Below are 86,510 nucleotides of genomic sequence, written 5' to 3' on the forward strand. Positions count from 1 at the left end.
CAATGGCGGCGGCGGCGCCGGCACCGTCGAGGCGGTCCATGTTGGCTTCGGTGGCATGGCCGGCGTTGGCGCCTTTGGTGGCTACTTCGCCTTGATCTTCTTTGTCGAATTCGTCCCAGCTCAGCATGACGTGTCGTCTCCTGCGTGAGGGCTCCAAGGTGCCCGTGTGAAACCGGATGGTTGGGTGTTCACACGGCCCGAGGGCCGCGGTGGATCTTAAGGAATCGTTTCTTGCAACAGCTCGCGCAGGCATTAAACGGAAATTGCGTAACGGGTGCGCTGCGTGAGGCTTGAGGGGCGGAGCGGTCGGTGCTGGCTCCGGCGATGGCCTCAGGTCTGGCTCTTCGTCCCTGTGTAAAGGGATATTGCAGGCCCGATTTACCCGCGCATTATAGGGAAAAAATCGGCTTTGTGTTGCGGCGGATGGTCACGATTGACCGCTGTAAGGCCATGGTTTTCGGTCAAAGCGCGTGTTTGCAAGGCTTTGCTGGGGTAGGAATTTTTTGACGGGCGGTGGGATGTTTTGGGTAGGCGAGGGTGAGGGCGCAACGTAGGGCTTTGTAAGGCAGGTTCTTGGCCGCAGAAACGATTTTCTGCGGCGGCCAAGATCCGAGTTTATATCTGAATAAATACGTTATTAGCCGTTAGAGCAGCCATTGCCCATTACATGGTAATTAAGAATATGACGCTGACCTTGGGAATCTTCATATTCCATTTTTACCGGTACAACTTCGCAGACATCCGGCACGTTGCTCATGGACAGTACTTTGGCGATGTCCAAATGAGTGCTGTAGGTGTAGTCCTCGACAATCGGTGCGTTCTTGCCGGCCAGTTCGGTCGGGGCTTCGTCGGCCAGGGCGGCAGTGGCACACACGCTGCTGAGGGCCATCACTACTAACGCTTTCATTACTGTATTTACCTTCTTCAGGGCGAAAGGGGTCACGGGGCCCTTGTGAGGCCGCGTGTGTAACTTAAAAGTTGGGAAGTTCGGATTAACGTTGCCTTCGTGGGGGCTGTTGCGTTGTTAATCACAGTGCCTTGTTGGCGGAGTTGATTTTAGGCGTGCCGGTTATATTCATATACCCGTGCTTTTGATAAACACTTTTGGCGGTTTTTGTAACAATCCCCGGGTGAAGGATTTTTCATTGGGCGGTAAAGCCCCGTAGGCTGCGGGCCAGAGCGGTGTAAGGGGATAGCAGGGCAATTTGTAGGGTCTTGTTACTACCATCGTCGAATGGTTCTATAGGCTCACCCCGGCTAAAACAGGGGCCATACAAAAACAACTATTGTCACCGAGGTAAGAAAGATGAGTGCGGCTTCCCTGTACCCCGTTCGCCCCGAAGTAGCAGCCAACACGCTGACCGACGAGGCGACCTACAAGGCCATGTACCAGCAGTCGGTGGTCAACCCCGACGGTTTCTGGCGCGAGCAAGCCAAGCGTCTTGACTGGATCAAGCCTTTCACCACGGTGAAGCAGACGTCGTTCGACGATCACCACGTCGACATCAAGTGGTTCGCCGATGGCACCTTGAACGTTTCCTACAACTGCCTGGACCGTCATCTCGCCGAGCGCGGCGATCAGGCAGCCATCATCTGGGAGGGCGATGACCCTGCCGAGAGCCGTACCATCACCTACCGCGAGCTGCACGAAGAAGTCTGCAAATTCGCCAACGCCCTGCGTGGCCAGGACGTACACCGCGGCGACGTGGTGACCATCTATATGCCGATGATTCCCGAAGCCGTGGTCGCCATGCTGGCCTGCGCGCGCATCGGTGCGATCCACTCGGTGGTGTTCGGTGGTTTTTCGCCGGAGGCCCTGGCCGGTCGCATCATCGACTGTAAGTCGAAGGTGGTGATCACCGCCGACGAAGGCATCCGCGCCGGTAAGAAAATTCCGCTCAAGGCCAACGTCGACGACGCCCTGACCAATCCGGAAACCAGCAGCATCCAGAAAGTCATCGTGTGCAAGCGCACCAACGGCGCGATCAAGTGGAACCAGCATCGCGACATCTGGTACGAAGACCTGATGAAAGTGGCGGGCGCGGTCTGCGCACCGAAAGAGATGGGGGCCGAAGAAGCTCTCTTTATCCTCTATACCTCCGGCTCCACCGGCAAGCCCAAGGGCGTGCAGCACACCACCGGCGGTTACCTGCTGTATGCGGCCCTGACCCATGAGCGCGTCTTTGACTACCGCCCGGGCGAAATCTACTGGTGCACCGCCGACGTCGGCTGGGTCACCGGTCACACCTACATCGTCTACGGCCCACTGGCCAATGGCGCGACCACGCTGCTGTTCGAAGGCGTGCCGAACTACCCGGACATCACCCGAGTGGCGAAGATTGTCGACAAGCACAAGGTCAATATCCTCTACACCGCCCCGACCGCGATTCGCGCGATGATGGCATCGGGCACCGCCGCCTGCGAAGGCGCCGACGGCAGCAGCCTGCGTCTGCTCGGTTCGGTGGGCGAGCCGATCAACCCGGAAGCCTGGGACTGGTACTACAAGAACGTCGGTCAATCCCGTTGCCCGATCGTCGACACCTGGTGGCAGACCGAAACCGGCGGCAACATGATGAGCCCGCTGCCGGGCGCCCATGCGCTCAAGCCGGGTTCGGCGGCGCGGCCGTTCTTTGGCGTCGTGCCAGCGTTGGTGGACAACCTCGGCAACCTGATCGAAGGCCCCGCCGAAGGCAACCTGGTGATCCTCGATTCGTGGCCGGGCCAGGCCCGTACCTTGTACGGCGACCACGACCGTTTTGTGGATACCTATTTCAAAACGTTCCGTGGCATGTACTTCACCGGTGACGGCGCGCGCCGTGACGAGGATGGTTACTACTGGATCACCGGGCGCGTGGACGACGTGTTGAACGTCTCCGGCCACCGCATGGGCACCGCCGAGATCGAAAGCGCGATGGTCGCCCACCCTAAAGTCGCCGAAGCGGCGGTGGTGGGTGTGCCGCACGACATCAAGGGGCAGGGCATTTATGTCTACGTCACCTTGAATGGCGGCGAAGAACCGACCGAAGCCCTGCGCCTGGAGTTGAAAAACTGGGTGCGCAAAGAGATCGGGCCGATTGCTTCGCCGGATGTGATCCAGTGGGCGCCGGGCCTGCCGAAAACCCGCTCGGGCAAAATCATGCGCCGCATCCTGCGCAAGATCGCCACGGGCGAGTACGACGGGTTGGGGGATATCTCCACCCTGGCGGACCCAGGTGTGGTGGCGCATTTGATTGAGACGCACAAGACCATGAACGTCGCGTAAGGCGGGATAGGTGGGAACAGCCCCATTCGGCGTAAGCCGAGTGGGGCTTTTTTATGATCTCTCAAAACCACTGAGAACCAATGTGGGAGGGGGCTTGCCCCCTGGAGTGCAGTTCCAGGCGGGTATGGCGGAGGGGCTGACGGTCCGACATAACCACCAGACCAATAAATATCGATTTATTACGTAGGAGGTTTCCGAATGTTACCGAGTGGTGCAAATGTGTAACCCGCTGCCCACACCTGAGGCGAACGGCTACGCGAATGCCCCGAAAAACCGCGTTTTAGACACCCCTGGAAATAAGATTAAACGCTAGACTTGCCGTGCTAGAAGGGTTTGCGAATAATAGGCCCGCAATTTGCAGCATCAACAGGTTTAATATCTTTTGTCTCTGCATAAATTTCAGAGGCTGTCAATGAGCTGGAACCGCTTTCTCGGTGCTTCTGTAAATTGTTGTCGCATTGAGGAAATATCGGCTTCCGGCCTGTCGTTAGAATGCCGATCACTCGCTCGTCGTCGCAGGTAGTCACCGGCGTAGGACGCTGCAACGCTATTCGGTTTTACTCAATCGCATCATGGGCCATGGCTCATACTGCTGTTTCTGCCCTATACCGATGGAGTCCCAAGATGAAGAAACTCGTGCTGTTGGGCGCCCTGGCGCTGTCCGTGCTGTCCATGCAGGCTTTCGCTGAAGGCAAGCCACTGAAAATTGGTATCGAAGCAGCCTACCCTCCGTTTGCGTCGAAAGCGCCGGATGGCAGCATCGTCGGTTTCGACTACGACATCGGCAACGCGCTGTGCGAAGAGATGAAGGTCAAGTGCACCTGGGTTGAGCAGGAATTCGACGGTCTGATCCCCGCACTCAAAGTGCGCAAGATCGACGCGATCCTGTCGTCCATGTCCATTACCGAAGACCGTAAGAAGTCTGTGGACTTCACCACCCGCTACTACCTGACCCCAGCACGCCTGGTGTTGAAGGAAGGCACGACCGTCAGCGACAGCCTGGAAGAGTTGAAAGGCAAGAAGATCGGTGTGCAGCGCGGTTCGATCCACGATCGCTTCGCCAAGGAAGTGCTGGCCCCTAAAGGCGCCACCGTGGTTCCTTACGGCACCCAGAACGAAATCTACCTGGACGTGGCCGCCGGTCGCCTCGACGGCACCGTGGCTGATGCGACCCTGCTGCAGGACGGCTTCCTGAAGACTGACGCCGGCAAAGGTTTCGCCTTCGTAGGCCCTGCATTCACCGACGTCAAATACTTCGGCGACGGCGTAGGCATCGCGGTGCGCAAAGGCGACAAGGAAAACCTCGACCGCATCAACGCGGCTATCGCGGCGATCCGTGCCAACGGCAAATACAAGCAAATCCAAGACAAGTACTTCGACTTCGATATCTACGGCGCCGACGCCAAGTAAATCGTCGCAGCTGTCTGTCCAGAATGGCGCAAGCAACAGAATTCCTGCGGTTTGCGCCATTTTTTCATCCCCCTTTTCGAGGACCTGAATCATGTTGAAAGGCTACGGGGCCGTTATCCTCGATGGCGCATGGTTGACGCTTCAGCTCGCCTTGTCGTCCATGGCCTTGGCCATCGTTCTGGGTCTGATCGGGGTCGCCCTGCGCCTGTCGCCGGTGCGCTGGCTGGCTTGGCTGGGTGACTTGTACTCCACGGTGATCCGCGGGATCCCCGACCTGGTGTTGATCCTGCTGATTTTCTATGGCGGTCAGGACCTGCTCAATCGCGTCGCTCCGCTGCTTGGCTTCGACGACTATATTGACTTGAACCCCTTGGCCGCCGGCATCGGCACCCTGGGTTTCATCTTCGGCGCCTACCTGTCGGAAACCTTCCGCGGCGCCTTCATGGCCATCCCCAAGGGCCAGGCCGAAGCCGGCCTTGCGTATGGCATGAGCAGCTTCCAGGTGTTTTTCCGGGTGATGGTGCCGCAGATGATCCGCCTGGCGATCCCCGGCTTCACCAATAACTGGCTGGTACTGACCAAGGCCACCGCGCTGATCTCGGTGGTGGGCCTGCAAGACATGATGTTCAAGGCCAAGCAGGCGGCCGACGCCACCCGCGAACCTTTTACCTTCTTCCTCGCAGTGGCGGCGATGTACCTGGTGATCACCAGCGTGTCGTTGCTGGCCTTGCGTTACCTTGAAAAGCGCTACTCGGTAGGCGTAAGGGCGGCTGATCTATGATCTTCGACTACAACGTCATCTGGGAGGCCATGCCGCTGTACCTCGGCGGCCTGGCAACCACCCTGAAACTGCTCGCCATCTCGCTGTTCTTCGGCTTGCTCGTGGCGGTGCCCCTGGGTTTGATGCGGGTGTCCAAGCAGCCGTTGGTCAATGGCGTGGCCTGGCTCTATACCTACGTGATCCGTGGCACGCCGATGCTGGTGCAGCTGTTTTTGATCTACTACGGTCTGGCCCAATTCGAAGTGGTGCGCGAAAGCTTTATGTGGCCGCTGCTGTCCAGCGCCACGTTCTGCGCGTGCCTGGCGTTTGCCATCAACACCAGCGCCTACACCGCCGAAATTATTGCCGGCAGCCTCAAGGCCACACCTAACGGTGAGATCGAAGCGGCCAAGGCCATGGGTATGTCGCGCTACAAGCTGTACCGCCGCATCCTGCTACCGTCGGCCCTGCGCCGCGCGCTGCCGCAGTACAGCAACGAAGTGATCATGATGCTGCAGACCACCAGCCTGGCCTCCATCGTCACCTTGATCGACATCACCGGCGCCGCGCGCACCGTGAACGCGCAGTATTACCTGCCGTTCGAAGCCTATATAACCGCTGGCGCGTTCTACCTGTGCCTGACCTTTATCCTGGTGCGCCTGTTCAAGTTGGCCGAGCGCCGCTGGCTGAGCTACCTGGCTCCACGGAAGCACTGATATGCAACGTATCGATCACCTGTTGCCCTGGGGCCACCTGGGCTGCGAGCGCCAGTTGAGCGTGTTCCGTTTCGGCAGCGGCGAGCGCAAGGCTTATATCCAGGCCAGCCTGCACGCCGATGAACTGCCCGGCATGCGCGCCGCCTGGGAGCTGAAAAAACGCCTTACCGAACTGGAGCAGCAAGGCGCCCTCAACGGCGTGATCGAGCTGGTGCCAGTGGCCAACCCGATGGGCCTGGGCCAGTTGCTGCAAGGCAGCCATCAGGGGCGTTTCGAAGTGGGCAGCGGCAAGAATTTCAACCGCGATTTTGTCGAGTTGAGCGAGCCGGTCGCCGCGCTGCTGCACGGCAAATTGGGCGATGATCCTCACGCCAACGTGCGCTTGATCCGCCAGGCGATGGATCAGGCGCTGGACGCACTGCCCGAACCCAGCAGCCAGTTGCAAGGCATGCAGCGCGTGCTGCTCAAGCATGCGTGCAGCGCCGATATCGTGCTCGACCTGCACTGCGACGCCGAAGCCGCGCTGCACATGTACGCGCTGCCTCAGCACTGGCCGCAGTGGCGCTCACTGTCGGCGCACCTGAATGTCAAAGTCGGCCTGCTCGCAGAAGATTCCGGCGGCAGTTCGTTCGATGAGGCTTGCTCACTGCCGTGGCTGCGCTTGTCGCGGGCGTTCCCCGAGGCGCAGATCCCGCTGGCGTGCCTGGCGACCACCCTGGAGCTGGGCGGGCAGGCCGATACCGGTCGCGCTGAGGCGATCTTCCACGCCGAGGGCATCCTCGCGTTCCTCGCCGAGCAAGGCCTGATCAAGGGCCAATGGCCGGCGCCGCAGCACGAGCCGTGCGAAGGCGTGCCGTTCGAAGGCACCGAATTGCTGTTCGCGCCCCATGCCGGGGTGATCAGTTACCTGCGCAAAGCCGGGGACTGGGTCGACAAAGGCGAGCCGATTTTTGAAGTGATTGATCCCCTGACCGACCGCGTGAGCATTATCTGCGCGGGCACCTCGGGGGTGTTGTTTGCCGTTGAACGGCTACGTTATGCCCAAGCGGGTTTCTGGCTGGCCAAGGTGGCGGGGCGCGAAGCGCTGCGACACGGGCGCTTGCTCAACGACTGACCACCTGTTTTTGTGAGAACCGACCGCATGTACAAGCTTGAAGTCCAAGACCTGCATAAACGCTATGGCAGTCATGAAGTGCTCAAAGGCGTATCCCTGGCCGCTGCCGCCGGTGATGTGATCAGCATCATCGGTTCCAGCGGTTCGGGCAAAAGTACCTTTTTGCGCTGCATCAACCTGCTGGAGCAACCCCACGCCGGCAAGATTCTGCTCAATAACGAAGAGCTGAAACTGGTGGCCAACAAGGACGGCGCCATGAAGGCGGCCGACCCCAAGCAGCTGCAACGCATGCGTTCGCGCCTGTCCATGGTGTTCCAGCATTTCAACCTGTGGTCGCACATGACCGCGATTGAGAACGTGATGGAAGCCCCGGTGCATGTGCTGGGCGTGTCGAAGAAAGAGGCCCGTGAAAAGGCCGAGCACTACCTGGCCAAGGTCGGCGTGGGCCATCGCAAGGATGCGTTCCCCGGCCACATGTCCGGCGGCGAGCAGCAGCGCGTGGCGATTGCCCGTGCCTTGGCGATGGAGCCGGAGGTGATGCTGTTCGACGAACCCACCTCAGCGCTCGACCCGGAATTGGTCGGCGAAGTGCTCAAGGTGATGCAGGACCTGGCTCAGGAAGGCCGCACCATGGTGGTGGTGACCCACGAAATGGGCTTTGCCCGTGAAGTGTCCAACCAGTTGGTGTTTTTGCACAAAGGCATCGTCGAAGAGCGCGGCAACCCCCGTGAAGTGCTGGTGAACCCGCAGTCCGAGCGCTTGCAGCAGTTCCTTTCCGGCAGCTTGAAGTAGCCACTCCTTGTGAGCGCTGCTTTATGTGGGTGGGGGCTTGCCCCCGATAGCTGAGTGTCAGTCAGCACATCTGATTCTGATACACCGCAATCGGGGGCAAGCCCCCTCCCACATTGGATGTTCATCGTTTTTGAGATTTGTGTTCATTTACGGGCTAGCATTGGCCCACGGCTTCTTTCACTGTTTTGCTTCGGATAGCCCTCCATGACTGCCCATCGAATTGGTTTCCTGATTTGGCCCAGCACTAAAGCACTCACGCTTGCGCTGGCTGAGGAGGCCTTGCGCGTGGCCCAGCGGGTGCATCCGGAGGTGGTCTACGAGCTGTCGTTTCTGCTGGCGGAGCCGGCAACCGACGGTGCCTGGCAATTGCCGGGCGAGCCGTGGGCCGGCAAGTTGGAAGGCTTCCAAAAACTGTTCCTGCTGGCCGACGAGCCGCCCACCGTTATCGCTTCCCAACTGAACGTCGCTCTCAAGCAACTGGTGCGCACCGGTTGCGTGATCGGTGGGCTGTCGGCCGGGGTTTATCCTTTGGCCCAGCTCGGCCTGCTCGACGGCTACCGCGCCGCCGTGCATTGGCGCTGGCAGGACGATTTCGCCGAGCGTTTCCCCAAGGTCATCGCCACCAGCCATTTGTTCGACTGGGATCGCGACCGCCTGACCGCCTGCGGCGGCATGTCGGTGCTCGACCTGCTGTTGGCGGTGTTGGCCCGTGATCACGGCGCCGAACTGGCCGGTGCGGTGTCGGAAGAGCTGGTGGTCGAGCGTATCCGCGAAGGCGGCGAGCGTCAGCGCATTCCGCTGCAAAACCGCCTGGGCTCCAGCCATCCGAAGCTGACCCAGGCGGTGCTGCTGATGGAAGCCAACATCGAAGAGCCGCTGACCACCGACGAAATCGCCCAGCATGTCTGCGTGTCACGACGACAACTGGAGCGCATCTTCAAGCAATACCTCAATCGCGTTCCCAGCCAGTACTACCTGGAACTGCGCCTGAACAAAGCGCGCCAGATGCTGATGCAAACCAGCAAATCGATCATCCAGATCGGCCTGTCCTGCGGCTTCTCCTCGGGGCCACACTTCTCCAGCGCCTACCGCAACTTCTTCGGCGCCACCCCGCGCGAAGACCGCAACCAGCGCCGCAGCAGCAGCCCGTTCGAGCTGTCCTCGGTGCCGGCCGAACGCGGCTGAAAACAACCTCACGTCTCCATCGGCTCCGGTGTTCCCGGCGGTAGCAGCGGCACGCCATGCTCGTCGAACATCGCCGCTTCCACGCCGAGTTCGTAGCCAGTCTGCTGATAATACTGGCGCAGCAACTCGATGCTCTCGTCCGACAATGGGTTGCCACTCAGATCGGAGTCGTCGTTAATCGGCAGAGGCATTTCCAGCAGATCGCTGGGCAGGTGCTCGATCAGGTTGTCGCTGGCATCCAGAATGCGCAGTCGCCCAAGGTTGAACACACCGATTGGCACTTCGGTCAGGCCACAGTTGTGCAGGTAAAGGGTGGTCAGGCGCTGCAGGTTGCGCACATCCGGTGTGATGCCCAGGGTGTTGTCGCTCAAGTCCAGATAAATGAGATTTTCCAGACTGGCCAGTTGGCCCGCGCTCTGTGGGGTCAGGCGGATCATGTTTTCTGTCAGCGTCAGGTTACGCAGCGAATGCAAGGCGAACACCGGCGCGGGGATGTCGCCCAGAACATAGCGTTCGATCACCAGATGCTTGAGATTGGGGAAGCACCGCAACAGGCCGTCGACGCTTTGGCTGGTGCCTTCGCCGATCAATTCAAGCAAGGTGACGTGGCCGAAGTGGGCGCGCAGCGTCGGCAGCGGCCCGAGCAACTGGCCGTGAAACACCAGTTTGTAGGTGTGATACGGCGGGACGTTGCCCGCTTCATCCGGCTCGACTTCCCGGCGCCAGCAGCTTTCCAGCAGCGCTTTGAAGTGCATGCGCCGCAGTTGTTCTTCGGCGCGGGCACCCACGTCCAGTACCGTATCGAGCAGCGGATCGCGGGTGGGCACATTGAGTGCCCATTCCTGCAACTGGCTGCGCAGCTGTTCGTACTCTTGGCCCAGGCGCGTGATCTGGTGAGCGGCGCCATCGATGTCGCCAGGCAGATCGAAATAGATGCGTGCTTGTTCGGTGTCCGAGACGGCCGGATATAGCGCCCTGATCCGTTGCAGGTCCTCGGCGGGCGGAGTCGCCAGCCAGAACTCTCCGGTGGCCTGGTAGTAGGCTTTGATGCGGCGCAACGCTGGGCGCGACAGCGGGTTGGCGGACAGATCGACCCTGGCCGCTACGTTGACGGGCAGGTTGAAGGCTTGATCCGGCAGGTTCTCCAGGGCGTTGTGGCTCAGGTCCAGATAGGTGCGGGGCGGCAGCGACAGCAGGTCGGCGGGAATCTCGGTCAGGCCGGTATTGCTCAGTGACAGTCGGGTGAGCCGTGTCAGACGGCGCGTATCGGGAATATTTTCGAGGGGGTTGTCGCTCAAATCCAGCTGTTCCAGGTTGACCATCCCCGACAGTGCATTGGCGGCCAATGGGGTCAGGCGCAGCCGCGTGCGGTTCAGGCTCAATTGGGTGAGCTGGCGCAGGTTGGTGATGCTCAAGGGCAGCGCGTCCAGGGAGTATTGCCGCACGGTCAGCCGTTTCAACGCGGGGAAAGCTTGCAGGAACGCTCCCAGGCGCAGCTCGGCACCAGCGCCGTGCAGGCTGAGCGCTGTGACGTGGTCGAAGGTGGTATGCAGGCTTGGCAGTGTGCCGCTGACCGGTTTGCGCAGGGTCAGTTCATAGCCGGTGGTAAGGCCCTGATGCTGCGCATCGAGGGGGATTTCGCGACGCCAGGCCGCCTCCATATCCTGCAGAAACAGGTTGCGGTAGGTGCGCTCGGCGGTGGACAGCAGGGGCGCGTCGGCCCAGTCCTGCATGTCGCCACGGATGCCCAGGTACTCAAGTTCGAGACGGGTCAGGGCAATCCTGCCGGCTTCCAGATTGCCCGGCAGGGCAAAAATGAAGCGATTGATTTCGTCGCTGCTGAAAGTGGGGTACAGCTGTTGGGCCTGGGCCACATCCGCCGGATCGGCGCTGATGCCCCAGTGCCTGGCGGTGCGTTGGAAATGCGCCTTGACCCGCTCCAGCGACGCGCGCGACAGCGGGTTTTCGGACAGGTCGAGCTTGTCGCTGATGCGCGCGGGCGCATCGAACAGCTCGGCGGGCAGTGTCTGGATACGGTTGTGCGACAGCAGCGCCAGGGTCAGGTCCTGGCGAGTCAACAAGCCCGCAGGCAGCTCGGTGATGCCGGTGTAGTTGAGGTCAAGGTATTTCAGGTTCGGCATGTGCTCGACCGTGGGAGTGCGGCCCAGCGGGTTGTTGTACAGATCCAGCGTGACCAGGCGGCTCAGAGCGCTGAGACGACCATGGGCTTCCTGGTTCAGACGCAATTGGCAGTCGCTGAGGATCAGCTCGTTGAGGTTGGGCATCGCGGCGATGGTTTCCGGAAGCCCCTCAAGCGCCAGGTGGCGAAGGGTCAGGTTGCGCAGCCGGGGAAACAGTTGCAGGAACGTATTGATCTGTAAGGGCTGGCCGTCGCCGACCACCTCCAGGCGCGAGATGTGTTCCATACGCGCCGACAGGCGCGGCAGTTCACCGATGATCGGCGCGGTCAGTTTGAGTACATGGCCGTTGCGCGACATGGCTTCGTAGTACTGATCCACCTCGGTTTCCTGGCGCCATGCGCGCCGGATTTCCGTGGCCCACAGCTCGCGGTTGCGCCGCGCATAGTCATACTCGGCTTCACTCATTGGAGCTTCGCTGACCGCGCGAAAACGTGGGGTGCTGGACACCCACAGCGACAGGCCGACATCCAGCCTCATGTATTCATTTTTCAGCGTCACCAGTGTGGCCAATGCGCCGCCGGGTCGGCTCTCCAGGGTCTGTACCAGATCGCGTACCTGTTCGGCGGACAGCGTCGGCAGTAAGTCGTGGGCGCGTTGTTCGAGGGTCAACTCCTGGCTGGAGCCGGGTTGCGGCGCATCGGCGGGCCGATAGCCATCCATGCCACCACGCAGGCGCATAAAGGCTGGGTTGTAGGGTGGCTTGATCAGCGGATCTGCGTGCAACAGTCGGCGCAAGGGTTCGCGCCCGAGTGCGTGGGCGGCAATCGCCTGCTTGAGCCGTTCGCCTTGGCCGATATGGATGTTCAGCGCATCGCGGCGGGCGTCCGGCAGGGCCTGGAGGAGGGCGGTGTAAAAGTCGCTGCTGCCAAAGAGCGCGTTCTGCTGATCATAGGGAACGTAGTCGCCTTCCACGGTGTGCACCAGGACGCGGCGCACTTCGGCATCCTCGGGACCGATGGCGTCAAGCAGCGTGCCGTTGACCTGGTAGCGGCGAACTTCCAGGCGCGTACTGGCCTGCCAGCCCGGCAGGTTTTCCAGGGAGTGCAGGGCCAGCCTGGGGGTGTCTGGGCTGTCGCTGGCTTCCAGGTACAGGCCTTCGTAGGCGCGGGTGGTCCTGACTTGCAGTTGCGCCCAGTCGGCCAGTTCTTTCAACCGGGCGGGCACGGTGGCCCGGTCCAGTGCGCGCAGCTCGTCGCCGTCGGCACCGGCGAGGATTTCTTCGGCGACGCTGGTGGGCAAGCCGGGGTTCGGTGCGGCGTCGATGATGCGCTGCACGCGGGCATTGCGCGCGGTTTCCAGGCCGCGATAGTGGGCGTCGAACAGCGCAAAGCGCTTATCCCAGGCCAGCCGCGCGAGACGTTTGCGCCACGCGTTCGCACGGGTTTGCGCCGAAGACGGCGGCGTGCCGAATGGCTCCTCCAGCAGGCTTTTGCGCTCTGATTCATCCAGGCTTTCGATCAGCACCCGCAGCAGGTCACCGTTCTCCAGTTGCGCCTGATGCACCTGCACCACGCTGGCCTCACCGTTGCGAGCAAACTCCCACAGGGTGTTGCCCTGAGGATCGAGGAATCGCAGGGTTCGGGTTTGCGGCCACGGTTCGTAGGTGACCACCAACTGCAGTTGGATACGCGGATCGGCCTGTCGATAGACCGCCGGGTCGTCGCTGTTCATCTGGGTGACGAAGTCTTGCAGGCGCTGGTCGAGGGTGAAGCGCTTGAGGCTGTCGGCCAGCAGCGGCGGTGGGGGCTGCTGGTTGATGTGCATGTGGCGCAGCAGGTTGTCGTGGGTGGCGCTGATGTCCTGGGCCTGTTGCAGGCGCGTATCGCTGAGGTTGTCGACCTGATGACCCAGGCGCCGCAGCAGGGTGGGCGTGTCCCAACTCAGGGGGCGTTCCAGCTCGGTGAGCCAGGCGCCGTGGCCATTGGTCATGACGCTGGGGCGATAGGCATCGGCGCGCGTGGGATGCTCAAGGGTATGGCGCCCGGATGTCGCGTCGGTGCGCAACTGGTAGTACCCATCGCCAAGGCGCAGCACGGGCTTGCCGTGGTGCCAAAGGATGCCTTGTGCATCCGGGCGCAGGTCCTTGGGAATGCTCAGGTCATGGCGATAGGGCGCCAGGTCGGGCTTCCACAAGCGGGTATCGCCGCTGGGCCTGGTGACCGGACTGAGCGCGTCGATAAAGCCCAACACATTGGCCGGCAGGGACGCGCGCAGCAGGTCGGCTGCAATGGGCAGGCCGACGCCGAACATCCCCAGTTGCACCAGTTGCTCGGAAAACGACAACGCGTGGCCAAGCGCCTCGCGCCTTTGGCCTTCGGCCCAGTCGACAATCCCCTCAAACGCGTCGTCGAGTAGTTGATAGGCGCTGTAGCCCAGTACCAACGCTCCCAGCGGCGGCACGAACGGCGTGGCAATAAACGCGAGGATTTGCAGCAACGTACTGCCGATCTTTTGCAGCACCGCCCAGCGTTCCCAGCGCGCTTGCTGATCGACACTGGCCGTGGACACCGCCTGGGTGCGCGCATCATTGAGCAGTTTATTGAGCTTGACCTGATACAGGTGCTCGAACAGATCGCCGGCGATGGGCATCGGACGAAACTGCAGGTTCGGCCGGGCCACTGCGGTTTCGCGCCAGCTGGCGGTCGATTCGCCAGGGATGTGCGCATGCCAGGTGACCTGGGTAAGGCGTTGGTTGAGGTCGGCAAAGAACGTACCGAGGTCCTCGTGAGCGACAAAGCGGCTGAAAAAGCGCTGGTAATCCGGATTGCGCAATTGCTCGCACAGCGCGCGCATAAACGCCTGGCCGCTGGGGTAGTGCTTGATCGGGTGCTGCGGGTCATCCGGGATCCAGGCGATCACCGGCACCACGCTGCGGCTGGTCGCCAGATCGTCGGCGAACAGCACGATGCCGGCCAGTCGGGTGGACAGGATACTCAGCTCATACCGCAACAGAGGCTGGCAACCGTTAGCGCTGTGGGCTTGGCCGTTGAGCAGGCCGATAACGCTGTCATAGCCACTCTGCGGCAGGTCTTGCTTGAGCAGGGCCATGTACAGCGCGCGTTTCAGGGCGCTCATGTGGCTGTGTTGGAGACGTTGCCGCAGGCGGGCCTGGGCCACGGCGTTATCCAGGTCAAGGTAGTCGCGCAGGTAGCGCTGATACGCCGCGCCGATGTCGAGCTGGCGACACAGCGCCGTGAATTGCGCGACTGTGATCTGCGCGGCCACCCCAGGCAGCGCTTCAAAGTGCCCGGCGGCCGTGGGGCGGGTGCTGAAGGTGGAGGCGCTGTCATAGGCATCGACTGCGGTTTCGCTGGCTTCAAAGTTGTGCAGCGCCGCCTCGATCAGTGACACCGACCAGGTGCGCGCGGCGCCGGGTTTGACGGTGAAACCGGCGATTTTCAGCGGGATATAAAGCTGCAGCCAGGTGCTCCTCACGTCGATGCTCACGCCGTATTGCGCCTTGAGCGCCGCTTGCAGGCGCTCGGCGCCAAAAGCCTGGGGGCTTTTGAGCTGCGCCATGGCAGTGACCACCGAGTTCTGGGCAATCCAGGCCTGGTCATTGAGGCGTTTGAGCGTTCGATGCTGCGCCGCGCTGGCATTTTTGTACCAGTCGGCGACGATCGATTCGGGCTGGGCCAGGTCGCTGCGTCTGTCGGGTGTGATGTCGGCCAGCCATGGGGGCAGGGCGTTTTTCAGGATGTCGTAGTGGGGAACGGAGGAGGTGGGGAGTTCAGTCACAAGGGCTCCAGGGCAAGGTCAAGAAGCCCTCAGCAAACCAGTTCGCGTCGTGCAGCCTGTGGTAGCCGGTTAGGGCTGCGCGAAATTTGCCGATGGGCCGTGATCGAACCTGCCCACGGAGCGGGCGCACGGTTTAAACTGCGCCATTGCGACGCTATATGTCGCATTGCCGTAAACCCGCGTAAAACCGGGGTTGGCGCTATAAGAAGTTGTCGCTTGGCGGCAAGGTCGCGCTGAAAACTGTCCTTACAATCCCTGCATCGCCCGCCAGTTCCAGGCAGGCGTTCCTCTTCAGGAGACTCCGATGTCCGTTGAGCAAGCCCCGGTGCAACGTGCCGATTTCGACCAGGTCATGGTTCCCAACTACGCACCTGCCGCGTTCATCCCTGTGCGTGGCAAAGGTTCCCGCGTCTGGGACCAGGCCGGTCGCGAGCTGATCGACTTTGCCGGCGGCATCGCGGTCAACGTTTTGGGCCATGCCCACCCGGCACTGGTCGGCGCGTTGACCGAGCAGGCCAACAAGCTGTGGCATGTCTCCAACGTATTCACTAACGAGCCGGCGCTGCGCCTGGCCCATAAGCTGATCGACGCCACCTTTGCCGAGCGCGTGTTCTTCTGCAACTCCGGCGCCGAGGCCAACGAAGCCGCGTTCAAGCTGGCGCGCCGCGTGGCGTTCGACCGCTTCGGCAGCGAGAAGTACGAGATCATCGCGGCACTCAACAGCTTCCATGGCCGTACCCTGTTCACCGTCAACGTCGGTGGCCAATCCAAGTACTCCGATGGTTTCGGGCCTAAAATCACCGGCATCACCCACGTTCCTTATAACGACCTGGCTGCACTGAAAGCCGCCGTTTCGGACAAGACCTGCGCCGTGGTGCTGGAACCGATCCAGGGCGAAGGCGGTGTACTGCCGGCCGAGCTGGCCTACCTGCAAGGCGCCCGCGAGCTGTGCGATGCACACGACGCGTTGCTGGTGTTCGACGAAGTGCAGACCGGCATGGGCCGTAGCGGCCATCTGTTCGCCTACCAACATTACGGCGTGACCCCGGACATCCTCACCAGCGCCAAGAGCCTGGGCGGCGGTTTCCCGATCGCGGCGATGCTTACCACTGAAGCGCTGGCCAAGCACCTGGTGGTCGGCACCCACGGCACCACTTACGGCGGCAACCCGCTGGCATGTGCAGTGGCCGAAGCGGTGATCGACGTGATCAACACCCCTGAAGTGCTGGCGGGCGTGACGGCCAAGCACGCACTGTTCAAGGCGCGCCTGGAACAGATCGGCAAGCAGTACGGCATCTTCACCGAAGTACGCGGCATGGGCCTGCTGATCGGTTGCGTATTGAGCGATGCATTCAAGGGCAAGGCCAAGGACGTGTTCAATGCGGCCGAAAAAGAAAACCTGATGATCTTGCAAGCCGGCCCCGACGTGGTGCGTTTCGCCCCGAGCCTGGTGGTGGACGAAGCAGACATCAACGAAGGCCTGGATCGTTTCGAGCGTGCGGTTAAAACGCTGACCCAAGCCTGATACACATCTGTCTGTCGGACCGGATCAAGTGTGGGAGGGGGCTTGCCCCCGATGGCGGTGTATCAGTCACAGATGTATCAACTGACAGACTGCTATCGGGGGCAAGCCCCCTCCCACACTGGAATATGCCCACTTGAAGATATGTGGTGTTCCTGACCTGTTCGGTATTTTTTTCTGTGAGTTCTAGAGTTAAGGAGTGACACCATGCTGGTGATGCGCCCCGCGCAAATGGCTGACCTGGGCGAGGTACAGCGTCTGGCTGCGGACAGCCCGATTGGTGTCACCTCCTTGCCGGACGATGTGGAACGCTTGAGCGACAAGATCGCCGCCAGCGAAGCCTCCTTCGCGGCCGAGGTGAGTTTCAACGGTGAAGAAAGCTATTTCTTCGTACTTGAAGACACCGAGACCGGCAAGCTCGTCGGGTGTTCGGCCATCGTCGCCTCGGCCGGCTATTCCGAGCCGTTCTATAGTTTTCGCAACGAGACCTTCGTGCACGCCTCCCGCGAGCTGAAGATCCACAACAAGATCCATGTACTTTCCCAGTGCCACGACCTGACCGGTAATAGCCTGCTCACCAGTTTCTACGTGGTGCCGGAGCTGGTCGGCTCGCCGTGGTCGGAACTCAATTCCCGCGGGCGCCTGCTGTTCGTCGCCAGCCACCCGGAGCGCTTTGCCGATTCAGTGGTGACCGAGATCGTCGGCTACAGCGACGAGAACGGTGACTCGCCGTTCTGGGACGCCATCGGGCGCAACTTCTTCGACCTCAATTACGCCGCCGCCGAGCGCCTGTGCGGGCTCAAAAGCCGCACCTTCCTCGCCGAGCTGATGCCCCATTACCCGATCTACGTGCCGCTATTGCCGGACGAAGCCCAGGAAGCCATGGGCCAGGTGCACCCGCGTGCGCAGATCACCTTCGACATCCTGATGCGCGAAGGCTTCGAGACCGACCATTACATCGACATCTTCGACGGCGGCCCGACGCTGCACGCGCGGGTCTCGGGCATCCGCTCGATTGCCCAGAGCCGCGTGGTGCCAGTGAAGATCGGTGAGATGGTCAAGGGGGCGGGCCGCCAGTACCTGGTGAGCAACGCACAGTTGCAGGATTACCGCGCGGTGATGCTGGAGCTGGACTACGCGCCCGGCAAACCGGTGACCCTGGACCTGGCCGCGGCCGAAGCCCTGGGTGTGGGCGAGGGCGCCAGTGTGCGTCTGGTCGCGGTTTAAAAGCAGAGTTTCGCGGGTGGCCCACGGCGGCCCGTTTGAGGAGATAGCATGATCGTTCGTCCCGTACGCAGCAGCGATTTACCGGCCCTGATTGATCTGGCGCGCAGCACCGGCACCGGCCTGACCACCTTGCCGGCCAACGAAGAGCGCCTGACCCACCGGGTGGGCTGGGCGGAAAAAACCTTTCGCGGCGAGGCCGGTCGCGGCGACGCCGACTACCTGTTCGTGCTGGAAAACGACGAAGGCCGCGTGGTGGGCATTTCCGCGATTGCCGGTGCCGTGGGCTTGCGCGAGCCCTGGTACAACTTCCGGGTGGGCCTGACCGTCAGCGCGTCCCAGGAGTTGAATATCTATCGCGAGATTCCGACGCTGTTCCTGGCCAACGACCTCACCGGCAATTCCGAGTTGTGCTCGCTGTTTCTGCACGCCGATTACCGCAACGGCCTCAATGGCCGCATGTTGGCCAAGGCGCGCCTGCTGTTTATCGCGGAGTTCCCGCAACTGTTCGGCAACAAGATCATTGCCGAGATGCGCGGCGTGTCCAACGAGGCCGGGCGCTCACCGTTCTGGGAAAGCCTGGGTCGACATTTCTTCAAGATGGAATTCAGCCAGGCCGACTACCTCACCGGCGTGGGCAACAAGGCATTTATCGCCGAGTTGATGCCGAAGTTTCCGCTGTATAGCTGCTTTTTGTCCGAGGACGCGCGCAATGTGATCGGCAAAGTCCATCCGGACACCGAGCCGGCGCTGAGCATGCTCAAGAGCGAAGGGTTCAGTTACCAGGGCTATGTCGATATTTTCGACGCCGGCCCGGCGGTGGAGTGCGAGACCACCAAGATTCGCGCGGTGCGTGACAGCCAGTCACTGGTGTTGGCCATCGGCACTCCGGGGGACGACGCCACACCGTTCCTGATCCATAACCGCAAACGCGAAGATTGCCGCATCACCGCCGCGCCCGCACGCCTGGCCGCCGGCACGCTGGTGGTCGACCCGTTGACCGCCAAGCGCCTGCAATTGGTGGTCGGCGATCAAGTGCGTGCCGTACCGTTGTCCGCTGCTCGGGAGTCGAAATAATGAATTCGCTGTATATCGCAGGTAGCTGGCTGGCTGGCCAGGGTGAGCTGTTCGAATCGCGCAACCCGGTGACCCAGCAAGTGCTGTGGGCCGGCAACGGTGCCACCGCCGAGCAAGTCGAGTCCGCCGTGCAGGCCGCACGCCAGGCGTTCCCGGCTTGGGCCCGGCGTACCCTGGAAGAACGCATCGCGGTGCTGGAAGCCTTCGCTGCCACCCTCAAGCGTCGCGCCGATGAAATCGCCCGCTGCATCGGCGAGGAAACCGGCAAGCCGTTGTGGGAAGCGGCGACAGAAGTCACCAGCATGGCTAACAAGATCGCCATCTCGGTGCAAAGCTACCGCGAACGCACCGGCGAGAAGAGCGGCCCGCTGGGCGACGCCACCGCTGTGCTGCGCCACAAGCCGCACGGCGTGGTGGCGGTATTCGGCCCGTATAACTTCCCCGGTCACTTGCCTAACGGGCATATCGTGCCGGCGTTGCTGGCGGGTAACACCGTGCTGTTCAAACCCAGCGAGCTGACGCCGAAAGTCGCCGAGCTGACCATGCAATGCTGGATCGAAGCCGGGTTGCCGGCGGGCGTGTTGAACCTGCTGCAAGGCGCGCGGGAAACCGGAATCGCCTTGGCGGCCAATCCAGGCATCGACGGCTTGTTTTTCACCGGCTCCAGCCGTACCGGCAACCATCTGCACCAGCAGTTCTCCGGGCGCCCGGACAAAATCCTGGCCCTGGAGATGGGCGGCAACAACCCGCTGGTGGTCGATGAAGTGGCCGACGTGGACGCAGCGGTGTACACCATCATCCAATCGGCGTTTATTTCGGCCGGCCAGCGCTGCACCTGCGCCCGTCGCCTGTTGGTGCCGCAAGGCGCCTGGGGCGATGCGTTGCTGGCGCGGTTGGTGGCAGTCAGTTCGACCATTGAAGTCGGCGCGTTCGATCAGCAACCGGCGCCGTTCATGGGCTCGGTGATTTCCCTCGCCGCTGCCAAAGCCTTGATGGACGCCCAGGAGTTGATGCTGGCCAACGGTGCCGTGGCGCTGCTGGAAATGACCCAGCCCCAGGACCAGGCCGCCTTGCTGACTCCGGGCATCATCGACGTGACCGGCGTGGCCGAGCGCGAAGACGAAGAACTGTTTGGCCCGCTGCTGCAAGTGATCCGCTACAGCGATTTCGAAGCGGCGATAGCCGAGGCCAACAACACTCAGTTCGGCCTGGCCGCTGGCTTGTTGTCCGATTCCGAAGCGCGCTACCAGCAGTTCTGGCTGGAAAGCCGCGCCGGGATCGTCAACTGGAACAAACAGCTGACCGGCGCCGCCAGCACCGCGCCTTTTGGTGGGGTAGGGTCCTCGGGCAATCATCGCGCCAGTGCGTATTACGCGGCGGATTATTGCGCCTACCCGGTGGCATCGCTTGAGACCCCAAGCCTGGTGGTTCCGGCCACGCTAACCCCCGGCATTACGCTGATCTAAATGTGGCAGGGGGCTTGCTCCCGATGGCGGTGTGTCAGGCACCTGATTTATCAACTGACCAACTGCTATCGCAGGCAAGCCTTCTGCCACACTGGATTTGCGGTGTGTTGAAGACTTTTGATGCCTATAAAAACAGATGTTCGTGGAGCCTCGCCGATGAAATCCTATGAAGTCAATTTTGACGGTCTAGTGGGGCCGACCCATAACTACGGCGGTTTGTCCTACGGCAACGTCGCGTCCCAGAGCAACAGCCAGCAGTCTTCGAACCCGAAGGAAGCGGCGTTGCAGGGCCTGCAAAAAATGAAGGCCCTGATGGATATGGGTTTCGTGCAGGGCGTGCTGGCCCCCCAGGAACGTCCCGACGTGGCCGCATTGCGTAACCTCGGTTTCAGCGGCAGCGATGCCCAGGTGATCCAGCAGGCGGCCCAGCAAGCCATGCCGTTGCTGGTCGCCAGTTGCTCGGCGTCGAGTATGTGGGTGGCCAACGCCGCCACCGTCAGCCCCAGCGCCGACACCGCGGATGGCCGTGTGCATTTCACCGCCGCCAACCTCAACTGCAAATACCACCGCAGCATCGAGCACCCGACCACCAGCCGCGTGCTGGGCGCCATGTTTGCCGATCCGCAGCACTTCGCCCACCACGCCGCGTTGCCGGCGGTGGCGCAGTTCGGCGACGAAGGCGCGGCCAACCACACGCGTTTTTGCCGCGAATACGGCGAGGCGGGCGTGGAATTTTTCGTGTTCGGCCGCAGTGCATTCGACACCCGCTACCCGGCACCGCAGAAGTACCCGGCGCGCCAGACCCTCGAAGCGTCCCAGGCTGTCGCCCGCCTGCACGGCCTGAAGGACGACGGCGTGGTTTACGGCCAGCAGAACCCGGCGGTGATCGACGCGGGTGTGTTTCACAACGACGTGATCGCGGTGGGCAACGGCGAGGTGCTGTTCTATCACGAGGATGCGTTCCTCAATACCGAACAGATGCTCGGCGAACTGCAAGCCAAGCTGGGCAAGCTCGGCGGCAATTTCCAGTCGGTGTGTGTACCGCGCGCCCTGGTCAGCGTCGAGGACGCGGTGCGTTCCTACCTATTTAACAGCCAGTTGCTGACCCGCGCCGACGGCTCGATGCTGCTGATCGTGCCGGAAGAGTGTCGCGCCAACGAACGTGTCTGGCACTACTTGCAGGGCCTGACGGCCTCCGGTGGGTTGATCCGCGAAGTGAAAGTCTTCGACCTCAAGCAAAGCATGCAGAATGGCGGTGGCCCGGCGTGCCTGCGTCTGCGCGTGGCATTGAACGAAACCGAACTGGCGGCGGTGAATCCAGGCGTTATCATGACCGCGCCGTTGTACGACACGCTGACCCAATGGGTCCACAAGCACTACCGCGACAGCCTGCGCGAATCCGACCTGGCTGATCCGCAATTGCTGCTTGAGTGCCGGACGGCACTGGATGAACTGACGCAAATCCTTAAACTGGGCGCGGTTTATCCTTTCCAGATCAATTAACGCCGCACGGCTGAGAGCATTTTATGAGCACCGACACCCTGAAACTGATCCTTGAAGACACCGACGGCACCCAGCTGGAAACTTCCTGCACCCGCGTCGCCGTGGTGTGGCAGGGCAAGGAGATCTGGATCCAGCACGACGGTCGCGGCCAACTGCTGATCGGTGTGGACGTCGAAGAAGGCGACGCCGAGTACGCCAACCTGCTGATGCGCCCATTGGCTACCAACCTGATGAGCCTGCAGCTGGAAATGGAACCGGCCGACATGGAAGGTGATGATGACGATCACGTCCACGGTCCTGGCTGCAACCACTAAGGAAGCTTGCGTATGCTCGCCCTCGGCAAACTGCTTGAACTGACCCTCGCCGGTCGCGAACCGGCGCAAAAAATTCAACTGACTGTCGACGGCGTGCAGATGCGCTGGCTCAGCGAGGGCGCGCTGGAAGTGCGTCCGCCGCAAGCCTCGGACAATGGCAGCGACCTGCTGCTGTCGTCCGGCATCCATGGCAACGAAACCGCGCCGATCGAATTGCTCGACCGCCTGCTGCATGGCATCGCCCGTGGGGAGATCAAACCCCGCACCCGTATTCTGTTCCTGTTCGGCAACCCCGAGGCCATGCGCCGCGGCGAGCGTTACCTCGAACTGGACATCAACCGGCTGTTCAACGGCCGTCATGAAAACAACATCGGCCCCGAAGCCATGCGCGCCGCGGAGCTGGAACAACTGGCCCGTAGTTTTTTCAGCAAGCCCGAGCGTTCGCGCCTGCATTACGACCTGCACACCGCCATCCGTGGCTCGAAGATCGAGCAGTTCGCGCTGTACCCGTGGAAAGAGGGGCGCCAGCATTCGCGACGCGAGCTGGAGCGGCTGCGTGCGGCCGGGATGGAAGCGGTGCTGCTGCAGAACAAAACGTCCATCACCTTCTCGGCCTTCACCTACGAGCAACTGGGCGCCGAGGCTTTCACCCTGGAATTGGGTAAGGCGCGGCCGTTCGGACAGAACCAGGGGGTGGACGTCTCACGCCTGGAGGCGCGCCTGACTCAGATCATCGAAGGCAGCGAGCCTGAGGCGGACAGCCTGGATGGGTTGAAACTGTTCGCCGTGTCGCGGGAAGTCATCAAGCACAGCGATGCGTTCCTGCTGCACTTGCCCGCGGACGTGGAAAACTTTTCTGAGTTGGAAAAGGGTTATCTGCTGGCCGAAGACGTGGCCAAGACCCGTTGGGTGATTGAGGAGGAGGGCGCGCGCATTATCTTCCCCAACCCGAAGGTGAAAAACGGTTTGCGGGCAGGGATATTGATTGTGCCGACCACGGACGTGGGCCTGGCATAGACCTGGACCGAATGTGAGAGGGGGCTTGCCCCCGATAGCAGTGTGTCAGTCAGCTCATCTGGAGCTGAGACACCGCCATCGGGGGCAAGCCCCCTCCCACATTTTGTTTTGCAGTATTGCTTAGACTGCTACCGCCCGTGGCTCGCTGCGGCGGATCGCCCGCACTTTGTGCAGGGTGTCGGCGCACGTACGCGCGGCTTCCTGACCCTTGTGCACGAAGTGCTCATAGAAGAATGTGGTGTGTTCACTGCCGGCGTGGAAGTGATGCGGGGTCAGGGACACCGAGAACACCGGCACTTCGGTTTCCAGCTGCACCTGCATCAGGCCGCTGACCACCGATTGGGCAACGAATTCGTGGCGGTAGATGCCGCCGTCCACCACCAACGCGGCGGCAACGATGCCCGCGTAGCGACCGGTCTTGGCCAGCAGTTTGGCGTGCAGGGGCATTTCAAAGGCACCGCCGACTTCGAAAAAGTCGATGTCCGATTCCTGGTAGCCCTGGGCGATCATTTCGGCGAGAAAGCCCTTACGGCTCTGGTCGACAATATCCTTGTGCCAGCAGGCTTGGATAAACGCGACGCGCTCGCCGTGATGGTTTTTGCTTTTGCTGTCGATAGCGGTGGGTTGCATGTTCTGACTCCTGTTTAAGAAAAAAACAGGGCGTTATGAATCGAATGGGATTTCAAGGGTATGCAACGCGTGGGCATGCGGGCATGCGGTCAACGTGCGGCCCTTGGGTGCCAATCCCGTTCTCTCTTCATCCGGACTATGACCGTCGGCCCCGGGATCACACCGGGTCTGCTGACCTTGCCGCCGGCCTGCGTAAGCAGTCCAAGGCGCCAAGCGCTCGCGGGCTATACACATTGCGTGTAATTACCGCCGGTGGGGAATTACACCCCGCCCTGAGAACGTTGCCGCCAGAACCCTGGCGGCGCAGAGTTTTTAACACGGTTTTTCAGAAACTGCACGGACGTCGTATCGATTAGCTATATCGGTTTGTTTGGTTGGTATTCGATTGAATGCACACGGGGCTTGATATTGCGCGGCTTTGCCCGCAGTAATCGTCAATACGACAAAACGCCCCACCTGCCCGAGGCCAGTTAGATGACCGTGATAGACCTTCGCAGCGACACCGTGACCCAACCCACCGCCGGCATGCGCGATGCCATGGCCAGCGCCGCCAGCGGCGATGACGTCTACGGTGAAGACCCCAGCGTCAATCGACTGGAAGCCGAACTGGCCCAACGCCTGGGGTTTGCCGCCGCGTTGTTCGTGCCCACCGGCACCATGAGTAACCTGCTGGCGCTGATGGCCCACTGCGAACGCGGCGAGGAATACATCGTCGGGCAGCAGGCCCACACCTACAAATACGAAGGCGGCGGCGCGGCGGTGCTGGGCTCGATCCAGCCACAGCCGCTGGAGGTGCAGGCGGACGGTTCCCTGGATCTGGACCAAGTGCTGGCGGCCATCAAACCAGACGACTTCCACTTCGCCCGCACCCGCTTGCTGGCCCTGGAAAACACCATGCAGGGCAAAGTGCTGCCCATGGAGTACCTGGCCAAGGCGCGAGCGTTTACCCGTGAGCATGACCTGGCCCTGCATCTGGACGGCGCGCGCCTCTACAACGCCGCGGTCAAGCTGGGGGTGGACGCGCGGGAGATCGCCCAGCATTTCGATTCGGTGTCGGTGTGCCTGTCCAAGGGCCTCGGCGCACCGGTGGGCTCGGTGTTGTGCGGGTCTACCGCGCTGATCGCCAAGGCGCGCCGTTTGCGCAAGATGGTGGGCGGCGGCATGCGTCAGGCCGGTTCACTGGCGGCGGCAGGCCTGTATGCCCTGGATCATCAGGTGCAGCGCCTGGCCGAAGACCACGCCAATGCCCAGTGGCTAGGGGATGAACTGCGCAAGGCCGGTTACAGCGTAGAGCCGGTGCAGACCAACATGGTCTATGTGCAGGTGGGCGATCAGGCCCAGGCATTGAAGGCGTTTGCCGCCGAGCGCGGGATCAAGTTGAGCGCGGCGCCTCGCCTACGCATGGTCACCCATTTGGATGTGAATCGGGCGCAGATAGCACAGGTGCTGGAAACATTCGTCGAATATTCGCGTAAATGAACGTGCAGACCGTCTAATTGAACCTCTCTATCGCATAAACACGCTGTACCACCGGCAAAGGGCCGATATAATGCGGCCCTTTGCCGTCGCTCCGTCTGATGATGTTGCGCACTGGCCTTTGGCCGCAGCCTCCGTGGAAGAACCTAATGAAAAGCGCAGAAATCCGTGAAGCCTTCCTTCGCTTCTTCGAAGAGCAAGGTCACACCCGTGTCTCCTCCAGCTCCTTGATCCCAGGCAATGACCCTACCCTGCTGTTCACTAACGCGGGGATGAACCAGTTCAAGGACTGCTTCCTGGGCCAGGAAAAGCGCGCCTACACCCGCGCGGTCAGCAGCCAGAAGTGCGTGCGCGCCGGTGGTAAGCACAACGACCTGGAAAACGTCGGCTACACCGCCCGTCACCACACCTTTTTCGAAATGCTCGGCAACTTCAGCTTTGGCGATTATTTCAAGCAAGACGCGATCAACTTCGCCTGGACCTTCCTGACCGGCGTGCTGAAACTGCCGAAGGAAAAGCTTTGGGTCACCGTTTACGCCAGTGATGACGAGGCGTACGACATCTGGACCAAACAAGTGGGCGTGCCGGCCGAGCGCATGGTGCGTATCGGCGACAACAAAGGCGCACCGTACGCCTCCGACAACTTCTGGACCATGGGCGATACCGGCCCATGCGGCCCTTGCACCGAGATCTTCTACGACCACGGCGCCGATATCTGGGGTGGCCCGCCGGGCTCGCCGGAAGAAGACGGCGACCGTTACATCGAGATCTGGAACAACGTTTTCATGCAGTTCAACCGCACCGCCGATGGCGTGTTGCATCCGCTGCCGGCACCGTCGGTGGACACCGGCATGGGCCTGGAGCGGATCAGTGCGGTGATGCAGCACGTTCATTCCAACTACGAAATCGATCTGTTCCAGAGCCTGCTGGCTGCGGCCGCCAAGGCCATCGGTTGCAGTAATGACGACCAAGCCTCGCTCAAAGTGGTGGCCGACCACATCCGTTCCTGCGGCTTCCTGATCGCCGACGGCGTACTGCCGTCCAACGAAGGCCGTGGCTATGTGCTGCGTCGCATCATTCGTCGCGCCTGCCGTCACGGTAACAAGCTGGGCGCCAATGGCAGCTTCTTCTACCAGATCGTCGCGGCCCTGGTCGCCGAGATGGGCGATGCCTTCCCGGAACTCAAGCAGAACCAGGCGCACATCGAGCGCGTGCTCAAGGCCGAAGAAGAACAGTTCGCCAAAACCCTGGAACAGGGCCTGAAGATCCTTGAACAAGACCTGGCCAACCTGTCGGGCAACGTGGTGCCGGGCGACGTGGTGTTCAAGCTCTACGACACCTACGGCTTCCCGATGGACCTGACCGGCGACATCGCCCGCGAGCGCAACCTGACCCTCGACGAGGAAGGTTTCGAACGCGAGATGGAAGCCCAGCGCGTGCGCGCACGCTCGGCCAGTTCCTTCGGCATGGACTACAACAGCCTGGTCAAGGTGGATGTGGCCACCGAGTTCACCGGCTACAAGGCCACCAGCGGCTCGGCCAAAGTGGTCGCGCTGTACAAGGAAGGTCAGTCGGTCGACGTGTTGAACGAAGGCGACGAGGGCGTCGTGGTGCTGGATCAGACCCCGTTCTATGCCGAATCCGGCGGTCAGATCGGCGACTGTGGTTTCGTCAAATCCAGCTCCGGTCGTTTCGACGTACGTGATACCACCAAGACCGGCGGCGCCTTCCTGCACCACGGTGTGCTGGCCTCAGGCAGTCTGACCGTAGGCTCCCCGGTGGACACCCAGGTAGACGCCGACGTGCGCCACGCCACGTCGCTGAACCACTCTGCCACCCACTTGCTGCATGCCGCCCTGCGCCGGGTGCTGGGCGAACACGTTCAGCAGAAAGGTTCGTTGGTCGACAGTCAGCGCCTGCGTTTCGACTTCAGCCACTTCGAAGCGATCAAGCCAGAGCAGATCAAAGCGCTGGAAGACATCGTCAACGCCGAAATCCGCAAGAACACCCCGGTTGAAACCGTCGAGACCGATATCGAAACGGCCAAGGCCAAGGGCGCCATGGCATTGTTCGGCGAGAAGTACGGCGACAGCGTGCGCGTGCTGAGCATGGGCGGCGATTTCTCGGTGGAACTGTGTGGCGGTATCCACGCCAACCGTACCGGCGACATTGCCTTGCTCAAGATCATCAGCGAAGGCGGCGTGGCGTCCGGTGTGCGTCGTATCGAAGCGGTGACTGGCGCTGCGGCCCTGGCATACCTGAACGCGGCGGAAGAACAACTCAAGGAAGCGGCCAGCCTGGTCAAGGGCAGCCGCGACAACCTGATCGACAAGCTATCCGCTGTCCTGGAGCGCAACCGTGCCCTGGAGAAACAGCTGGAACAGTTGCAAGCCAAGGCTGCCAGCGCAGCGGGCGACGATCTGTCGGCTTCGGCCGTTGACGTCAAGGACGTGAAAGTCCTGGCCGCACGCCTGGACGGTCAGGACGGCAAGGCGTTGTTGGCCCTGGTCGATCAGTTGAAAAACAAGCTCGGCCGCGCAGTGATCCTGCTCGGCGGTGTCCATGAGGAAAAGGTCGTACTGGTTGCCGGTGTAACCAAAGACCTGACTGGCCAACTCAAAGCCGGTGATTTGATGAAGCAAGCCGCTGCGGCAGTGGGCGGGAAGGGTGGTGGTCGTCCGGACATGGCGCAAGGCGGTGGTGTAGACGCCGGTGCCCTGGATGCGGCCCTGGCCCTGACCGTGCCGTTTGTCGAGGCTGGCATTTAAGGCATTGTTTATCGGCCCGTGGTCTAGTCGCGGGCCTGATCAGTGCTGGTTGATTGGATATTTAGGCGCCCCTTTACGGGCTGAGGCGGCTGGAAATGGCTTTGATCGTACAGAAATTTGGAGGCACCTCGGTCGGCTCTGTCGAAAGAATCGAGCAGGTGGCCGACAAAGTTAAGAAATTCCGCGACGCTGGCGACGACTTGGTGGTGGTGCTGTCGGCCATGAGCGGCGAGACCAATCGCCTGATCGATCTGGCCAAGGCAATCAGTGGCGACCAGCAACCGTTGCCGCGCGAGCTGGATGTGATCGTGTCCACCGGCGAACAGGTGACCATTGCCCTGCTGGCCATGGCCCTGAACAAACGCGGCGTGCCGGCTGTGTCCTACACAGGCAGCCAAGTGCGCATCCTCACCGACAGCGCTCATACCAAGGCGCGTATCCTGCAGATCGACGATCAGAAAATTCGCGCTGATCTGAAAGCCGGGCGTGTGGTAGTTGTAGCGGGCTTCCAGGGTGTGGACGAGCAGGGCAACATCACCACCCTTGGCCGTGGCGGTTCGGACACCACCGGTGTGGCGCTGGCGGCAGCTCTCAAGGCTGATGAATGCCAGATCTACACAGATGTGGATGGCGTCTACACCACGGACCCGCGTGTGGTGTCCGTCGCGCAGCGCCTGGACAAGATCACCTTTGAAGAGATGCTGGAAATGGCCAGTCTCGGTTCCAAGGTGTTGCAAATCCGCGCGGTGGAGTTCGCCGGCAAGTACAACGTTCCGCTGCGCGTATTGCACAGCTTCAAAGAGGGTCCGGGCACCCTCATTACTATTGATGAAGAGGAATCCATGGAACAGCCGATCATTTCCGGCATCGCTTTCAACCGCGATGAAGCCAAGCTGACGATCCGTGGCGTGCCAGACACCCCGGGCGTGGCGTTCAAGATCCTGGGCCCTATCAGTGGCGCAAACATTGAAGTCGACATGATCGTGCAGAACGTTTCGCACGATAACACTACCGATTTCACCTTCACCGTGCACCGCAACGAATACGATGCGGCTGAGCGTATTCTGCAGAACACTGCAAAAGAAATCGGCGCCCGTGAAGTGGTGGGTGACACCAAGATTGCCAAGGTCTCCATCGTGGGCGTGGGTATGCGTTCCCACGCCGGCGTTGCCAGCCGCATGTTCGAAGCCCTGGCCAAGGAAAGCATCAACATCCAGATGATCTCCACCTCTGAAATCAAAGTCTCGGTGGTGATCGAAGAGAAGTACCTGGAACTGGCTGTACGCGCGCTGCATACCGCTTTTGAGCTGGACGCTCCGGCCCGACAGGGCGAGTGACGTAATGCCAGAAAGGCGCGGTTTACCGCGCCTTTCATTTTTTTGTGGGCTGCGTGTGTAGGACCTGTTCTTTTGCGCGCGCTCGACAATACTTAGGCGGGTAGGGCTATGGCTTTCGGGTTGTAGGTCGAAGGCCTTTTTTTTGCAGACTGTTGTTCCTGAACTGAAATGCGTGAGGAGAAAGGCATGCTGATTCTGACTCGTCGTTGCGCAGAAAGCCTGATTATCGGTGATGGAGAAATCACCGTGACCGTGCTCGGCGTTAAAGGCAATCAAGTGCGTATCGGGGTTAACGCTCCGAAAGAGGTAGCGGTCCACCGCGAGGAAATTTACCTGCGGATCAAGAAAGAGAAGGACGAAGAACCAAGCCTTTAATTTTTATCGTTTTTTATGTTTGCAAACGGGGATGAACGTGGTTAATATACGCCCCGTGTTGCGGAGAGCTGGCCGAGTGGCCGAAGGCGCTCCCCTGCTAAGGGAGTACACCTCAAAAGGGTGTCGGGGGTTCGAATCCCCCGTTCTCCGCCATTATTTGCTTAGTACGTTACAATCTGGATTTATCGGTAAGTTGTTGAAATTAATCGAAAAAATCGCTTTACATAGAGATTGAACGGCCTATAATGCGCGGCAACAAATGCACTCGTAGCTCAGCTGGATAGAGTACTCGGCTACGAACCGAGCGGTCACAGGTTCGAATCCTGTCGAGTGCACCATTTAAGAGTTAGCTGCAGCGATGCAGGTAGCTTGGCTTCAACCAGTTGTGATCTGGTCTAAAAACACAATCTGCACTCGTAGCTCAGCTGGATAGAGTACTCGGCTACGAACCGAGCGGTCACAGGTTCGAATCCTGTCGAGTGCACCATACAAACAAAAAGCCCGCCTAGCGCGGGCTTTTTGCCGTCTGGGGTTTTATCTTTTTTCTCTCGGCCCATGTGTTTTCCTTTCCGTCTGCGTCGTCGCAGTTCATAGATGCGGCCAATACTCAGCTTTGGCTCGCAAGCGCTTGTTCTTTCCAGTTTTTTAACGTTAAAAGCGGACGCAAGGTGTATCATTGCGCCCGTCAGCCCCGCCGGGGCTTGTGGAATACCTCCATGGACTTACCCAGTAGTTACTCAGTGCCCCGTTTCACCAATCATGAATTGACTGATTGATCCTTCCGGCGTGCCCCGCTGCTGGGAGTGGAGTTCGCCTATGACCGAAGTTGAAGTAAAGAAAACTCAAGAAAGCCTGCAGGATCGCCTTGCTCAAGTTATCGAGCTGCTGCAGCGCCAGCGTGTGGTCGAAGACCTAACGCACCGCCAGGAAGGTCCTCACCACGACCGCGTCGAAAACCTGGTGCACCGGCAAAACCTCGTCGAGCTGCAACGCAAGCTCGATGATCTGCACTCCGCCGACGTTGCCTACATACTTGAAGCCCTCCCGCTCGATGATCGACTGACCCTTTGGCAGTTGGTCAAGGCCGACCGTGATGGCGACATCCTGCTCGAAGTGTCGGACTCGGTGCGTGAAACCTTGATCGCCGACATGGACGATCACGAATTGTTGGCGGCGGCCAAGGAGATGGACGCCGACGAACTGGCCGACCTGGCGCCGGAATTGCCGCGTGACGTTGTCCACGAGCTGATGGAGGCCCTTGACGGTCAGCAGCGCGAGCGCGTGCGCTCAGCGTTGTCCTACGATGAGGATCAGGTCGGCGCCCTGATGGACTTCGAGATGGTCACCATCCGTGAAGACGTCAGCCTGGAAGTGGTACTGCGCTATCTACGTCGATTGAAAGAATTGCCAAGCCACACCGATAAGCTGTTCGTGGTGGATTACGAAGGTATTCTCAAGGGTGTGCTGCCGATCAAGCGGCTGCTGGTCAACGACCCTGAGAAAAAAGTGGCCGACTTGATGGCCAGCGACACGGTGAGCTTTCATCCTGACGAAGATGCTTACGAGGCGGCTCAGGCCTTTGAGCGTTACGACTTGATTTCGGCTCCCGTGGTGGACAAGAACGGCAAGCTGATCGGTCGTCTGACTATCGATGAAATCGTCGACCTGATCCGTGAAGAGAGTGAAACCGAAGTCCTCAACATGGCGGGTCTGCGTGAAGAGGAAGATATTTTTGCCTCGGTTTGGCGTTCGCTGCATAACCGCTGGGCGTGGCTGGCAATCAACCTGATTACTGCGTTTATCGCATCCCGCGTGATCGGATTGTTCGAAGGCTCCATCGAGAAGCTGGTGGCGTTGGCGGCGCTGATGCCGATTGTGGCAGGCATCGGCGGCAACTCAGGCAACCAGACGATTACCATGATTGTGCGTGCGATGGCGCTGGATCAGGTGAGTACTGCCAACTCGTCGCGATTGCTGCGCAAAGAATTGGCGGTGGGCTTGATCAATGGTCTGGTATGGGGTGGCGTGATCGGCGTCGTGGCTTACTTGCTGTATGGCAGTTGGTCGCTGGGGGTAGTGATGACTGCTGCCATGACCCTTAATCTGCTGCTTGCGGCGCTGATGGGCGTGTTGATCCCTATGACTTTGGCGCGCCTGGGGCGCGATCCTGCCATGGGCGCCAGCGTGATGATCACGGCCATGACCGACAGCGGCGGCTTCTTTATCTTCCTGGGCCTGGCGACGATCTTTCTCCTCTAAGCCAACTCGATGCGCGGCTGCCCGGCCGCTACGCCGCAAGAGCGAGCAGACTTGCTCTTGCGGTTGTTTTCACAAATCCCACGCAAAAAAAAGCCAGCACTAGGCTGGCTTCGGCTTTCGGTTGCACATCAATCGGCTTCTGCGGCCGCCTCAACGTCGTGCGCGATCAGCGAGACGAGAGCATTTTGCTGGCGATGGGAGAGCTGACGAAAACGCTGCAGCAGTTCGCGTTCGTGCAGCGACAGCTCAGGACTGTCCAGGCGCATGCTCAACTCTTCACCCAGCGCACCTTCCTGAATAAGGCTCTGTTCCAGGCGCGCGATGATTTCGGAGTTCATGCTGCGGTGATGATTGCGAGCCACCTCGGCAATGCGTTCCCGCATTCCGTCTGGCAGACGTACGACGAACTTGTCAGCCGTACGGCTGGAATAAATTGCCTGTTTCAATGGGCGCATATATTTAACCGGTTAGTTCAGGGGAGCGGTTTCTGGAATTGGCCGCAAGATGAGTGTTAAGACAAGACTCACGACCAAAGTTCAACCCGAATTGCAAAGAGGCCGCATCATGCCTCACATTTGCCAGTTCCTTGGCGTCAATTCTGTGACAAATATTGAACTGCCTGGAGGCTTTATGCCAGCACTGATTTGCATTTTTGCGGACTGGTTGGAAAACATTCACTTGAGGGGCTACCCAGATGGAACTATCCCAAAAACCCAGTCACAGCAGGGTTTGAGGCCGCACATCCTATAACAAAGTGGCCTTTTGCCCTTATCTTTAAGACTAGTGGCAAATGGCCGATTGGCTAGGTTGGGGCGACGTAAGGTATGGAGGAAGAGGAGCTTTCAGCGTAGGACTGGATCGAATTTGATGCGACGGCCCACGAAAAGGGTGAGCACGAATAAGCAGGCAGATACGCCGCTGGCAATCAGCGCAGTGGTTTGCTCATCTGGCGCATCTGTCCGCAGGCCATAGAGACCCGTTGCCGCGGTCAGGCATAGGAGAAGCCAGGCAGATTTGCTCATCATGTTGTCCTCAGAAAACCCAGTGTTCGGCTGCAGGGGCGGGCTGGGAGCCCTGGGTCAGGCGTACGGGAGATTGTGCGGTTGGCGTCATCACCGCCAGCTGCGGGCGTTGCTGCAGGTGGTGTGGAACAGCGTTTTGGCTGATCTGTGCCGGATCTTGCGCATTCGACGATTGAAAGTGAAACATCACCAGTGCAGCCAGGGCGACAGAATTGAGAGCTAACAGAAGGGCGCTGTTCATGGGCATGTTCTCCGTTTACCGCCTGGCTGAGTGGTGGGGTATAAGAACAATATTGCAGGTGTCGTGCCAAACCATTATTTCAATAAAATCAATGGCTTGTAGGTGTTTATACTGCTTTTGAGGTTGCAATTTGCAACGCGACCAGTTTGCGGGAGTGCATTTTGCACGACTTAGGCCAAGTGCCTGTGTTTACGGGGCGAAACCGAAATCGCTGTAGTCAGGATCGGCTTACGGGCAAAAAGCCTAAGGACGACATGACAAAACTCACCTCCGCCGTTAACATGCACGCCGTCCATCGCCGCCATGGCTTGATGGCTGTCATTAGTCCCAGTAGCTCAATTGGATAGAGCATCCCCCTCCTAAGGGGAAGGTTGGCCGTTCGAACCGGCCCTGGGACGCCATATTCAAAGCCCCGTACGGAATATCCGGCGGGGCTTTTTTGTGCGTGCTCGAACTTTTCCAGAGCCGGTCGAACCTTGGCGGCAATCGAGGTTCACAGCAGGGACTGTCGTGTATTCGTGACAACGGTGTATCTCGAGCGCCACTGAGCTGCGTCTGAGCTGTAGCCAATTGTTTTGTACAAATTTATCCCCGGAAACTGCCTTACCGCCTGTCCGGAACCGGCCACCCAGGACTATCATGCCGATAGCCCTGTTTCTCACTGCAAGGAGCCGCTCGGAACGCCGATGCGACAGATCTGGAAATCTTTTCGAGCCCTTTATTTCGCCTCCTTGATGATGCTGATCGGCTCTGGCTTGCTCAGCACTTACCTGGCTCTGCGCCTGGCGGCTGATAACGTTGACAGCCTGTGGGTCGGTGCGCTGATGGCCGCCAACTATTTTGGTCTGGTGCTGGGCGGCAAGATTGGGCACCGCCTGATTGCCCGAGTGGGGCATATCCGCGCCTATGCCACCTGTGCCGGGATTGTCGGTGCGGCGGTGTTGGGCCATGGCCTGGTCGATTGGTTGCCAGCCTGGATCGTGCTGCGGGTGATCGTGGGGCTGGGCATGATGTGCCAGTACATGGTCATTGAAAGCTGGCTCAACGAACAGGCTGACGCCAAGCAGCGGGGTGTGGTGTTCAGTGGCTATATGATCGCCTCTTATCTGGGCCTGGTACTGGGTCAGTTGATTCTGGTAATGCATCCCCAGCTCGGCCTGGAACTGTTGATGCTGGTCGCGTTGTGCTTTGCGCTCTGTCTGGTACCGGTTGCCATGACTCGGCGCATTCACCCGGCGCCTTTGCGGCCGGCTCCGATGGAGCCGCGCTTCTTTATCAAGCGCGTGCCGCAGTCGCTGAGTACAGTGTTGGGCGCGGGGCTGATCGTCGGCTCCTTCTACGGTTTGGCGCCGCTGTATGCCTCCCAGCAGGGGTTGACGACCGAGCAGGTCGGCTTGTTCATGGGTAGCTGCATCTTTGCCGGGTTGGTGGTGCAGTGGCCGTTGGGCTGGCTGTCGGATCGTTATGATCGCGCGCTGCTGATTCGTTGCTTCGCGCTTTGCCTGGCGGTGGCGTCATTGCCGTTGGCGATTCTCACTCAGGTGCCGCTGGAGGTACTGTTCATCGCCGGATTCCTGTGCTCGTTGGTGCAGTTTTGCCTGTACCCGCTGGCGGTGGCGTTTTCCAACGACCATGTCGAAGGTGACCGCCGGGTATCTTTGACGGCCATGCTGTTGGTTACCTATGGCGTCGGCGCCAGTGTCGGGCCTTTGTTGGCGGGTGTGGTGATGAAGTTGTTCGGCAGTCAGATGCTGTACGCGTTTTTCACCTTGTGCGCGCTGATCCTGGTGTGGCGGATTAGGCCCAAGGCGGTCACCAATCTGCATCAGGTGGACGACGCGCCTTTGCATCACGTCGCGATGCCTGACAGTATGTCCAGTTCGCCGCTGGTCGCGGCGCTCGATCCGCGGGTGGATGAGCAAGTGGTGCAGGATCAGATGCAAACGAGCCCTGAGCCCGAAGTCGAGCCGCCGCAGCCAACGCAGCCGCCACCGGTCGAGGAGCCAAGTGCCGAGGCGCCTGCCGAACAGCCGGACTCCGACGAGCATCCCAACGGCTTGAGTGGGGCGCGTCCCTAATAACGAAAAACGGGCAGACCCCTGAGGGTCTGCCCGTTTTTTATTGCGACCTGTTGCGCTTAAAAGTCGTCGTCTTTGTCGAAACGACGTGCTTCGCGCTGCAACTGGTAAACGAAACGCTCGACCTGTCGCTGCACCAGCCCGCTCATATTATGGAAGCGTACGCCGGCGAAGGTGGTGTTGATCTTCTCTTCGAAGTGCAGGTAGCGCAGTTCGACCGAGGTGGTCATGCTGCCGAAGGGCAGGGCGGCGATAAATCGATCATAGACCTGGCCCAGTTGCAGGCGCTCAGTGATGTCTCCCTCGAAGCGCAATTTGCAGCCGGTGGCGGAAATATCCAACAGCTTGCCGTTGATCGGCGCCTTGAGCTTTTCACCACCCAGCTCGATGTTCACCAACTGTGCCAGCTTCAGGGCGGCACGAAAGGCATTCCGACGTTGGTGATAGACAACTTCGTTGGGCATGCTGCCGGTGTAGATGCGGTGACCATTCTTTTCGCTGATGGTCATGCCACCGTTGCTTTCCCACGCAACGCGCACGCCATCGTGGAAACCTTCGATGCGGAACGGCTCGCCATTTTCAAGATAGCGCTCACCGTCGCGGGGGATCATTTCGTCCATGACCAGCGTGTTACTGTCCCGATCGACATCCACCAGATAACTCTGGAAACGCTGGCTGCGCTCGTGAAACGTAATGATCAGCGGGTCATGGCTTTCTTGCAGCATTCGCAAGTTGCCGGCGATTTCCAGAGGCGTGGTGAGGACCTTGGGGGGCTGCGGAGCATCTTCCGCATTAAGAGCGTTGAACACGGTTCTTCCATCTCCAGACAAATACGACTACACGCAAGAACCGGCATTTTGCCAGCATGTAGCGCGCCTTGGATAGGGCGCGCGGTAAACCGGTATCAGGCTTGGCTACGGGTGCTGGGTTTGACCAAGCGAGAGGTAGAGCCTTGCGCGTTATACAACGCCGGTGGCTCGCCGCCGTGGAGTATACGCAACTGGTTGGCCGTCGTAGCTTGCTGAAGCTGGATCGACTGACCATTGAGTTGGTTGGCTTCCTGGCATTGGGTAAGCAACTGATTGAGTGCTTTGCTCTGACTCAGCAGTTGGTCGCCGACCGAAGAGTGGCTGGCCAGTTGGGCCAGGCCGTCATGGTCTGCGGGCAAGCCCAGGCTGATCAGGATCTGGCTGCGTTTCTTGCCGTGCTGTTCCAGCAGGACGATCAGCGACTGCTTACGTGCGAGGATTTCCTCCAGCAGTGGCATGTCCCGGCCATAGAGGGCCAAGGATTCTTCTTTCAGCAGCTCGAGCAATTGTTGCGTCGGCGCTAGATCATCGATGATCAGTTGAAGCAGGGTTTCGTCGTGATGCATGGCTGGCCTTGGGTTTTAAGCGTCCAAAAGCCCGGCGCAGGCCTTTGCCTAGCGCTCGGCTTCGAAGTTAAGCAGCTTGCTGGCTACACGGTTGCTGTCGACTTTATAGCTGCCATCAGCGATTGCCTGTTTCAACTCGGCCACGCGGGCTTTATTGACAACCGGTTGATCGCGCAGCGAGTCAGTGACCTTCTGCAACTGTTGAGCCTCATTGCTCAGGTGTACCGATTCCCCGCTCTGGCTGGCGCTGGTTTGTTCCGTCTTGGCAGGCACTGGGGCCTTGGTTTCCGCACTTTCTTTGGCACCCGTGGTGCGTGCAGTACCAGACGTTGCCGGGGAGTTATTTAAACGACTGAAATCAATGACCATGATAAAAAACCTCTGGGTATTTGGACGCTTGCCATGTTTTCGGCCATACCCGGATAAACTTTAGGCGCGAATGACAATAAATCTCCACACGGGACTTCTCGTGCACAGTGTAGGAAAACCCAGCGTCCTCTACCAGCGATCTATAAAGCCACCTCGACTTGTCCTGGGGCGGTCACGCGCGCTTTGATTACACGGTTTGAATTGAGGTTCTTAACCCGGATCTGCTCGCTCATGCCGCCGTTGGACAGTGCTTCACCGGGCATTTTCACGTTCAAGGCGCCGCTGCTGGCGGAGATCACCACCTGGTCGCCCTTGCGAATCACCTCGGCCTGTTCCAGATGGACAAGAGTCAGCACCTGATCGGTGACCACTGGTCGGGTTAATTTCTGCCCGATGGCCTGGTCGAGGCTTGTCAAATACCCCTGATTGATCTGGCTGATGTCGCGCTCGCGTAAGGCGACATCCTCAAACGCGATGATGGCGGTGCGCTTGAGCGGTCGCGCGACCACCACCACATCGCGGAACAGCTTGACCTGCGCCGGCACAAAAACAGTCCAGGGCGAAGCGCCGTCGCATCGGACCCTTACCGTCACACGGCCGATGGGCTGGGCGGGGCTTTCCAGGGTGGCTGTCAATTCCTTGTCGCACATAGGCATGCGCAGGCGAGGGTCCAACTGGTTGACTTGGATTTCATAACGCCCCAGCGTCTGTGTAGTTGCCAGATAATCTTCTACAGTGAACTCAAGAAAGCCTTGAGTGACGCCGATAAGGAGATCAGGCAAGGTGACGTTCTCTGCGCGGGCCGTGGTGCCCAGGCAGAAAGCCAGCAATGCCATCGAGACGCTGAGCAATCTGCGGTGGCGGGGGTGTCGGGAAACTGTCGTTTTCATATCCATAGCCAACAAATAGCAAAGCTCGTGCCGTTTAGTGTCGGGTGCGCGTCGTACCCCCGAAGGTTTTAGCGTAGGAGTCTGGGCATGGCAGGTGTAATGGATTCAGTAAACCAGCGCACACAGCTGGTAGGGCAGAATCGCCTGGAGTTGTTGCTTTTTCGCCTCGACGGCGGGCAGCTGTATGGCATCAATGTGTTCAAAGTGCGGGAAGTGCTGCAATGTCCCAAGCTGACGATCATGCCCAAATCCAGTCCAGTGGTATGTGGCGTTGCCAATATTCGCGGTGCGACCATCCCGATTCTTGATCTGGCTCTGGCGACAGGCTCGTCCGGTCTTCAGGACCGTGAAAGTCCGTTCGTGATCATCACCGAGTACAACACCAAGACCCAGGGTTTCCTGGTGCGCTCGGTGGAGCGCATCGTCAACATGAACTGGGAAGAGATCCATCCGCCACCCAAGGGCACCGGCCGCGATCACTACCTTACGGCGGTGACGCGGGTCGATAACCAGTTGGTGGAAATTATCGATGTGGAGAAGATCCTCGCCGAAGTGGCCCCTACCTCCGAGACGATTTCGGTGGGCGTGGTCGATGCCGAGACGGCGCACAAAGCGGTGTCCCTGCGTGTGCTGACGGTGGATGACTCTTCCGTGGCCCGTAAGCAGGTGACCCGTTGCCTGCAAACTGTCGGCGTGGAAGTGGTAGCGCTCAACGATGGCCGCCAGGCGCTGGATTACCTGCGCAAACTGGTGGATGAGGGCAAGAAGCCGGAAGAAGAATTCCTGATGATGATCTCGGATATCGAGATGCCGGAAATGGACGGCTACACTCTCACAGCCGAGATACGCAGCGACCCGCGTATGCAAAAATTGCATATCGTGCTGCATACTTCGTTGTCGGGTGTATTCAACCAGGCCATGGTCAAAAAGGTCGGGGCGGATGATTTCCTGGCCAAATTCCGTCCTGATGACCTCGCATCCCGAGTCGTCGACCGGATCAAAGCAGCAGATCACGGCTAAGGTTTATTCTTGGCGATCATACGATTTTAGAGGCGGTATCAGTGTCGACAGGTAATTTGGATTTTGAACAGTTCCGGGTCTTCCTGGAAAAAGCCTGTGGCATATTGCTCGGTGAGAACAAGCAGTACCTGGTATCCAGCCGTCTCAACAAGCTGATGGAGCAGCAGGGCATCAAGTCCCTGGGCGAGTTGGTTCAGCGGATCCAGAGTCAGCCGCGCAGTGGGCTCAAGGAGATGGTGGTCGATGCCATGACCACCAACGAAACCCTGTGGTTTCGCGATACGTATCCGTTTGAAGTGCTTAAAAGCAAGGTGCTGCCGGAGGCCATCAAGGCCAGTCCCGGACAGCGCTTGCGCATCTGGTCGGCGGCCTGTTCTTCGGGGCAGGAGCCGTACTCGATTTCCATGGCTATCGACGAGTTCGAGCGAACCAACATGGGCCAGTTGAAGGCTGGAGCGCAGATTGTCGCCACAGACTTGTCCGGGACCATGTTGAATAACTGCAAGACCGGCGAATACGACACCCTGGCGCTGGGGCGCGGTTTGTCCCAGGAGCGTTTGCAACGTTACTTCGACTCCAAAGGCGCGGGCCGCTGGGCGGTGAAAGCGCCGATCAAGAGCCGAGTGGAGTTTCGCTCGTTCAACCTGCTCGACAGTTACGCCAGCCTGGGCAAGTTCGACATGGTGTTCTGCCGCAACGTGCTGATTTACTTTTCGGCCGAGGTGAAGAAAGACATCCTGTTGCGTATCCATGGCACGCTCAAGCGTGGCGGCTACTTGTTCCTCGGTGCGTCTGAGGCGCTCAACGGCCTGCCGGATCACTACCAGATGGTGCAGTGCAGCCCGGGCATCATCTACCAGGCCAAGTAAACAAGGCCTGTGCAGTCAAAAATGTGGGAGGGGGCTTGCCCCCCGATAGCGTTGGATCAGTCACCTGTCCATGACTTGATACGCCGCTATGGGAGGCAAGCCTCCTCCCACTTTTAGTTTTGCGGCAATCCCCCATTGCCGCTTTACTGGCGCCAAGCGGAAGCCGCTTGCCGCTTTTCTGGCATTGCCGCCGGCAATGTCGGCTTAAGTCCTTGATATAAGGGGCTTGAAAAAATTGGCATGCACCTTGCTATACCTCTGTTAACGAACAGCAGGTCAGCCTAAAGGTCTCCGCCATGAGCATCAGCTTCGATAAAGCGCTCGGTATCCACGAACAAGCCTTGGGCTTCCGCGCCCAGCGTGCCGAAGTCCTGGCCAACAACATTGCCAACGCCGATACCCCGAACTACAAGGCTCGGGATCTGGACTTCTCCGCCGTGCTCGCTGCACAGCAGGACAAGACCAAAAACGGCACCTTTGCCTTGAATATGACCAACAGCCGTCATATCGAAGCACAAGGTCTGAGCAGTGGTGACGAGTCGCTGCTTTATCGCACGCCGATGCAGCCGTCCATCGACCAAAACACCGTCGACGCGCAGTTGGAGCAATCGGCCTATGCCGAGAACTCGGTGAACTTCCAGGCCAGCTTTACCCTGCTCAACAGTAAATTCAAAGGGCTGATGTCAGCCCTGCGTGGAGAGTAAGCCATGTCCCTGTCCAGTGTTTTCAATATTGCCGGCAGTGGCATGAGCGCGCAGACCACGCGCTTGAACACCGTCGCCAGTAACATCGCCAACGCCGAGACCGTGTCTTCGAGCATTGACCAAACCTACCGCGCCCGCCACCCGGTGTTCGCCACCATGTTCCAGGGCGGCCAGAGCGGTGGCAGCGATTCGCTGTTCCAGAACCAGGACGCCGCGGGCCAGGGTGTGCAGGTACTCGGCGTAGTCGAGGATCAAAGCAACCTCGAAGCCCGTTACGAGCCCAACCATCCGGCGGCGAACGAAAAAGGCTACGTGTACTACCCGAACGTCAATGTGGTCGAGGAAATGGCGGACATGATTTCGGCCAGCCGCTCGTTCCAGACCAACGCGGAAATGATGAACACCGCCAAAACCATGATGCAGAAGGTCCTGACCCTGGGTCAGTGATAAGGGGCGCCAACCATGGCCATTGTCGATACGTCTAATAACACGGCGGTTCAAGACCTTTTCAACTCGAAGGTCAAGACGGCGTCGGACAACACTAATTTAGCCGATGCTTCCAAGGCCGCGACCGGCAGCCAGTCGCTGGGCAAGGATGCATTCTTGCAGTTGCTGGTTACCCAACTGAAAAACCAGAACCCGCTGTCGCCTCAGGACAACGGTGCGTTCGTCGCTCAACTGGCGCAGTTCAGTAGCCTGGAAGGCATCAATACCCTGAATGACTCGGTGAATGCGATTTCCAGCAACTTCAGTTCCTCCCAGGCGCTGCAGGCTTCCTCGCTGGTGGGACGCTCGATCATTACCCAGACCGACAAGGCGCTGGTCGATACCAGTAAAAGCATGACCGGTTCGGTGGCGGTGACGGCGGCGACGGGCAACGTCTCCATCAAGATCTCCGACAAGGACGGCAACGTGGTCCGCACCATCGACATGGGCGCCCAAAGCGCCGGCACGTCCGACTTTATCTGGGACGGCAAGAACGACAAAGGTGAGGTGGCGGCAGCGGGTACTTATACCTTCGCGGCCACGACCAAGAACGACAAGGGCGACTCGGTGGCCCTGGCGACTTCGCTGCCGGCAACGGTGACCAGCGTGACGCTGAGCAAGACCGGCGGCGAAATGCTGCTGAACCTGGCGGGCGGCATGGGCAGCGTCAAGCTGTCGCAAATTCAGACTATCGGTACATAGAGCCGGCTAAATACGGCAGAAGGAGAGAAACATGTCTTTTAACATCGGCCTTAGCGGCCTCTATGCGGCCAACAAACAACTGGACGTGACGGGCAACAACATCGCCAACGTCGCGACCACTGGCTTCAAATCCTCTCGTGCGGAATTCGCCGATATCTACGCCGCCTCCAAGCTGGGCACCGGCCAGAACAGCATCGGTAACGGTGTGAACCTGGCGGCGGTGTCCCAGCAGTTCACCCAAGGTGACGTCAACGGCAGCGGCGGTATCCTGGATATGGCTATCCAAGGCGGCGGCTTCTTCGTGCAGAAGGGCAGCGACGGCTCCCTGGAGTACACCCGTTCCGGTGCTTTCCGTGCCGACAAGGACGGCTACATCACCAACAACACCGGCACCTCGCGTCTGCAGGGTTACGCAGCGGATGAAGACGGCAAGATCATCAAGGGCGGCCTGACCGACTTGCAACTGAACCTGTCGAATCTGCCGCCGAAAGCATCCACCAAAGTGGACTCCACCAGTAACCTGAACTCCTCTGAGCCGGTGATCGACCAGACGCTCAAGCCGTTCAATCCGAGCGATACCAGCACCTTCACCACCCAGTACAGCACCACGTTGTATGACGCCCAGGGTAATGCGCACCCGATGGTGCAGTACCTGGTGAAAACCGACGGCAACAAGTGGAACGCCTACACTTTGATCGACGGCCGCAACCCGAACGGTTCGGCGCCTACCGGCACACCTTCCACGCCGCCTGTACCGTCGACCCTGAGCTTTGATGGCGCGGGCAAGCTCACCGGTATTCTCACCGGCACTGTTTCCAGCACGACACTGACCATTACTGGGTGGGTGCCAGGCACCGTGACCAATGGCGTGTGGACGGCAAACGGTGCGGATGCCAACCCGGGCGGTATCGCCGTTAACATGGCCAACATCACGCAGTACAACTCCGCCACTTACCGTAACCCACCGGTGACTGACGGTTATGCGACTGGCCAGATCACCGGCCTGAAAATTGACGGCAACGGGGTACTGTTCGCCACGTTCAGCAACCAGCAGAGCAAGGCCATCGGCCAAATCTCTCTGGCCAGCTTCAATAATGAACAGGGTCTGCAGCCTTCGGGCGGCACTTCCTGGCGTGAGACCTTTGCTTCGGGCCAACCGGGTTACGACACTCCGCAGTCCGGTACCTTGGGTTCGATCGTGGCCAACTCGCTGGAGAACTCCAACGTCAACCTGACCAACGAACTGGTGGACCTGATCAAGGCCCAGAGCAACTACCAGGCGAACGCCAAGACCATCTCGACCCAGAGCACCATTATGCAGACCATCATTCAGATGACCTGATGCCATGGCGTTATGCGTTTGACTTAAAGCCCCTCCATCGAGGGGTTTTTTTTAATCAATATCATCTGGAACGCCCTACACCCCCAATACCACCCAGAAAGCGGCAAGCCGTTGAGTGTGTGATTTTGGTTGGGGGAGGACGATGGGAAATCAGTGGCAGGTGGGTCTTGTCGGGACCGGAGCGCATTTTGCTGCTGGAGCGGCACCGCTTTATTTGAGCGAAAAAGGCGCGACAGTCAATATTAATGATGACGTGAGCGCAAATAAGAGCGCCGTCGCAACACTGCTCAAGGAGCTTGACGACGCGCAAATTACCGGCAAGAGCCAGACCGTCCGGGAGCTACGCGACAAGCTTAATGAGAAGCGCAAAGCGCTTGGCGACGAGGAGTTCAAAAAAATCCTTGAGCAACTCAAGGAAGAATGGCCGAGACGGTGGCTGGATCTTTTGAAGATGCTGTTTCCGGATTTGTTCCCTGATGAGCCTTCTCCTTCTCCGCAGCCATCACCTGGTGGTGGTGGTGGTGGTGGTGGTGGTGGCAGGGTCAACCCTACGGACTTCGGTCCCGTGCAGGCTATGACCAACAAGCCGTTTACTGAAGGCGCCAAGTACACTGATTATAAAATCGACAAAAGCAATCCGGGGCAAAAACCTGGCATGTCTACAGAGGCCGGCAATATCTGGAGCGGTTTCAAGCAAGGTCCTGATGGGAACTGCACCACAGTGGCTGCAATAAAGGCTGCAATGATGAAGTTTGGGCAGAAACCCACCGATATTTTCAGGGACGTGACAGCCAATGGCGACGGTTGGGATATACAGATGCGAGATGGGTTCCAGCTCCATCTAAGCAAGAGCGAACTGCGGCAGGCAGCACAGCAGGCTCGGTTCATGGGCGATGATGCGGGCATGATGACTGATGCCAACTTCTTATATGCAGCCAGTGCAAAGCGGGCTCATATGGAGGGCAATCAGGGATGGGGATTTGGTAATGACGCTAATGCACGCAGAAGCTTCGCAGATGCGTTGGTCAGTTTGAATGACGGTGAAATGCTCTCCGAGGGACTTGATCGCCTGGGGTTGAAAGGTTTGTACCGACAATCTTCAAGTTCTGAGCTTGCGAGCGGCGTGCTTGGCGTCGTGGCTTATGGCGGCCATGCGATGGCATCCATTGGCGGACATGTGGAGCTATGGGGCGGACGAGGCGGCCAGCCTCAGAATGGTGGCGAGGCGTATGCATTCAAATAATGGCAAAGACCGTTCAGGATTCGTGGCGCTGTAAAAACAAAAAGCCCGTCAATCCAAAGGGATGACGGGCTTTTTAGTCATGCGCTCAGCTTACTGGCAAGCTTCGCAATCCGGCTCGTCGATAGCACAGGCCTTTGGCACTGGCGCTGGGCCGGCCGGGGCGGCGAGTACCGAATCATCACCGTGGTTGCCGCTGGAAACGGCGTTCAGCTTACCGGTGTTGATGGTCGACTTCTCGGTGCTGGTCGCGGCCAGTGCGCGGAGGTAATAGGTGGTTTTCAGGCCACGGTACCAAGCCATGCGGTAGGTCACGTCCAACTTCTTGCCCGAAGCGCCGGCGATGTACAGGTTCAGGGACTGCGCCTGGTCGATCCACTTCTGACGACGGCTGGCGGCGTCAACGATCCACTTGGTGTCCACTTCGAACGCGGTCGCGTAGAGCTCTTTGAGTTCTTGCGGGATGCGCTCGATCTGCTGCACGGAACCGTCGTAGTACTTCAGGTCGTTGATCATCACCGAGTCCCACAGGCCGCGGGCTTTCAGGTCGCGAACCAGGTACGGGTTGATCACGGTGAATTCGCCCGACAGGTTCGATTTCACATACAGGTTCTGGTAAGTCGGTTCGATCGACTGCGACACGCCGGTGATGTTGGCGATGGTGGCGGTCGGTGCGATGGCCATGATGTTGGAGTTACGAATACCTTTCTGCACACGGGCACGTACCGGCGCCCAGTCCAGGGTTTCGTTCAGGTCAACGTCGATGTACTTCTGGCCACGGGCTTCGATCAGGATCTGTTGCGAGTCCAGCGGCAGGATGCCCTTGGACCACAGCGAACCCTGGAACGTCTCGTAGGCGCCGCGCTCGTCGGCCAGGTCGCAGGAAGCCTGGATCGCGTAGTAGCTGACCGCTTCCATGGACTTGTCGGCGAACTCGACCGCAGCGTCCGAACCGTAAGGAATGTGCTGCAGGTACAACGCGTCCTGGAAGCCCATGATCCCCAGGCCCACTGGGCGGTGCTTGAAGTTGGAGTTCTGCGCCTGTGGCACCGAGTAGTAGTTGATGTCGATCACGTTATCGAGCATGCGTACGGCGGTGTTGACGGTGCGTTCCAGCTTGGCGGTGTCCAACTTGCCGTTGACGATGTGGTTCGGCAGATTGATCGAGCCCAGGTTGCAAACGGCGATCTCGTCCTTGTTGGTGTTCAAGGTGATCTCGGTGCACAGGTTGGAGCTGTGGACCACGCCCACGTGCTGCTGCGGGCTGCGCAGGTTGCACGGATCCTTGAAGGTCAGCCATGGGTGGCCGGTTTCGAACAGCATGGACAGCATCTTGCGCCACAGGTCTTTGGCCTGGATGGTCTTGAACAGCTTGACCTTGCCTGGGTACTCGGTGAGGGCTTCGTAGTACTCGTAGCGCTCTTCGAAGGCCTTGCCGGTCAGGTCGTGCAGGTCCGGTACTTCGGAGGGCGAGAACAGGGTCCACTTGCCGTCATCGAAGACGCGCTTCATGAACAGGTCAGGGATCCAGTTGGCGGTGTTCATGTCGTGGGTACGACGACGGTCGTCACCGGTGTTCTTGCGCAGCTCGATGAACTCTTCGATGTCCATGTGCCAGGTTTCCAGGTAAGCACACACAGCGCCTTTGCGCTTGCCACCCTGGTTAACCGCGACGGCGGTGTCGTTCACCACTTTCAGGAACGGAACTACGCCCTGGGACTTGCCGTTGGTGCCCTTGATGTAGGAGCCCAGTGCACGCACCGGCGTCCAGTCGTTGCCCAGGCCACCGGCGAATTTGGACAACATGGCGTTGTCGTGGATCGCATGGTAGATGCCCGACAGGTCGTCCGGCACTGTGGTCAGGTAGCAGCTGGACAGCTGTGGGCGCAGGGTGCCGGCGTTGAACAGCGTCGGTGTCGAGGACATGTAGTCGAAGGACGACAGCAAGTTGTAGAACTCGATGGCGCGGTCTTCTTTGTGCTTCTCTTCGATCGCCAGGCCCATGGCCACGCGCATAAAGAACACTTGCGGCAGTTCGAAGCGGATACCGTCCTTGTGGATGAAGTAACGGTCGTACAGGGTTTGCAGACCCAGGTAGGTGAACTGCTGGTCACGCTCGTGGTTGATGGCCTTGCCGAGCTTTTCCAGATCGAAGGTGGCCAGGACCGGGTTCAGCAATTCGAATTCGATACCCTTGGCGATGTACGCAGGCAGGGCCTTGGCGTACAGGTCGGCCATTTCATGGTGGGTGGCGCTTTCGGCGACTTTCAGGAAGCCCAGGCCTTCGGCACGCAGGGTGTCCATCAGCAGGCGCGCGGTTACGAACGAGTAGTTCGGCTCGCGTTCAACCAGGGTGCGGGCAGTCATCACCAGTGCGGTGTTGACGTCGGTCAGGGCCACGCCGTCGTACAGGTTCTTCAGGGTTTCGCGTTGGATCAGGTCGCCGTCGACTTCTTCCAGGCCTTCGCAGGCCTCGGTGATGATGGTGTTCAGGCGGCCGAGGTCCAGCGGCGCAAAGCTGCCGTCGGCCAGGGTGATGCGGATCGACGGGTGCGCTTGTACCGCTGCTTCTTCGGCGGGAGTGCGCACGGCACGTTCCTTGGCGCGCGAATCGCGGTAGATCACGTAGTCGCGGGCGACTTTCTGTTCGCCGGCACGCATCAGGGCCAGTTCGACCTGGTCCTGGATTTCTTCGATGTGGATGGTGCCGCCCGAAGGCATGCGACGCTTGAAGGTCGCGGTGACTTGTTCGGTCAGGCGGGCAACGGTGTCGTGGATACGCGACGAGGCGGCAGCGGTGCCGCCTTCAACTGCAAGAAACGCTTTGGTGATGGCGACGGTGATTTTGTCATCGGTGTAAGGAACGACAGTGCCGTTACGCTTGATCACGCGCAGTTGGCCAGGTGCAGTGGCGGACAGATCCATAGTCGAATCGGCGGCCTGCGGCACGGAGCCCTGCGGGTTCTCGCGAGTTGTGTCGGTTTGCATGGGGGGGTGTCTCCACATTCTATATTTATTTGGGCACCATCACGGTGCCCACCGTTCCGTCCTGAAGCACTTACAGCAGGCCTGGGCCTGGCATAACAACTTCGGGACAGTAGGAAGGGGGCTATTCGCGCCGCTTCCATGCCGAAGTCTTCGGTTCGGGGCTCAATGCCCTTGGCCGTATTCCTGGTAGGTGACAGTTGCTGGATTCAAGCACTGCAACACCCATACCGTTTTGCGCTGTTGAAGCTTGAAAACGGTCGCCATCCGCGTGCGCGGTTTGGGCTTTCAAAAAATGCTTTGGTTCAACCAAACGGGAGCAAGAAATGACTTGAGTTTCTTGTCTGATCTGTGTTTGGTGGTTTCGCTTAAAACCCTACATGTAGGGTTTTTTTAGCGCCGAGCTACAAGATAATGCGTTTTGGAGGGCTTAGCAACGCAAGACCTGTGGATAACGCTGTGGGTAAAATGTGTATGAAACGTGGAACGCCCGTGTAGGCCGCAGTACTGCTGGATTCAGCCGTTTGTCACTGAATATTCCAGGAGAAAAACCGCCGGTTGGATTTTTGAGGGCGCGAACCCTACCACAAAAAAAGATGATCACCGAATGGATTTCCTGGCTTGTGTTTGAAGGCTGGCCCATGGCTACAATCGGCGGTAGTTTGCCCTGGCCAGATGACAGCTGTAGGAGTGCGCTTGCCTGCGCACGAGCTTGGCGATCGCCCTGGCATCTTGCACCGACAGACGCGGGCCCCTTGGGCTTCTCCAACAATAAATACAACCGAGGTAGCGGATGGAGCATGACGCCTGGCAAATCCTGATCGTCGAAGACGATGAGCGATTGGCCGAGTTGACCCGTGATTACCTGCAAAGCAACGGTCTGAGGGTTGCGGTGGAAGGCAATGGAGCGCTGGCGGCCGAGCGCATCATCGACGAGCAACCGGACCTGGTGATCCTCGACTTGATGCTGCCTGGCGAAGACGGCCTGAGCATCTGCCGCAAAGTGCGCGAACGCTATGACGGCGTGATCCTGATGCTCACCGCGCGCACCGACGACATGGACCAAGTGCTCGGCCTCGACCTGGGCGCCGACGATTATGTGTGCAAACCCGTGCGTCCGCGCTTGTTGTTGGCGCGTATCCAAGCGCTGTTGCGCCGCAGCGAGCCGGCAGAACCGGCGACGGTGGAGCTGCAACGGCGCCTGCAGTTCGGCCCGCTGGTGGTGGACAACGCCCTGCGCGAAGCCTGGCTACATGACACCGGTATCGAGCTGACCAGCGCTGAGTTCGACCTGCTGTGGCTACTGGTGGCCAACGCCGGGCGCATCCTGTCCCGCGAAGAAATCTTCATTGCCCTGCGTGGCGTCGGCTATGACGGCCAGGATCGCTCCATCGATGTGCGCATCTCGCGGATTCGCCCGAAAATCGGCGACGACCCGATCCACCCACGCCTGATCAAGACCATCCGTAGTAAAGGCTACCTATTCGTCCCCGAAGCCGCCGCCGACATGCCGCTGTGAACTCAATCTTCCTACGCATCTACGGCGGCATGTGCGCCGCGCTGATCCTGGTGGCGTTGCTTGGCGTGCTGGCGCTGCACCTGCTTAATGAGGTGCGCAGTGGTCAGTATCGTGAACGCTTGGCCCACGGCACATTTGCCTTGATGGGCGACAACCTGCAGCCCATGAGCACCATCGAACGCCAACGCGCCCTGGCGGTATGGGAGCGTCTGCTGGGTATTCCTCTGGAGTTGCGCACCCTCGCCGAAGCCCGCCTGGACCTCAGCCAGCGCACGCGCCTGCAACGCGGCCAGGTTCTGGTGGAACAGACCGGCCCCCACGCGGCGCGGGTGGTGCGCCTGGTCAGCGAGCAGGAACAACTGGTGCTGACCGGCGAAGTGCAGCAGATCAGCGAGCAATTGGCCCGCGCGACTATTTATTTACTGGCCGATGAGTTGGTGCGCTATCCCGAGGCCGAGCAGCCGCAGCGGCTGGCGGATATCAAAGAGGCCAAGGGTTTCGGCTTCGACATGCATTTGATGACCCTCGACCAGGCCGACATGGACGACGATCAGCGTCGACGCGTGTCCGAGGGCGACACGGTGATGGCTCTGGGCAAGGGCGGCGATTCGATCCGGGTGTTCGCCGGTATGGTCGGCACGCCTTGGGTGCTGGAAATCGGCCCGTTGTATCAAATGAACCCGTACCCGGCGCAATGGCTGATCCTGATTGCGTTGATCGGCCTGACCCTGATCGGCTTAATCGTCTATTTATTAGTCCGTCAGTTGGAGCGTCGGCTCAAAGGGCTGGAAGCGGCGGCTACCCGTATCGCCAAGGGCAATCTGCAAGTGCGCGTACCGGCCCGTGGCGCGGACTCGGTGGGGCGCCTGGCGGCGGCGTTCAATGGCATGGCCGAGCACTTGCAGCAATTGCTGGCGATCCAGCGCGAACTGGTGCGTGCGGTGTCCCATGAACTGCGCACGCCAGTGGCGCGCCTGCGCTTTGGCCTGGAGATGCTGGGCGATGCCGCCACGCCAGAAGCGCGACGCAAGTACCTGGACGGTATGGACAGCGATATCCAGGATCTGGATGGACTGGTGGACGAAATGCTCACCTACGCACGCCTGGAGCAAGGCTCGCCGGCGCTGAATTTCCAGCGGGTGGACCTCAATGCGTTGCTCGATCAGGTGATCGGCGAATTGTCGCCACTGCGCCCGCAGATCACCGTCAGTCGTGGCATTTGCCTGTCGTCTGCGCATTGGGACGACGCCTGGGTCGATGCCGAGCCGCGCTATCTGCATCGCGCGTTGCAGAACCTGGTGTCCAATGCCATGCGTCATGCCCAGGGGCAGGTGTTGATCAGTTATCAAGTGGGCCAGGTACGTTGCCGCATCGACGTGGAGGATGACGGCCCCGGCGTGCCGGAAAGTGCCTGGGAGCGTATCTTCACGCCGTTTCTGCGCCTGGACGACAGCCGCACCCGCGCCTCGGGAGGCCATGGTCTGGGCCTGTCTATCGTGCGACGCATCATTTATTGGCACGGCGGGCGGGCGTTGATCGGTAAGAGCAATAACCTGGGCGGGGCGTGTTTCAGCCTGAGCTGGCCGCGGAGCCAAGAAAAACCGGCAGATTGATCAATGGGGCTGATTGGATACCGCGACGACGCTCAAGAGCTGACCATCGTCGAGCGCAAACTGCCCCTGCAACTCTTTGCCCTGGCACCACTCATGGGACAGGTCCGTCAGCAACCGCAGGCGCACCTGGCCGGTGTCGGACCATTCCAGTAACTCGGCGTGCTCAAAGTAAAAGCGCTTCTGCACAATCGGATAGAGCGCCTTGAACAGGCTCTCCTTGATGGAAAACGTCAGGGTCACCAGCAGGGCGACCTGCTCTGGCGCCAGGGCGGCCATGCGTTGCAACTCATCGGCGGTCAGGATTTCCGCGGCCAGGCGTTGTGCTCGCTCCAGGCTCAGCAGGTTTTCCAAGTCCATCCCCAGGCCGCGCCATTGCGCCTTGTGCCCAACAATCGCGGCGGCGTGGCCGGTGCTGTGGGTGATGGAGCCGCTGATAGACGCGGGCCATACCGGCGCGCGGTCTTCGCCAATGGCCGGTATGCAGTCGCGGTGACCGAGCTGATGCAGCGCGGCGCGGGCGCACACGCGGCCGGCGAGGAACTCCGCCTGACGCTTGGCGACCGAACGCTGGATACTGGCCGGCGGCGGCACGGCGCAACGTTGGAAATCATCCGCTACCAGTGACGCAGGATCGAAGCGGGTGCTGAGGAATACCGTGCCCGGCAAGCGTTCGGGTAACGGCCAGCGGGCGTCAAGTGGGGTGCAGCAAGCGGGTAGAGGATTCATGGGCGCTATTTTGCCCAGTTGCCGCGCCACAGGATAGCCCGCGCCGGTTCAGGTTGGGTTCAGAGCCTGTTCAGGGGGAGTTCAGGGGCGCTTGCGTAGTCTGGTTCTACAGCCAAACGCGTATGAGGTAACACCATGACTGCGATCAAAAAGCTGATGCTGGCCTTGACCTTGCTGAGTGCCACCGCTGGCGCCCAGGCATCCGAGGGCGCTTTCGCCGAATTCGGCAGGGAGAAAACCAGGAAGCCCAGTAGCCTGATCCATCGTGTGAACTTCGAAGAGGTCAGCAGCCAGGCCTCGCCCTGGGGCCAGCCCTTGGGCGCTACCGCCGCGCAGCCAGCCTACCGCGTCGGTTATGCGCGCCTGACCGGCCAATTCAATGGCATTAAACTGCGCCCGCAAGACCTGCAGGGCCGCTATGATGTCACCCAGTCGGACAGTTGATTTGCTTTGGAGAGCCTTATGAAATTGCTGGTGGTGGAAGATGAGGCGCTGCTGCGCCATCACCTGTTTACCCGCCTGACCGACAGTGGCCATGTGGTCGAGGCTGTGGCCAACGCCGAGGAAGCCTCGTACCAGACCGGCCAGTTCAATCACGACCTGGCCATCATCGACCTGGGCCTGCCCGGCATGGGCGGCCTGGACCTGATTCGCCAGTTGCGCGCCAAGGGCAAGACGTTCCCGATCCTGATCCTCACCGCGCGCGGCAACTGGCAGGACAAGGTCGAAGGCCTGGCCGCCGGCGCCGACGACTACGTGGTAAAACCCTTCCAGTTCGAAGAGCTGGAAGCGCGGATGAATGCCTTGTTGCGCCGCTCCAGCGGATTTACCCAGTCCACCATCGTTGCCGGGCCGTTGCTGCTGGATATCAACCGCAAGCAAGCCTCCCTCGACGAGCAACCCCTGGCGCTGACCGCCTACGAATACCGCATTCTCGAATACCTGATGCGCCATCACCAGCAAGTGGTGGCCAAGGATCGTTTGATGGAGCAGTTGTACCCGGACGACGACGAGCGCGACCCGAATGTCATCGAAGTGCTGGTCGGCCGCCTGCGCCGCAAATTGGAAGGCCCGGCCGGGTTCAAGCCCATCGACACCGTGCGTGGCCTGGGCTACCTGTTCAATGAGCGCTGCCGTTGATTCGCTCGCTACGTGTGCGCTTGATGCTGGCGGCCGCCACCCTGGCCGTGCTGTTTATGCTCGGTTTGTTGCCGGCGATGCAAGGCGCCTTCAGCCTGGCGTTGCAGGATTCCATTGAGCAGCGCCTGGCGTCGGACGTCACCACGCTGATCTCCGCCGCGCGGGTGGAAAACAACCACTTGTTGATGCCTGCGCAATTGCCCGATGAGCGCTTCAACCTCGCCGACAGTCGGCTGCTGGGGTACATCTACGACCGCGAAGGCCATTTGGTATGGCGCTCGCGCGCGACCCGCGAAGAAAACATCAACTACAAACCGCGCTATGACGGACGCGGCAATGAGTTTGCGCGGATTCGCGAAGACAACGGCCAGGAATTCTTCGTGTATGACGTCGAGGTCAAGCTGCTCGGTGGCAAGAGCGCGGCGTTCAGCATTGTGGCCCTGCAACCGGTGCGCGAATACCAGCTGACCCTCGAAGGCCTGCGCGAAAACCTCTATCTGGGCTTCGGCGCGGCATTGCTGGTGCTATTGACTCTGTTGTGGCTGGGCCTGACCTGGGGCTTGCAGGCGCTACGGCGGTTGAGCCAGGAACTGGATCAGATTGAAGGCGGCACCCGCGAGAGTTTGTCCGAGCAGCACCCCCGCGAGCTGCTGCGCCTGACGGGCTCGCTCAACCGCTTGTTGCACAGCGAGCGCGAACAGCGGGCGCGTTACCGCGACTCCCTCGACGACCTGGCCCATAGCTTGAAAACCCCGCTGGCGGTCTTGCAGGGCGTGAGCGAAGACATGGCTCAACGCCCTGCGGACCGCGACCAGGCCAGAGTGCTGCAAACACAGATCGAGCGCATGAGCCAACAGATCAGCTACCAGTTGCAACGCGCCAGCCTGCGTAAAAGCGGCCTGGTGCGCCATCAGGTGCGCCTGGAGCCGGTAGTGCAAAGCCTTTGCGATACCCTGGGCAAGGTGTACCGCGACAAAGCAGTGACGGTGTCCTTCCAGTTGCCGGATGAATGTGACGTACCCATCGAGAAGGGCGCCTTGCTTGAATTGCTTGGCAACTTGCTGGAAAACGCCTACCGCCTGTGCCTGAGCCAGGTGCGCGTCAGCCTGGTGGAAAGCGAGGACGGCACCGAGTTGTGCATCGAAGATGACGGCCCCGGTGTGCCGCCGGACCAACGTGCGCGCATCCTGCAACGTGGCGAGCGCCTGGACCGCCAGCACCCGGGCCAGGGCATCGGCCTGGCGGTGGTCAAGGACATCATCGAAAGTTACGGCGCGCGGTTGACCTTGGACGATTCACCCCTGGGCGGCGCGGCGTTCAGGATTCACTTTCCGGCCGTGTAATCAGTTGTGGCTGGATCGCTCGTTCGCATTTTTCATGCGTGAACCCGTACAAATGGGGGAGGGAGCTTGCTCCCGATGAGACGCACCAACACCACCCTCTCTAACTCTCCTGCTCGCGATAGGCGCCCGGCGTCAGCCCCGTCCACTTCTTGAACGCCCGATGAAACGCCGAGGGTTCGGAGAAACCCAACTGTTCGGCAATTTCCTGCAATGACAAGTCCGCCCGTCCCAAGTGAAAAATGGCGATGTCTCGCCGCAGTTCATCCTTGAGTGCCTGGAAACTGGTGCCTTCTTCGCGCAGGTGTCGGCGCAGGGTCTGCGGGCTGATGTGCAGGTGCTGGGCGACCGCTTCAAGGTCCGGCCAAGGCGTGCGGTCGCGGCTCAGCAGCCGGCGCAGCTGGCTGCTCAGGCTGTCGCCTTCGTCCGGGCGTGAGAGCAGGTCGGCGGGGGAGCGTTCGAGGAAATGTTTGAGGGTACGCTCGTCCTGCAGCAGTGGCAGGCTCAAATAGCGCACCGGAAACACCAGGCTGCTGTTCGGTGCACCGAATACCTGAGGGCACGGGAACAGCAGATCATATTCGCTGGCGTGGGCCGGTTTCGGGTAGGCGAAGGTGGCCTGGTGCAGTCGAATGCGCTGGCCGATCAGCCAACTGCCCAGCCGATGCCAGATCACCAGCAGGCATTCACTGAGGAAGTGGTCCGGGTCCCAGAGTTGGGTGTGGTCCAGGCTTAAGTGCGCCATTTCCCCTTCACGCGTCAGCTGCCAGCGGGGCCCCTGTGGGAACAGGCTATAAAACAACAAGCCGCGTTCCAGAGCCTTCTCCAAGGTACGGCAGTGGATCAGCGCGTGGCACATCATGGCGAAGGTGCCGCGTTTGCTGGGGCCTTCAGCAAACCCCAGGTATTCGTCGTCCAGCGCCAGCCAGAGCAATTGCAACAGTCGGGTAAATTGTTCCGGTGCGATGCGTGCGCGTGGTTCGCTCAACAGCTCCCGGGCAATGCCCACCTGCTGCAGCAGGGCCGAATAGTCATAACCGACCCGCCGCGCACCGCCCAGGGCTGCGCGGGCAAAGTGGCTGGCGATGGTACGTTCGCGCATGGGGGGCCCTCATCCATAGAATGGCCGATGGTAGCCACCACCGAGTGGGAGCGACAAGGCGGATATCCGCCAAATTGCAGGGTGCTATCGGTCGGTACGGCGGAAATCCGCCATGTGCTCGTCCACTGGGAGGGGCCGCTTGTAGGCGCCGGGCCCGCTGTCTTAAGGCATAAAGCGGATTTGCACAAAGTGGCACGACGTTTGCGATAGGTAAGACAGCGCAGGACTTATCTCACAGCCCTCGCAAACAACAAATCCCTCCAGTGCAGGAGGGTTCGCAATTCAAGTGTCGTGGGCAATGGCGGATATTTGCCACACGGGACGATTGAGGAATTTTGCAATGACGACTCGTCAGCCACTCTACAAATCCCTGTATTTCCAGGTGATCGTTGCAATCGTTATCGGTATTTTGCTCGGTCACTTCTACCCGCAGACCGGCGTGGCCCTCAAGCCATTGGGTGACGGGTTCATCAAACTGATCAAAATGGTCATCGCCCCGATCATCTTCTGTACCGTTGTCAGCGGCATCGCCGGCATGCAGAACATGAAGTCGGTGGGCAAAACCGGTGGCTATGCGCTGCTCTACTTCGAAATCGTCTCCACCATTGCCCTGCTGATCGGCCTGGTCGTCGTTAACGTCGTGCAACCGGGCGCCGGCATGCACATCGACGTGTCGACCCTGGACGCGTCCAAAGTGGCTGCTTACGTCACCGCCGGTAAAGACCAGAGCATTGTCGGCTTTATTCTTAATGTGATCCCGAACACCATCGTCGGCGCCTTTGCCAACGGCGACATTCTGCAAGTGCTGATGTTCTCGGTGATCTTCGGCTTTGCCCTGCACCGCCTGGGCGCTTACGGCAAGCCGGTGCTGGACTTTATCGATCGCTTCGCTCACGTGATGTTCAACATCATCAATATGATCATGAAGCTGGCGCCGATTGGTGCCCTGGGCGCCATGGCGTTCACCATCGGTGCCTACGGCGTGGGTTCCCTGGTGCAACTGGGCCAGTTGATGATCTGCTTCTACATCACCTGCGTGCTGTTTGTGGTCCTGGTGCTGGGCGCCATCTGCCGCGCTCACGGTTTCAGCGTGCTGAAATTGATCCGCTACATTCGTGAAGAGCTGCTGATCGTTCTGGGTACATCCTCCTCCGAATCCGCGCTGCCACGCATGCTGATCAAGATGGAGCGCCTGGGGGCGAAGAAATCCGTAGTAGGTCTGGTGATCCCGACCGGCTACTCCTTCAACCTCGACGGTACCTCCATCTACCTGACCATGGCGGCCGTGTTTATCGCTCAGGCGACCGACACCCATATGGACATCACCCACCAGATCACCCTGCTGCTGGTGCTGCTGCTGTCCTCCAAAGGTGCTGCGGGCGTGACGGGTAGTGGTTTCATCGTACTGGCTGCAACCCTGTCGGCGGTTGGCCACCTGCCAGTTGCCGGTCTGGCGCTGATTCTGGGTATCGACCGTTTCATGTCCGAAGCCCGTGCGCTGACCAACCTGGTGGGTAACGCCGTTGCCACCATCGTTGTGGCCAAGTGGGTGAAGGAACTGGATACCGACAAGCTGCACAGCGAACTGGCATCGGGCGGGACCGGTATTTCCGAAACCCGTGAACTCGATGACCTGGGTGTGGCCGAAGGTCCTGCACCGGTGGTCAAGTAAGCCGCTGATGGCGTGAACTGACGCCCCCAGCTCTGCGCAAACGCCCCGACTTGTTCGGGGCGTTTGCGTTTCTGGCGCGCGGCACCCGGGTTATTTTTTGGTTACAGTAAGCGCGATATTGCCCGCGGGAGGCTTGATGGACAGTGTGGATCTGAATGTGCTGCGCAGTGTGCTGGAGTGGCGTCGTGCCGGGCAGCGAGTGGTGTTGTACAGCGTGGTCCAGACTTGGGGCAGCGCGCCGCGTCCACCGGGCGCCATGTTGGCGCTGCGCGGCGATGGTGTCGTCATCGGCTCGGTGTCTGGCGGTTGCATCGAAGATGACCTGATAGCCCGCTTGCACGACGGCCGCCTGGCGGACGACGGGCCGGCGGTGCAGTTAGTGACCTACGGCGTGACCCAGGACGAGGCCGCGCGTTTTGGCCTGCCCTGTGGCGGCACCTTGCGCCTGACCGAAGAGCGGGTGCTGGACTGGCAATGGGTCGCCGACCTGCTGGCGCGTTGCGAAGCCCATGAGATCGTCGCGCGGGAACTCAACCTGGCCACGGGCGAGGTTACCTTGAGCAGCGCCACCAAGACCGATGGCCTGAGTTTCGACGGTGAACGCTTGCGCGCCATCTATGGCCCGCGCTGGCGTCTGCTGCTGATCGGCGCCGGGCAATTGTCGCGGTACGTGGCGCAAATGGCGCGCTTATTGGATTTCGAAGTGCTTATCTGCGACCCCCGCGAAGAGTTCGTCTACGGTTGGGAGGCGCAACATGGGCGCTTCGTGCCCGGTATGCCCGATGAAGCGGTACTGTCTATCCAGACCGACGAGCGTACGGCCATTGTTTGCCTGACCCATGACCCGCGCCTGGACGATATGGCGCTGCTGACGGCGTTGGATTCCCGGGCGTTCTACATTGGCGCGCTGGGCTCGCGGGTCAACAGTCAGAAACGCCGTGAGAACCTGTCGGCGCTGGGCCTGTCGGCGCAGGCGATCGCGCGGCTACATGGGCCGATCGGCTTGCATATCGGCAGTCATACGCCGTCGGAAATCGCACTGTCGCTGATGGCGGAAATTGTCGCGATCAAAAACGGCGTAGCACCGATGCAGAAAAAGCCGCTGCCGGTGGTGGCCGAGTGACCGTCACGGCAATTGTGCTGGCGGCGGGGCAGGGCAGTCGTTTCCGCGCCGAGGCGGGAGCTGATCAGGATAAATTGCTGGCGCCTTGCCTGGGACTGGACGGGGTGACGCGGCCGGTGATCGAACAGGTGTTGGTGAATTTGCCGACGTGCGTGGTAGAGCGCTGGCTGGTGACGTCGCCGGAGCGTGCCGAGGTGATTCAGTTGGCCGAGGCACATGGCTGTAAGGTTTTGCAACTGACGTCGGCAGGTATGGGCGACAGTATCGCGGCGGCGGTAGCGGCCAGCGCTACGGCCGAAGGTTGGTTGGTGGTACTGGGGGATATGCCCTTTATCCAGTCATCCAGCATCGAGCAAGTGATTCAGGGGCTGCCGGAGCAGGGCATTCGCGTGCCAGTGCAGGATGGCCGTTATGGTCACCCTGTGGCGTTTGGGCGTGACTTCGGGCCGGGGTTGAAGGCGTTAGCGGGTGATCGAGGTGCCAGGCTCTTGTTTACACCGACGGCTGTGAGGGAGGTGCCGGTGAATGACCCAGGCGTGTTATGGGATGTGGATGTACCAGAGCGCCTTAATTACCGCTGATCCGATATAAAAAAGCCCCGCCTGATCACTCAGGCGGGGCTTTTTAGTGGCGGTTGGAATCAGACGAGAGGTTTAGGCTCGTGTGCTTCTTCCTGAACCTTGTGCTCGGCCACTTCTTCGACAGCAGAGTGCTCAGTCACGGTTTCTGCAGCCGGGGCTGGCGCCTCGACAGCTTCAACCACAGCCGGTGCAGCCGCTGCCGCAGCGGCGGCCGCCTCGGCTTCCTTGCGACGACGACGCACTTCACGTGGGTCGTTCGGCGCACGGCCGTTTTCGGTCAAGGCGCTGGCCGGTGCGGCTTCAACTACCGGCGCGGCGACTTCGGCAACCACGGGCGCTTCAACCACAGGCGCAGGTTCAGCCACCGGAGCGGCCTCAACCACGGGTGCAGGCTCGGCAACGGCCACTTCGGCAACCGGTGCCGGGGCTTCTTCCGCCGCCGGTGCAGGCGCTTCAACTGGAGCGGCAGGTTCGGCGGCCCACTGGAAGGCGGTCTGTTCTTCACGAACTTCGCGCACTGCCGGGGCGGCTTCTTCTACAGCCGGCGCTTGCGCAGCGGCTTCAACCACGGGTTCAGGCTCAGCCACCGGCGCCACTTCAACCGCAACCACGTCGGTCACCGGCTGGGCGTCGCGAACCGGCGCGACTTCTACTTCCGGTACCACGGGGGCTTCGATCGGGGTCGTTGCTTCTACTACCGGCGCTTCAACCGCTGGGGTCTGCACCACAGGCGCTTCGGCGACGACGGTGTCCTCGACAGCGGCGGTAGCGCGTTCAGCCTGCTGATGAGCCTGGGCTTCAGCCGGTGCACTGATAACCGAGCTGGCAACCGCTGCGGTAACGGCCAGACCTGCAGCCAGTTCGGTAGTGGTCGGCTCGCTGTTGGCGCCTTCGGCGTTCTCGCCGGTCTCTTCCGAGCCTTCGATCACATTGCCGTTGGCATCACGCTGACGCTCACGACGGTTGCTGCGACGACGCTGGCCACGGGAGCGGCGGCGTGGACGATCGCCTTCGGCGTTGTCCTGACCGTCTTCCTGCAGTTGCTCTTCGCCGGTCAGCACTTCCTCTTCGCTGGCGGCAGCGGCCTGCTCGGTGCGCGGTTGGCGCTCTTCACGCGGGGCACGAGGCTGGCGTTCTTCTCGTGGCGCACGCTCTTCGCGCGGCGCACGGGCTGGGCGTTCTTCGGTGGCAGCAGCAGCGGCAACGGCCGGGGCGGCATCCAGAGGCTCGCGCAGTTCACGCACACGCTCTTCACGCTCACCGCGAGGCTTGCGATCTTCACGCGGGGCACGCGGCGTACGTGGCGCGCGCTCTTCACGCGGTGCACGCTCTTCGCGGGCTACGGTAGGGGTGTCTTCGCGGGCTTCACGAGGCTGACGCTCTTCACGCGGCGCACGCTCTTCACGCGATGCACGCTCTTCGCGCGGCTTGCGCTCTTCGTCACGACGACCGTTGCGGTTACGGCTTTGCTGGCGACCGTTGCGACGCTCTTCGTTGCGCGCTGGGCGCTCGGCGGCAGGTTTTTCGACCACGACCGGTGCGACAGGCTCTTCCTTGGTGGCGAACAGGCTAACCAGGGATTTCACCAGGCCTTTGAACAGGCTTGGTTCAGGCATCGCGGCCGGCGCGGCAACCGGTGCAGCGGCTTCAACCGGAACCGGTGCGTTGGCACGGGCTGGAGCGGTCTTCACGGCAGCTTCCTGGCGGACCAGGGTGCGGGTTGCGGCGGCTGGCTGGACTTCTTCCACCTCGGCAGCGGCTGCAGCGATTTCGTAGCTGGACTGACCGCTGTGGGCTTCCGGGCTGTCATCACGCAGGCGCTGCACTTCGAAGTGCGGTGTTTCGAGATGGTCGTTCGGCAGGATCACGATACGAGCGCGGGTACGCAGTTCGATCTTGGTGATCGAGTTGCGTTTTTCGTTGAGCAGGAACGCGGCCACCGGGATCGGCACCTGGGCGCGGACTTCGGCGGTACGGTCCTTCAGGGCTTCTTCTTCGATCAGGCGCAGGATAGCCAAGGACAGCGATTCAACGTCACGGATGATGCCGGTGCCGTTGCAGCGCGGGCAGACGATGCCGCTGCTTTCGCCCAGGGAAGGCCGCAGGCGCTGACGGGACATTTCCAGCAGGCCGAAGCGCGAGATGCGGCCCACTTGCACGCGGGCACGGTCGGCTTCCAGGCATTCGCGGACTTTTTCTTCCACGGCGCGCTGGTTCTTGGCCGGGGTCATGTCGATAAAGTCGATCACGATCAGGCCGCCGATGTCGCGCAGGCGCAGCTGGCGGGCAATTTCTTCGGCCGCTTCCAGGTTGGTCTGCAGGGCGGTTTCTTCGATGTCGCTACCTTTCGTGGCGCGCGCCGAGTTGATGTCGATGGACACCAGGGCTTCGGTCGGGTCGATCACGATGGAACCGCCGGAAGGCAGTTCGACTACGCGCTGGAAAGCGGTCTCGATCTGGCTTTCGATCTGGAAGCGGTTGAACAGTGGGACGCTGTCTTCGTACAGCTTGATCTTGCTGGCGTACTGCGGCATCACCTGGCGGATGAAGGTCAGGGCTTCGTCCTGGGCTTCGACGCTGTCGATCAGCACTTCGCCGATGTCCTGGCGCAGGTAGTCGCGGATGGCGCGGATGATTACGTTGCTTTCCTGGTAGATCAGGAACGGCGCGGAACGATCCAGCGAGGCTTCCTTGATGGCAGTCCACAGTTGCAGCAGGTAATCGAGGTCCCACTGCATCTCTTCGCTGCTGCGACCCAGGCCGGCAGTGCGCACGATCAGGCCCATGTCGGCCGGGGCGATCAGGCCGTTGAGCGCTTCACGCAGCTCGTTGCGCTCTTCGCCTTCGATGCGGCGGGAGATGCCACCGGCACGCGGGTTGTTCGGCATCAGGACCAAGTAGCGGCCGGCCAGGCTGATGAAGGTGGTCAGGGCGGCGCCCTTGTTGCCACGTTCTTCTTTTTCCACCTGAACGATGACTTCCTGGCCTTCGCTCAGGACGTCCTTGATGTTCACGCGGCCTTCTGGGGCTTTCTTGAAGTATTCGCGGGAGATTTCTTTGAGGGGCAGGAAGCCGTGGCGCTCGGAGCCGAAATCGACAAAGGCAGCCTCAAGGCTTGGTTCGATGCGAGTAATACGGCCTTTATAGATGTTGGCCTTTTTTTGCTCGCGTGCACCAGATTCGATGTCCAGGTCGTAGAGGCGTTGGCCATCTACCAGTGCAACACGCAACTCTTCGGGTTGAGTTGCGTTAATCAGCATTCTTTTCATGTTGTACCGTCGGTTTCCGGGCTGCCGGAAACGGCGTTCGGCACACACGACTTCTCACGGTCGGTGTCAGGTGCGTCAAGAGTGGTTGGCCACTCCAGTGTCCAGCAAAACCTGCCAATTGGGCGGGAGTCGCGACGGACGCGTCCTGCTTGTTAGCGGCGGTGACAAAGGCACCGCTTCAACAAAAGCTAAGGTCAGGAGGAGGAATCAACCGGCGACTGTGGACGAGATGAAGCGTCTAAATATAAGCCTAGTGCTACACGGTCCGACGGTTGTGCATCTCCACCCTACACGTATCCCTGATAATTCGGGTGCTGCCGCGCGCAGAATCCGCAGCGGGTTGGCATTTACCGTGTTCTCCAACGGGGAGTCCACGCTCATGGCTAAACAGGCCTGAATGAAAACGACTGCGCTCTCACTCAGCTCTTAACAGGCGTTGTTTCCGAAGCATTCGCCATGGTCTGGCTCAAAACTGACTGCACTTTGTGAACTGGCCGTAAATATCGGCGCCAAACGCGAGTATTCACTCTGCTTTTGGCACTCGCTTCAGGCCTCATGTCACCTGCGCTTGTTACAATTTTGAGCTTTCCAGGGTGGCAAACGCCCCGTAGGACGGCCTCGCGTCCTGATGAATTGCGATGGTCAGGGCCGGCAGTTTGCCGCAAGTCCTCTGGCCAGGCCGCTTTTGGCGGCGTTCGCGACTATAGCAGTAATGATTAAGTGCTTCAATTCCATAAAAAATTGTTATCATCGCCGCCATGACGACTACCGCCCCCCCGACCCCCAGCGTTCAGCTGCTTGAGGTCTCGCCGGAATATGCCGGCCAACGCATCGACAATTTTCTCCTGGCCAGGCTCAAAGGCGTGCCCAAGACCTTGATTTACCGCATCTTGCGTAAAGGCGAAGTGCGCGTGAACAAGGGGCGGATCAAGCCCGAGTATAAATTGCAGGCGGGCGATATCGTCCGTGTGCCGCCGGTTCGCGTGCCTGAGCGCGACGAGCCTGTGCCGCTGGCACAAGGCCTGCTTCAGCGTCTGGAAGCATCGATAGTCTTCGAAGACAACAAGCTGATCGTGATCAACAAGCCCTGCGGCATTGCGGTGCACGGCGGCAGCGGCCTGAATTTCGGCGTGATCGAAGCCTTTCGTCAGTTGCGCCCGGATGCCAAGGAGTTGGAACTGGTGCACCGTCTGGACCGCGACACCTCTGGCCTGCTGATGATCGCCAAAAAACGCAGCATGCTGCGTCATCTGCATACCGCTCTGCGCGGCGATGGCGTGGATAAGCGCTACATGGCGCTGGTGCGGGGCCACTGGGCCAGTTCGATCAAGAGCGTTCGTGCGCCGTTGCAGAAGAGCAACTTGCGCTCCGGCGAGCGCATGGTGGAGGTGGACGAGGAGGGCAAAGAGGCGCTGACTCTGTTCAAGGTGCTGCGCCGCTTCGGCGACTTCGCCACGCTGGTGGAGGCTAAACCCGTTACCGGTCGTACCCACCAGATCCGCGTGCACACCCTGCACGCTGGTCACTGCATTGCCGGTGACACCAAGTATGGCGATGAAGATTTTTCCAAGGAAATTCGCGATCTGGGCGGTAAACGCCTGTTCCTTCACGCCTATATGCTGACCGTGCCGTTGCCCGATGGCGGTGAGCTCAAGCTGCAGGCGCCGGTTGATGAGATGTGGGCCAAGACCGTGGAGCGTTTGAGTGCCGCACCGTGACTACAAACTGCTGATTTTCGATTGGGACGGGACCCTGGCCAACTCCATTGGTCGCATCGTCGAATCGATGCACATGGCCTCGACCCGCTCGGGGTTCGAGCTGTGCAGCGACCTGGCGGTCAAAGGCATCATCGGCCTGGGCTTGCCTGAGGCGATTCGTACCTTGTATCCGCAGATCGCCGATCAAGAGTTGCTCGCATTCCGTGAGCACTACGCCGATCACTACATTGCGCTGGAGGCCGAACCTTCGCCTCTGTTCGAGGGTGTGCGCCAATCCCTGGAGGCGTTCCGTGCCGACGGCTACCACTTGGCTGTCGCCACCGGCAAGGCCCGTCGCGGTTTGGATCGGGTGCTCAAAGCCCACGGTTTTGAAGATTATTTCGATATCACCCGCGCAGCCGATGAAACCGCCAGCAAGCCTCACCCTCTGATGTTGGAGGAGATTCTGGCCCATTGCGCCGTTTCCCCGCGTGAGGCGTTGATGGTGGGGGATGCGTCCTTTGACCTGATGATGGCGCGCAATGCGGGTATGGACAGTGTGGCCGTCAGTTACGGCGCGCAGTCGCCCGAGGCGTTGCAGCAGTACGAGCCCAGGGTCACGATCGATCATTTTTCTGAATTGCACGCCTGGCTCAATCGGGCTCAATAAGTCTTTGCTGGGGTTTATGGCATGAGTGACGAGTGGAAAGCGCCCGAAAAGGCTGAAAGCAGCGACGACAAAAGCTGGAAACTGCTGGAGAAAACCCTGCTGGCCAGTGTGCAGGAGCAGCGTCGCTCGCGGCGCTGGGGGATTTTCTTCAAGCTGCTGACCTTCACTTACTTGTTGATCATGCTGGCGCTGTTCAGTCCATTGATGGATATGGAGAAAAGCGCGACCCGCAGCGCCAACTACACCGCGCTGATCGAAGTGCGCGGGGTGATTGCCGATAAAGAACCGGCCAGTGCCGACAATATTGTCAGCAGTCTGCGCGCCGCGTTCGAAGACACCAAGGTCAAGGGCGTGATCCTGCGCATCAACAGCCCGGGCGGCAGTCCTGTGCAATCGGGCTATGTGTATGACGAGATTCGTCGTCTGCGCGCTCTGCATCCGGATATCAAGCTGTACGCGGTGATCTCTGATCTTGGCGCCTCCGGTGCTTATTACATTGCCAGCGCGGCCGACCAGATTTACGCCGACAAGGCCAGTCTGGTGGGCTCCATAGGCGTGACGGCGGCCGGTTACGGTTTTGTCGGTACCATGGAAAAGCTTGGTGTGGAGCGTCGTACCTACACCTCGGGTGAGCACAAAGCGTTTCTTGACCCGTTTCAGCCGCAGAAGCCCGATGAAACGCAGTTCTGGCAGAGCGTGCTTGATACCACTCATCGCCAGTTCATTGCCAGCGTCAAGCAGGGCCGAGGCGATCGTCTGAAGGACAAGGAGCATCCTGAGTTGTTTTCCGGCCTGGTCTGGTCCGGAGAGCAGGCGTTGCCGTTGGGCTTGATCGACGGCTTGGGCAGTGCCAGTTCGGTGGCGCGGGATGTGATTGGCGAGAAAGAACTGGTGGACTTCACTGTTGAGGAATCGCCATTCGATCGGTTTTCCAAGAAGCTCGGCGCCAGCGTGGCTGAAAAGCTGGCGCTCTATATGGGCTTCCAAGGTCCGACGTTGCGTTGAGATAGTCAGGCTGACATAACCAAGATGTGGGAGGGGGCTTGCCCCCGATTGCTGTGGTGCTACAGACAGATTGGCTGATCCAGTACTGTCAGGAGCAAGCTCCCTCTCACAATGGGTTTTGCGGTGTTCTTAAGGGACCTGCACGCCTTCGCTGAGCAGCATGTCCACCAGTCGAATCAGGGGTAAGCCGACGAGGCTGGTGGCATCCGGCCCTTCGGTGCTCTGGAACAGGCTCACGCCCAAGCCTTCAGCTTTGAAGCTGCCCGCGCAGTCAAATGGTTGCTCGATGCGCAGGTAGCGCTCGATGCGCTCAATGTCCAGCTCGCGCATATGCACGGTAAAGGGCACGCAGTCGACTTGGCAGCGCCCGGTTTCGCTGTTGAGCAATGCCAGGCCGGTAAGAAAGCTGACACGCTTGCCGCTTGCCGCCAGCAACTGCTCGCGGGCGTTCTCGAATGTATGCGGCTTGCCGATGACCCGGCCGTCGAGCGCGGCCACCTGGTCCGAGCCGATAATCAAATGCCCGGGATGGCTGGCGGCCAACGCTCGGGCCTTCTCCTCGGCCAGGCGTTTGACCAGCTCCACCGCCAGCTCATTTGGACGATGGCTTTCATCGATATCCGGAGAGCTGCAGATGAACGGTAGGTGCAGGCGGTTCAACAATTGCCGGCGGTAAACCGAGCTGGATGCGAGTAATAAAGGCAGCATGGGCGTCTCCTCAGGGCAGGCCGGGATTCTAGCGGGGTGACCGGCTGACGCACAGGGCCGAATTTCCTTTGACATGGCCGGGTGCATCCCTATAATGCTGCGCCTATGTTGAATGACCCGATTCCACCTCACGTTGACCCGCGCAAATTGGCTGATCGTGGCACCTCCCTTCAAGGTGAAGTGCTGCTGGCCGATTTGGAGAGACTCTGCGACCCGCTTTCCGACACTGTCGGTACGGTGCAGGCCAAATTCGTTTTTGAACGAGATGAACGTAAATCTGTGGTCATTCACAGCTTTATCGACACCGAAGTCAAAATGGTTTGCCAGCGTTGTCTTGAGCTGGTCACCCTGCCGATCCACAGCGAATGCAGTTACGCCGTGGTGAAGGAGGGTGCGAATACCCAGTCGTTGCCGAAAGGTTATGACGTGCTGGAACTGGGCGAAGATCCTTTGGATCTGCATGCACTGATCGAGGAGGAGCTTCTGCTCGCCTTGCCCATTGTGCCTGCTCATCATCCGGAAGAATGCCAGCAGCCGGCGGGCCTCGATGACGAGCCCGAACCGAGCGAGGACGAGGTAACGCGGTCCAACCCGTTCAGTGTATTGGCGCAGTTAAAGCGTGACCCAAACGTTTAGGAGTTAATCAATTATGGCTGTTCAGCAGAACAAAAAATCCCGCTCCGCCCGTGACATGCGCCGTTCGCACGACGCTCTCGAGGCAAGCACTCTGTCCGTGGAAAAGACCACTGGTGAAGTTCACCTGCGTCACCACGTATCGCCAGAAGGCGTATACCGTGGTCGTAAAGTGATCGACAAGGGCGCTGACGAGTAATCACTTGTCTGCTCTCGTCATCGCGATTGACGCAATGGGCGGGGACTTCGGTCCCCGCAGCATTGTTCAGGCCTGCGTTGCCAGCCTGTCTGCAACACCCTCGCTGCACCTGACCCTTGTCGGTCAACCCTCCCTTCTTGAAGAACTGATTGCCAGCCATCCGGCGGTGGATCGCGCGCGCCTGAGCATTGTGCCGGCCAGCGAAACCATCACGATGGATGAAAAGCCGGCGGCGGCCCTGCGCGGTAAACCTGACTCTTCGATGCGGGTGGCCCTGGAACTGTTGCGCGACGGCAAGGTGCAAGCCTGTGTCAGCGCCGGCAATACCGGGGCCTTGATGGCGTTGTCGCGGCATGTGCTCAAGACCTTGCCCGGAATCGACCGGCCGGCCATGGTGGCGGCGATTCCCACGCAGACAGGCTATTGCCAGTTGCTGGACCTCGGGGCGAACGTGGATTGCAGTGCCGAGCACCTGTTCCAGTTCGCTGTGATGGGCTCGGTGGCGGCGCAAGCCTTGGGCGTGGCCCGCCCGCGCGTGGCGCTGTTGAACATCGGCACCGAAGACATCAAGGGCAACCAGCAGGTCAAGCTCGCCGCGACGCTGTTGCAAGGCGCGCGAGGCTTGAATTACATCGGCTTCGTCGAAGGTGACGGTTTGTATCGTGGCGAAGCGGACGTGGTGGTGTGCGACGGCTTTGTGGGCAATATCCTGCTTAAATCCAGCGAAGGCCTGGCGACCATGATTGCCACGCGCATCGAGTCGTTGTTCAGGCAGAGCCTGGTCTCGCGTCTGGTAGGTGCTCTGGCGCTGCCATTGATGCGTCGTCTGCAGGCTGATCTGGCGCCGGCGCGGCATAACGGGGCGAGTTTTCTAGGCTTGCAGGGCATTGTGGTGAAAAGTCACGGTTCGGCGGGCGTGGAAGGTTTTCAGAGTGCGATTGCCCGCGCGGTGATCGAGCTCCAGGAAAACCTGCCCCAACGCCTGCATGGCCGTCTCGAGGACCTGTTGCCTTAGGCGAATTGGCCCAGGAATGCTTAAATGTGACCGGCCAGTTCAATTGACCATCCAATCTGTCAGTTTCGTGCGCTCCCACCGTAGGGGCGCCCATTTCCGACGACCAGATCATTAGGGGCTTGTTACATGTCTACATCCCTCGCATTCGTCTTTCCAGGGCAGGGCTCGCAGTCCCTCGGCATGTTGGCCGAGCTGGGCGCGCAATACCCGCTGATCCTGGATACTTTCAAGGAAGCTTCCGATGCCTTGGGTTACGACCTCTGGGCACTGACCCAACAGGGGCCGGAGGAGCAACTCAATCAAACTGATAAAACCCAACCGGCGATCCTGACTGCCTCGGTTGCCCTGTGGCGCTTGTGGCTGGCAGAGGGCGGCGCACGTCCAGCGTTTGTTGCAGGTCATAGCTTGGGCGAATACAGCGCTCTGGTCGCGGCGGGTAGCCTGACCCTGGGTGAAGCGGTCAAGCTGGTCGAGCGCCGTGGTCAACTGATGCAAGACGCCGTTCCGGCCGGGCAGGGCGGCATGGCCGCTATCCTGGGTCTGGACGACGCGGTGGTGATCGAAGCCTGCGCCGAAGCCGCTCAGGGCGAAGTGGTCAGCGCTGTCAACTTCAATTCCCCAGGCCAGGTGGTGATTGCCGGTGCCAAGGCCGCCGTCGAGCGCGCCATTGAGGGTTGCAAGGCGCGTGGTGCCAAGCGTGCGCTGCCGTTGCCGGTGAGCGTGCCGTCCCATTGCGAGCTGATGCGCCCGGCGGCCGAGCGTTTTGCCGAGTCCATCGCTGCGATCAACTGGCAGGCGCCGCAGATCCCGTTGGTACAGAACGTCAGCGCAGCGGTAGTGGCCGACCTCGACACCCTCAAGCGCGACCTGCTGGAGCAGCTCTACAAGCCGGTGCGTTGGGTTGAGTCGGTCCAGACCCTGGCCGCCAACGGCGCCACCGAGCTGGTTGAGTGCGGTCCGGGCAAGGTCCTGGCTGGCCTGAACAAGCGCTGCGCCGATGGGGTCTCGACATCCAACCTCAATACCCCGGATGCCTTCGCTGCCGCTCGCGCGGCACTGGCCTGAACCCTGAATTCCGAACTTAGGAGAAGCCTGCATGAGTCTGCAAGGTAAAGTTGCACTGGTTACCGGCGCAAGCCGTGGCATTGGTCAGGCGATCGCCCTGGAACTGGGCCGTCAGGGCGCCGTCGTGATCGGCACCGCCACTTCCGCTTCGGGCGCCGAGCGTATTGCCGCGACCCTGAAGGAAAACGGCGTTCAGGGCACTGGCCTTGAACTGAACGTGACCAGCGATGAGTCCGTGGCTGCCGTATTGGCCGAGATCACTGCACAGTTCGGCGCCCCGTCGATCCTGGTAAACAACGCCGGTATCACCCGCGACAACCTGATGATGCGCATGAAAGACGACGAGTGGTACGACGTGGTCGATACCAACTTGAACAGTCTGTTCCGCCTGTCCAAGGGCGTTTTGCGCGGCATGACCAAGGCGCGCTGGGGCCGAATTATCAATATTGGCTCCGTAGTGGGTGCCATGGGCAACGCAGGCCAAGTAAACTACGCAGCCGCCAAGGCCGGCCTGGAAGGTTTCAGCCGCGCACTGGCGCGTGAAGTCGGTTCGCGCTCGATTACGGTCAACTCGGTGGCCCCAGGGTTCATCGACACCGATATGACACGCGAACTGCCGGAAGCACAGCGTGAAGCCTTGCTGACGCAGATTCCGCTGGGCCGTCTGGGCCAGGCTCAAGAGATCGCGAATGTGGTCACTTTCCTGGCATCTGACGGTGCGGCATACGTGACTGGGGCTACAATCCCGGTGAACGGCGGGATGTACATGAGTTAAATTGTGACGGATCGCTTCAAAAAAATGTCATACGAGCTGTCTAAAATCCGTTATAAAGCTGCAACTTAATTTATAGGCAGAGGGTCGTTCGGGGTACAGGGTGAAGCTTTCAGTTGAAAAGCTGAAAAGGCTTTCTATACACTTACCCACTGGCCAGCTGCCTGAATTTGTCCATTAGGAGTGAAAACAAGGTATGAGCACCATCGAAGAGCGCGTCAAGAAAATCGTTGCCGAGCAACTGGGTGTTAAAGAAGAAGAAGTGACCAACAGCGCTTCCTTCGTTGAAGACCTGGGTGCCGACTCCCTTGACACCGTTGAGCTGGTGATGGCTCTGGAAGAGGAATTCGAGACCGAAATCCCGGACGAAGAAGCTGAAAAAATCACTACTGTTCAAGCTGCTATCGACTACGTTACTGCCCACCAGGCGTAATAGTTTGTAGTCGTCGCTTGCTGTCAGGGAAAAACCGCACTGCTGTAACGGCGTGCGGTTTTTTCTTTAGCTCCAATGAAAAGTGAGCGCTGAAGCAAAGTGTCGTCATCAAGAAAAAGGAGAGTGCTGTGTCGCGTAGACGCGTCGTAGTCACCGGTATGGGTATGTTGTCGCCACTGGGTACAGATGTGCCGAGCAGTTGGCAGGGCATTCTGGCTGGCCGCAGTGGTATTGGTCTGATCGAACACACAGACCTTTCTGCCTATTCCACCCGTTTTGGCGGCTCGGTAAAGGGGTTCAATGTCGAGGAATATCTCTCGATCAAAGAGTCCCGCAAACTCGACCTGTTCATTCAATACGGTTTGGCTGCTGGTTTTCAGGCAGTGCGTAATGCTGGCTTGGAAGTCACTGACGCCAACCGTGAGCGTATCGGCGTAGCCATGGGTTCGGGCATTGGCGGTTTGACCAATATCGAAGAAACCAGCCGCACGCTGCATGAGACGGGCCCACGTCGGATTTCGCCGTTCTTCGTGCCAGGCTCGATCATCAATATGATTTCCGGCTTCCTGTCCATCCACCTGGGCGCACAGGGACCCAACTACGCAATTGCCACGGCCTGCACCACGGGCACCCACTGCATCGGCATGGCTGCGCGCAACATTGCCTATGACGAGGCGGACGTGATGATTGCCGGCGGCGCCGAAATGGCCGCCTGCGGCCTTGGCATGGGTGGCTTCGGTGCCTCTCGTGCGCTGTCGACCCGCAACGACGAGCCGACCCGCGCCAGCCGTCCCTGGGACAAGGGCCGTGATGGCTTCGTGCTGTCCGACGGTGCCGGTGCCTTGGTATTGGAAGAGTTGGAACACGCCAAGGCGCGTGGTGCCACCATCTATGCCGAACTGATTGGCTTTGGCATGAGTGGTGACGCCTACCACATGACTTCGCCACCGTCCGATGGTGCTGGCGCCGCGCGCTGCATCACCAATGCGTTGCGTGATGCAAAGGTCAATGCCGACCAGGTGCAGTACATCAATGCTCATGGTACCTCGACCCCGACCGGCGACCTGGCGGAAGCCGAGGCCATCAAGTCGGTGTTCGGCGAGCACGCCTATAAGCTGGCGGTCAGCTCCACCAAGTCCATGACCGGTCACCTCTTGGGTGCGGCGGGCGCGGTTGAGGCGATCTTCAGCGTGATGGCCATCAAGGATCAGGTCGCACCGCCGACCATCAACCTGGATGAGCCGGACGAAGGCTGCGACCTGAACTTCGTGCCTCACGAAGCCCAGCCGATGCCGATCGATGTGGCCATCTCCAACTCGTTTGGCTTTGGTGGCACCAACGGCTCCCTGGTGTTCCGCCGGTTCGCCGAGTGATGCATTGCTGGGTCGACGGTCAGCCAGCGGACACCGTGCCCCTGAAAGACCGGGGCCTGGCATACGGCGATGGTCTATTCGAGACCATTGCCGTCAAGGCCGGGCGGCCCGTGTTGCTCGACCGACATCTGCAGCGCCTGGAAGAGGGTTGCCGGCGCCTCGCTTTAAAGGTCGACCACCGCCTTGTGCGCAATGAAGTGCTGGCCTACGCCGCCGGCCTCGGCGAAGGCGTTCTCAAGTTGATTCTCACCCGTGGCGACAGCCTGCGCGGTTACGGCATGAACCCCGACGCAGCGGTGCGTCGCATTGTGCAGGGCAGCCCGCCCGCCTCCTATCCCCTGGCCCACGGAATCGACGGCATTCGTCTGTTTCCGTGTGCCACCCGTCTGGCCGAGCAACCGCTGTTGGCCGGGCTCAAACACCTCAATCGGCTGGAACAGGTGATTGCCCGTGCCGAGTGGCAGGACGTCGAGCATGCCGAAGGCTTGATGCTGGATATGTCCGAACGTGTCATCGAAGGCGTGTTCAGTAATTTATTTATCGTAAGCAACGGTTTGTTACTAACCGCCGATCTGAAGCGTTGCGGGGTTGCTGGCGTCATGCGTGCTGAGATTCTGGCTCAGGCCGAAGCGCTGGGCGTCCCGGTGGCCGTGGCCGACATCAATGTCGAGCAGTTACGGCAGGCGGACGAAGTCTTTGTCTGCAACAGCGTTTATGGCATTTGGCCGGTGCGTGAGTGCGCGGCGATGAGCTGGTCGGTTGGCCCGCTCACCCGTAAACTGCAGGGCATTGTTCGCGCCTTATTGGATATTTGAGTTGATACGAAAACTGGTTGTACTGCTGCTGATCGGTCTGTTTTCCGCCGGTTTGCTGTTGGGCTTTTCTGCCTGGAAACTCGACTCTGCCCTCAAGCAGCCCTTGAAGCTGACCCAGGAGCAATTGCTTGATGTACCGGCCGGGGCAACCCCCACCGGTACCTTCAATCGCCTCGAAGCCGACGGCGTGCTCGACGACGCCTTCTGGTTGCGCCTTTACTGGCGCTTGAACCTGGATGGCCAACCGCTGCACAGCGGTGAATATCGCATGACCCCCGGCATGACTGCCCAGGGGCTGATCGGTTTGTGGCAGCGTGGCGAAGTGGTGCAATACAGCCTCACGTTGGTGGAAGGCTGGAACTTTCGCCAGGTGCGGGCGGCGTTGGCCAAGCACGAAAAAATCGTGCAGACCTTGGCGGGCCTGCCTGACAGCGATGTCATGGATAAGCTCGGTCATCCTGGTGTGTTCCCCGAAGGGCGATTCTTTCCCGATACCTACCGCTTTGTGCGGGGCATGACTGACGTCGAATTCCTGAAAAAAGCCTATAACCGCTTGGACGATGTCCTGGCTCAGGAGTGGAGCAAGCGCGCCGCCGATGCGCCATACACCGATCCTTACCAGGCGCTGATCATGGCGTCTTTGGTGGAGAAGGAAACCGGCATACCGGAAGAGCGCGGTCAGATTGCCGGTGTGTTTGTGCGCCGCTTGAAGATCGGCATGTTGCTGCAGACCGATCCCACGGTGATCTATGGCCTGGGCGAGCGCTACAACGGCAAATTGACCCGCGCCCATCTCAAGGAAGCCAACCCGTACAACACTTACATGGTGGCCGGGTTGCCGCCGACACCGATCGCCATGGTCGGTCGTGAGGCGATCCATGCGGCGTTGAACCCCGCACCGGGCAGCAGCCTGTATTTTGTCGCGCGTGGCGATGGCAGCCATATTTTCTCGGATGATCTGGATGCGCATAATGCGGCCGTGCGCGAGTTTCAGCTCAAGCGTCGGGCCGATTACCGCTCCAGCCCGGCACCGGTGGTGAAGTCGCCGGAAGAGGCAGCGCCTCCGGCCGAGGCGGTGCCGGATACCGCCGCGCCTCAAAGCCCGCAATGACTCTGACTAAGGACCGCCTGTGACTGGCTTGTTTATTACCCTGGAAGGCCCGGAAGGCGCCGGCAAAAGCACCAACCGCGACTACTTGGCCGAGCGCTTGCGCGCCGAAGGCATCGAGGTGGTGTTGACCCGTGAGCCTGGCGGTACGCCTCTGGCCGAACGCATCCGTGAAGTGCTGTTGGCCCCGGGCGAAGAACAGATGAATCCGGACACCGAGCTGCTGCTGGTGTTCGCCGCCCGCGCCCAGCACCTTGCCGAAGTGATCCGTCCGGCCCTGGCCCGCGGCGCCGTGGTGATCTGCGATCGTTTCACCGATTCGACCTACGCCTACCAGGGCGGGGGACGCGGCTTACCCCTGGAGCGCATCGCCACGCTGGAAACCTTTGTACAGGGCAGCCTGCGCCCGGACCTGACCCTGTTGTTCGATCTGCCGGTGGAAGTGGGCATGGCGCGCGCCAGTGCCCGTGGCCGTCTGGACCGTTTCGAGCTGGAAGGCCAGGTGTTCTTCGACGCCGTGCGTCGCGCTTTCCTCGCGCGCGCCAAGGCTGAACCTGCGCGCTATCACCTGCTGGATGCGGCGCAACCGTTGGCCAATGTGCAACAGGCCATCGATGCGCTGTTGCCCGCGCTGCTGGAGCGCGCCCGTGGCTGAAGCCTACCCCTGGCAGGACAGCCTTTGGCAGCAGTTGGCCGGACGTGCCCAGCATGCCCATGCCTATTTGCTGCATGGGCCGGCAGGCATCGGTAAGCGCCATCTGGCCGAGCGCTTGATGGCCAGTCTGTTGTGCCAACGGCCGGTCAACCTGGAGGCTTGCGGCGAATGCAAATCCTGCTTGTTGCTCAAGGCGGGCAGCCATCCGGATAACTACCTGCTCGAACCGGAAGAGGCCGACAAGGCGATCAAGGTCGATCAGGTGCGCGATCTGGTCAGCTTCGTGGTGCAGACCGCGCAGATGGGCGGGCGCAAAGTGGTGCTGATCGAGCCGGTGGAGGCGATGAACATCAATGCCGCCAACGCCCTGCTCAAAAGCCTCGAAGAGCCTTCCGGCGACACTGTTCTGTTGTTGGTGAGTCACCAGTCCAGCCGCTTGTTGCCCACCATTCGCAGCCGTTGCGTGCAGCAGGCTTGCCCTCTGCCAAGCGAGGCGATGAGTGTGCAATGGCTGGCGCAGGCCCTGCCGGATTGCTCCGCTGAGGAGCGCGTGGAGTTGCTGACCCTGGCGGCCGGCTCGCCACTGGCGGCCGTCAAGCTGCAGGCCCAAGGCGTGCGTGAGCAGCGGGCCCTGGTGGTCGATGGAGTGAAGAAACTGCTCAAGCAGGAGCTGTCCGCCACTCAGTTGGCCGAGACGGCCTGGAAGGATATCCCTCTGCTGCTGTTGTTCGACTGGTTCTGCGACTGGTCCAGCCTGATCCTGCGCTACCAACTGACCCAGGACGAAACCGGCCTGGGTCTGCCGGATATGCGCAAAGTGGTGCAGTACCTCGCGCAGAAAAGCCCCCAGGCCAAGGTGCTGACTATCCAAGACTGGATCCTTGCCCAGCGCCAGAAAGTCCTCGGCAAAGCCAACCTCAACCGTGTGCTGCTGCTTGAAGCGCTGCTGGTGCAATGGGTTGGCCTGCTCGGGCGCCGTTGATCCTTCGATGGCCGACGAGTGTATCGTTGGTCAGACATTTACCGTGACTTAAGTCGTACCTTCTTATGCTCGTAGATTCCCATTGCCACCTTGACCGCCTTGATCTCGCCCAGCACGCCGGGTCCCTTGACGCTGCGCTTGAAGCGGCGCGCCAGCGCGGGGTAGGGCATTTCCTGTGCATCGGCGTCAGCGCCGAAAACGCCGCTGATGTCAAAGCCCTCGCCGAGCGCTACGCCGATGTGGATTGTTCGGTGGGTATCCACCCGCTGGACCTCCAGCCTGGTGAAGCGCCAGCGCTCGATTGGCTGCTGGCTGAGCTCAATCACCCACGCGTGGTGGCCATTGGCGAGACCGGCCTGGATTACCACTACGAGCCCGAAGCCGCCGAGTTGCAGCAGGCGTCCTTCCGTCTGCACCTGCAAGCCGCCCAGCAGACCGGTAAACCGGTGATCGTCCATACCCGTGGCGCCCGTGCCGACACATTGACGCTGCTGCGCGAGGCCGCCTTGCCCCAGGCCGGTGTGCTGCATTGCTTCACAGAGGACTGGGACATGGCCAAGGCCGCCCTGGACCTGGGTTTCTATATCTCCTTGTCGGGGATTGTCACGTTCCGCAATGCCGATGCCCTGCGCGACGTGGCGCGACAAGTACCGGCCGACCGTCTGCTGGTGGAAACCGACTCGCCATATCTGGCCCCTATCCCCCATCGCGGCAAGCCGAACCTGCCGGAGTACGTACGCGATGTGGCGGATTACCTGGCAATGCTGCGCGGCGTGCCCTACGAGCGGTTCGCCGAGCAGACCACCGAGAACTTCAAACGCCTGTTCCCGTTGGCTCATGTCGCCGCTTGAGGGACCAAATCCCAGGCAAAAAAAACCCGGGTTCTGGGGGGTGAATCCGGGCTAAGACCATTAGGAGTAAACAAGAGTACGCAGTCCGTCGGTACCCAGATCGGCGTTTCACTTGGGGGAGATGTCACGCCGACAGTTGAAGTATTGATCAGTATCCGATTCAGTCCAGTCGCCCCTGATCGTTTTTTAAACAGATTTGGAATACGTGCGCTTCAGTTGAGTTCTCACCGACGCCATGGGCATGGGTGGATGTTGCGTATTATTTCTGACTGATAACCGCTGATTCGTTGGCATGTTGTCATTAAAGTGCAGGGTGGGTTCACATAGGCGTTGCCCAACGACCGTTCAGTCGGGATAATCCCTCGCATCGGGTAAATCGTATCGCCACGTATCCGTGGCCTTGCATGGCCCTCCCTCTACCGACCTCTGCAGACCTCTTCCTCATGCACAAAGAACCCCGTAAGGTCCGTGAGTTTCGCCGCCGAGAGCAGGAAATTCTCGACACCGCGCTCAAGTTGTTCCTCGAACAAGGTGAAGACAGCGTCACCGTCGAGATGATTGCGGATGCCGTGGGTATCGGCAAAGGCACCATCTACAAACATTTCAAATCCAAGGCCGAGATCTACCTGCGCCTGATGCTCGACTACGAGCGCGATTTGAACGAGTTGCTGCATTCGGCCGACGTGGACAAGGACAAGGAAGCCCTGTCCCGCGCCTACTTCGAATTCCGTATGCGTGACCCCCAGCGCTACCGCCTGTTCGACCGACTGGAAGAGAAGGTGGTCAAAGGCCATCAGGTCCCGGAAATGGTCGAGGAGCTGCATAAGATCCGCGCCTCGAACTTCGAACGCCTGACTCTGCTTATCAAAGGCCGTATCAGCGAAGGCAAGCTGGAGGATGTACCGCCGTATTTCCACTATTGCGCCGCCTGGGCGTTGGTGCATGGCGCCGTGGCGCTGTATCACTCGCCGTTCTGGAGCAATGTGCTGGAAGATCAGGAAGGGTTCTTCCAGTTCCTGATGGATATCGGTGTGCGTATGGGCAACAAGCGCAAGCACAGTGCCGAACCGGCGCTTGAAGCCACGCCCGCCACTCAAGATTAGCTGCCAGGCGCAGTAACCCAGGAATATACTCAGGCAAGGATCTTGCTAAAAGCTGATTTATAGGTCAGCTTTTAGTGCGCCCGAATTATCCTCTGCCGGAGTGTTCCATGATCGTTGATCGTCAAGGCAGGCGTTTTCGCAATTTGCGGATCAGCCTGACCTCAGCCTGCAATTACGCGTGTACCTACTGCGTGCCTGATGGCAAGCGGCTGGTGGCTGCCCAGGACGAACTCTCGGCCGAGGCCATGGCCCGTGGCGTGGCGTACCTGATTGAAGCGGCCGGCATCGAGCGTTTACGCATCACTGGCGGTGAGCCGCTGGTCAGTCCCAAGCTGGAAGTGTTCCTCGGTGCCGTGGGCCAGCTTGGGCTGAGCGATATCAGCCTGACCACCAATGGCCAACTGCTTGCTCGCAAATTGCCGCTGCTGGTGGATGCCGGCATCCGGCGTATCAACGTCTCCCTCGATACCCTGGACGCCGGCGCGTTCCGCAGCATTGCCCGTGGCGGCGACCTGGCCACCGTGCTCGATGGCATGGATCAGGCTCGCGCCGCCGGGCTCAAGATCAAGGTCAATATGGTGCCATTGCGCGGCCAGAACCTGGATCAGGTGATGCCGCTGCTCGATTACTGTCTGGAGCGCGGCTACGAGTTGCGCTTTATCGAGTTGATGCGCATGGGCCACCTGGCCAAGGATTCCAATGCCTTTCTGCAGCAGTTCGTCAGCCTGCAACAACTGTTGAGCCTGATCGGCGAACGCTACGAATACTTGCAGGCCAATGCCCCCGTGGACGCCACGGCGGTGCGCTATGAAGTGCCGGGCAAAGGCCATTTCGGCGTGATCGCCAACGAAAGCGTGCCGTTCTGCCGTACTTGCTCGCGGTTGCGGCTGTCGTCCACCGGTTGGTTGCATGGCTGTCTATCGTCGAGCAACCGCCACTATGTCGGCGACTTGCTCGACAAGCCCCGTCATCAGGCGCTGCCGGCCTTGCAGGGTTTGTTGATGAAAGCCCTGGGTGATAAGCAGGAAGTGGCATTCTCCGGCGGCGCAACCATCATGAAAATCATCGGCGGCTAACGCCGCATGTGTGCAGCTGCCCTGGCCCAGATTCTGCATCTCGTGCCCATTCGCCGGTTTTCCGTCACCGGCTTCTGGAGGAATAGGATGCGTAGTCTGGTTTTGTTGCTGGCGTCGTTGACGCTGAGTGGTTGCATGACCGTCAGCGATATGGCCGAAGGCACCCGCTATCAGATGAGTGACGCCGGGTTGCTGGATCACAGCGACACTCGCCGCACGGCGTCGATTCGTGTGCAGCCGGATTCCTTTATTTTTATCGCCCAGGGCGCGTTTGTGCCGCCGGGCAGTGCCTATCCGCGTCCGAACGTGGTGGCTGAGGAAGCCTTCAATGGTTTCGTCGAATATTTCCCCATGGTACGTCGCGCCCGGCAACCTGAAGGCCTTGAGCAAGCCATGGCCGAAGCCCGTGCGGCGGGCGCTCATTACCTGCTGTACTGCCGCTTCGCCAAGGCCGACGACCGTATCGGTAACGCCGATGAATGGGCCGATCAAGAGGCGCTCGACCGCGTTGGCCTGGACAGCGGCGTTATTCAGATCATGTTGATCGAGACCAGCACCCAGTATTTGATTGATACTGCACGTATTCGCAGTCGTGGCGGTTTACTGACATTCCACGACAATAAGCCACAAGACCTGATTGCCCGTCCCCTGGCGCAGTACGCACGCAGCTTGCTGGGTATGAGTGATCAATAGGTCCGGCGCATCCTCAAGGGAGAACCCATGACCGATTCCGCCAAGGCCAACGATCTGTTGGCGCAACTGCCCAAAGGCAAGGGCCCGGCACCGGTGCATCTGTGGAACCCGGATTTCTGCGGCAATATCGATATGCGCATCGCCCGCGACGGCACTTGGTTTTACCAAGGCACGCCGATCGGGCGAAAGCCGATGGTCAAATTGTTCTCCAATATCATTCGCCGCGATGGCGATGATTACTTTCTGGTTACCCCGGTGGAAAAGGTCGGGATCGTGGTCGACGACGCGCCGTTCGTTGCGGTGACATTGGAGGTGGAAGGCGAGGGCGAAAGTCAGCGGCTGCGCTTGACCACCAACGTCGACGAGCAGATCGAGGCGGGTCTCGAACATCCCCTACGGGTGGTGATTGACCCGGTCACCGAAGAGCCATCGCCTTATCTGCGCGTGCGCGCCAACCTCGAAGCCCTGGTGCATCGCAACGTGTTCTATCAACTGGTCGAGTTGGCGGTGAGTCGTCCGATCAACGGGCGAAATTGGCTGGGTGTATGGAGCGGCGGGGAGTTTTTCCCGATTGGCCTGGAGCCCTGAGGCCGGTTTTTACCAGGCCCTGACATAATTCGCTTGCCGCTCACCGGGCCTTTCGGTTATCAATTTGTACATGATTAGACATGTGCGATTCGATAAGAAAAAACGCGTCGTCGACGAACTCATCCGCCGCATTGAAGGTGGCATGATGGCCGACGGTTTCCTGCTGCCGGGCGAGCACCAATTGGCCGAAGAGTTCGGGGTCAGCCGAGGCACCTTGCGCGAGGCTCTGGCCGAGCTGAAGCGCCGCAACTACATCGCCACCCAGAGCGGGGTCGGCTCCATTGTCACCTTTGACGGCATGGTGCTCGATCAAGCCAGCGGCTGGGCGCAGGCCTTGGCCGATACGGGGGCGTTGATCACCACTGACGTCCTGCGCCTGGAAGCGGTAACCCGCCCGGACTTGCTCAACCGCTTCGGCAGCGATCAGTTCATCGCCCTCGACCGGCGCCGTCGGACCACCGATGGCACTGCCGTGTCCCTGGAACGCTCGTTGATGCCCGCCGCTGGCAGTCTTGAGAGCCTGCCCCGGGTCGGCCTGATCGACAATTCTCTGACCATTACCCTGGCGGCCTATGGCTATGTCGGCGCTGATGGCGACCAGTGGATCGGTGCCGAGCCATTGAGCGACGAAGACGCCGAGCTGCTGGGGCGCCCAGTCGGCACGGTGTTTTTGAAGGCGTCGCGAACCACTTTCGACCGTCGCGGACGTTTTATGGAGTACGTCGAAAGCGTGCTTGACCCTGTGCACTTTCGCCTGCACCTGCAATTCGGAACCGCCAAATGACCCCGCATAATCGCGCCCTCGGCGCCTTTTACGGCTTGGCCCTGGGCGATGCCCTCGGCATGCCGACCCAATCCCTCAACCGCGAGCAGGTACGCGCGCGGTTCGGCGCGATCACAACGCTGGTCGATGCCCACGCCGACCAACCCATCGCCCCCAACATGCCCGCCGGCTCGGTGACCGACGACACCGAGCAAGCGATTCTGGTGGGCGAGTTGTTGGTGCAAGGCCAGGGCACGATCGAGCCTGCGGTCCTCGCCCAGCGCCTGATCGACTGGGAAGCGAGCATGCGCGCCAAGGGCTCCCAGGACTTGCTCGGTCCCTCCACCAAGCGCGCGATCGACATGATCCTCGCCGGCCATACTCCAGAGGAATCCGGGCGTTATGGCACCACCAACGGCGCGGCCATGCGTATCACGCCGGTGGGCATTGCCGCCGATGTCAACGATTCGGTTCGATTTGTCCAGTCGGTGATCCAGGCGTGCCAAGTCACCCACAACACGACCCTGGGCATCTCCAGCGCGGCAGCGGTGGCGGCGGTGGTTTCGGCCGGTATCAACGGCGTGGATCTAGGCGAAGCGTTAAGCATCGGCACCCAGATTGCCCAACAAACCGAGAGCCATGGCCATTGGGTGGCGGGTGGGCGGATTTCCACGCGCATCAGTTGGGCCCGCACCTTGAGCGTTGGCAGCGGCGATACCGCGCTGTTCGCTGACCTGTTGTATGAGTTGATCGGCACCTCCGTGGCCTCCCAGGAGTCGGTGGTGGTGTCGTTCGCCCTGGCGCAGCGGGTGGCGGTGGGTGAGCTGACGGCGCTGGACGCGTTGTGCCTGGCCGCCAGCCTCGGCGGCGATACCGACACCATCGCAGCGATGCTGGGCGCCATGCTTGGCGCTTGTTTGGGCATGCAGTGCTGGCCACCAGCGATGATCGAGCAGGTCAAACGGGTCAATGGGCTGGATTTGCAACCCTTGGTCCAGGGGCTGCTCGCCTTGCGTTAAGCGCGCGTTGCGACGTGCGTTGCTGAACACAGTCAGGATGACGGGTTAACCCTTTAACTATTTGCCATCACCACAACAAATACAGGCATCAGGAGCAGCACCATGAGCAGCACGTCTGCCGGCCAAAACGCCGGGCAATTGGAAACACGCGGTATCGAACCGGTCCCCGAAGCGGAGTGCAATGGTCACCCGCTGCAGCTGTTCTGGGTGTGGTTTGCCGCCAATATCAGCATCCTCGGCCTGCCGCTGGGTGCCACGTTGGTGGCGTTTCGCGGCTTGGCGATCTGGCAGGCGGTGATCGTGGCGATCCTCGGCGCCGCCGGTTCCTTTGCTGTGGTGGGCATCATCTCCATCGCCGGCCGACGCGGCCGCGCCCCCAGCCTGACGCTGTCGCGCGCCATCTTCGGCGTGCGCGGTAATATCGGTCCGACTTTGGTTTCGCTGATGTCGCGCCTGGGCTGGGAAACCGTCAACACCACTACCGCTGCGTTTGTGCTGCTGTCGCTGTGCTCAATCCTGTTCGGCTCGGCGGTCGAGGCCAAAAGCGCGCCGGTGCTGACCCTGATCTTTATCGGCATTTTCGTGCTGCTGACCCTGGCGGTCTCCGGTCTGGGCCATGCCACTTTGTTGGTGATCCAGAAATGGGCCACTTACGTGTTTGGCGCGCTGAATATCCTAGTGGGTGGTTTTCTCTGCGCCACCATCGACTGGAACGCCGTGTTCAATGCCACGCCGGCACCCCTGAGCGCGATGATCATCGGCATTGGCACCATGGCGGCCGGTACCGGTATCGGCTGGGCCAACGCCGGTGCCGATATGTCGCGTTACCAGCACCGCAGCGTCAAGGCCGCGCGACTGGTTGCGTCCGCCGCCTTTGGCGCGGGCATTCCGCTGGTGCTGTTGATCACCCTGGGCGGCCTGTTGTCGGTGGGCAATAACGACCTGGCGGCGGCCACGGACCCGATCATCGCGATCCGCGACATGCTGCCCACCTGGATGGCGGTGCCGTACCTGATCACGGCGTTCGGGGGGCTGTTGCTGTCGAATAACCTGTCGGTGTATTCGGCGGGGCTGACCACCCTGACCCTCGGTTTGAAGGTCAAGCGCGTACATGCGGTGATCGTCGATATCGTGGCGATCTTTGCCGGTTCGATTTACTTCATGCTGATTGCCGACAGTTTCTACGGCCCGTTTATTACCTTCATTTCGCTGCTGGCGGTGCCGATTACCGCCTGGGTCGGCATCTTCGTGGTCGACTTGATCCACCGTCACTACTACAGCGCCCAGGATCTGCTGGACGTCAGCCCCAGCAGCGCCTACTGGTATCGCGGCGGTGTGGAATGGCGCGCATTCGGCGCGTGGGCCGTGGCGATCGTGCTGGGTTTCAGCTTTACCACCATCGGCACTACCGCTGACAACATATGGTTTGCCGGGCCGTTGTCCGACTCCTGGCTGGGCCATAACGGCCTGGGTTGGATTGTCACGTTCTTGGTCGCGGGTGGGATCTACGCCGTGCTGGGTGGTGCATCTGATCGACGCCCGGCGCTGGTTGAGGGCGCGCATGTCTAGATTGCTGCACACGGGGCAGGTCATCGTCGACCTGGTCATGGCCCTCGATACATTGCCTGCCACGGGGGGCGACGTACTGGCCCAATCGGCCAGTTTCGAAACCGGCGGCGGCTTCAATGTGATGGCCGCCGCGCGACGCAACGGCATGCCGGTGGTGTACTTGGGGCGCCATGGCACCGGGCGCTTCGGCGATCTGGCCCGTGCGGCGATGCAGGCGGACGGCATCGACATGGCCCTGGCACCGAGCAGTGGCAAGGACACAGGCCTATGCGTGGCCCTGACCGAGGCGTCCACGGAGCGCACTTTTATCTCGCGCCTTGGGGCAGAGGGGGAACTGAGCGCCGAAGATTTGGCCAGCGTGGTGCCATTTGCCGATGACTACGTGTATGTCAGCGGCTACAGCCTGCTGCTGGAAGGCAAGGCCCAGCCGCTGATCGACTGGCTGCTGGCCTTACCGCGGACCATCGCGGTGGTGTTCGATCCGGGGCCGCTGGCCAAGGGGCCGAATTCGGCACTGATGGTTGCCTTGCTGCCGCGCATCGATATCTGGACCAGCAACGGGCCAGAAGCACTGGCATTCACCGGGGCGGCGGATATTGCGCAGGCGTTGACCGACCTCGCTCTGCACTTACCCGCTGACACGCTGTTGGTGGTACGGGATGGTCCGAATGGCTGCTGGGTAGGGCGTGGGGCTCAGATCGAACATGTGCCTGGGTTCATGGTGCAGGCGGTGGATAGCAATGGCGCTGGGGACGCGCACGCGGGGGTGATGATTGCCGGTCTGGCCCAAGGCCTCGAACCGGTGGAATCGGCGCGCCGTGCAAATGCGGCGGCGGCGTTGGCGGTGACGCGCTGGGGCCCGGCCACTGCGCCGACCGGTGCTGAAGTCGACGCCTTCTTCAAACCATGACAACCAACGGTGGCAGGACGCGGACGTCCTCCCACCGCTGCCAAGGCAGGGTCAACCTGCCTTCTTCAACGCTTCGATCAGCTGATCCTTACGCATGCTCGAACGCCCGCGGATATCTTTCGCCCGGGCTTCTTTGAGCAGGCTTTCCTTGGTCTGGGTGCTTAAGGACACGCGGCTGTTGCGCGGATGCCCTTCACGGCTGGCGGCAGCCCGCTTGGCCGAGTCATGACGATCCTGGGCATTCTTCGCCGGTGCCTTGCGCTGACCCGAGCCGCCGGCCTTTTCGCCCCCGCCAGACTGCTTGTTGACGGTGGCCCACGCACGGGCTTCGGCTTCGGATTTGGGCACGCCTTTGTCCTCGTAACTCTGTTCGATACGGGAGGCTTTACGCTTCTGTGCGGCGGTGTATTTGGCTTTGCTTCCAAGAGGCATTGCGATACTCCTACTGGCCCTGTCGCCAGGGCCAGACCAGACAAAATGAATTACTGAAGGTCGGCACTTTCCAGCTTGCGCGCCTCATCGACACCCGACGCGGTCAGCTTGATCGGCAGGTTCAAGGCATATTCACCGGCAGCGTCGGTGGTCACGTGACCGTCCTTGATAAGTCCACGGTCTTGAAGGAACGCCAAGGCACTGGCGACTACTTTCTCGCCGCGGTAGTTGTCGAGCACCTCCTTGCCCAAACCATGGGGATGGGCGTGCAACAGGCGGGTGAGGACTTCTCTCTCAAGGTTCTTATCGACGTTCATGCGTACCTCTTCATGGGGAAATGATCGGGTGTTCGTCTCGCGTGCGATGAATCAAGGTGCAGGTTGCTTCGGCGCACCCGGCAGGTTCGAGTCGTCGCCTTTGTTGATCTTCGGCTCGTTCACCGACGGGCCCATCTTGCCGTTACCCACCGCAGCCGGTGCCTGGCGTTGGGTGTCATGGCCTTGAGTGTGCGGGTCGGCGGCGTTGGTGTTATCGATCACCGCGCCGCCATTGGTGTCCAGGCCCGTGCCCATGGACTTCTGCGACTCGGTGGTGGCGTCCGGGTTGGTCGGGCCGGTGGATGAGGTCGCGGCGAAGCTGCTCAGGGAAACCGCGGACAGCAGACCGGCGAGGGCGAGGGCAGCACATTTGGAATGGTTCATGAGGGTGTCTCCTTATGATTAATGTCCTTACCCTTTGTTGGTCAGCCGACGTTTATTGATCGTGCCTCGATGGCGACGAACGGTATCAAGTTGCCTGTAAAAATTTGTGTGTCAGCGCATTGGGCCACATCGACGCCACCTCGTAGCCCATAAAATTGCGCTGCAATCAGTCATCAAAGCGCCTTAGTATGTGGGCTTTGACATTGCCAAGGCTCGCCCATGACCATCGAGATTCGTCCCGCCGTGCCCAGTGACGCTGCGCAGATCCTGACTTTTATCACCGAGCTTGCGGAGTACGAAAAAGCCCGGCATGAAGTGATCGCCAGTGTGGTGGACATTGAACGTAGCCTGTTCAGCGAGGGCGCCACCGCCCATGGTCTGATTTGCTTGCGGGACGGCGTGCCCATCGGTTTTGCAGTGTTCTTCTTCAGCTACTCCACCTGGCTGGGCAGTAACTGCCTGTACCTCGAAGACCTCTACATCAACCCGGAACAACGTGGCGGCGGGGCGGGCAAGAAGTTGTTGCGCCATTTGGCCAAGATCGCGTTCGACAATGGCTGCGGGCGCTTTGAGTGGAGCGTGCTGGACTGGAACGAGCCGGCGATTGCCTTCTACAAATCCATTGGCGCACAGCCGCAGGAAGAGTGGGTGCGGTACCGCATGGAAGGCGATGCGTTGCGTGACTTCGCCTTGGGTTGAGGCTGAAAGTCGTTCTATTACTTGATCAATTACCGGCATGGATGTGCCGGTTTTTTTACATTTTTTCTCACAATATGGGATGTAAATTTATATATTGAGATGTTTCAGGTTCTAGGTTTATAGTCGGCGGCATCAGCACTCACTACCAAAAATAAAACAGGTGAAGCGATGCAGGCACATCCGTTGTCGTTGCCCAGGGTGCCCGAGCCTACTTACGGCGAGCGTCTCAAAGGCAAGGTGGTCGTGATCACCGGTGCCGCCCAAGGCATTGGCGAGGCGATCGTCGCGTGCTTTCAAGCCCAGCAGGCGCAGTTGGTGATCGGCGATATCCAGGGCGACAAGGTCGAGGCCGTTGCCGCTCACTGGCGCGAACGCGGCGCCCAGATCCATGCACTCCCTATCGATATCACCGCCAAGGAACAGTGGCAGGCGCTGGTCAACCTGGCCATCGAGCGCTTCGGGCGTGTGGATGTGCTGGTCAATTGCGCAGGGGTCAATGTGTTCCGCGACCCGCTGGAAATGACCGACGAAGACTGGCGCCGCTGCTTCGCCATCGATCTCGACGGTGCCTGGTTCGGCTGTCGCACGGTGTTGCCGCACATGATCGAGCGGGGCATCGGCAATATCATCAACATCGCCTCCACCCATTCCAGCCACATCATTCCCGGGTGCTTTCCGTACCCGGTAGCCAAACATGGCCTGCTCGGCCTGACCCGCGCGCTGGGCATCGAATACGCGCCCAAAGGCATCCGCGTGAATGCGATTGCGCCGGGCTATATCGAAACCCAGCTGAATGTCGATTACTGGAACGGTTTCCCCGACCCCCACGCCGAACGCCAGCGCGCCTTCGACCTGCACCCGCCCAAGCGCATCGGCCAACCGGTCGAGGTGGCGATGACGGCGCTGTTCCTGGCCACCGACGAAGCGCCTTTTATCAATGCCACCTGCCTGATGATCGATGGCGGGCGGTCTGTGATGTACCACGACTAGAACCTGCCGCTCTCCAATAACAACAAGAGGTGCCGTTCATGAAAAAAGCCTTACGTGTTCTCGCTACCGCCGTGGCGTTCAGCAGCCTCAGCTCCTTCGCCCTGGCTGCGGATACAGTCAAAATCGGCTTCCTGGTCAAACAAGCCGAAGAACCCTGGTTCCAGACCGAGTGGGCCTTCGCTGAAAAAGCCGCCAAGGACAAGGGGTTTGAGTTGATCAAGATCGCCGTGCCCGACGGCGAGAAAACCCTCTCGGCCATCGACAGCCTGGCCGCCAACGGCGCCAAGGGTTTTGTGATCTGCCCGCCGGATGTGTCCCTCGGCCCGGCGATTGTGGCCAAGGCCAAGCTCAACGATATGAAAGTCATGGCGGTGGACGACCGTTTCGTCGACGCCAAGGGCAAGTTTATGGAAGACGTGCCGTACCTGGGCA

General features: G+C 60.3%; 79 protein-coding genes, 4 tRNA genes, 1 pseudogene and 1 riboswitch. Of the genes and pseudogenes, 65 read left to right on the forward strand and 19 right to left on the reverse strand.

Features of this window, described 5'->3' with window-relative positions:
* Together QRN41_RS20370 and QRN41_RS20375 are read right to left on the reverse strand one after the other, a co-directional pair.
* Positions 1–127: pseudogene (locus QRN41_RS20370) on the reverse strand (ribonucleotide-diphosphate reductase subunit beta); the annotation flags it as partial.
* Between the two features lie 510 nt (positions 128–637).
* A complete protein-coding gene (locus QRN41_RS20375; protein WP_034139056.1) occupies positions 638–907 on the reverse strand; it encodes a DUF2790 domain-containing protein in 270 nt (89 codons plus the stop codon).
* Positions 908–1,306: 399 nt separating this feature from the next.
* On the opposite strand from QRN41_RS20375, the gene acs reads away from it, so the two are divergent.
* The 7 genes from acs (at position 1,307) to argR (ending at position 9,239) form a co-directional block, all read left to right on the forward strand.
* On the forward strand, positions 1,307–3,262 hold the full coding sequence (gene acs / locus QRN41_RS20380; protein ID WP_034099953.1) for an acetate--CoA ligase: 1,956 nt from the start codon (positions 1,307–1,309) through the stop codon (positions 3,260–3,262).
* A 624-nt stretch (positions 3,263–3,886) separates the two neighbouring features.
* Entirely contained in the window at positions 3,887–4,672 is a 786-nt protein-coding gene (aotJ, locus tag QRN41_RS20385) for an L-arginine-binding protein AotJ (protein WP_034099951.1), read from the forward strand.
* A 91-nt stretch (positions 4,673–4,763) separates the two neighbouring features.
* On the forward strand, positions 4,764–5,453 hold the full coding sequence (locus QRN41_RS20390) for an ABC transporter permease (protein WP_003193627.1): 690 nt from the start codon (positions 4,764–4,766) through the stop codon (positions 5,451–5,453).
* Entirely contained in the window at positions 5,450–6,148 is a 699-nt protein-coding gene (locus tag QRN41_RS20395) for an ABC transporter permease (protein WP_034099949.1), read from the forward strand. Before QRN41_RS20390 ends, QRN41_RS20395 begins: the two co-directional genes overlap by 4 nt.
* A 1-nt stretch (position 6,149) precedes the next feature.
* Complete coding sequence (locus tag QRN41_RS20400; protein WP_034114875.1) at positions 6,150–7,262, forward strand: succinylglutamate desuccinylase/aspartoacylase family protein; 1,113 nt, start codon at positions 6,150–6,152, stop codon at positions 7,260–7,262.
* Between the two features lie 27 nt (positions 7,263–7,289).
* Positions 7,290–8,054 (forward strand): ABC transporter ATP-binding protein, encoded by a 765-nt coding sequence (locus tag QRN41_RS20405; RefSeq protein WP_010208310.1) that lies wholly within the window; start codon positions 7,290–7,292, stop codon positions 8,052–8,054.
* 204 nt (positions 8,055–8,258) lie between these two features.
* Positions 8,259–9,239 (forward strand): transcriptional regulator ArgR, encoded by a 981-nt coding sequence (gene argR, locus QRN41_RS20410; RefSeq protein WP_034139054.1) that lies wholly within the window; start codon positions 8,259–8,261, stop codon positions 9,237–9,239.
* A gap of 8 nt (positions 9,240–9,247) precedes the next feature.
* On the opposite strand, the gene QRN41_RS20415 is transcribed toward argR, so the two are convergent.
* On the reverse strand, positions 9,248–15,178 hold the full coding sequence (locus tag QRN41_RS20415) for a dermonecrotic toxin domain-containing protein (protein ID WP_285422065.1): 5,931 nt from the start codon (positions 15,176–15,178) through the stop codon (positions 9,248–9,250).
* A 304-nt stretch (positions 15,179–15,482) separates the two neighbouring features.
* On the opposite strand from QRN41_RS20415, the gene QRN41_RS20420 reads away from it, so the two are divergent.
* The 7 genes from QRN41_RS20420 to astE all read left to right on the forward strand — a co-directional run bounded on the left by QRN41_RS20420 (position 15,483) and on the right by astE (position 23,301).
* Positions 15,483–16,703, forward strand: a complete 1,221-nt coding sequence (locus tag QRN41_RS20420) for an aspartate aminotransferase family protein (protein ID WP_034099940.1) — start codon at positions 15,483–15,485, stop codon at positions 16,701–16,703.
* A gap of 204 nt (positions 16,704–16,907) precedes the next feature.
* A complete protein-coding gene (gene aruF / locus QRN41_RS20425; protein ID WP_034099938.1) occupies positions 16,908–17,927 on the forward strand; it encodes an arginine/ornithine succinyltransferase subunit alpha in 1,020 nt (339 codons plus the stop codon).
* Between the two features lie 48 nt (positions 17,928–17,975).
* The gene (gene astA, locus QRN41_RS20430) at positions 17,976–19,001 is read left to right on the forward strand and encodes an arginine N-succinyltransferase (RefSeq protein ID WP_034139052.1); all 1,026 of its coding nucleotides are present in this window, start codon (positions 17,976–17,978) and stop codon (positions 18,999–19,001) included.
* Positions 18,998–20,467: a succinylglutamate-semialdehyde dehydrogenase gene (gene astD, locus QRN41_RS20435; protein ID WP_285422080.1), complete on the forward strand. Its 1,470-nt coding sequence runs from the start codon at positions 18,998–19,000 to the stop codon at positions 20,465–20,467. The genes astA and astD overlap by 4 nt, the downstream gene beginning before the upstream one ends.
* A 156-nt stretch (positions 20,468–20,623) precedes the next feature.
* On the forward strand, positions 20,624–21,970 hold the full coding sequence (gene astB / locus QRN41_RS20440; RefSeq protein WP_034099933.1) for an N-succinylarginine dihydrolase: 1,347 nt from the start codon (positions 20,624–20,626) through the stop codon (positions 21,968–21,970).
* Between the two features lie 23 nt (positions 21,971–21,993).
* Positions 21,994–22,284: a hypothetical protein gene (locus QRN41_RS20445; RefSeq protein WP_034099931.1), complete on the forward strand. Its 291-nt coding sequence runs from the start codon at positions 21,994–21,996 to the stop codon at positions 22,282–22,284.
* 12 nt (positions 22,285–22,296) lie between these two features.
* Positions 22,297–23,301, forward strand: coding sequence for a succinylglutamate desuccinylase (gene astE, locus QRN41_RS20450; RefSeq protein WP_285422066.1), 1,005 nt, complete (start codon positions 22,297–22,299; stop codon positions 23,299–23,301).
* Positions 23,302–23,421: 120 nt separating this feature from the next.
* Here the strand turns inward: astE and QRN41_RS20455 are convergent, their stop codons facing one another.
* The gene (locus QRN41_RS20455) at positions 23,422–23,931 is read right to left on the reverse strand and encodes a 6,7-dimethyl-8-ribityllumazine synthase (RefSeq protein ID WP_003193604.1); all 510 of its coding nucleotides are present in this window, start codon (positions 23,929–23,931) and stop codon (positions 23,422–23,424) included.
* 114 nt (positions 23,932–24,045) lie between these two features.
* Positions 24,046–24,215, reverse strand: a riboswitch (FMN riboswitch).
* A 190-nt stretch (positions 24,216–24,405) separates the two neighbouring features.
* On the opposite strand from QRN41_RS20455, the gene ltaE reads away from it, so the two are divergent.
* From ltaE to mgtE, 8 genes are all read left to right on the forward strand, one after another.
* A complete protein-coding gene (ltaE, locus tag QRN41_RS20460) occupies positions 24,406–25,410 on the forward strand; it encodes a low-specificity L-threonine aldolase (RefSeq protein WP_285422067.1) in 1,005 nt (334 codons plus the stop codon).
* A 146-nt stretch (positions 25,411–25,556) separates the two neighbouring features.
* Positions 25,557–28,175: an alanine--tRNA ligase gene (gene alaS / locus QRN41_RS20465; protein ID WP_034139047.1), complete on the forward strand. Its 2,619-nt coding sequence runs from the start codon at positions 25,557–25,559 to the stop codon at positions 28,173–28,175.
* A gap of 95 nt (positions 28,176–28,270) precedes the next feature.
* Positions 28,271–29,512: an aspartate kinase gene (locus tag QRN41_RS20470; protein WP_034099923.1), complete on the forward strand. Its 1,242-nt coding sequence runs from the start codon at positions 28,271–28,273 to the stop codon at positions 29,510–29,512.
* A gap of 186 nt (positions 29,513–29,698) precedes the next feature.
* Positions 29,699–29,887 carry a carbon storage regulator CsrA gene (gene csrA / locus QRN41_RS20475; RefSeq protein ID WP_003175645.1) on the forward strand — a complete coding sequence of 63 codons (189 nt, stop codon included), beginning with the start codon at positions 29,699–29,701 and terminating at the stop codon, positions 29,885–29,887.
* Between the two features lie 62 nt (positions 29,888–29,949).
* Positions 29,950–30,040 (forward strand) — tRNA-Ser (locus QRN41_RS20480).
* A 108-nt stretch (positions 30,041–30,148) separates the two neighbouring features.
* A tRNA-Arg gene (locus tag QRN41_RS20485) sits at positions 30,149–30,225 on the forward strand.
* A gap of 72 nt (positions 30,226–30,297) precedes the next feature.
* A tRNA-Arg gene (locus QRN41_RS20490) sits at positions 30,298–30,374 on the forward strand.
* Positions 30,375–30,703: 329 nt separating this feature from the next.
* Positions 30,704–32,146 (forward strand): magnesium transporter, encoded by a 1,443-nt coding sequence (gene mgtE / locus QRN41_RS20495; RefSeq protein WP_034099922.1) that lies wholly within the window; start codon positions 30,704–30,706, stop codon positions 32,144–32,146.
* A 128-nt stretch (positions 32,147–32,274) separates the two neighbouring features.
* Here mgtE and QRN41_RS20500 read toward each other — a convergent pair whose 3' ends face one another.
* The 3 genes from QRN41_RS20500 to QRN41_RS20515 form a co-directional block, all read right to left on the reverse strand.
* Positions 32,275–32,601: an Arc family DNA-binding protein gene (locus QRN41_RS20500; protein ID WP_024076996.1), complete on the reverse strand. Its 327-nt coding sequence runs from the start codon at positions 32,599–32,601 to the stop codon at positions 32,275–32,277.
* Between the two features lie 387 nt (positions 32,602–32,988).
* Complete coding sequence (locus tag QRN41_RS20510; protein WP_080761473.1) at positions 32,989–33,168, reverse strand: PA3371 family protein; 180 nt, start codon at positions 33,166–33,168, stop codon at positions 32,989–32,991.
* Positions 33,169–33,178: 10 nt separating this feature from the next.
* Positions 33,179–33,409: a hypothetical protein gene (locus QRN41_RS20515; protein ID WP_034139045.1), complete on the reverse strand. Its 231-nt coding sequence runs from the start codon at positions 33,407–33,409 to the stop codon at positions 33,179–33,181.
* Positions 33,410–33,733: 324 nt separating this feature from the next.
* On the opposite strand from QRN41_RS20515, the gene QRN41_RS20520 reads away from it, so the two are divergent.
* Both QRN41_RS20520 and QRN41_RS20525 read left to right on the forward strand, forming a co-directional pair.
* A tRNA-Arg gene (locus tag QRN41_RS20520) sits at positions 33,734–33,810 on the forward strand.
* 285 nt (positions 33,811–34,095) lie between these two features.
* Positions 34,096–35,487, forward strand: a complete 1,392-nt coding sequence (locus QRN41_RS20525) for an MFS transporter (protein ID WP_123478777.1) — start codon at positions 34,096–34,098, stop codon at positions 35,485–35,487.
* Between the two features lie 59 nt (positions 35,488–35,546).
* Here the strand turns inward: QRN41_RS20525 and QRN41_RS20530 are convergent, their stop codons facing one another.
* The 4 genes from QRN41_RS20530 to flgA form a co-directional block, all read right to left on the reverse strand.
* A complete protein-coding gene (locus tag QRN41_RS20530; protein ID WP_034099917.1) occupies positions 35,547–36,296 on the reverse strand; it encodes a flagellar brake protein in 750 nt (249 codons plus the stop codon).
* Between the two features lie 95 nt (positions 36,297–36,391).
* Positions 36,392–36,862, reverse strand: a complete 471-nt coding sequence (locus tag QRN41_RS20535; RefSeq protein WP_034139043.1) for a flagella synthesis protein FlgN — start codon at positions 36,860–36,862, stop codon at positions 36,392–36,394.
* Between the two features lie 48 nt (positions 36,863–36,910).
* Positions 36,911–37,231, reverse strand: a complete 321-nt coding sequence (gene flgM / locus QRN41_RS20540; RefSeq protein ID WP_034139042.1) for a flagellar biosynthesis anti-sigma factor FlgM — start codon at positions 37,229–37,231, stop codon at positions 36,911–36,913.
* A gap of 140 nt (positions 37,232–37,371) precedes the next feature.
* Complete coding sequence (gene flgA / locus QRN41_RS20545) at positions 37,372–38,127, reverse strand: flagellar basal body P-ring formation chaperone FlgA (protein ID WP_034139041.1); 756 nt, start codon at positions 38,125–38,127, stop codon at positions 37,372–37,374.
* Between the two features lie 81 nt (positions 38,128–38,208).
* On the opposite strand from flgA, the gene QRN41_RS20550 reads away from it, so the two are divergent.
* The 7 genes from QRN41_RS20550 to QRN41_RS20580 all read left to right on the forward strand — a co-directional run bounded on the left by QRN41_RS20550 (position 38,209) and on the right by QRN41_RS20580 (position 44,487).
* Positions 38,209–39,141 carry a chemotaxis protein CheV gene (locus QRN41_RS20550; RefSeq protein WP_034139040.1) on the forward strand — a complete coding sequence of 311 codons (933 nt, stop codon included), beginning with the start codon at positions 38,209–38,211 and terminating at the stop codon, positions 39,139–39,141.
* Between the two features lie 41 nt (positions 39,142–39,182).
* A complete protein-coding gene (cheR, locus tag QRN41_RS20555; RefSeq protein WP_034099912.1) occupies positions 39,183–40,010 on the forward strand; it encodes a protein-glutamate O-methyltransferase CheR in 828 nt (275 codons plus the stop codon).
* 296 nt (positions 40,011–40,306) lie between these two features.
* Positions 40,307–40,714: a flagellar basal body rod protein FlgB gene (gene flgB, locus QRN41_RS20560; protein ID WP_003175633.1), complete on the forward strand. Its 408-nt coding sequence runs from the start codon at positions 40,307–40,309 to the stop codon at positions 40,712–40,714.
* Between the two features lie 3 nt (positions 40,715–40,717).
* On the forward strand, positions 40,718–41,161 hold the full coding sequence (gene flgC / locus QRN41_RS20565; RefSeq protein ID WP_024076985.1) for a flagellar basal body rod protein FlgC: 444 nt from the start codon (positions 40,718–40,720) through the stop codon (positions 41,159–41,161).
* A 15-nt stretch (positions 41,162–41,176) separates the two neighbouring features.
* A complete protein-coding gene (flgD, locus tag QRN41_RS20570; RefSeq protein ID WP_034139038.1) occupies positions 41,177–41,902 on the forward strand; it encodes a flagellar hook assembly protein FlgD in 726 nt (241 codons plus the stop codon).
* Between the two features lie 31 nt (positions 41,903–41,933).
* Complete coding sequence (flgE, locus tag QRN41_RS20575) at positions 41,934–43,244, forward strand: flagellar hook protein FlgE (protein WP_123478780.1); 1,311 nt, start codon at positions 41,934–41,936, stop codon at positions 43,242–43,244.
* Positions 43,245–43,386: 142 nt separating this feature from the next.
* Positions 43,387–44,487: a hypothetical protein gene (locus QRN41_RS20580; protein ID WP_285422069.1), complete on the forward strand. Its 1,101-nt coding sequence runs from the start codon at positions 43,387–43,389 to the stop codon at positions 44,485–44,487.
* Positions 44,488–44,577: 90 nt separating this feature from the next.
* Here QRN41_RS20580 and QRN41_RS20585 read toward each other — a convergent pair whose 3' ends face one another.
* On the reverse strand, positions 44,578–47,472 hold the full coding sequence (locus tag QRN41_RS20585; protein ID WP_034099909.1) for a ribonucleoside-diphosphate reductase subunit alpha: 2,895 nt from the start codon (positions 47,470–47,472) through the stop codon (positions 44,578–44,580).
* A 790-nt stretch (positions 47,473–48,262) separates the two neighbouring features.
* On the opposite strand from QRN41_RS20585, the gene QRN41_RS20590 reads away from it, so the two are divergent.
* Both QRN41_RS20590 and QRN41_RS20595 read left to right on the forward strand, forming a co-directional pair.
* A complete protein-coding gene (locus QRN41_RS20590) occupies positions 48,263–48,988 on the forward strand; it encodes a response regulator (protein ID WP_034114870.1) in 726 nt (241 codons plus the stop codon).
* Positions 48,985–50,601, forward strand: coding sequence for an ATP-binding protein (locus QRN41_RS20595; RefSeq protein WP_123478781.1), 1,617 nt, complete (start codon positions 48,985–48,987; stop codon positions 50,599–50,601). The genes QRN41_RS20590 and QRN41_RS20595 overlap by 4 nt, the downstream gene beginning before the upstream one ends.
* On the opposite strand, the gene QRN41_RS20600 is transcribed toward QRN41_RS20595, so the two are convergent.
* On the reverse strand, positions 50,602–51,327 hold the full coding sequence (locus tag QRN41_RS20600) for a 4'-phosphopantetheinyl transferase family protein (protein ID WP_167418097.1): 726 nt from the start codon (positions 51,325–51,327) through the stop codon (positions 50,602–50,604).
* A 135-nt stretch (positions 51,328–51,462) separates the two neighbouring features.
* Between QRN41_RS20600 and QRN41_RS20605 the strand changes: the two genes are divergently transcribed.
* From QRN41_RS20605 to QRN41_RS20615, 3 genes are read left to right on the forward strand one after another with little or no spacing between them, the layout of a single operon-like run.
* Positions 51,463–51,771 (forward strand): hypothetical protein, encoded by a 309-nt coding sequence (locus QRN41_RS20605; RefSeq protein WP_167418096.1) that lies wholly within the window; start codon positions 51,463–51,465, stop codon positions 51,769–51,771.
* 18 nt (positions 51,772–51,789) lie between these two features.
* Positions 51,790–52,467 (forward strand): response regulator, encoded by a 678-nt coding sequence (locus QRN41_RS20610; RefSeq protein ID WP_285422070.1) that lies wholly within the window; start codon positions 51,790–51,792, stop codon positions 52,465–52,467.
* A complete protein-coding gene (locus QRN41_RS20615) occupies positions 52,464–53,810 on the forward strand; it encodes an ATP-binding protein (protein WP_034139034.1) in 1,347 nt (448 codons plus the stop codon). The genes QRN41_RS20610 and QRN41_RS20615 overlap by 4 nt, the downstream gene beginning before the upstream one ends.
* 100 nt (positions 53,811–53,910) lie before the next feature.
* Here QRN41_RS20615 and QRN41_RS20620 read toward each other — a convergent pair whose 3' ends face one another.
* Entirely contained in the window at positions 53,911–54,909 is a 999-nt protein-coding gene (locus tag QRN41_RS20620; protein WP_285422071.1) for an AraC family transcriptional regulator, read from the reverse strand.
* A 340-nt stretch (positions 54,910–55,249) separates the two neighbouring features.
* Here QRN41_RS20620 and QRN41_RS20625 point away from each other — a divergent pair, with 340 nt between their 5' ends.
* The 3 genes from QRN41_RS20625 (at position 55,250) to QRN41_RS20635 (ending at position 58,285) form a co-directional block, all read left to right on the forward strand.
* Entirely contained in the window at positions 55,250–56,581 is a 1,332-nt protein-coding gene (locus tag QRN41_RS20625) for a dicarboxylate/amino acid:cation symporter (protein WP_034099901.1), read from the forward strand.
* A 136-nt stretch (positions 56,582–56,717) separates the two neighbouring features.
* The gene (locus QRN41_RS20630; protein WP_285422072.1) at positions 56,718–57,704 is read left to right on the forward strand and encodes an XdhC family protein; all 987 of its coding nucleotides are present in this window, start codon (positions 56,718–56,720) and stop codon (positions 57,702–57,704) included.
* Complete coding sequence (locus QRN41_RS20635) at positions 57,701–58,285, forward strand: nucleotidyltransferase family protein (RefSeq protein ID WP_040269227.1); 585 nt, start codon at positions 57,701–57,703, stop codon at positions 58,283–58,285. The genes QRN41_RS20630 and QRN41_RS20635 overlap by 4 nt, the downstream gene beginning before the upstream one ends.
* Positions 58,286–58,344: 59 nt before the next feature.
* Here the strand turns inward: QRN41_RS20635 and rne are convergent, their stop codons facing one another.
* Complete coding sequence (gene rne / locus QRN41_RS20640; protein ID WP_167418092.1) at positions 58,345–61,545, reverse strand: ribonuclease E; 3,201 nt, start codon at positions 61,543–61,545, stop codon at positions 58,345–58,347.
* A gap of 767 nt (positions 61,546–62,312) precedes the next feature.
* Between rne and rluC the strand changes: the two genes are divergently transcribed.
* Genes rluC through QRN41_RS20655 form a run of 3 tightly spaced genes read left to right on the forward strand, consistent with a single transcriptional unit; the run spans position 62,313 to position 64,926 of the window.
* Positions 62,313–63,272, forward strand: a complete 960-nt coding sequence (gene rluC, locus QRN41_RS20645) for a 23S rRNA pseudouridine(955/2504/2580) synthase RluC (RefSeq protein ID WP_123478788.1) — start codon at positions 62,313–62,315, stop codon at positions 63,270–63,272.
* The gene (locus QRN41_RS20650; protein WP_094066816.1) at positions 63,259–63,921 is read left to right on the forward strand and encodes an HAD-IA family hydrolase; all 663 of its coding nucleotides are present in this window, start codon (positions 63,259–63,261) and stop codon (positions 63,919–63,921) included. The genes rluC and QRN41_RS20650 overlap by 14 nt, the downstream gene beginning before the upstream one ends.
* Positions 63,922–63,942: 21 nt before the next feature.
* Entirely contained in the window at positions 63,943–64,926 is a 984-nt protein-coding gene (locus QRN41_RS20655) for a S49 family peptidase (protein ID WP_034099896.1), read from the forward strand.
* Positions 64,927–65,055: 129 nt separating this feature from the next.
* Here the strand turns inward: QRN41_RS20655 and QRN41_RS20660 are convergent, their stop codons facing one another.
* Entirely contained in the window at positions 65,056–65,634 is a 579-nt protein-coding gene (locus QRN41_RS20660) for a Maf family protein (RefSeq protein WP_034139029.1), read from the reverse strand.
* Positions 65,635–65,739: 105 nt separating this feature from the next.
* On the opposite strand from QRN41_RS20660, the gene QRN41_RS20665 reads away from it, so the two are divergent.
* The 20 genes from QRN41_RS20665 (at position 65,740) to QRN41_RS20760 (ending at position 83,256) form a co-directional block, all read left to right on the forward strand.
* On the forward strand, positions 65,740–66,270 hold the full coding sequence (locus tag QRN41_RS20665; protein ID WP_034099894.1) for a YceD family protein: 531 nt from the start codon (positions 65,740–65,742) through the stop codon (positions 66,268–66,270).
* Positions 66,271–66,283: 13 nt separating this feature from the next.
* A complete protein-coding gene (gene rpmF / locus QRN41_RS20670; protein ID WP_003179396.1) occupies positions 66,284–66,466 on the forward strand; it encodes a 50S ribosomal protein L32 in 183 nt (60 codons plus the stop codon).
* A 4-nt stretch (positions 66,467–66,470) separates the two neighbouring features.
* Complete coding sequence (gene plsX, locus QRN41_RS20675; RefSeq protein WP_080761471.1) at positions 66,471–67,481, forward strand: phosphate acyltransferase PlsX; 1,011 nt, start codon at positions 66,471–66,473, stop codon at positions 67,479–67,481.
* A 126-nt stretch (positions 67,482–67,607) separates the two neighbouring features.
* Complete coding sequence (fabD, locus tag QRN41_RS20680; protein ID WP_034139027.1) at positions 67,608–68,546, forward strand: ACP S-malonyltransferase; 939 nt, start codon at positions 67,608–67,610, stop codon at positions 68,544–68,546.
* A gap of 31 nt (positions 68,547–68,577) precedes the next feature.
* A complete protein-coding gene (gene fabG / locus QRN41_RS20685; RefSeq protein ID WP_034139026.1) occupies positions 68,578–69,321 on the forward strand; it encodes a 3-oxoacyl-ACP reductase FabG in 744 nt (247 codons plus the stop codon).
* A 193-nt stretch (positions 69,322–69,514) separates the two neighbouring features.
* Positions 69,515–69,751: an acyl carrier protein gene (acpP, locus tag QRN41_RS20690; protein ID WP_016973676.1), complete on the forward strand. Its 237-nt coding sequence runs from the start codon at positions 69,515–69,517 to the stop codon at positions 69,749–69,751.
* Between the two features lie 128 nt (positions 69,752–69,879).
* The gene (fabF, locus tag QRN41_RS20695) at positions 69,880–71,124 is read left to right on the forward strand and encodes a beta-ketoacyl-ACP synthase II (protein ID WP_034099890.1); all 1,245 of its coding nucleotides are present in this window, start codon (positions 69,880–69,882) and stop codon (positions 71,122–71,124) included.
* Positions 71,124–71,939: an aminodeoxychorismate lyase gene (gene pabC, locus QRN41_RS20700; protein ID WP_167418090.1), complete on the forward strand. Its 816-nt coding sequence runs from the start codon at positions 71,124–71,126 to the stop codon at positions 71,937–71,939. Before fabF ends, pabC begins: the two co-directional genes overlap by 1 nt.
* A gap of 1 nt (position 71,940) precedes the next feature.
* Positions 71,941–73,050 (forward strand): endolytic transglycosylase MltG, encoded by a 1,110-nt coding sequence (gene mltG / locus QRN41_RS20705; RefSeq protein ID WP_123478789.1) that lies wholly within the window; start codon positions 71,941–71,943, stop codon positions 73,048–73,050.
* Positions 73,051–73,069: 19 nt separating this feature from the next.
* Positions 73,070–73,702 (forward strand): dTMP kinase, encoded by a 633-nt coding sequence (tmk, locus tag QRN41_RS20710; protein ID WP_094066822.1) that lies wholly within the window; start codon positions 73,070–73,072, stop codon positions 73,700–73,702.
* Positions 73,695–74,684 (forward strand): DNA polymerase III subunit delta', encoded by a 990-nt coding sequence (locus QRN41_RS20715; protein WP_285422073.1) that lies wholly within the window; start codon positions 73,695–73,697, stop codon positions 74,682–74,684. The genes tmk and QRN41_RS20715 overlap by 8 nt, the downstream gene beginning before the upstream one ends.
* 65 nt (positions 74,685–74,749) lie before the next feature.
* Positions 74,750–75,535 (forward strand): TatD family hydrolase, encoded by a 786-nt coding sequence (locus QRN41_RS20720; protein WP_285422074.1) that lies wholly within the window; start codon positions 74,750–74,752, stop codon positions 75,533–75,535.
* A 443-nt stretch (positions 75,536–75,978) separates the two neighbouring features.
* Positions 75,979–76,638, forward strand: coding sequence for a TetR/AcrR family transcriptional regulator (locus QRN41_RS20725; protein WP_034139021.1), 660 nt, complete (start codon positions 75,979–75,981; stop codon positions 76,636–76,638).
* 107 nt (positions 76,639–76,745) lie between these two features.
* Positions 76,746–77,714, forward strand: a complete 969-nt coding sequence (locus QRN41_RS20730; protein WP_094066823.1) for a GTP 3',8-cyclase MoaA — start codon at positions 76,746–76,748, stop codon at positions 77,712–77,714.
* A gap of 87 nt (positions 77,715–77,801) precedes the next feature.
* Entirely contained in the window at positions 77,802–78,407 is a 606-nt protein-coding gene (locus QRN41_RS20735) for a DUF4823 domain-containing protein (RefSeq protein WP_034139019.1), read from the forward strand.
* A 27-nt stretch (positions 78,408–78,434) separates the two neighbouring features.
* On the forward strand, positions 78,435–78,995 hold the full coding sequence (locus tag QRN41_RS20740; protein ID WP_034099882.1) for a DUF1285 domain-containing protein: 561 nt from the start codon (positions 78,435–78,437) through the stop codon (positions 78,993–78,995).
* A gap of 70 nt (positions 78,996–79,065) precedes the next feature.
* A complete protein-coding gene (locus QRN41_RS20745) occupies positions 79,066–79,779 on the forward strand; it encodes a GntR family transcriptional regulator (RefSeq protein ID WP_034139017.1) in 714 nt (237 codons plus the stop codon).
* Positions 79,776–80,777, forward strand: coding sequence for an ADP-ribosylglycohydrolase family protein (locus QRN41_RS20750; protein WP_034139016.1), 1,002 nt, complete (start codon positions 79,776–79,778; stop codon positions 80,775–80,777). The genes QRN41_RS20745 and QRN41_RS20750 overlap by 4 nt, the downstream gene beginning before the upstream one ends.
* Positions 80,778–80,879: 102 nt before the next feature.
* Entirely contained in the window at positions 80,880–82,346 is a 1,467-nt protein-coding gene (locus tag QRN41_RS20755; protein ID WP_167418085.1) for a purine-cytosine permease family protein, read from the forward strand.
* Complete coding sequence (locus QRN41_RS20760) at positions 82,339–83,256, forward strand: PfkB family carbohydrate kinase (protein ID WP_285422075.1); 918 nt, start codon at positions 82,339–82,341, stop codon at positions 83,254–83,256. The genes QRN41_RS20755 and QRN41_RS20760 overlap by 8 nt, the downstream gene beginning before the upstream one ends.
* A gap of 51 nt (positions 83,257–83,307) precedes the next feature.
* Here QRN41_RS20760 and QRN41_RS20765 read toward each other — a convergent pair whose 3' ends face one another.
* Genes QRN41_RS20765 through QRN41_RS20775 form a run of 3 tightly spaced genes read right to left on the reverse strand, consistent with a single transcriptional unit; the run spans position 83,308 to position 84,389 of the window.
* Positions 83,308–83,688, reverse strand: a complete 381-nt coding sequence (locus QRN41_RS20765) for a termination factor Rho (protein ID WP_285422076.1) — start codon at positions 83,686–83,688, stop codon at positions 83,308–83,310.
* 50 nt (positions 83,689–83,738) lie between these two features.
* A complete protein-coding gene (locus QRN41_RS20770) occupies positions 83,739–84,005 on the reverse strand; it encodes a hypothetical protein (RefSeq protein WP_285422077.1) in 267 nt (88 codons plus the stop codon).
* A gap of 51 nt (positions 84,006–84,056) precedes the next feature.
* The gene (locus tag QRN41_RS20775; protein WP_034139012.1) at positions 84,057–84,389 is read right to left on the reverse strand and encodes a hypothetical protein; all 333 of its coding nucleotides are present in this window, start codon (positions 84,387–84,389) and stop codon (positions 84,057–84,059) included.
* 219 nt (positions 84,390–84,608) lie between these two features.
* On the opposite strand from QRN41_RS20775, the gene QRN41_RS20780 reads away from it, so the two are divergent.
* From QRN41_RS20780 to QRN41_RS20790, 3 genes are all read left to right on the forward strand, one after another.
* Positions 84,609–85,088, forward strand: a complete 480-nt coding sequence (locus QRN41_RS20780) for a GNAT family N-acetyltransferase (protein WP_034139011.1) — start codon at positions 84,609–84,611, stop codon at positions 85,086–85,088.
* Between the two features lie 168 nt (positions 85,089–85,256).
* Complete coding sequence (locus QRN41_RS20785) at positions 85,257–86,078, forward strand: SDR family oxidoreductase (RefSeq protein WP_285422078.1); 822 nt, start codon at positions 85,257–85,259, stop codon at positions 86,076–86,078.
* 38 nt (positions 86,079–86,116) lie between these two features.
* On the forward strand, positions 86,117–86,510 hold a 394-nt coding region (locus tag QRN41_RS20790), incomplete at its 3' end, for a substrate-binding domain-containing protein (RefSeq protein ID WP_285422079.1).

The organism is Pseudomonas sp. efr-133-TYG-23, from assembly GCF_030209215.1.
GTDB lineage: Bacteria > Pseudomonadota > Gammaproteobacteria > Pseudomonadales > Pseudomonadaceae > Aquipseudomonas > Aquipseudomonas rhodesiae.

Excerpts from the sequence above, each read along its gene's own strand:
- argR (WP_034139054.1), top strand. The coding sequence starts at position 8,259 with ATGACTGCCCATCGAATTGGTTTCCTGATTTGGCCCAGCACTAAAGCA.
- QRN41_RS20590 (WP_034114870.1), top strand. The coding sequence starts at position 48,263 with ATGGAGCATGACGCCTGGCAAATCCTGATCGTCGAAGACGATGAGCGA.
- QRN41_RS20525 (WP_123478777.1), top strand. The coding sequence starts at position 34,096 with ATGCGACAGATCTGGAAATCTTTTCGAGCCCTTTATTTCGCCTCCTTG.
- acpP (WP_016973676.1), top strand. The coding sequence starts at position 69,515 with ATGAGCACCATCGAAGAGCGCGTCAAGAAAATCGTTGCCGAGCAACTG.
- QRN41_RS20585 (WP_034099909.1), bottom strand. The coding sequence starts at position 47,472 with ATGCAAACCGACACAACTCGCGAGAACCCGCAGGGCTCCGTGCCGCAG.
- QRN41_RS20730 (WP_094066823.1), top strand. The coding sequence starts at position 76,746 with ATGATCGTTGATCGTCAAGGCAGGCGTTTTCGCAATTTGCGGATCAGC.
- QRN41_RS20655 (WP_034099896.1), top strand. The coding sequence starts at position 63,943 with ATGAGTGACGAGTGGAAAGCGCCCGAAAAGGCTGAAAGCAGCGACGAC.
- QRN41_RS20620 (WP_285422071.1), bottom strand. The coding sequence starts at position 54,909 with ATGCGCGAACGTACCATCGCCAGCCACTTTGCCCGCGCAGCCCTGGGC.
- QRN41_RS20400 (WP_034114875.1), top strand. The coding sequence starts at position 6,150 with ATGCAACGTATCGATCACCTGTTGCCCTGGGGCCACCTGGGCTGCGAG.
- pabC (WP_167418090.1), top strand. The coding sequence starts at position 71,124 with ATGCATTGCTGGGTCGACGGTCAGCCAGCGGACACCGTGCCCCTGAAA.
- flgD (WP_034139038.1), top strand. The coding sequence starts at position 41,177 with ATGGCCATTGTCGATACGTCTAATAACACGGCGGTTCAAGACCTTTTC.
- rluC (WP_123478788.1), top strand. The coding sequence starts at position 62,313 with ATGACGACTACCGCCCCCCCGACCCCCAGCGTTCAGCTGCTTGAGGTC.
- acs (WP_034099953.1), top strand. The coding sequence starts at position 1,307 with ATGAGTGCGGCTTCCCTGTACCCCGTTCGCCCCGAAGTAGCAGCCAAC.
- flgB (WP_003175633.1), top strand. The coding sequence starts at position 40,307 with ATGAGCATCAGCTTCGATAAAGCGCTCGGTATCCACGAACAAGCCTTG.
- astE (WP_285422066.1), top strand. The coding sequence starts at position 22,297 with ATGCTCGCCCTCGGCAAACTGCTTGAACTGACCCTCGCCGGTCGCGAA.
- QRN41_RS20720 (WP_285422074.1), top strand. The coding sequence starts at position 74,750 with ATGCTCGTAGATTCCCATTGCCACCTTGACCGCCTTGATCTCGCCCAG.
- QRN41_RS20740 (WP_034099882.1), top strand. The coding sequence starts at position 78,435 with ATGACCGATTCCGCCAAGGCCAACGATCTGTTGGCGCAACTGCCCAAA.
- QRN41_RS20510 (WP_080761473.1), bottom strand. The coding sequence starts at position 33,168 with ATGAGCAAATCTGCCTGGCTTCTCCTATGCCTGACCGCGGCAACGGGT.
- QRN41_RS20625 (WP_034099901.1), top strand. The coding sequence starts at position 55,250 with ATGACGACTCGTCAGCCACTCTACAAATCCCTGTATTTCCAGGTGATC.
- QRN41_RS20725 (WP_034139021.1), top strand. The coding sequence starts at position 75,979 with ATGCACAAAGAACCCCGTAAGGTCCGTGAGTTTCGCCGCCGAGAGCAG.
- QRN41_RS20610 (WP_285422070.1), top strand. The coding sequence starts at position 51,790 with ATGAAATTGCTGGTGGTGGAAGATGAGGCGCTGCTGCGCCATCACCTG.
- fabG (WP_034139026.1), top strand. The coding sequence starts at position 68,578 with ATGAGTCTGCAAGGTAAAGTTGCACTGGTTACCGGCGCAAGCCGTGGC.
- flgM (WP_034139042.1), bottom strand. The coding sequence starts at position 37,231 with ATGGTCATTGATTTCAGTCGTTTAAATAACTCCCCGGCAACGTCTGGT.
- flgA (WP_034139041.1), bottom strand. The coding sequence starts at position 38,127 with ATGGATATGAAAACGACAGTTTCCCGACACCCCCGCCACCGCAGATTG.
- astB (WP_034099933.1), top strand. The coding sequence starts at position 20,624 with ATGAAATCCTATGAAGTCAATTTTGACGGTCTAGTGGGGCCGACCCAT.
- QRN41_RS20420 (WP_034099940.1), top strand. The coding sequence starts at position 15,483 with ATGTCCGTTGAGCAAGCCCCGGTGCAACGTGCCGATTTCGACCAGGTC.
- alaS (WP_034139047.1), top strand. The coding sequence starts at position 25,557 with ATGAAAAGCGCAGAAATCCGTGAAGCCTTCCTTCGCTTCTTCGAAGAG.
- QRN41_RS20500 (WP_024076996.1), bottom strand. The coding sequence starts at position 32,601 with ATGCGCCCATTGAAACAGGCAATTTATTCCAGCCGTACGGCTGACAAG.
- QRN41_RS20750 (WP_034139016.1), top strand. The coding sequence starts at position 79,776 with ATGACCCCGCATAATCGCGCCCTCGGCGCCTTTTACGGCTTGGCCCTG.
- QRN41_RS20550 (WP_034139040.1), top strand. The coding sequence starts at position 38,209 with ATGGCAGGTGTAATGGATTCAGTAAACCAGCGCACACAGCTGGTAGGG.
- astA (WP_034139052.1), top strand. The coding sequence starts at position 17,976 with ATGATCGTTCGTCCCGTACGCAGCAGCGATTTACCGGCCCTGATTGAT.
- ltaE (WP_285422067.1), top strand. The coding sequence starts at position 24,406 with ATGACCGTGATAGACCTTCGCAGCGACACCGTGACCCAACCCACCGCC.
- QRN41_RS20745 (WP_034139017.1), top strand. The coding sequence starts at position 79,066 with ATGATTAGACATGTGCGATTCGATAAGAAAAAACGCGTCGTCGACGAA.
- csrA (WP_003175645.1), top strand. The coding sequence starts at position 29,699 with ATGCTGATTCTGACTCGTCGTTGCGCAGAAAGCCTGATTATCGGTGAT.
- QRN41_RS20605 (WP_167418096.1), top strand. The coding sequence starts at position 51,463 with ATGACTGCGATCAAAAAGCTGATGCTGGCCTTGACCTTGCTGAGTGCC.
- QRN41_RS20765 (WP_285422076.1), bottom strand. The coding sequence starts at position 83,688 with ATGCCTCTTGGAAGCAAAGCCAAATACACCGCCGCACAGAAGCGTAAA.
- fabD (WP_034139027.1), top strand. The coding sequence starts at position 67,608 with ATGTCTACATCCCTCGCATTCGTCTTTCCAGGGCAGGGCTCGCAGTCC.
- QRN41_RS20630 (WP_285422072.1), top strand. The coding sequence starts at position 56,718 with ATGGACAGTGTGGATCTGAATGTGCTGCGCAGTGTGCTGGAGTGGCGT.
- QRN41_RS20580 (WP_285422069.1), top strand. The coding sequence starts at position 43,387 with ATGGGAAATCAGTGGCAGGTGGGTCTTGTCGGGACCGGAGCGCATTTT.
- QRN41_RS20405 (WP_010208310.1), top strand. The coding sequence starts at position 7,290 with ATGTACAAGCTTGAAGTCCAAGACCTGCATAAACGCTATGGCAGTCAT.
- aotJ (WP_034099951.1), top strand. The coding sequence starts at position 3,887 with ATGAAGAAACTCGTGCTGTTGGGCGCCCTGGCGCTGTCCGTGCTGTCC.
- QRN41_RS20535 (WP_034139043.1), bottom strand. The coding sequence starts at position 36,862 with ATGCATCACGACGAAACCCTGCTTCAACTGATCATCGATGATCTAGCG.
- QRN41_RS20390 (WP_003193627.1), top strand. The coding sequence starts at position 4,764 with ATGTTGAAAGGCTACGGGGCCGTTATCCTCGATGGCGCATGGTTGACG.
- QRN41_RS20770 (WP_285422077.1), bottom strand. The coding sequence starts at position 84,005 with ATGAACGTCGATAAGAACCTTGAGAGAGAAGTCCTCACCCGCCTGTTG.
- QRN41_RS20395 (WP_034099949.1), top strand. The coding sequence starts at position 5,450 with ATGATCTTCGACTACAACGTCATCTGGGAGGCCATGCCGCTGTACCTC.
- QRN41_RS20660 (WP_034139029.1), bottom strand. The coding sequence starts at position 65,634 with ATGCTGCCTTTATTACTCGCATCCAGCTCGGTTTACCGCCGGCAATTG.
- QRN41_RS20445 (WP_034099931.1), top strand. The coding sequence starts at position 21,994 with ATGAGCACCGACACCCTGAAACTGATCCTTGAAGACACCGACGGCACC.
- QRN41_RS20375 (WP_034139056.1), bottom strand. The coding sequence starts at position 907 with ATGAAAGCGTTAGTAGTGATGGCCCTCAGCAGCGTGTGTGCCACTGCC.
- aruF (WP_034099938.1), top strand. The coding sequence starts at position 16,908 with ATGCTGGTGATGCGCCCCGCGCAAATGGCTGACCTGGGCGAGGTACAG.
- QRN41_RS20780 (WP_034139011.1), top strand. The coding sequence starts at position 84,609 with ATGACCATCGAGATTCGTCCCGCCGTGCCCAGTGACGCTGCGCAGATC.
- QRN41_RS20600 (WP_167418097.1), bottom strand. The coding sequence starts at position 51,327 with ATGAATCCTCTACCCGCTTGCTGCACCCCACTTGACGCCCGCTGGCCG.
- QRN41_RS20735 (WP_034139019.1), top strand. The coding sequence starts at position 77,802 with ATGCGTAGTCTGGTTTTGTTGCTGGCGTCGTTGACGCTGAGTGGTTGC.
- flgC (WP_024076985.1), top strand. The coding sequence starts at position 40,718 with ATGTCCCTGTCCAGTGTTTTCAATATTGCCGGCAGTGGCATGAGCGCG.
- QRN41_RS20785 (WP_285422078.1), top strand. The coding sequence starts at position 85,257 with ATGCAGGCACATCCGTTGTCGTTGCCCAGGGTGCCCGAGCCTACTTAC.
- flgE (WP_123478780.1), top strand. The coding sequence starts at position 41,934 with ATGTCTTTTAACATCGGCCTTAGCGGCCTCTATGCGGCCAACAAACAA.
- QRN41_RS20470 (WP_034099923.1), top strand. The coding sequence starts at position 28,271 with ATGGCTTTGATCGTACAGAAATTTGGAGGCACCTCGGTCGGCTCTGTC.
- QRN41_RS20515 (WP_034139045.1), bottom strand. The coding sequence starts at position 33,409 with ATGAACAGCGCCCTTCTGTTAGCTCTCAATTCTGTCGCCCTGGCTGCA.
- QRN41_RS20665 (WP_034099894.1), top strand. The coding sequence starts at position 65,740 with ATGTTGAATGACCCGATTCCACCTCACGTTGACCCGCGCAAATTGGCT.
- QRN41_RS20775 (WP_034139012.1), bottom strand. The coding sequence starts at position 84,389 with ATGAACCATTCCAAATGTGCTGCCCTCGCCCTCGCCGGTCTGCTGTCC.
- mgtE (WP_034099922.1), top strand. The coding sequence starts at position 30,704 with ATGACCGAAGTTGAAGTAAAGAAAACTCAAGAAAGCCTGCAGGATCGC.
- QRN41_RS20755 (WP_167418085.1), top strand. The coding sequence starts at position 80,880 with ATGAGCAGCACGTCTGCCGGCCAAAACGCCGGGCAATTGGAAACACGC.
- QRN41_RS20455 (WP_003193604.1), bottom strand. The coding sequence starts at position 23,931 with ATGCAACCCACCGCTATCGACAGCAAAAGCAAAAACCATCACGGCGAG.
- rne (WP_167418092.1), bottom strand. The coding sequence starts at position 61,545 with ATGCTGATTAACGCAACTCAACCCGAAGAGTTGCGTGTTGCACTGGTA.
- rpmF (WP_003179396.1), top strand. The coding sequence starts at position 66,284 with ATGGCTGTTCAGCAGAACAAAAAATCCCGCTCCGCCCGTGACATGCGC.
- QRN41_RS20760 (WP_285422075.1), top strand. The coding sequence starts at position 82,339 with ATGTCTAGATTGCTGCACACGGGGCAGGTCATCGTCGACCTGGTCATG.